The following is a 115,343-nucleotide window of genomic DNA, read 5'->3' on the forward strand; positions in this document are numbered from 1 at the left end:
CGCGATGACGGCGACTTTCTCGGCCGCCATCGCGCCCATCGAGTGGCCGACGACGCTGAAGGTCGTGAAATCGAGTGCGTCGGCAAGCGCGAGCGCGTCGGCGGCGATTTCGTCGATCGTGTAGTCGCCGCGTGCGTCGCGCATGCGGCCGTAACCGCGGTAGTCCATGAATACATAGCTGAAATGCTCACGTGACAGCCACGCTTCGACGGGTTCGAACGCGTGGGCGTCGCTGAACCAGCCGGGTAGTACAAGAACAGGGTGGGGGCCGTCCCCCACACGATGAAACGTATTCGGCATGTCCGCTCCGATGTAGTGGCAATCCGGCCGATCAGGCCGTCGGGTCTTGCGGCCGCGAGGTCACGCAAGGGTGGAGCGGATCGTAAATCGCGCGAAGGAGACCCGCCTTCGATATCGGGTCATTGATGATGGAATTCGGGCCGTGAGAAATACGCTGCTAGATCCCTACGAACACATTCCGCGCAACGTGGTCGTGACTGCCAACGACTATGCGGCGGGCACGACGTTTCCGGAGCACGCGCATGGGCGCGGGCAATTCGCGTTCGCGTCGCGCGGCACGATCAGCGTGTCGACGCCGCACGGGCGCTGGCTGGTGCCGCCGCAGCGCGCGTGCTGGGTGCCGGCCGGCGTGCGGCACGAAATGACGATGACCGGGCCGGTCACGATGCTCAATACGTTCGTGTCCGGCGACGCCGCGCAGGCGGTTGGCCTGCCCGGGCAGTGCGGCGTGTATGGCGTGTCGCCGCTGCTGCGGCAACTGATCGACGATGCGATCGACCTGCCGGCCCTGTACGACGTCGGCGGCCGTGCGGGCAAGCTGATGGATCTGCTGGTCGCGGAAATCGCGACGATGCCGCGCCTGTCGCTGCATGCGCCGCTGCCGGCCGATGCGCGGCTGGCGAAGGTGTGCCGGCACCTGTTCGCGTCGCCGTCGATCGCGGCCGATCTCGACCAGGTCGCGGCCGATGCAGGCGTGAGCCGGCGGACGTTCACGCGGCAGTTCCGCGCGCAGACGGGCGTGAGTTTTGCCGCGTGGCGCCAGCAGGTGTGCATGCTCGCGGCGATTGCCCGCCTGACCGACGGGCAGCCGGTGACGCGCGTCGCGCTCGATCTCGGGTACGCGAGCGCAAGCGCGTTCACATCGGCGTTTCGCCGCATCCTGGGCGACACGCCGAGCCGGTATCTGGAGATCCGGCGCTAGCCGGTCGAAGCCGCAAAAAATACGCGCCCGCCAAGTTCGGTCGGACGCGTTTAAAGGCACTCGGTCAGAAAAAATGCGCGCACAGCCTGCCGGGCGGTGTCGCGCATTACATGCGTAATTATTTCTGGTGCGGATTTAATTCCGTTTGAGCGTTGCGGATAACGAAGGATACGCCGCATAACAGGCAAACGATATCCCGCTGGGCCGACGTTTCATGTGCGGTCGCAGCATGCGTTTCAATCGGGCGTTCGATATCGGGGCGGGAAGCCTCGGGCAACAGGCGTTCGCCGCCGCACCTCGCCACGATGCGACGCATCATCGAATGATGGCGACGGCCCACGAAAAACGCCGCGTGGTGCGATGCCTGTCGGTATCGCACCACGCGGCGTGCGGTTGCGTGCGAAGCCGGCGTGCGCCGGCGCGTGCGTCAAACGTCGAAGAACACCGTTTCGTCCGGCCCCTGCATGCGGATGTCGAAGCGATAGACGACCGGGCGGCCCGGCTGCGCGTCGCGTTTCGCGACGAGCGTCGCGCGGCGCTCGGCCGGTACCGCGTTCAGCACGGGATCGGTCGCGTTCGCCGCGGCTTCGTCGTCGAAGTATACGCGCGTGAACGCATGGGTGAGGATCCCGCGCATCATCACGGTCACGTTGATGTGCGGCGCCTCGTCGGCGGCGAGGCGGCCGGGCTTCACCGTCTCGACGACGAAGCGCTGCTGCGCATCGGTGCCCGTGCCGACCCGTGCGAAGCCCGTGAAGCCGGATTTCGCGATGTCGTCGCGCGAGGTGGGGTAGCGGCCCGCGCCGTCCACCTGCGTGAATTCGAGCACCGCGTCGCCGACCACGTTGCCGTCGCCGTCGAACACCTGGCCGACCAGCAGCACGTGCTCGCCTTCGGCGTGCGCCGCGGCGATCGTCGGCGTGAACAGGCTTTTCAGGTCGTAGTCGTATTGCTGCGGGCACAGGCCGTACGCGAAGTACGGGCCGACCGTCTGCGAAGGGGTTTGCTTCAGCATCGTCATGGTTCAGCGCTCCATCGGGGTAGCGTCGCGGCCGCGCAGCACGATGTCGAATTCGTAGCCGAGCGCATAGCCTTCTTCGGTGATGTCCATCGAGAAGCGCGAGATCAGGCGATCGCGCGCGGCTTCAGGCGTGCCCTGGAAGATCGGGTCGTACGCGAGCAGCGGGTCGCCGGGGAAGTACATCTGCGTGACGAGACGCGAGCCGAAGTAATCGCCGAACAGCGAGAAGTGGATGTGATTCGGGCGCCACGCGTTCGGATGGTTGCCCCACGGATACGCACCGGGCTTGATCGTCAGGAAGCGGTAGCGGCCTTCGTCGTCGGTCAGGCAGCGGCCCGCGCCGAGGAAGTTCGGGTCGAGCGGCGCGTCGTGCTGGTCGATCTTGTGCACGTAGCGGCCGGCCGCGTTGGCCTGCCACACCTCGACCAGCGTGTTGCGCACGGGCTTGCCGCCTTCGTCGAGCACGCGGCCCGTGACGACCATGCGCTCGCCGAGCGGCTCGCCGTTCTTCACGGCGTTCTTCGTCAGGTCGTGGTCGAGCGCGCCGAGATCTTCCGCGCCGTAGACGGGCGCGTACTGGTCGCGCAGTTTCTCTTTCAGCGGGATCAGCGGGCGAGTCGGGCCGCGCTTCACGGACGAACGGTACTCGGGGTGGACATAGGCCGGATGCGACGGCCAGTCGCGCGGCGTGAGGATCGTGGGGGAATCCATCGGGCGTCTCCTGATAGGTATTTCGCGTAGGGGATGGCAGGACTTTAGCCAATCCGGAAAGTTATGCAAAATGACCTTTTTTCGCGAGACGCATAACCGTTCGTTATATTTGGCGCGCCCATGAAAAATCCGCCGGACAGGATGCCTGTCCGGCGGATGAAAGCGATCGGGCTTCGCGTCGTCGGTGACGACCCCGTGCACGGCCCTCCAGCCAGCCCGTCGCTATTTTTTGTCTTTTGTTCTTGTTGTTATCCGGCCTCCCTGAGTGCGCCCGTTGTCATTTGCAGCCGGGATCGAACACGATCCCGTCGAATTCGACCGAAAGCATGCTGCTGCGCAGCAGTGCGGCTGGCGTCAGCGCCTGGTCGGCACCGATCACGTCGCTCACGTACTGCGCGCAGAACCCGCGCCGCACCCGCAGGTTGAAGCGGTTGCCGAGCAATGCGTCGATCCGCTGTTCGGCCGTTGCATGCAACCGGCGCTGTTCGTCGGCGGTCGATGCCGCGATTCGGCGTGCCAGCGCGATGCGTCCGCCGTCGGTATGGGCGACGAAGCGCGACAGCGGCGTGAGCTTCGTCCATGCCAGCGCGGCGGATTCGGCGATCACCGGTTCGTCGCCCGACGTATCGACCACGATGCCGAAGCGGTTGGCCCATGCGCCCGTCGTGGTTGCCGCGTCGCGCGGCGAGCCGGCCCGATCGCGGATGAACACGAGATCGCCGACATGCGCGCTGGCGGCCAGCGTGCGGACAGTGGCGAGCGGCATCGTGCGATCCGTGTCGCGTGCATCGCGCGGTGCGGTGTGCTGCGGTTCGTAAGCGGCGGTTTCGGTGCGGGTGGCCATTTCGGCTCCGTCGTTGAGTGACAGGACGGAGCGGATTATGCAGACAAGTATCCAAAAGTGTTCATCTGTACGTGCGGGTAGCCTAATATCCGACCTGGAGCATCATTTTTCGATACTAAAATGACCGAAACCGCCCAACTCATCGAAACGCTGAAGCGCCAGTTGAAGGCGCAGGGAATAACCTACCGCGATGTCGCTCGCTCGCTTGACGTCTCCGAGACGAGCGTGAAGCGGCTGTTCGCGAGCGGCCGCTTCACGCTGGAGCGCGTTGCGGAGATCGCGCAGTTGCTCGGCTATACGCTGGCCGAGCTCGTGCAGGAGGCATCGGCGTCGGCGCCGAGGCTGCACATGCTGACCGAGCAGCAGGAGGCGCTGCTCGTGTCGGACGAGAAGCTGCTGCTCGTCGCCGTTTGCGCGATCAATTACTGGACCGTGCAGGACATCGTGTCGGCCTATCGCGTGACGAAGGCCGAATGTGTGAAATACCTGTTGATGCTCGACCGGATGAACGTCGTCGCGCTGTTGCCGGGCGACCGGATACGCGTACGCGTCGCGCGCGATTTCGACTGGCTGCCGGGCGGGCCGATCCGCCGTTATTTCCATGCGCACGCCCTTGGCGATTTCCTCGACAGCCGCTTCGACGGCGCGGGCGAGACGATGACGTTTTCGCAAGGGATGCTGACCGAGGCGGCCGCCGCGGAACTCGAACTTGAATTGCGCCGGCTGCGCAGCAAGGCGGCCGCGCTGCATGCGGAGTCGTCGTCCGCGCCGCTCGGGCAGAAGCACGGCACGGGTCTGCTGATCGCGACGCGGATCTGGGAGCCAACCGGTTTCCATGCGCTGCGGCGTGACGCGTGACGTTTCACCCAGTGCTTGGGCTTATCCGGAAAGTTATGCAAAATGGCATTTCATTGCCATTCGCATAACCACCCGTTATGAATAACCGTATCGCCGACGGTCGCGTCAAGTTCCGGCACCTACAGTGTTTTCTTGCGGTCGCGCAGTTGGGCGGCGTGCAGAAGGCGGCCGAAAGCCTGTCGATCACGCAGCCTGCCGTGTCGAAGACGATCGCCGAACTGGAGGCGATCCTCGGCGTGAAGCTGTTCGAGCGCGGCCGGCAGGGTGCGCAGCCGACCCGCGAAGCGCAGTTGTTCATGCCGCATGCGAATGCTTGCGTGCTGGCGCTGCGGCAGGGCGTCGGGCTGCTCGCGCGCGAAGGCGGCGCTGCAGCCGCGACGCTGGAAATCGGCATGCTGCCGACCGTCGCGGCATCGCTCGCGCCGGCGTTGATGAAGGCGCTGGCCGAGCGCTGGCCGCGCATCGTCGTGCGGATCGCGACCGCCGCGAACGCCGATCTGTTGGAGCGGCTGAAGTCCGGTGCGATCGAATGCGCGATCGGGCGACTGTCGGAGCCGGAGCGGATGATCGGGCTTGCGTTCGAGCAGTTGTACAACGAGCCGCTCGTCGCGGTCGTGCGCGCCGGGCATCCGTTGCTGTCGAGCGCGGCGCCGGCCACCGAGCTCGCACGCTATCCGGTCGTGCTGCCGCCGTTCGGCACGCTGATTCGCCAGTCGGCCGAACAATTGCTCGGCGCATGCGGTGCGCCGCCGCTGGATTCGTTCATCGAGGTGCTGTCGGTATCGGTCGCTCGCGCGCTCGCGCTCGAGAACGACGCGGTCTGGTTCGTGCCGCTCTATGCTGCCGAATACGATCTGTCGGCCGGTGCGCTGGCGCGCCTGCCGCTGCCGTCAGCGGGTACCGACGAGCCGGTTGGACTCATTTTGCGCACCGATGCGCAGCCGACGCCGGTCGCACGGACGCTGATCGATGCCGTGCGAGACATCGCACGGTCGCGGTTCGGCGACAAGCGTGCGCACCGGCCGCCACGCGCCACGCGCAAACCGGCTCGCGGCGATCGCTGATCCTCCGGGCCGCGCGGCAAGCGGCTCAGTTCCTTTCTCCATTTCCCGATTGGCCAACCGGCCAGTAGCCGCTCTCGTGGCGCTTGGCATATCGTATCGTTTTTGGTACGATCGGTGGCAAGACAATGGCGAGACAGCAGATCCAGGTCACGCTCGGCGTGCGGTTCTTTTGCACGGCCCGAGGCAACGAGCCGGTGCGCGAATGGCTCAAGGCGCTCGGGCAAGTGGAGCGAAGGGCAATCGGCGAAGAGATCAAGACCGTTCAACTCGGCTGGCCGCTCGGCATGCCGCTGGTCCGGAAGATGGCGAAGGATCTGTGGGAGATCCGTGTGATGCTGCCGGGGCGGAGCGCCCGCGTGCTGTTCACGGTCGTCGGCGACACGATGGTCTTGCTGCACGGTTTCTTCAAGCAATCGAGGGCCACGCCGTCGGACGAACTCGACGTCACCGTCGCGCGCCTGAAAGCGCTGACGCACGCCATTTGAATTCCCGGTTGCGCCGTAACCCGCTGTCTCCGACGGCCGGGCAGCCGGCCATGCCATGCATTGGAGTACGACATGACGACCACGAACAACCCGCATATCGGCAGCGACTTCGATACCTTCCTCGAAGAGGACGGCAATCTCGAAGCGGCCACCGCCACCGCGATCAAGCGCGTGATCGCGTGGCAGATCGGGCAGGAAATGAAGGCGCAGCACATCACGAAAACCGCGATGGCCGCGCGGATGAAAACCAGCCGTGCCGCGCTCAACCGGCTGCTCGACGAAACCGACACGAGCCTCACGCTGGCGACGCTCGCGAGCGCGGCCGCCGCGCTCGGCAAGCGGCTCAGCTTCGCGCTGGTACCGGCCTGACAGGCGCGATGCGCGCGGCAATCCGGCCAACGATCCGGCTGGCGATTCGCCGGCGTGCCACCTCAAGCGGGCGGGCGTCAGCCCGCGCGCGCACCGCGGGTCATTTGCGCGGCCCGGTCACCTGCAGATAAAGCAGTGCGCCGCCCGCGAGCAGCAGCGGGCACAGGAAATACCAGCCGGTCGTCAGGAAAAGCCCGGCAACCGCAACCAGCGATATCCACGCGCAGCGGTAAGCGATGCTGCCGCGCGGCAGCAACTTCAGCGCGGCGGCCGCACCGAGCCCATACACCATCACGAAACATCCGGACGTCACGAGCACGAGCGGTTTCGGGCCGACGTCCGAGAGCGTCGTCGCGGCCAGCGCGACGGCTGCAAGCAAGGCAATCACGCCGAGGCTGCGGCGCGGCACGCCACCGACCTGGCTGCCCTGCGCGAGCCACGCGGGCAGCGCGCCGTCACGCCCGAGCGCCGCACCGAGCTTGGCCGCGCCCGCGAAATACGCGTTCATCGTGCCGAGCGTGAGCAGCAGCGCGGCGACAGCCGCCAGCACCTGCGCATGGCCGCCGATGCCGCCCGCGATCAGTTCGGCGAGCGGGGCACCGGACGCGCCTGCCGACGGCCCGAGCACCATCACGCTCGCGGCGGCGACCGACAGATACAGGAACCCGACGACCACGACCGCAATACCGGCCGAACGCGGCATGTCGTGCGCAGGCCGACGGAATTCCGCCGCGAGATGCGTGATCGCTTCCCAGCCGGCAAAGCTCCACACGAGCAGCGCGGCGGCCTGGCCGACCGCGAGCCAGCCATGCGGGGCGAACGGATGCAGATTCTCGGAGCGAGCATGCGGTGCTGACGTGAGCACCGCGGCGAGCAGCAGCGTGACGAGCAGCGCCGACAACACGAGCTGCATGCGGCCCGACACCGTAACGCCGAATGCATTCGCGGCCGACACGGTCGCAATCAGCGCGGCAGCCGTGACGATGACCGTCGTGTGCCCGCCGCCCGTGACGGCCGCGACGTACGCACCGCCGAACATCGCGGCGGCCGGTGCGCCAGCCGGCACGGCAAAGTAAAAGCACCAGCCGACGATGGCCGCGGCCTTTGGACCGAATGCGCGGCGTGCGTAGGTCGAGACACCGCCCGAGTCGGGATAGCGTGCGCCGAGTGCGGCGAAGGTGGCAGCGAGCGGCCCGGACAGCACGACGAGCGCAGCCCACGCGAGCAACGACGCCGGGCCGGCGACCTCGGCGGCCAGCGCAGGCAACGCGATCACACCGGTGCCGAGCACCGCGCCGATATACAACGCGGCACCCTGGAAAATCGTCAACGAGCCCGCGTGATGAGCGGCGGGCGAGTCGGCATGCGAAGTCATGAGCGGCAGTCTCCGGAAGTCTTGTTTTGTCTGGGTGGCGCGCGGGAGCCCGCGCGTGCAATCGTTCGATGCTACCCGAACGATCGCGGCAACGCGGCCCGGCGATCAGTAGTCCGTGCCGCGCGCGTGTCAGCCGATGTCAGCAGTGGCGTGCGAGCCGCAGGCGCGCATCCTCGCGCGCGGCAGGCGACAGTTCGGGCGCGTAGTGGAATGTGCCCGACACCAGCGACGCGACGGGCACGCCGTCACGGAACAGCACGCGATTGCCGGCAAGCGCCGGCACCTTGTCGCCGGGCAGCAGCGTGCCGGCGAGGTTCAGCGGGTCGGCGCCCGTCACGCACACATACTGTCCGTCGCCCGGTTGCCGCCGGAGTTCACGCAGGATCGGGATGGCCTCGGGCAGCGCGAACTGCTCGCCCGCGAGCCCGGCAACGAAGCGTCCGCCGCGAATCTCGCCGCGTGCTTCGAGCCGTTGCAGCACGCGCACGAGCTCACGCCAGCTCGGCAGCCAGTCGGCCTCGCGTTCGAGCAGCCGCCAGAACACGACGCCGTAGCGGCGCAGCAGCGTCCATGCGATGTGTTCGAGCGCGTCGGGATCGGTCGCGGCCAGGCCGCGTTTCGGCGCGGCCGAATCGCGTGGCGGCGCATGGCGCTGCACGAGCGCCCAGCGGCCCGCGTCGTCCATCCCGCCGATCAACGCGCCGCCGCGTCGCGTGCGCGGCGCATAGGTCGCGCTGCGCTTGACGACCGGTTTCAGCAGCGCGCGCAGGCCAGCGTAGCTGTCCGCGTTCACGAGGCCGGCCGACACGAGTTCGCCAAGCGCCTGCTCGAGTTCGACGGGCAGCATGTGCAGGTCGTCGAGCAGCGCATCGAAGAACATCGCGCCGTGCGCGGCGAGCGCATCGTGTACCTGCGTGGCGCGCGCGGAAAGCGCCGGTTGCGCATCGGGATCGCGCAGCGCCTGCCATGCGGAAAGATGGCGGCGCGGCAGCAGCACGATCGGCGTCGTTTTCACGGGCGTGCCGGCCGCGCGTGCGGGCCCGCCGATGCGTGTCCAGACCAGCTTGCCCGAGCGGCACAGCTCGTCGAGGCCGCCGGCCATGTAGTCGGTGAGCCGCGCGGGCAGCAGCGCGTCTTCCCATGCACTCGCCGCGGCCTCGTAGCCTTCGAGCTGTTCGACCACGGCCGCGAGTGCGTCGCGGCCGGTGCCGCGCGTGTCGGGTGTCAGGTGCTGCCAGTGGAACAGGAATCGCATGAAATCGGCGCGCTCGACCGGTTCGATCTCGCGGCGCAGCCGCTTCACCGTATAGCGATGAATGCGCGCGAGCAGGTGGCGTTCGCACCATTCGTCGGTCGTCGCGCCCGGTGTGAAGCGGCCGCGCATCACGTAGCCTTCGCGCTCCAGTGCCGCGAGTGCCGTCACGATCGACGCAGGCGGCAGGCCGAGCGGCGTCGCGACCGCGTCGAGCGTGAGCGGCCCGAAGCCGGTGAGCCGCGCGCGGATCACGTCGACGAGCGCGGCATCCGCCTCCCACGGCTGAGCGCACGCGGCAGGCACCTTGAGCGCAGGTGTCACGCGTGCGTCGGGGTGAAGGGCACGCAGACAAACGAGCCGTTCGACCGGCACCCACAGCGCGGCGCCGCCCGGCGCGACGAGTTTCGTGGCGCGGCGGCGATCCGCGAGTTCCGCAAGCTGCTCGGGCCAACCTGCGTGCGCCTGGGCTTCGCTGTCGGAGAGACAGGCGAGCGTGAGCAACGCGTCGTGCATTTCGTCGGCGTCGCGCACGAGCGGCCATGCTTCGTCGCGCACGGCGTCGATCGCATCGGCGTCTAGCGCACCGAGATCGTCGGCCGATTCGGGGTCGCTCCAGCGGCGTGACTGCACGGCCTGCGTGCGACGCTCTTCAAGAGGCGCATCGTCGAGGAACGCATAGGGTTTCGCGTTCAGGATCTCGGCTGCGAGCGGCGACGGCGCGGGCAGGTCGCGCGCGACGAGTTCGATCGCGCCGCTTTCAATCCGGCGCAGCAGCGCGAGCCAGCCGTCGGTGTCCATCGCGTCGTGCAGGCAGTCGTCGAGCGTCTGGGCGACGAGCGGGTGATGCGGTATCTCGCGTTCGCCGACGATGTTCTCGAGGCACGCGACCTGATCGGGGAACACGGTCGCGAGCAGATCCTCGCTCTTCATCCGCTGCAGTTGCGGCGCGGTGCGCTTGCCGCCGGTGAAGCGCGGCAGCGCGAGCGCGGTCGTCGCGTTCCAGCGCCAGCGCACGCCGAACATCGGCGCGTCGAGCAGCGCCTGGACCAGCACGTGTTCGGCGCTGCCCGAACGCAGGTAGCGCCACACTTCGTCGAGCGCGAAGCTGTGCGCGAGCGATAGCGACAGGATGATCGCGTCGTCGGTCGCGGCGGCCTGCAGCTCGAAGTTGAAACTGCGGCAGAAGCGCTTGCGCAGCGCGAGCCCCCATGCGCGATTGATGCGGCTGCCGAACGGCGAATGGATCACGAGTTGCGTGCCGCCCGATTCGTCGAAGAAACGCTCCATCACGAGCGTGTCCTGCGTCGGTAGCGCACCGAGCGCGGTGCGCGTGCGGGCGAGGTAGTCGGCAATCTGGCGCGCGGCGTCCGGAGACAGGTGAAGCTCGTCGACGAGCCAGCGCAATGCGGGCGCGAGGCGGCTTTCGGCGGGGGCGAGCGCGGCGCCGGTTTCGGCATTCGCTTCGGCCTCTGCTTTGCCGCCCGGACGTTTGCGTCCGCCAGCACCGGCACCGGCACCAGCACCAGCACCAGCACCAGCACCAGCACCAGCACCAGCTTGCCGGTCACCGTCGGCGAACAGCCCGTCGAGCCGCGCGCGCAACCGGCCGACCGCCGCCGACAGCTCGTCGCTGCGCCCCGGCGCCTCGCCGAGCCAGAACGGAATGTTAGGCGACTGGCCTTGCGCATCCTCGACGCGCACGCGGCCCGTTTCCACGCGAATGATCCGGTATGACTGGTTGCCGAGCTGGAACACGTCGCCGGCCAGGCTCTCGATCGCGAAATCCTCGTTGACGGTGCCGACCTGGATACCCTGCGGTTCGAGCAGCACCGCGTAGTCGGCCATGTCGGGGATCGTGCCGCCGGAGGTGGTCGCGGTCATCATCGCGTTGCGGCGCCCGCGCACGGTGCCGCCGACCACGTCGCGATGCAGGTATGCGCCGCGCACGCCGCGCCGGCTCGTGAAGCCTTCGGCGAGCATCTTCATCACTTCGTCGAAGCGTTCGCGTGTCAGCCGCGCGTACGGCGCCGCGTGCGTGAAGCGCGCATAGAGTGCGTCTTCCTGCCATTCCGTGCATGCGACTTCGGCGACGATCTGCTGTGCGAGCACGTCGAGCGGCGCTTCGGGAATCCGCAGCGCATCGAGCTCGCCGCGTTGCACGCAGTCGAGCAGCGCCGCGCATTCGACGAGTTCGTCGCGCGAGAGCGGGAAGAGGCGCCCCTTCGGCACACCGCCGACATGGTGCCCCGAGCGGCCGACGCGCTGCAGGAACGGCGCGATGCCGCGCGGCGAGCCGACCTGGCAGACGAGATCGACATCGCCGATGTCGATGCCGAGTTCGAGCGATGCGGTGGCGACGAGCAGCTTCAGTTCGCCGCGCTTCAGGCGCTGCTCGGCGTCGAAGCGGTGTTCCTTCGCGAGGCTGCCGTGATGCGCGGCGATCGCTTCCTTGCCGAGCCGGTCGGCGAGATGGCGCGCCATGCGCTCGGCGGTGCGCCGCGTATTGACGAACACGAGCGTCGTGCGATGCGCGGCCGCGAGCCCCGCGATGCGGTCGTACACCTGTTCCCACACGTCGGTGGCCATCACGGGTTCGAGCGGCACGTTCGGCAGTTCGAGCGCAAGGTCGCGCTCGCGTGTGTGGCCGGTGTCGACGATCGTGCAGTCGCGCGGCGCGTCGGCCGGGCCGCCGACCAGGAAGCGTGCAACCGCGTCGATCGGCTTTTGCGTCGCAGACAGCCCGATGCGCGGCAATGCGTGGCCGGCCAGCGCGTCGAGGCGTTCGAGCGACAGCGCGAGATGGCTGCCGCGCTTGGACGATGCGAGCGCATGGATTTCGTCGACGATGACCGAGCGCACGTTCGACAGCATCTGCCGCCCCGACGTGGACGACAGCAGCACATACAGCGATTCGGGCGTCGTGACGAGGATGTGCGGCGCGCGCTTGCGCAGCGCGGCGCGCTCCGCTTGCGTGGTGTCGCCGGTGCGCACGGCCGTGCGGATTGCCGGTACCGGCAGGCCGAGTTGCGCGAGCGATTCGGCGATGCCGGCGAGCGGCGCGTCGAGGTTCACGTGGATGTCGTTCGACAGCGCTTTCAGCGGCGATACGTAGACGACCAGCGTCGCGTCGGGCAGCGTGCCGTCGTGCGCGAGCGCATCGCGCACCAGATCGTCGAGCGCGCACAGAAACGCGGTGAGCGTCTTGCCGGAGCCGGTCGGCGCGGCGACGAGCGTCGACCGGCCGGCCTTGATGTGCGGCCACGCGAGCGCCTGCGCGCCGGTCGGCGCGGCGAACGTGCGACGGAACCACGCGGCGACGGCCGGGTGAAACACGTCGAGTGCGCTGGCGGCAGGGCGGGTAGCGGTAACGTCCATCGGAGCGTTGAAATGGGGTGCGAGTGCGCGGACGAGCCGCGCATGAAGCGAATCGTCAGTGTGCCAGACGTCGCGTATGCGTGCCGGGCATGCTGGCCGACGAACCCGATTCAGATGGGGGCTCGCGCCGCACTTTCAACAAACCGAAAGTTGCGTGCAATGCGGCGTACCGATCGCGCGCCGAATTGCGACGAATTGCAACTTAAACGCGATGCAGCCAGCCGAGCCAGTGTTCGAGCAGCGGTGCGCGCGACCACAGCGACTGCGCGAGCCACAGTGTGCCGCCCCAAGCGGCGGCCACGACGATCAGGTCGCAATGCCCGCTGTTCCACAGGTTGAGCGAATGGCGCCGCCAGATCCACGGCACGCCGAGCGGGTTCGGCCAGTCGGCCAGCAGGTGCATCACGCCGCCGCACGCGAAGCCGAACAGCGGCGCGGCCCACAGCGGATGCGGATGATGGATGAGCCCGTGCCACCCGAGCGCGAGCAGTGCGATCCAGCCGATGCCCCAGTGCGTGACGGTGCGGTGCGTGATCCACAGGCGGCGCTTGCGGCTCCACCAGGCGACTTCGAGCCAGTCGGGCGCGGTGCCGCCCGCGACGCCCGCCGCGAACGCGGCGAGCATGCCGATGTGCCACGGGCCGGTTGCACCGGTTTGTGCGACGAGGACGGCGGCGGCGACGCCGGCCGCGAAGCCGGACGCATGATGCGCGTTGTGTGATGCCATAGGGAGCGAGACGAAGAAACGTGAAGCGGCACGTGAACGAAACAGCGATGCCGTGCGAAAGCGGGGCGCTATCTTCTCAGATCGACTCGCGCAGCGGGAGGGGCGTTTGCAGATTTTTTTGCACGTGCTGCACGGGATGCCGCGAGGTTCGCAACTTTCGGTTTTATGCGGTGGGTGATGACGCGCACCGCATGTCATGTCGACCGATTCACGTCCGTCGCGGCGCCGCAACGCGACGGTGCATACGTGATCGGCGCGCTGCGTGATCAACCGCACACAATCGGGGTCGATTCGTAGTGTACGGTGCATTTTCCCGCTGAATTGCCGGATTCACTACGAAACCGTCATATGGCCGACGCTGCGCCAGCAGCTATAAGCGGATCAGGTGCTTTTCCTGCCTGAAGAAGATCCACATGGGGACATGCAATGACTACGCTGAATCGCTTCAAATCATCTGCTGCCGTGCTCGCGACGGTGGCCGGCATCGGGTTTCTGCCGAACGCGCCCGCGTATGCGAAAGGGCCGCAGCCGGCGGTCCTGACGAGTTCGGCGGTGGCGGTGGCCGACAAGTACAGCGCGGATGCCGCGGAGCGGATCTTCAAGGAGGGCGGCAACGCGATCGACGCGGCCGTCGCGATCGCGTTCACGCTTGCCGTCACGTATCCGGAAGCCGGCAACATCGGCGGCGGCGGCTTCATGACGATCTACAAGGACGGCAAGCCGTACTTCATCGACTATCGCGAGCGCGCGCCGCTCGCCGCGACGAAGGACATGTACCTCGACAAGGACGGCAACGTCATCAAGGACATGAGTCTTTACGGCCCGCGCGCGGCCGGCGTGCCGGGCACGGTCGCCGGCATGTGGGAAGCGCAGAAGCGCTTCGGCAAGCTGAAGTGGAAGCAGGTGCTCGCGCCGGCGATCCACTATGCGCGCGACGGCTTCGTCGTCGACGAACAGCTCGCGCAGCGCGGCGTCGACGCGTCGAAGGAGTTCGGCGGCAAGACCAACTTCGACAAGTACTTCTCCGGGCTGAAGGCCGGCGCGAACTTCAAGCAGCCGGATCTCGCCGACGTGCTCACGCGGATCGCGAACGACGGCGCGGAAGGGTTCTACAAGGGCAAGACGGCCGAGCTGATCGCCGCGTCGATGAAGACGGGCGACGGCAACGGACTGATCACCACCGAGGATCTCGCGCAGTACCGCGCGGTGTGGCGCCAGCCGGTGCAGGCGAAGTGGAACGGCTATGACGTGATCACCGCGCCGCCTCCGAGCTCGGGCGGCATCGGCCTCGTGCAACTGTTGAAGATGAAGGCCGACCTCAAGCCGGACTTCGACGGCGTGAAGCTCAACTCACCGCAATACATCCACCTCGTCGCCGAAATCGAGAAGCGCGTGTTCGCCGATCGCGCGCAGTATCTCGGCGATCCCGACTTCTACAAGGTGCCGATCGCGCAGCTGACCAACGATGCATACATCGCGAAGCGCGCGGCCGAAGTGAGCCCGACCCAGATCGCCGACACGAAGAGCGTGCAACCGGGCCTCGGCACGACGATGCCGGAGAAGGCCGAAACGACGCACTTCTCGGTGGTCGACAAGTGGGGCAACGCGGTGTCGAACACGTACACGATCAACGGCTATTTCGGCTCGGGCGTGATCGCCGACGGCACGGGCATCGTGCTGAACGACGAGATGGACGACTTCTCCGCGAAGCCGGGCGTCGCGAACATGTTCGGCGTGGTCGGCAGCGACGCGAACGCGATCGAACCGAAGAAGCGCCCGCTGTCGTCGATGTCGCCGACGATCATGACCAAGGACGGCAAGGTGTCGCTCGTGATCGGCACGCCGGGCGGCTCGCGCATCTTCACGTCGATCTTCCAGGTGATCAACAACATCTACGACTTCAAGATGCCGTTGAAGGAAGCCGTCGGCGCGATGCGCTTCCATCACCAGCTGCTGCCGCCGAACACGATCTTCTGGGAGCCGTACCACCCGATCGAAGGCGAACTCGCGAAGCAGATCGAGGCGCGTGGCTATACGCTGAAGGGACAGGATTTCAGCGGTGACATCCAGGTCATCAAGATCGACGGCAACACGCCGGAAGCAATGGCCGATCCGCGCGGGCGCGGCGTGACGCGGATCATCCGCTGACGTGAAGCGATACCGTGCGCGCTTGCGAAAGCGGCGTGCACGTCGGTCGGCAGCCGGGAGCGTCGATCCGGCTGCCGAATTCTTTTAGCCGGTCGTCCGGATGAAGCCAGCGTCAGCGCTTCAGCAGCGCATGCGCCTGCACGATCTGCTCGGCGAGCTGGTTGATCGAGATGCGCCGCTCCATCGCCTGCGAGCGGATTTGCTGGTAGGCCTCTTCCTCGCTGATCGCGTTGTGCTGCATCAGCAGCGTCTTCGCTTCCTGCAGCGTGCGCACGGACATCGCGCGCTGTTCGAGCTGCGCGATGCGGCGCCGGTATTCGTCGTGCCGGCGGCTCTGGTGGCACGCGAGCGCCATCGCGCTCAGCAAGCCGAACGAGCGCACGGGCGTCGTCACTGCGCTCTGCGCATCGATGCGCAGCATCAGTTCGAGGATGGTCGGGCTTTCGTAGGTCGTGACGGCGATCAGCGGCGGCCGCGCGTCGTCCTCGAGCCACGGGATCGACAGGTGCAGCAGGTCGGGCCGGACCGCGAGAATCACGAGATCGACGCTCTCGGGCAACGCGGCGGGCGGCGGCCAGCGCTGCTCGGTCGGGCAGCCGATGCGCGACAACTGCTCGACGAGCAGCAGGCCGTTGTCGTCGTCCGGGTAGTACACCATCACGCGGAGCGAACGCAGTTCGGTGAGCAGGCGCGGCGTCGAGCGGATCGGGGTGCGGGCGCGCATCGTCGATTACGCCTTCAGTTCGTCGGGCGTGTGCACGCGGTCGCCGAGCGAGTGCGTGACGAGGTATGGATCGGGATGCACGCGGCGCGTCGCTTCGCGCACGATCGTGAAATTGCCGTCGGCCGTCGCGCAGCCGATGCGCGGATACAGGCACGTGTGCTGCGTGAGCCGGTCGATCTTCACGCGTCCCTGCGGCGCGTCGAATTCCGCATCCGCGAGATGTTCGACCAGCCGGTCGCGCTGATCGGTGCCGGCGCGCGCGAGCGCATTGGCGAACAGGTGGACCTGGAAATACGCGGCTTCCCACGGCGCGGACGCGCTTGCGTCGTCGCCGAAGCGCGCCTTTAGCTGCGCGATGCAGCGCCGGTTCACGTCGGAATCGATCGTCTGGAAATAGGGCGACGACGTGTAGTGGCCGGCCGCGGCCGCGCCCATCTGGCCGAGTTCGATCTCGGACGTCGTCAGGCTCGCGATCGGCATCTTGCGCGCATCGAGGCCCGCTTGCGCGTAGGCGCGGTAGAACGCGGCCGTGCTGTCGCCGACCAGCGTGCTGAACACGAAGTCGGGCGCCTTAGTGCGGATATCCTCGACGACCGCCGCGAAATCCTGCTCGGACGCGACGAGCGGCATGTACACCTCGCCGAGGATCTGGCCGTCCGGATGCTGCGTGACGAGGTCGATCATGATGCGGTTCGACTCGTACGGATAAATGTAGTCGGACCCGACCAGGTACACGCGCGCGCCGAACTGCGCGGTCATGAATGCGGCGAGCTGCACGCTGTTCTGGTTCGGTGCGGCGCCCGTGTAGATCACGTTCGGCGAGAACTCGAAGCCTTCGTAGAGCGTCGGGTAGAACAGCAGCTTGTCCCACTTCTCGACGATCGGAATCAGCGCCTTGCGGCTGCTCGACATGTATCCGCCGAACAGCACGTTCACGCGCTCGGTGGCGATCAGCTCCTCGGCGAGCCGCGCGTAGACGGCCGGGTCCGAGCACGCGTCGCGCACGACGGGCACGATCTCGCAACCGTTCGCGCCGCCCGCTTCGTTGATCTCGGCGATCGCCTGCAGCGTGCCGCGCAACTGGCTTTGGCCGAGGTGCGACGTGCATCCGCTCTGCGAGAACAACACGCCAACCTTCACACTGTTCATTCGTCCATCCTGATTCTTGCGGGTAGGACCGTCACGCGGTCAGCCGCCCGGCCGCTTGCGCGACGACGGCGGGCAGTGCGTCGCCGTTCGCCGCGTGCAGGCAGCTCGGGCCGACGCCAAGTATTGTAGACAACCCGGGCGGTGCGCCGAACGACAAGCCGGCGATCGCGACGCCGCGCCGCCGGCCCTGGCGTGCCGCGTGACGTGCATCCTCGACGAGGTAGCGCGGGTCGAACACGTCGATGTCGGCGGCTTCGCCGTCGCCGATCATCAGCACGGCGGCGCGCGTGCAGGACGCTTCGCGCCGCAGCAACGTCAGCGCATGGCGCAGCGCCGCTCCGGTGCGCGTGCTCATCCCGGCGTTGGCCGCGAGTAGCGCCGCGCGGCGGCCGGGGTCGAACGCTTCGCCGAAATTCTTGAAGCGCGCGTAGTACACGCGATGGCGGCCGTCCGACGTGTAGCCGTGAACGGCCCAGCGCCGTTGCTGCCGGTCGAACAGGTCGCCGAGCACGAATGCGGCGCGCTTCTCGAGCGCGGCGACCTGCGCGGCCGTCGACGCCGACAGGTCGAGCAGGATCAGCACCGGGCCGCGCGCATCGTGCGGCACGCGGCGGCGAAACATGCGCGGATCGGGCGCATGCCCGGTGCGGCGCGAGATACGTGCGGCGATCGCCGCATCGACGTCGAGCGTATCGCCGTCGAGCTGGCGGCCGATGCGACGCATCGGTTCCGTTGCGCGCGCGGATGGCATCCGCTTCGCCGCGCGCCGATCGGCGTCGATCAGTGCGGCAAGCGATGGCGACGGCGCCGACGTGACGGGCGCGCGTTCGATGACGGTCGTCCAGTCGCGGCGCTCGCGCTGCGTGTGGCAATTCCATTCGGGGTAGCGCGGCGCATCGGGTGCCGGTGGCGGTTCGTCGTCGGGTTCGTCGCTTTGGCCGCCGGTCGCGGCCGACGTCTCGACGCCTTCGTTGCCGGCTCGTTCCGATGCAGCGGCGGGTTGCGCCCACAGCCACGCGTTGTCATCGCGATAAGGCAGCCATGCGCCGTCGTCGGGCTCGAAGCGCACGCGCATCTGGCCGAGATCGTTCGCGAGCCGCGACGCGATCGTGCGGAACGCGCGGTAGTCGTCGAGTGCGTCGCGTTTTTCGTTGAACAGCTGCGCGCCCTTGGCGACCCACGGGTTGCCGTCTCGATACGTCGGATCGAACAGCGCCTTCGCGAGCCGTGCGCACAGGTGGCCGAACGTCAGCCCTTCGCGGTCGATCGGTGCGAACGCCGGTGCCCAGAAGGTCGCCAGCCCGGGCCAGGTGCGTGCGAGCAGCGTTTCGACGCGCGCATCCTCGATCAGGCCGGCAACGGCGACGCCGATCGGCGTCAGTGTGTCGGCCGGTTCGCCGGACGGCGAATGCAGCCAGTGCGCGAGTGCGTGCGCGGCCGCCGCGACGCGCGCGGCGGGCGACAGGGTGCCCGGCACACGCAATGCGGCGTGACCGAGCGTCGTGCGCAGCGCCGCATCGTCGAGCCGCACGTCGGTCTCGAGCGCGGTCATCCCGTGCAGGAAGCGGGCGAGGTGCTGCGCGCTCATGTCGCGAAGTGCGCGGCGGCCATCGTCTGCAACGCGGCGCGCGTGTCGGCGTCGTCGGTCGCCGCGTCGCTGATCGCGATCCGGCACGCGTCGAGCGGCGCGAGACCCGCGACGATCAGCCGGGCCGCATGCACGAGCAGGCGCCTCGACGCACCTTCGTCGAGCCCGTTGCCGGCCTGCGCGAGCGCGCGCGTGCGTTGTGCGAGATCGACGAGCCGGCGCGCCGTGTCGCGATCGGCGCCGCTTTCGCGCACGATGACGTCGGCTTCGTGCGCGGCGTCCGGATAGCCGAAGTCGATCGCGACGAAGCGCTGCCGCGTCGACGGCTTCAACCGCCGGTGTTCGCCGTGATAGCCGGGGTTGTACGAGATCACCAGATGGAAATCCGGATGCGCATGCACGACCTCGCCGAGCCGGTCGAGCGGCAGCACGCGTCGCGAGTCGGTCAGCGGGTGGATCACGACCGTTGCGTCGGGGCGCGCTTCGACGATCTCGTCGAGATAGCAGATCGCGCCATGCCGCGCCGCGAGCGTGAGTGGCCCGTCGGCCCAATAGGTGCCGTCGGCGTCGAGCAGGTGGCGGCCCGTCAGGTCGGCCGCCGACGTGTCGTCGTTGCACGCGACCTGGATCAGCGGCAGGCCCATGCGCCACGCCATGTATTCGACGAAGCGTGTCTTGCCGCAGCCGGTCGGCCCTTTAAGCAGGACCGGCAGGTGATGCCGGCAGGCCGTCTCGAACCAGTCGGCCTCGGCGCCGGCCGGCTGGTAGAACGGCGCATCGGCGATGCGGTGCCCGGCGAGCGGATCGGTGGCCAGTGGCGTATCGCGTGCGCTCATTACCACCTCCCCGTCATCATCAGCATGCCGGGCAACCAGCAGGTGCCGACGCCTATCGCGATCGTGTAGCCGGGCAGGAAGCGCACGGTCCGCTTCAGCCCGAGCGCGACGAAGAACAGGAACCACAGGCTCGACCACAGCAGCCACATCGCCCCGAAACGCACGTCGTTCGACGTACTGGCATAGACGAGCGCGCTGATCGCGACGAACAGGCAGTACCAGCCGAGCCCCGCGCCTTGCAGCCCGCGCCACTGGACGGCGGCGAGGTACAGGTACGTGAACGCGAACAGCAGCCCGCCCGCGCTCGAAAAATACTGCGGCGGCGCCGATGCCTGCACGAGGCCGGCGAGGTTGATCAGCAGCGCGAGCAGCCCGACGAGCAGGTTCAGGCCGGCCGCGTCGCGCGGTTCGATGCGGCCGGTGAGCGCGACGCCGTTGACGACCAGCACCGCGCCGATGAAGAAGAGAGCGACACCGAGCATGATGAAGGCTCCAGAGTGAGACGGCGCCGTTCGCGCACGCAGCGCGAACGGCCGGGCGGGGCGCGGGTTCAGCGATGCGCGGGCGCTTCGGACGGAATGCCTTCGATCGGGCATTCGGGCGTGCCGGGTGTCGCGCGCGTCAGGCGCTCGACGGCCTGGCGCGTGCCGTCCGGATCGTTGACCCAGTTCGCGTAGAACTCGAACGGGCATTGCGCGACGCCGTTCGGCGATTCGCCGGAACCGATCTTGCCCGTGTAGCCGCGGTGCAGCAGCTTGTACAGGTGGTTCTGCGACTGCATGTTGCGGCGCGCGTCGCGGATCAGGCTCACCGACAGCTCCGCATACTGCACGCCGTTTTCTTCCTCGCCGCATTCGCCGAGCGTGCGGCCGTCGAAGCCGACGATCGCCGAGTGGCCGAAATACGAATACACGCCGTCGAACCCGGCCGCGTTCGCGACCGCGACGTAGCAGTTGTTCATGAACGCCATCGCCTTCGACACGAGCACCTGCTGGTCCTTCGCCGGGTACATGTAGCCCTGGCAGCGCACGACGAGTTCGGCGCCGCGCATCACGCAGTCGCGCCAGATCTCCGGATAGTTGCCGTCGTCGCAGATGATCAGGCTGATCTTGAGCCCCTTCGGCCCGTCGGCCACATACGTGCAGTCGCCCGGATACCAGCCTTCGACGGGCACCCACGGCATGATCTTGCGGTACTTCTGCACGATCTCGCCCTGGTTGTTGATCAGCACGAGCGTGTTGTACGGCGCCTTGTTCGGGTGTTCCTCGTGACGCTCGCCGGTCAGCGAGAACACGCCCCACACGTTCGCCTTGCGGCATGCGGCGGCGAAGATGTCGGTTTCCTCGCCGGGGATCGTCGATGCCGTGTCGTACATCTCCTTCGCGTCGTACATGATCCCGTGCGTCGAGTATTCGGGAAACACGATGAGATCCATGCCGGGCAGGCCGCGCTTGATGCCGACCACGCGCTCCGCGATTTCACGTGCGTTCGCGATTACGTCGGCGCGCGTGTGCAGGCGCGGCATCTTGTACTGGACGACGGCGACGCCGACGGCGTCGTTGCTGCTGGAAATATCGCCATGACGCATGGTGTGCTCCTGGTTCAGGTGAAGACGTGCGTTTTCGAAAGACAAAAAAAAGCCCTTGCCTCGACGAGCGAGGCAAGGGCTTCTTTGCCGGTCTGTTCATCCGACAACGCTGTCGGATAACGGGAATGCGGATGAGTGGCCGGATACGCGGCCGGCGAAGCGCAGGCTATCGGGCTCGCGCTGCGCACGATCGTGGGACGTCTTTGTCCACCGGATCGATGGGAAGCACTCTATGCAAAGTTTTTTTCCGATGCAACATCGCGTATACCCCTGCACGTCGTGATGGGGCGGCGGCCGATGTCTTGTGCGGTCGGGACCGGACATCGCGCACCACGAACGTGCAGGGTCGGACGCAAGTTTGCGGGAGGATGCGAGATGGCATCGCGATGCGCCGATACATCGACACACCCAATAACGTTGCGCGTACAACCTTTTATTGGTGTGCCGATGCGTGCTCAACCGCGGTCGGTCGCCGCGTTGCTTTCGAGGAAGCTGTCCACCGCCACCAGCGACTGTTCGTCGAGCGTGCCGAGCACGCTTTTCAGCTTCAACTGCAGCTTCAGCGCATCGAGATAGCTGTCGAACAGCTTCTGCCGGATGCCCGAGATGTCGCGCCTCAGGTTCAGCGTTTCGTACGTCGTGCTGTAGCCGACCTGATGCGCCTTCATCGACGAGTCGTACGCGAGCCGCGCGGCCTGCAGCGACTGCTGCAGCGCGCGGATGCGTTTGCCGACCGATTCGAGCGCGGACAGCGCCTCGCGGTGATCGGTGCCCAGCTGCTCCTCGACCTCGCGCAGCCGGTTGCGGTATTGCTCGGTCACGTGCTCGGCTTCCACCTGCCGGTAGTACACGCTGCCGCCGGAGAAGATCGGAATCGTCACCTGCACGCCGAACGCGCTTTGATGGAAGTCCGAGCGATCGGTGAGCCCGCGCAGGTTCGGGTTGAGCCCGCGCGAATACGACGCGAACAGGTCGACGGTCGGCAAGTGCTCGGCGCTGACGCGTTTCGCCGCGAGCCGCGCGACCTGGACGTCGCGATACGCCTGCCGGTACGCGGGGTTGTCCTGCGGCGCGTAATCGCCGGACGGAATGCGCGGCGATGTTCCGCGCATCGCGAGCCGGGGCCAGCGCGAGAAATCGATCGTCGAGCCGAGCAGCGTCTCGTAGCGCGCGCGACGCGCGTCGACGTCGGTCTGCGCAAGTGCCTCGTCGGATTCCGCGAGGCTGCGGCGCGCCTCGATCTCGGCCGTGTCGCCGATCGTCTTCATCCCGAGCTGCGCCATACGTCGCGTGTCGCTTTCGAGCCGCGTGAGCGCGCTCACTTCGTCGTCGGCCGACTGCAGTTTCTCGCGCGCGCTGAGCAGGTCGAAGCACGCGTTCGCGACGCGCAGGATCAGGTCCTGCTTCGCGACCTCGAGCTTTTGCTTCGCCGATTCCTCGTATTCGGTCGCGCGCCGCATGTCGTACAGATAGGGCACGTTGAACAACGCTTGAGTGACTTGCGCGGAACCGTACGCGGCATTGCTCGACCCGCTGACGTCGATGCCGAACAGGTTCGCGTGCGTGCCGTAGCGTCCCCATTCGAGTTGCGCCGCGGCCTGCGGCAGCATCTGCGCGCGCGCTTCGGGGAATTTCTGGCGGGCCGCATCGTACTCGCTGCGCGCCTGGAGGTAGCGCGGATCGTGCACGGATGCGTACTGGTAGGCCGTGTCGAGGCAAAACGCATGCGCGTTTGCCGATACGCCGACCACTGTTACAGCGAACGCTGTCATGGTTGCAAGTCGGGGATTCCACCTAGTCGAAATTCTTGATCGGGAAATACCCGTATTCCGCGTCGCCGATCCGCGATTCGCGCGCCTCGTTTCAAACATGGCCGTCTCCGTCTCCTGCCCGTGCCGCAATGCGTTGCGGCGGGATTTAAACGTTTTGAAATTGAAATTCAAACAGCATGAATGTCTGCTACCCGTCACATATCGGAAAACGCACCTGTAAGAGTGTGTCCTCCATTGAATTCCCATGCGCCCGCATGATAGCCTGATTTCGGCTCGTAATCGCAGTGATTATTAGATTAACAAGTCGCTAGGGATTAAAAGCCGTTTGTCTTTCAATGAAGGTTCTTTGCATCATCTTTATTTTTTACGAGGAGAGAATGATGAAGGTCATGACGACGGAACAGGTCAGGAATGTGCATGGCGGCGGTGCGATCAGCTCGCTGGGTAGCCTCGCCGTTGACGCCGCGCCGGTGGTGACCGCGCTCGGCCAGTTCCTGCCGAGCCTCGGCAATTACCTGCAGAACCCGAAAACGTTCAATAACACCGGCAAGTAACCGCCGTGCGCGGGGAGGCGCCCCCCGCGCGAAATGCTGCGAAACAGAAGGAAAAGAATCGATCGCCGCAGTGGCAATAAAGCGACTCCGGAATACATTATTTCGGATTCGGGCGATTATCAGGAGGCAGGAGTGCCGGATTATCCCCGTAATAAAGTTAACGGCCGTTTATATTTCAATTGGCTGACGGTGGCGGGCATTCCGACAATATAAAGGCCACAACAAATGCGAGACATCACGGAAGAACAGGCCCGCCAGATTCGCGGCGGCGCGTCGCTTTACTCCAATTCGGCCGCCTATACGGTCGAGCTCGTCAATCAGTCGATCGGGACCACGATCCAGGGCCTGATGACCCAGTACCAGACCCACGCCGTCGAACAGTTCCGGATGTCGCTCGGCTCGTCGCGCTGAGCGGCCCGCCGGGCGACCGGTAACACCGATCTTCCGTCGCAGCCGGCAGCGTGCCGGCTGCGCCCATGCGTATCGCGCACGACCCGTCACGGGCCCGCACCGGCAGGCCCGGGCGGCGCGTCGTCGCGCCCCGGGTATCCGACCATGCTCTTCAATACGCGTAAAGTCCGTCCGGTCCTGCAGGACGAGGTGACGGAGTGCGGCCTGGCCTGCCTCGCGATGATCGCGTCGTGGCACGGGCGCGAAACGACGTTGCGCACGCTGCGCAACCGCTATCCGGTCCGGATCGATTCCGGGCTGTCGTTCTTCGACCTGATGGAGATTTCGAACGATCTCGGCCTGCGCGCACGCGGGCTGCAGTTCGACGCGGGCGAGCTCGATGGGCTCAAGACGCCGTGCATCCTGCACTGGGGGATGAACCACTATGTCGTGCTGACGAAGGTCGGCTACGGCAGCGTGCACATCGTCGACCCCGCGCTCGGCGAGACGAAGCTGCCGCTCGCGCAGGCACTCACGCACATCACCGGCTACGCGCTCGAGCTGAATCCGGACATCGGCTTCACGCGGGCGGGGCAGGCTGATCGGATCCGGCTGCGCGACTACCTCGAAGGTCTGACGGGCATCCGCAAGAGCCTCGCGATCGGTATCGCGGGCGGCGTCGCGGCGCAGCTCCTGCTGCTGCTCGGCCCGTCGTACGTGCAACTGACGATCGACGAGGCGCTGAAGAAGACCGACGTCGACATCCTGTACCTGCTGACGATCCTGTTCGCGATCGTGTTCCTGTTCGACACGCTTTACGCGAACCTCGTCGGCAACATCAAGAGCTACCTGCGCAACATCGTGTCGCAGCAGCTGTCGGCGAACATGGTCGGCCATCTCGCGCGGCTGCCGATCGCCTATTTCCTGTTCCACAACACCGGCGACTCGATCTCGCGCGTGTCGTCGGTGTCGGAGGTCGGGCGGTTTCTCGTCGATGGGCTGGTCGGCGGGCTGCTGAATATCGTGACCTGCACGCTGACGCTCGTGCTGATGCTGTACTACAGCCCCGTGCTGGCCGGCATCAGCCTCGCCGGGATGGTGCTGTTCGCGCTGAGCCGGCTCGCAATCCAGCCGCAACTGCAGGACGCGATGTCGCAGATCCTCACGCGTGGCGCCGAAGCCGACGCGCTGCTGATCGAGAACATCCGCTCCGCACACTCGATCAAGCTGCTGTCGGCCGAGACCGCGCGCAGCAGCCTGTGGGTCAACGCGTTCACGCAGAAGCTGCAGGCGATGCGCCAGCAGGAGCGGCTGCAGTTGCTGTTCGATGCCATCTCGAAGGGGATCGTGCATGTCGAGCAACTGGTGATCGTCACATACGGCGCGTGGCTCGTGATGCACGGCCAGAGCACGATCGGCGTGATCTATGCGTTCATCCAGTACAAGAACCTGTTCGCGGACAAGTTCATCGATTCGATCCAGCTCCACGTGCGCCGCAAGGTGCTGCAGGTTCACATGGACCGCGTCGCCGACGTGCTGCAGACCGAGACCGAGGAGCCTGCGCCGGACGCGGTCGTGCGGCCGGTCGACGGATTCGACGGCGCGCTGTCGATCCGTGCGCTGTCGTACACGCCGAAGGGCGGCAACCGCCCGATCCTGCGCGACATCGCGCTCGACGTGCCGGCCGGCAGCAAGATCGCGATCGTCGGCCGCACCGGCAGCGGCAAGACGACGCTGCTGAACCTGATCTGCGGGCTCGTGCGGCCGGACCCCGGCACGCTGTTCGTCGGCGGCGTCGATCTCGCGGAAGTAAACCTGCGGCAGTACCGCAAGCATCTCGCGGCCGTCACGCAGTCCGACCAGCTGTTTCGCGGGACGATCCGCGACAACATCACGAACTTTGCGCCGGCGCCGCGGATCGGCGCGATGTTCGACGCGGCGAAGCTCGCCTGCATCCACGACGAGATCGAGCGGCTCGACCATCGCTACGACACACCGCTTGGCGATACGCAGAAATTCCTGTCGGCCGGCCAGATGCAGCGGCTGCTGATCGCGCGGGCGCTGTATTGCGAGCCGCGCCTGCTGATCCTCGACGAGTTTTCGTCGAACCTCGACCAGGCGACGACGCACGAGATCTGCCGCAACGTGCTGACGCTGCCGTGCACGATCGTGCTCGTTACGCACGATGCGTCGATCCTGTCGATGGTCGACCGTATCTACCAGATGCACGACGGCGTACTGATCGACGCGACCGACGCATGGCGCACGAACGAGGAGACGCGGTGATGCTCGGGCGCCTCTTTCTGCTGAATCCGTTCTCGTATGCGTTCCTGGTGCGCCGCGCGGTGCGCGCGGTCGCGCTGCGCACGTCGCCCGCGCGCGGGCTGCGGCTGATGCGCTGGTGTTCGGGCGCGTGCCTGCGCTGTTTTCCGTGCATTCGCGAATCGATCGAGCGCGCGGTGGCGTACATGCTGAGCGCGCACCTGAACGACGATCCGCGGCGCGTGCGGGAAGTGTCGGCCGCGATCGTGCGCGAGCTGTTCGAGGCCGAGTTCGCCGGGCTCAAGCTGCGCACGCACAGCCTCGAATCGATGAAGTCGATGATCGACGGGATGGCGTGCGAAGGCGAGGACCAGCTGCGCACGGCGCTCGCGCGCGGCGGCCCGCTGATGCTCGCGGGGCTGCACTTCGGCAACCTGATGCTGTTCGTCACGAAGCTGCGCTTCATGATTCCCGACGATCGCAAGCTGATGGTGATCCTGCATCGCGATGCGCCTGGCGCGTTCTTCGACGATGCGCTGCGGCTCGTCGCCGAATACGGCGCCGGCGAAGTCGAGTTCATCGACATCGACGAGCGCGTGCACCTGCGGCGGCTGATCACGAGCCTGCGGCGCGAGGCGCCCGTGTTCCTGCTGTTCTCCGACCTCCATGGCAAGTTCGGCAAGACCAACCGCTGCCGGCTCGGCGGGCGCTGGGTGCGGATGGCCGGCGGCGGCGTGAAGCTCGCGGTCGAGCAGGGGATTCCGCTGCTCGTCGCGTACGCGACGGGCGTGCCGTTCCGCGATCGCTGCGCGGTGCATTTCACCGAACTCGCGGCCGGCCCGCTCGCGCCGATGCTCGGCGCGGACGACGACGCGTCGCCGGTGCGCGCGACGCACCAGCGCATCGCCGACCGGCTTGAGCAGGCACTCGTGCGCCAGCCCGAGCAATGGCATTTCTGGGAACACTTCACGCCTTACCTGATGCCGACGCCGCTGCTCGATGCGGCCGCGCGGCGTCGCTCCTGAGGAGCCTGCCCCATGCCGAACTGGAACGCTGCCCTCCGAGAACAGAAACCGTCGCGCAAGCTCGCGCGCGGCACGACCTTCGGCACCGTGATCCACGGTGTCGTCGACGTGCCGGTGTCGATGCGGTTCTTCTGCTACCTGTCGCTGGCGATGTTCGCGATGTTCGTGACGGCGCTCGTCGAGCTGAGCTACGCGAATACCGAGAGCGTGTCGGGGATGCTGACGCCACGCTCGGGGCTGATCGGCGTCAGCGCGCCGCCGGGCTGGGCCGTGCGCGACATCTACGTCGGCAAGGACCAGCAGGTGAAGGCCGGCCAGCGGCTGCTGGCGGTGACGCGCGACACGAGCTTCGTGAGCCAGGCGAACAACGTGCAGGGGATGCGCGCGGCGCTCGACCGGCAGCGCGTCGAGGTCACGCAGCAGATCGATGCGGCACGCCTCGAATACAAGTCGTCGGTGCAGCAGATCAACCAGCAGATCGCCGCGCAGGGCGAGAGCCGCGGGCTGATCGACCGGCAGATCCAGGACCAGAAGCGCATCGTCGACGAGTACGGCGAGCGGCGCGCCCGCGTGAAGCAGCTGCTCGACGAACAGGTCGTGACGCTCGAACAGTACAACCAGGTCAACACGCAGTACCTGCAGGCCGGGCAGGCATATCAGGACCTGCTGCTGCGCCGTGCCGAGCTCGCGAAGAATGCGATGAAGCTGCGCGGCGATCTCGACACGATGCAGAGCAAGTACGACGGCGCGAACGCGGAACTGAAGATCAAGCAGGAGGAGCTGAACGCGAAGGAATACAACATCGACGAGAACGTGAACCAGGTGTTGTACGCGCCCGCCGACGGGCAGATCGTGCGGCTCGACGTCGTGCAGGGCGGCGTGATCGACCCGCCGGGCACGCGCGTCGTCGAGATCCTGCCCGCGAAGGCCGACGGGCTGATCGCCGAGGTCTACATTCCGTCGTCGAAAGCCGGCTTCGTGAAGAAGGGGCAGGAAGTGAAGGTTGCGTACGCAAGCTATCCGGTCGAGAAGTTCGGCACCTATCGCGGCAAGGTGCTGTCGATCTCGCCCGTTGCGTTCTCGGCGAAGGAGCTGAACCTGCCGGGCGATGCGGCCGCGCCGCAGACCTACTTCAAGACCTGGGTCGAACTGGCTGATCGTACGCCGTCGTTCGAAGGGCGGCCGCTGTCGCTGCGGGCCGGGATGATGCTGAAGGCCGACATCGTGCTGGAGCGGCGCAGCCTGCTCGAATGGCTGTTCGAGCCGCTGTACCGGATCCGCCAGCGCCTGTTCGGCGTGCCGGCCTGAGCCGATGACGAATCGCGATACAACCCGCCGCCGCGTGCGGCCGGGCGCCGCGCGTCCGCTGTCGCGCTGGATCGGCGCGACGCTGTTCGCGTGCGCGGCCGCCGCGCACGGCGCGCCGCAGCCGGACGGCGATGCGGAGCCGCGCTGGCAGGCCGGCGCCGACGGGATCGGCTTCTGGCCGGGCGGCGATGCGGACGGGTTCGATGCGCGCGCTTGGGCGACCGATACGGAGCCGGTGCGTGGCCGGCGCGAAGGTGCGTCGGTCGACGTGCCGCCACCTGACGCCGTTCCGCTGACCGCACGCAAGATCACGCTCGGGCAGCGAACCGGCGGAGCGGCGCGCGCGTGCGCGGCAGCGCGCGACGATGGCACGGACGGTATCGGCTTCGACGGCAACGGTGCGGTCGGCGGCTGTGATCCGGCTGCGACGCACGACGCAACGGCGGATGGCGCACCGGCCGGCGGCGTCGTCCACGCGGACCGGATGCCGTACGAGCTGCATCCGGTCGATCCGTCGAGCCTGCCCGATCTGCCGGCCGCACAGGCGCCGCCGTTGCTCGAGCAGCTGATGGGTGACGACCGCAACATGGTCGGCCTCGGCTGGCACTTCATCGCGACCACCGGCCGGTCGACGCCCGTGACGACGCACACTGACGCGCTCGGGCTGAACAGCTTCCAGAACCAGGGTTCGAGCCTGTCGCTGAGCAATACGAACACGCTGGCGTTCACCTTCACGCATTTTTTCTCGGAGAACTGGGCGGCCGAACTCGGGGCCGGCATTCCGCCGGTGCTGACGTTGCGCGGGCGCGGCAGCATCGCGTTGCCGCTCGATCGTATTTTTGCCGGCGTCCCGGGGCGCTTTCCGCTGATCGATCTCGCGAACACGCAAAGCAACCCGCTCGCGACCACGCGCGCGTGGCTCGGGTCCGTCGTGTTCAAGTACTACCTCGGCGAGCGCGACGATCGCTTTCGCCCGTTTGCGGGCATCGGCCTCAGCTATACGCGCTTCACGAACACGAACCTGAACCCCGTGTTCCAGCGCAAGCTGGCGTCGCTCGGCGGGCTGCTCGCGGCGGGCGCGGACATCGGCAGCCTGCAGTCGTTGCTGCTCGACCCGGCGTTGTTCCAGCGGATCTGGGATGCCGGCGGCGACCTGTTGCTGTCGGGCCGGACCAACGTGTCGGCGAAGGTGAAGAGCGTGTGGGAGCCGGTGTTTACCGTCGGTGCGAGCTACCAGATCACGCGCCAGCTCTGGATCACCGGAATGGTCACCTACATCCCGCTGCGCACGAAGATCACGCTCGACATCAGCCAGCCGAACCGGACGCTCGCATCGAATACGTTCGACATTTCGGCGAACCCGGTGCTGGCCAGTGTGCTGCTGAACTTCCGCTTCTGACGGGTGTGGCGCCAATTTTCATGAATTTGACGCGCGACACTGGGATAATGGCCGCGTTTGGCTGCGTCAATGATGGAAGGAGGCCCCATGGGCGACAACGATACCCGCACCGAGACCGACAACCTCGCCGATACGAACTCGATGGAAGCGCGCCAGCGTCGTTTCGAGGAGGATCTCGTCGACGCGTACGACGAAGAACTCGAGATGGAACTCGATGACCGGCGCTTCGACGACGGCGACGAGTTGCTGTTTTCGCAAGAGCGTCGCGAGGCGCGCAAGGAATATTTCCGCGAGTTGTTCCGGCTGCAGGGCGAACTCGTGAAGCTCCAGGACTGGGTCGTGAGCACGGGGCACCGGCTCGTCGTCATTTTCGAAGGGCGCGACGCAGCCGGCAAGGGCGGCGCGATCAAGCGCATCACGCAGCGCCTGAACCCGCGCGTGTGTCGCGTCGCCGCGCTGCCCGCACCGAGCAACCGCGAGCGCACGCAATGGTATTTCCAGCGCTACGTCGCGCATCTGCCGGCCGGCGGCGAGATCGTGCTGTTCGACCGCAGCTGGTACAACCGCGCGGGCGTCGAGCGCGTGATGAATTTCTGTACGGACGAGGAGTACGAGGAGTTTTTCCGGTCGGTGCCCGAGTTCGAGAAGATGCTCGTGCGCAGCGGGATCCAGATCGTCAAGTACTGGTTCTCGATCACCGATCACGAGCAGGAAGTGCGCTTCCAGGCCCGGATCGAGGATCCGCTGAAGCAGTGGAAGCTGAGCCCGATGGACCTCGAAAGCCGCCGCCGCTGGGAGGCCTACACGGCCGCGAAGGAAGAGATGCTGCAGCGCACGCATATTCCCGAAGCGCCTTGGTGGGTCGTGCAGGCCGTCGACAAGAAGCGCGCGCGGCTGAACTGCATCCACCACCTGCTGACCCAGGTGCCGTATCACGAGGTGCCGCACGCGTCGATCGACCTGCCGCCGCGTGAGCATCACGAGGATTACATCCGCCGGCCGACGCCGGACGACATGATCGTGCCGGATACGTACTGACCTGGTTCACCCAGGCCGGTTTTGATGGGAAGAAGCGCACCGCGTCATGCGGTGCGCTTTTTTTGCGTCTTCGCCGGGATCGACGGATTCACGGGACGGGTTTTACAGTCTTTCAAGATATCGAATTGACAGCATCGAAAGCGTGCCGTAATGTGCGCTTCGATGAGCGTCGTCAACGTCGAATCGAGCCGTTCAGACGCGCCAAAGCATACGACCGCGCCGAGAGACCCACGCGGAAGCCAGAACCTGAGAGACTGTATAAAAATAAATCCAACGGAGCGTGGCCGAGTGTCGACGCTCAAAGCACCGGGAAACCCGCGCGTCCCTGCGTCAGGTCGAACAGTTCCGCTCGCGCATCGGCCTCGGCGGTCTCCGGCAGCTTGATCACGAGCTTCACCGTCATCCCGTACGCGCTGTCCACCAGTTCATAGCCGGCCTGTTCGATCCAGCGGCGCACGCGCGCCTCCTCGGGGTAGCCGATCTCGATCGCGAGCCGCGTCTGGCGAACGCGCTCGATCCGCTCGGCATCGAGCAGCGCCGACGCGATTGCATCCGTGTATGCGCGTACCAGTCCGCCCGCGCCGAGCTTCACGCCGCCGTAGTAACGCACGACTGCGCCGAGCACACCGTCGAGATCGTGATGGCGCAGCACTTCGAGAATGGGCCGGCCCGCCGTGCCCGACGGCTCGCCGTCGTCCGACATGCCCGACTGGCCGCCCGCCAGCAGCGCCCAGCACACATGAGTGGCCGTTGGATGCTCGTCGCGCAGGCGCTGCAGCGCCTGCATCGCGGCGTCGCGGTCGTCGACGGGGATCGCGAGCCCGATGAAGCGGCTCTTGCGGATCTCGAGTTCGCGGGTGTAGGTGGTGGCGAGCGAGTAACTCATGCGCCGCGAGATGAAAAGTGCAAGGAAATCAACGCGATGATGGTTTGGATGTTGACCCGGGCAGGCATGGGTGACCTGCACGGGCGGGTGACATGAACGGGGAATTTTACCGTGGCGCGCATCGAAGCATGTCGATGCGATCAAAACGCGACTCAGACGCGGCGACATCTCCGCGGATCGTGGTGTCCGGATGACCGGTCAGGGTTGCCGTGATGCCACGGGCCCGGCGCCGATCTGGCGTGCGTACAGCTCGGAAACGTCGACCGATCCTACTTTCGTCCACGGGAACGGATAGACGCTGAAGCATTGGTCCGTGGCCAGCCCTGAACCTCGGCTTGCCAGCCGGGCCAGCGCATGCTCTCGTAGAAGTCGTGCAGCCCGTTCTTCCAGCGGACGCATGTGTGTTCTCTCCGGGAGGAGCGGTTCGGCTTCGGCCAGGCGTGAGCGAGACGACCAGCACCGACGCGTGCGATCTCAACGCGTGCCGACCGACGACCTGAGCGCCGCGCCCAGCGTGCGCAATGCCTGCCGCGCACGTGCATCGGTCAGATTCGAATGAAGCACCACGTCGCGTGCCGGCAACGGTGGCAGCCCGTATCGCATGCCCACGTCGACCGTGCCGGCAGGCGCCACGCGATGCCCGAGCGCCGCGACGGCCAGCCCCGCCGATACCGCCGCGCCGATCGTCGCGACACCGCCGCCGACAAAGACTTCCGTCCAGGCGACACCGGCTTCGTCGAGCGCGCCGACCGCCATGCGGCGCACGCTGCATGGCTCGGCCTGGGTGGCCAGCCGCAGCGGTTGCGGCGGATGGTACTCGAAATCCGCCGCCGCCATCCAGCCGAACGACTCCGACAGGATGGTTTCGCCGTCGAGCCGCCGGCTGTCGTGCTGCAGCGCGACGGCTGCGTCGAGCTGGCCGCGATCGAACGCGTCGAGCACGTCGCGTGATGCCGCGACGCGAATCTCGAGCACGAGCGCCGGTTCCGCTTCGCTCATGCGCCGCAGCAGCATCGGCAGATCGGCGCCGACGACATGGTGGCTGACACCGATCACCAGCCGCCGCTGCCCGGTGCCGAATGCGCCGACCGCGCCGTGGTGTGCGGCCACCAGTTCGCGCGCGGGCGCCAGGAACGCGGTGCCGTCAGCAGACAGGCGCACCTGCCGTGGCGTGCGCTCCAGCAGGCGGCGGCCGAGACCGTCTTCGAGCCGCTTGATCTTCAGGCTCACCGCCGATTGCGTCGTGTCCATGGCTTCGGCGGCCCGTGTGAAGCTCTTGAGGTCGGCAGTCAGCACGAACGCCTGCACGGCTTCGATGTCGAGTGTTTTCATCGCGTGCTCATCCATTTGAAAAGCGAATCATTGAAATATTCTGCCATCGCCTTTTCAAATAACTCAAGCTCTTCTACGCTGTTTCCAGGCCGTTGTGAATTCCCCCGTTTCTTTCGCCAGGAGTCGATCATGCTGACCGCGTACTACGTGCACCGCCTGCCGGCGGACTACGACCTCGACATCATCCGCAATCGTGTCCGCGAGCGCGGCAGGTTGTGGGACGACACGCCGGAACTGCTGTTCAAGGGATTCCTGCTCCGCGAGGCCGGCCGTTTCGGCGCGACGGAAAACGGCTATGCGTCGTTCTATCTGTGGCGCAGCGAACAGGCGTTTGCCGGGTTCGTGACCGACGGTCGCTATCGGGTCGTGACGGACAGCTTCGGGCGCGCGCCGATCGACACGCAGGTTGCGCTCGACGCGCGCAAGGGCGGTGCGTCGACGGGACGCTTCGCCCGTCTGGAAACCATCGATATTCCGGCGGATGCCGACCTCGACACGACGCTTGCACGGGAGATCGCACGCAATCGCGAAGCGGCGGCGCGCCAGGGTGTGGTGGCGGCGGCCGTGAGTCTCGACCCGCTACGCTGGCGGCTGACGCGTGCGCTCGTCACCGAACACGAGCCGGACGAAGGCGGGGCCGGCACGGTGTACCAGGTTCTGCATCTGGCGCGGCCGCTGCTCGACACGCTGGAAGCGGGCGGTGCGTGATGGCCCACATCGCGTCGCGCTTGCCGGCCAGCCTGGTGGTAGCCGCGCATCTGGCCGGCATGGTGGCGGCGATCGTCGTGATGGCCGCGCTCGCGACGGTGCTCGCGCTGCTGCTCAGGTAACGACTTTCGGATGATCGGCAAACACGGGGGAGCCGGGCGGGTGGCGCGCGGCTCCCGTTGGTTCAGCGGCGATCAGTTGCCTTGAAGCCGGATATCGCGCGACGACGCACCGACATACACCGTCCCGCCCGATACGACCCGCCAGCCGTTACGCGACGTATCCCACACGCTTTGCATGCGCGGCGATACGGTCACGCGCACATGCCGCGCCTCGCCCGGATTCAGACGGATCTTCTCCCAGCCGACCAGCCGCTTCGGCGGTTCGTCCTTGTACGGCACGCCGAGATAGACCTGCGGCGTTTCCGCGCCGGCGACACGCCCGTCGTTGCGCACGGTGAAGGCGACGCTCAGCGAGCCGTCCCATTGCTTCGACACCGACAGCCCCGAATACGCGAAGTGCGTATAGGACAGCCCGTAGCCGAACTCGAACATCGGCTTGATGTTGCGCGCGTCATACCAGCGATAGCCCATGTTCAGCTTTTCCGCGTAGACGGGATCGTTGTCGAACGTGCCGTTTTGCCCCCAGGTCGGCGAATCCTGATCGCGCGCCGGGAACGTGACGGGCAGCTTGCCGGACGGATTGACCGCGCCGAACAGCACGTTCGCGATCGCCTTGCCGCCGGCTTCGCCCGGATACCACGCCTCGACGATGGCCGACACGTTGTCTTTCCACGGCATCAGCACCGGATTGCCGCTCTGGACGACGACGATCGTGTGCGGATTCGCACGCGCGACGGCCTCGACGAGCGCATCCTGGTTCGACGGGTTCGCGAGGCTCAGGCTTTGCAGGTCGCCGAAATCCTCGCCGGCCGGCTGTGCGACCACGACGATCGCGACATCCGAGCGGCCCGCGAGCGCCGCGGCCTGGTCGATTTCCTGTTGCGTGTACGCACGGAACGGCGACTGCTGGTCGCTGTTGCCCGCGTACGTGACCTGCGCGGCCGGCGCGAGCGCGCGGATCGCCGCGACGATCGGCACGTCGACCTTCAGCCACGGATTGCGCCACCAGCTGCAGCCCGTCGACGAGCCGAACGTCAGGCCGCCGCAGCCCGCGAACGAACCCGAGACCGGATCGCGCGTGTTGCCGGAGCCGCCGCCGGACAGCACGGCCGCATCCGCATGGCCGCCGATCACGGCGATGCGCGACAGCGCCGATGCGGCCAGCGGCAACTGGTTGCCGTCGTTCTTCAGCAGCACGATCGACTGCTCGGAAGCGGCCTGCGCGAACCGGTTGGCGGCCGCGAAATCGATCGTGCCGCCACCCTTGGCCGGATCGTCCATCACACCGACGCGTATCATCACGGCGAGCTTGCGGCGCACCATGTCGTCGAGGCGCACGGTCGACACCGAGCCGTTCGCGATCGCCTGCTTGACGGCCGCCGGCGTCAGGTACACGGTCGTCCCGACGTCTTCTTCCTCGTCGAGCCCCGCGTTGATCGCGGCCGCGGTGCTGTGCGTGGCGCCCCAGTCGGACTGCACCTGGCCCTGGAAGCCCCATTCATTCTTCAGCACGTCGTTCAGCAGGTGATTGTTTTCGCACGCATACGCGCCGTTCAAGCGGTTGTAGCTGCACATCACGCTGCCGGGGCGACCGCGCTTCGCGGCGATCTCGAACGGCAGCAGGTAAAGCTCGCGCAGCGTGCGTTCGTCGATCTGCGTGTTGCCGCCCATCCGGCCGTGTTCCTGTTCGTTGCCGGCGTAGTGCTTGATCGTCGCGATGACTTTCTGCCGCTGCGTGGCGAGCGTGCGTTCGGCGAGCAGGTCGCCGGCGAGCAGCGGATCTTCGCCGAGATACTCGAACAGGCGGCCGCCGCGCGGCTCGCGCGCGAGGTTGGTGCCGCCGCCGAGCCCCATGCCGAACCCTTGCGCACGCAACTGGATCGCGACCTGCTTGCCGTAGTCGTACGACAGCCGGCGATCCCAGCTCGCGGCGACCGCGATCGTCGCGGGGAACGTCGTGCTGGCCTGCGACGTGCTGCCGGAGCCGGTCGCCGAGTCGACCATGTTGAGATCGGGAATGCCGAGCCGCGGCACGCCCTGGATGTAGCCGGCGCCGCCGCCCGGCACCTTTGACATTTCGTATTGCGAATGAATGAACTGAAGCTTCTCGTCGAGCGTCATCTTGCGCACGAGCAGGTCGGCGCGTCGTTGCGCGGCGGCCGACGCGAATGCATCGGTCGCGTCGCCCTGCGAATTGAAATCGGCGTCGCCTGCGTAGGCGGTGGTGCAGAGGGTCGCTGCCAGCACGACGGCCGGCCAGAGTTTGTCCCGCATGTTGCTCTCCATGATCGTATTGCCGGTTGTTCGAATGATGTCTGGAGCTGCGCACGTCCGGTGGATTCACACCGGACGCATTCGGCCGGCAATGCAGGGTGGCTGCGCGTCGGCATGCCAGGCCAGGCGGGGAATCGTTACGGCCGGTTGGGCCCGATCGAACATCGAGGACGGCGACGCGGACCGTCGGACACTGTCGAATCGGATGTAGCGATTCTCTGCAGCGACCAATCGTACGAATGTAGTTTGACTACAGCATCGGTGTTTCTACCGATATGTACGATCTTTTTTCGGATCGGTCGTGTGGTGAGGTGGAAAGACGGTCAACGTTCCCGATCGCGATCGTGCGGTGGCGTAAGAAGTACCTGGATACAGGCGTTTTCGCGCGGAAACGCGTTGACGCGGACGGCCCGGCTCGTTGCGTGCGCATCGAATGGATCGCGCACGTCGTTATCGGGCGGCGCGGGTTGCGGTTTGCGAATCGGTCGAGGGGCGGGCCCGCGCGAGCGGATTCGCGATGTAGCGAATCGCGCGGTCGCTGAGTGTCGACGACGGCAGCAGGCACGTGAGCGACAGCCCGGTGACGGCCAGTTTCTTGAACGGCCGCCAGAACGGATTGCGCAGCACGGTATGCCAGTAGCGGCCCGATTCGGACAGGAACCAGCGCCAGCGGCGCGCGAGCGGCGCGCGGTACAGCGTGCTCGCGAAGCGCGCTTTTTCGATCGAGAAATCGAACGGTTCGCCCGGCAGCGCTTCGTGAAGCCGCGTGCCGGCAATGGTGCGCAGCGTCGACCATCGGCGCGCGGCCTTCAGCGCACCGGTGGCGGCGTCTTCCGCATTGGCGAACGCAAGATCGGCCGTGCCGCGGCCGGTGTCGCCGGCGGTAGGGGCGGCCGGCTGGTGGACACGATAGCCGCCGAGCGTGGCGTCGATCATGTGGACCGCACCGAGCAGCGCGATCCCGTAGATCGCATAGAAATCCGCGCCGTGAAGGTTGTCGGGCGTGACTGGCACCGGGAAGATGCGCTTGAGTGCGTCGCTTCGGTACGCATTGCCCGACGCAGGCGGCGACGGATACAGCCAGCCCGCGCGCAGCAGGCGGCCGCAATCGGTGGCCACGTCCGACTGCGGGACGGTGACGCCCGTCGCGGCGCCTTCCCGCGTAATCACGTCGAGCCGGAAATGCACCTTCACGAAGTCGCCGGAGGCGAACGCGGCCAGCACGCGGGCGGACGCGTCGCAGTAGAGCAGGTCGTCCGCGTCGAGCAGCAGCACGTAGCGGGTCGCGACGTGCTCAAGCGCACGGTTGTATGCAGCGACCTGGCCGCGATTCTCCTGGAAGACCGCCGCGATGCGTTCCCCGTACGAGTGGATGATCTCGCGGGAGTCGTCGGTCGATCCGTCGTCGACCACCAGGACGCGGATATCGTCGGCGGTCTGCGCGAGCGCTGAGTCGATCGCGGCACGCAGATAGGCGCCGTGATTGTAGTTGCAGATTGCAATGGTCAGGTCTGCCATGAGCGGCTCCCGCATGAACTGGGTTCGGGCTTCTCGGCGCGGGAAACCGGCACCGCGCCGTCATGCGGCCGCATGCTAGCGGCGCGCAAGGGAGCTGCCGGGCAGCGGAATGCCGGCGCGATAGACGACGGCCGCGAGCGCGGCAGCGACTGCAGCCTCCGCGACCAGCACGGCGGCCGCGGCGCCCAGTTCCGCGAAGTATTTCGCGAGCACGGGCAGCAGCACGATGTTCAGGATGCCGGACGACATCAGGATGCGCGTGAAAGCCGTCTTCATGCCGAGCGGCAGCATGGTTTGCACGCCGAACAGGTCGGTCATGCCGGCCATGAACGGGATGAACGCCATCCAGCGCAGCACGTGAACCGTCGGTTCGTACGACGGGCCGTACAGTATGCGCACGGCCAGCGGCGCGCCGAAGAAAATCACGAGCGAGATGCCGAGTACCAATACGACCTGCACGACGAACAGCTTGCGCAGGAACGAGAACGCGTCGTCGCGTGCGTGCCGCATCAGGTAGCTGATGCGTGGATAGGTGGCGGCCTTCAGCGGCTGGAGCAGGCTGAGCGCCGCGCGGATCAGCTTGTCGCCGGCGGCGAAGTAACCGGCCGCGACGTTGCCCGACACGAAGCCGAGCAGCACGGTGTTGGTCGATGCATAAAACGCGATCGACGTCGACGCGAGAAACACTTGCCAGCCACCCTTCAGCGATTCGGCGATGTCGGCCATGCCTACGCGGACAAAGTCGATTTCGCGATGGAAGTACAGGTAGATGGCCAGCGCGATCGCCGACAGCACCGGCACCGCGGCGTTGACGATCATCGCGCGATCGATGTCCGCCGGGCTGTGGACGAGCGCGAACATCGCGGGCAGGCTCAGCACCCGGCCGACGAACAGGATCACGCTGAGTGCGCGCAGCTTCTCCACCCCCTGGAAATACCAGCCGGGCGTGAAGGCGACGCCGGCCACCATGCCGAAGCCGATCAGCAGCAGGTCGCGGTCGTCGCCGAAGCGCCCGATCAGCAAGGTGAGCAGCACCAGCACGACGAAACAGATGGCCGCGATCCCGATCTGCGCATACAGCGTCGCCCAGAAGATGCGCGAGCGCTCGGCGCGGTCGTCGCGTGCGAGCGCGATGCGCGGCGTGGCGGTCAGGTCGAAGCTGTAGCTCGTGCAGTTGGTGAGATACGCGATCACTGCCAGCGAGAACGCGAGCTGGCCGTAGCCTTCCGGGCCCAGTGCGTGCGTCAGCAGCGGCGCGATCAGCAGCGGCACCGCATACATCGAAATCTGCAACGTCAGCAGCAGCAGGAAATTCTTCTTGAGGTTTGACATTCGCTCGGTCGGCGCCGTTGGGTATCGCATGGCGGCAGGTTGCGTGCAGCCGTACGGATGCGCGGCCGGTCGGCGCTGACCCGGCTGCGAGGATTCGCGACCCGTTCCGGCGGCGCCGGTTTCGACCGGCAATGCCGACACGGGCAACATCGTATGGCGGCCATGATACGGGCCGAACAACGGGGCATTGTTCGCGAGCCTACCGTTCGCGGATTCCGGTCGCATGACGGAACGAATCGCGAAAGGGGGGCGGCGTTGCATCGCGCCAGTGATGAATGCATTTGTAAGCTGGCGCACCGAAGGGCGGTCGGGCCCGATGATCTAATCGGACACATGAAACACGGCGAGTGGGCCGCGCAGGGGCGCGGCGGATGGCTGCAGCCGGTTTCTGCCAGCGCCGGCCCGCGGCTGGAATCGCGCCATCGCGTATTCCCGCGGTACCGCCGGCGCGGTTGTGCACGGAAAAACAAATACCGATCCGAGGAGTACCGAGTGAAGCCGATAACGTTCGGCAGCTGCGTCGGGTGGCTGCACGAAGGACAGACGGAACAGGGTGTGATCCTGTGCGAATCGCTGGGCCATGAGGCCGCATGGACGCACAAGCTCATGCGGGCAGTCGCGGAGCGTCTCGCCCGCGAGGGCATCACGGTGTTGCGGTTCAACTACCCGTGCGCCGGCGATTCGGCCGGCGACGATCTCGACGCCGGACGGTACGCCGCCAGCGTCGACAGCATTCATCGTGCGATCGACCTGCTGCGCGACGAAGCCGGCGTGACCGCGCTGACGCTCGTCGGCATTCGTGCGGGCGCGCTGTTCGCGATGCTGGCCGCCGCCGGCCGGCGCGTGTCGCCGCGCGTCGATGCGATGGTGGCACTGTCACCGGTCGTGCGCGGCCGGGCGTACCTGCGCGAGCTGTCGTTCGTGCATCGTCAGTGGCTCGATACGATGCCGCCCGCGACCCGCGCTGCGCATCGCGACGAACCCTGCATGAACGTGCTCGGGCATCGCTTCCCGGCCGAATTCGCCGATGCGCTGAAGGCCATCGATCTTTGCGACGTCGTGCGCGATGCGCCGGTGTTGCCTGGCGCGATGCTGTTGGTCCAGCCGGAGCAGGGTGACGGGCCGGCGTTGCGTGACGCACTCGTGGCACGTGGCGTGGAGGTGACGTGCGATCCGTTTCGTGAATGGTCCACGACGATGCTCGACGGCACGCGTTCGCACCTGCCGCACGCGGCGATCGACACGGTGGTGAATTGGATCGTCGCGCGCGCTCCGGGCCGGGGCGTCGCCGCGGCGGCTGCCGGCGTTCCGCCGCGCGCCGTGCATGCATGGAGCGGTGAGTCGGCCGTCGCGCTCGACATGGGCGACATGACGGAGCAGGTCGTCGCGGTCGGTTCGAACCGACTGGTCGGCGTGCTGTGCCGCCCGGCCGACACGCCGCCGGCCACGCCGGTCGGCCCGGCGCTCGTGATCGCGAATACGTCGACGAATCCGCGCAGCGGCGAAGGGCGCTTCGGCGTACGTCTGGCCCGTACGCTGGCGCGAGCCGGCGTGACGACGTTGCGGATCGACGTGAGTGGCGTGGGCGACAGCGGGCCCGATGCACCTGACGACCAGTCGGGCGTCGTGTATTCGCCGGAGGCGATCGACGACGTCGCGGCGGCCGCCGACTGGCTGCGCGCGATCGGTCATCCGGACGTCATCGCGGCCGGCATCTGTTCGGGCGCCTACGCGGCATTGCATGCAGCGGTGAAAACGGCATCGCTCGGCGGCGTCATCGCGATCAACCTCGCGCGCTTCGTGTGGCCGGCCGGGCTCACGCTCGAAGCGGCGCAGAAACAGCGGATCAACTCGGTGCGCGGCTACTGGCTGTCGGTGCGCGACTGGCGGCGCTGGAAGCGGCTCGTCCTCGAACGGCGCGATGTGCGCCCGATCCTGCGCGCGGTGGCCGCCAACGGGATCGCACGCATCAGCGTGCCCGTGAAGAGGGCGGCCGCGCGCATCGGCTGGAAGCCGCGTGCCGGTACGCCGCGCGGCGTGATGCGCGAGCTCGCGCAGCGCAACGTCCGGACGATGCTCGTCTACGGCGCGCTCGATCCCGGCATCGACGATGTCCGGCGTCACTTCGGCGCGGTCGAGCACGCGTTTCGGCGCTCGCGCCACGTGCGGCTGCACCTGATGCCGCAGGTCGATCACGCGCTGTACGGCATCGCGGGAACCGCCGCCGTGATCGATCTCTGCACGCAGGTGTTGAGCGGCGACTCGGATTGGGCGGTCGTACGCGTTGCCGACCCGTCGGCACCCGACGCGGCCGGACGCTCCTACGCGAATGTGTCGGTCAGAAGTTCCTGATGCCCGCCGCGCGAGGTGGGGCGGTTAGCGGGGTGCGATTCCCGTTCGCATGAAGATCGGCGTTCGGTGGGCTTGCTCACAGACGCGCCCGTCGCGCCGGTGTCCAATCCCGTATCGGTGCGAGCACCGTTACACCGGCGCATGACCGGGCGACGTCAGTCGGCGTCACCCGGTTGCGCGTAAGGCGATGTCGTGTACGGCGATGCGTACAGCGTGCCGGTATCCCATGCGCCGTCGCCGGATGCGCTCGCGGCTTTCGGACGGCCCGACCGGCTTGGCACGAGCGGCCGACGCAGTACGCCACGGGCACGAGATTCCGGTTCCACGTCGGCACGGGTGGCGGGACGTGCAAGGCCCGGAACAGCGGAATCGGAAGCCGGCGTCGCGGCGCTGACCGCCGCGGTCTGGGCTGACCGTTGCCGTGGGATCGGCAGGGTCGGGTCGATCGCCGCAGGCGAGATGAAGGCCGGCGTACCGGCCGGGTCGGGGCGCAGCGACTGCGCATCGGCGGCGCAGGCGAAGCCGGCCGACAGGATGCAGACGAGTGACGAAAGCGACAAAGAGCAGTTCATGACGAATCGTACGGAATGACGTGCGGTGACGAAGGAAGCGCGGCGCCGCAATGCGAGCCGCGCAGGCAAGCGTAATGCCGGAGCCCGCCGCGTTTGGCGGGTTACCGCACAGTTTCGGAAGGACACCATGTCAACGACGACGCAAAAAGAATCGACACGTGCGATGCGGCAGTCACGCACGCGCTGGCTGTCGCGCGTGGCGCTGGCGGCGACCGTGTGCACGCTGAGCGCGTGCGCACTTTCACCGGGCATGACGTATTACCCGCCGGCCGAACGCGACGCGAATGCGCGCGTGAGCGCCGACGCATCGGGCGCAGGCGGTCTCGATGGCGTGCAGAATGTGTCGAGCGAAGACCTGATTGAGATCACGCCGGCGTACGTCGAGCAGCAACATGCGGCACAGCATGCGAATGTCGATGCCGAAATCCGCCAGTTGTTCGGCACGCCGAAGCCCTACGTGATCGGCCCCGGCGACGTGCTGAACATCGTCGTGTGGGATCACCCTGAACTGAACCTGCCGACGACCCAGACGACGGGCGGCGGCGATGGCGTCGGCGCGAGTTCGGTCGCGACCGGCTACACGGTGGACGCAAGCGGCAGCGTGCAGTTCGCGTATGCGGGCCTCGTGCACGTGGCGGGGCTGACCGAGGCGCAGGCGCGCGCGGTGCTGACCAAGCGGCTCGGCGAGTACGTGCGCAAGCCGCAGATCGCGGTGCGCGTCCAGGCGTACCGCAGCAAGCGCGTCTATCTCGACGGCGAAGTGCGCACCCCGGGGCTGCAGATCGTCAACGACATGCCGATGACGCTGCCTGAGGCGATCGACCGCGCAGGCGGCTTCACCACGACGGCCGACCGCTCGCAGGTGTCGGTGACGCGCGGCGACAAGACCGTGATGGTGAGCCTGCCGGCGATGCTGGCCGCGGGCATCAACCCGACGAACATCCTGCTGCGCGACGGTGATCTGGTACGCGTGCGCGCGGCGAGCGACAGCAAGGTGTTCGTGCTAGGCGAGGTGTCGCGTCCGGCGACGCTGACGCTGACAGACGGCCGGATGAGCCTCGGCGAGGCGCTCGGCGACACGGGCGGCGTCAGCCAGTACACCGCGGATGCGCGGCAAGTGTTCGTGGTGCGGCGCGGACCCGGCAACCGGCCGCAGGTCTTTCACCTTGACGGGCGTTCGCCGGCCTCGTTCGCACTGGCCGACCGGTTCCCGCTCGAGCGTCGCGACGTGGTGTTCGTCGATGCGTCGTCGCTGGTGCGCTGGAGCCGTGTCGTCAACCTGCTGATTCCGTCGTCCGCGCAGGGTGCGCTGACGGCCAAGGCCATTTCGCCGTGAACCTCGTGACGGATCGCGCAATCGCGATGCGTCGCGTCTACGGGACCGATCCTGTATGAACGCCCAGACTCTCCCTGACCCGCACGACGGGCCCGCGCTGCGGCCGTCCTATCCGTACCGCCGCTACTGGGCCATGCTCCACGGCGGCCGGCGGCTGATCCTGTGCACGGCGCTTGCCGGTGCGCTGGCCGGGGCCCTCTATGCGCTTTGCGCGCGGCCGGTCTACCGGACCGACATCCTGTTCCAGGTCGAGCAAAGCCCGACCGAGTCGAAAACGAACTCGCCGCCGGGCGACCCGTCGTCGGTGTTCGACCTGAAGACCGATGCGTCGACCGAGATCGAGGTGCTGAAGTCGCGCGCGGTGATGGCGCGCGCGGTCGACGACACCAACCTGGCCATCGATGCGCGGCCGCATTACCTGCCGGTCATCGGCTGGCGGTTCGTGAACGCGGCCGACGGGCTGTCGTCGCCGCTGCCGGGCGGTTACGTGTACGGCACGGAGCGCATCGACGTCCCGACCTTCGACGTGCCGAAGCGTTTCGTCGGCAAGCGTTTCGCGCTCGTCGTCGGCAACGGCGGCACCTATACGCTGCAGCGCACGGGGTTGCTCGGCAGGACCGGGCCCGTCTGGCAGGGCCGGATCGGCCAGCCGCTGCATGTCGAGACGCCGCAGGGGCCGCTCGACGTGTTCGTGCGCGACGTGGCGGGCGAGCCCGGCGCACGCTTCGACCTGACGCGCTACGGCGAAGAAGAGGCGACCGCGTGGCTGCAGAAGAACGCGCTGATCTCGGAGCGCGGCAAGCAGTCGAACATGATCGGCGTGACGCTCGACGGCCCCGATCCCGTGCACGACAGCCGCGTGCTGAATGCGGTCGGCGACGCGTATCTGGCACAGAACACGCAGCGCAAGTCAGAAGCGGCCGACAAGCTGATCCGCTTCATGGATGCGCAGTTGCCGCAACTGAAGGCACAGCTCGAAAAGGCCGAAAGCCGTTTCAACGCATTCCGCGCATCGCACGGCACGGTCAATACGAGCGACGAAGGGCTCGCGCTGCGCCAGCAGTCGGTCGACATCGAGACGCGCGTGCAGACGCTGCAGCAACGCCGCGAGGAACTGCTGACGCGGTTCATGCCCAAGCATCCGGCCGTCGTGGCGGTCGATGCGCAGCTCGCCGATGCGCAACACTCGCTCGACACGGTGCGCAAGCAGATCCAGCAACTGCCGACCGTCGAGCAGGGCGTGCTGCAGCTGCAGCGCGACGTGGCCGTCGATACCGCGCTCTACACGAACCTGCTCAACACGCGTCAGCAGATGATCCTCGCGCGGGCCAGCAAGACCGGTACCGTGCGTATCGTCGACGCGGCGAAGATCGCCGAGACGCCCACCGGGCCGCATCGCGGGATGGCCGTGATCGCGTCGCTTCTCCTCGGCCTGCTGGCGGGCGCCGCGGTTGTGATCGTGCGGCAGCGGGTGGCCGGAACGGTCGGTGACGCCGAGGAAATCGAATGGTCGACGGGCTTGCCGGTGTTCGCGGCGGTGCCGCACAGCCCGCCGTCTGACCCGACCGTGCCGCCGTCGAAGGCCGCGCGGCGGCGCAGCGGGCGCAAGCCGGCGATGCCGGTAGCGCCGGAGGGCGCGGCGCTCGAAAGCCTGCGCAATTTCCGCACGGCGCTGCAACTGGCGATGCCCGCCGCGCCGAATAGCGTCGTGCTGATCTCGGGGCCGACGACGGGCGTCGGCAAATCGTTCGTCGCGGCGAATCTTGCGTCGCTGGTGGGCGCGGCGAAGCGGCGCGTGTTGCTGATCGACGCGGACCTGCGCAAGGGATCGCTGCACGAGCAGTTCCGCTTCGGCCGCGCGCCTGGCCTGTCCGACGTCGTGGCCGGCACGCACGGGTTCGACCAGGCGATCAGGCGCGATGCGGTGCCTGGCCTCGATTTCATGGCGATGGGCAACGTCGTGCCCGATCCGGGCGAACTGTTGCTGCAGCCCGCATTCGCCGAACTGATCGAGCACGTCGCGTCACGCTACGACATGGTCGTGATCGACGGCCCGCCGCTGCTGCCGGTGGCCGACGCGCTGGTGCTCGGACGCCTGGCCGGAACCGTGTTCCTCGTCGCGCGCAGCGGCGTGACGACGCTGGCGGAACTCGACGAAAGCGCTCGACGGCTCGAGCACGCGCAAATCGACGTGCGCGGCGTGATCCTGAACGACTTCAAGGGCGCGTCGGGACGGTACGACTATGGCTACACGGAGGCGAACACCCATCAGGCCGCATCCGGCTACACCGGCGTGATGGGCGCGCGCGGCCCGGCCCGCTGAGCGGCGAGCGCGTGGCGCCGCCCGGCAAGGTGCGCGCTCGCGAAGCAATGGAACGGACATCATGAACAAACGAGTGGCGGCCGGCTCGCGCACGCGTCGACCGGCGAGGCGTGGCCGCGAGGTTCGCGCCGGCCGCGCGGCCGGTTACGCGGGTTATTGGTGGGAAGATCCGGCACGGCTCGTGCTGCTCTTCATTCTGCCGTTGTACGGGCTGCTGTCGATGAGCCTGCTCGGCGATCAGAAGTCGATCGCGCGCATCTATTTCGACGGCTACGCGGCGTTCGCGGGCGGCCTGTTCCTGCTGGTGCTGACGGCTTCCGCGTGGTTCTCCACGACCGATGCGCAGTTCCGGCGCGGGCCCGACGACGGGCCGGTCGAACTGTCGCCGCGCGTGCTCGACTTCGTGTTCGCGCTCGCCCTGTTCGGCTATCTCGTGATGATGAGCGGCATCCTCATGCATCCGGCCGTGCTGGTGTCGTTCCTGTCCGGCACCGTGAACACGTTCGAGCTGATCGAGCTGAAAGGGCGTATTACCGGCCTGAGCACGTTCACGCAGGCGACCGCGCCGTTCGTCGCGCTGTATTTCTACGTGTTCAGGGAGCCGGTGAAGGGCTTCAACCGCTACAAGGTCTACCTGGCCGTGCTCACCGTGCTGACGCTGCTGCGCAGTTTCATCTTCGCGGAGCGGCTCGCGATCATCGAGGTGGTGCTGCCGTTCGCACTGATGGTCGTGCGATTCCGGTTCGGCCGCAAGCGCTCGCGGCTGCTCGCGCTCGGCCCGTATGCAGCGATTCCGCTGATGCTCGGCCTGTTCATCGTGAACGAATACAACCGGTCGTGGGTAACCTACTACATCCACATCTACGACAATATCTTCGATTTCGCGCTCGAGCGCCTGGGCCTGTATTACTCGACGTCGCTGAACAACGGCGCCGGGATCCTCAACGTGCTCGGCTGGGGAAGCGGGCATCCGATGTTCACGTTCGACTGGCTGCTGCACTTCCCGGTGATCGGCGCGATGCTGCAGCCGTGGCTCGACTCGGGCGACAGCGTCGACCTGTTCCTGAATAGCTATGCCGATCCCGAGTTCAACAATCCTTCGGGCATCTTCGTCCACTTTTACGAATGGGGCTGGTTCGGGTTGCTGAACGCGGCGTTCGCCGGCTGGGTGTTCGGGCGCGGCTACGCGGGGTGGCGGAGCGGGAGCGGCTTCTGGTGCTGCGCGCACGCGGTGCTCTATGTGTCGATGATGGAAATCCTGCGGATTCCAAATCTATTCAGCGGGCGGGATTTCGTGCCGGTCGTGCTGCTGATCGTCGTGTTCAGATGGTTCGTGAAGCGGCCGCAACGAGCATCGTCAGAGGTGGCCTCGCAAATTCGGACAGTCGGATAAGTGGAACGGCGGGGCCTGAGCCAGCGATAATGCCGGCACAGGAACCTGGAAGATGACGAAGAGAACCCGACGGACGCACTCTGTAGTCTGGCCCGCAGTCCTCCGTTCGCACGCCGGTTACATTGTTAACAAGTGAGTCTCTTCACGCAGCAGCAATGCACGGCGCCGCCGGGCAGCACCGTCTCCATGCATGGCCGGATCGCGCTATGGCAATACAACCATCGTCAACAAGACAGGAGAGCCCACGTGCACAAACCGATCGACACGAAACCGCTCGACCGCTCGCGTATCCGCCATGCAAAGGAAACCTACGCCGACCTGTGCCGCGCTTTTGTCCAGCGCAATCCCAATGGCATATATAGCGCCTACATCAAGTCGGCCATCGGGAACGACGCGACGCTCGACCGGCATGCGCGCACACTGGAACTTTATGCGTCGTATATCTCCGACGACGCGAAAGTGCTCGACTGGGGCTGCCGGCATGCGCCGGATTCGTGCATGCTGCGCGTGCTTTATCCCGATCTCGATATTCACGGCTGCGACATCGCCGGCGACGATTTCCAGGAATTCCACGGCTTCGCGAACCTCGACTTCCGAGTGCTCGAGCACGAATACGTGCTGCCATATCAGGACGGCTTCTTCGACGTCGTGCTCGGTAGCGGCGTCCTCGAGCACGTCGCGTTCGAGCAACACAGTATCGAACAGATCTGGCGCGTGCTGAAACCGGACGGGATCTTCATCGTCACGTTCCTGCCGAACCACACGTCGCTCACGGAAAACATGTCGCGGGCCATGAAGAACTACAACGGCCACAATCGGCTGTATCGGTTGGAATACGCGAAGAACATTTTTCTCCGTTCGGGATTCGTCGTCGAGGCATGCGGCTACCATCAGGTCTTTCCAACCTTCGCGAAAGGCGTGAACGGCTCGAAGCTGCTCGACGCAGCCGCGAATCTCTGCGCGCGAATGAACCGGACGTTCGAGTCCATTCCCTACGTGAACCGCATTTCGTCAAATCTCTACTTCGTGCTGCGGCGCGTGACGCATATGTAATGCGAAGATCGAGCGCAGGTGTTGCGATAGCGTTCGTCGACGCGTTTGAAGGACACGCGCTGCACGCGCGCTTGCCGTCGGCTACGTCCTGAATGACCTTGAATCGGTCCAGCTCGCGCATCGTCATCGTGATCCGTTCCGGCCTGAGCCAGCGATAGTGCCGGCATAGGAACCTGGAAGATGACGAAGAGAACCCGACGGACGCACTCAGCGGCGTTCAAAGCGAAAGTGGCGCTGGCAGCGGTCAAGGGCGAGCGGACGCTGGCCGAACTGGCGCGGCAGTTCGATGTGCATCCGAACCAGATCACGGAATGGAAACGGCAGTTGCAGGAGCGCGCAGCCAACGTGTTCGGCACGGCAGGTGCGCCATCGAGCGAGCCGCCGGTAGACCTGAAGGCCCTGCACGCGAAGATCGGCCAGTTGACGCTGGAGAACGATTTTTTAGAAGGCGCGCTCACCAAGGCGGGATTGCTGAGCGCAAAACGATGATCGACCGTAGGCATGCGGTGCCGGTTTCGCAGCAGACGCGACTGGTCGGTATCGCGAGATCGCGTGCGTATTATCGGCCACGGCCGGTGAGCGAAGCCGATCAGTTGCTGATGCGCCGCATTGACGAACTGCACATGGAATTTCCGTTTGCTGGGGCACGGATGCTGGCGCGCCTGCTGCGCCGGGAAGGTCATGAGGTGGGCCGCCGTCGCGTGCGCACGCTGATGAAACGCATGGGCGCGGAGGCGCTGTGCTGCAAGCCGAACACGAGTCGGCGCAACGGACGGCACAAGATCTGGCCGTACCTGTTGCACGGCATGAAGATCGAGCGCGCCAATCAGGTGTTCGCCCTCGATACGACGTGCATTCCGATGGCGCGCGGCTTCGGGTACCTGACGGCGGTAGTGGACTGGGCGAGCCGCAAGGTTCTCACGCACCGGGTCGCCATCACGCTGGAAGCCACGCACGCCGTCGAGGTGCTGGAAGAAGCGTTCGCCCGGTACGGACTGCCGGACATCGTAAATACCGATCGGGGCAGCCAGTTCACGGCAGGCGCGTTCACCGAGGCCGTGCTGAGCCGGGGCGTGCGTCTGTCGATGGACGGCAAGGGAAGCTGGCGCGACAACGTGTTCGTCGAGCGGGTCTGGTGCAGCATCAAGTACGAGGAGGTCCATCTGAAGGCGTACGAGTCGGTCAGCCATGCCCGGTGCTCCATCTCCGATTACATTGACCTGTACAACCGGAAACGACCTCATTCGAGCCTGGCAGATCAAACGCCGGATGAAGCATACTTTGCGACGCTGCCTGCGATTAAATCGGCAGCATGACTGTCTCGGACGTTCCACTTAAAAATCTCAGAAACCAGTCCGAACGAGCGAGGCCACCTCTGTCCGCCACCGTGCGCGGCGCCGCGATCCGGCACACGCCCGACATCGGCTAACTGTCGCCCAGCCCACAGTCTTCCGCTGGCGGCATGCATAGAGTGGAGTCTCTCACGACCACTCGCCATGCGCGCGGGCCCCGACGGGGCCACCGCATCGATCTTCACATGACTACGACTGCACGTGAAACCAGCCTCGACGTCGCCCGCGGCGCGGGGATCATTCTTGTCGTCTACGGGCATGTATTGCGCGGCGCCGTCTCGTCGGGCCTCGTGCCGGCCGGGATGCCCTCTACCGTGTTCGCGTGGGTCGACTACGTGATCTACACGTTTCACATGCCGCTGTTCTTCTTCCTGTCCGGGCTGCACGTCTGCAGCTCGTTGCGTGGCGCACCGGAGCGTTTCATCGGGTCGAAAGTACGCACGATCGTCCATCCGTACCTGCTGTGGTCGGTCCTGCAAGGCGGCGTGCAGATTGCGATGGCATCGCACGGCACCAATCATCCGTTCACGTTCGGCGACCTGCTGGCGATCGGCTGGCGGCCGTTCGCGCAGTTCTGGTTCCTGTACGCGCTGATGCTTTGCATGATCGGCGTCTGGCTGATTGCACGACGGGTGCCAGCATTTTTGCAGGTGCCGATGCCGTCGCGCATCCGCGGTGCGCTCGTGGCAAGCGCGCTGCTCGGGCTCGCGATCGGCGCGGCGACGCAGTGGGGCATCGTGTCGACCACGCTGATGAACTGGCCGTTCTTCGTGGCCGGCGTCGTGGCATCGCGTGCGTTGCCGGGCTGGCTCGAACGCAACAGCCATCCAGCGGCGTGCGGGCTGACGGCGCTCGCCTTCGTCGCGGCGGTTGCTTTCGCGCATGGAGTTGGAAGTGCAACGAGCGTCTGGGCCGTGCCCACCGCGTTCGCCGGCATCGCACTGATGCTGCAGCTTGCATACCGCCATGCGTCGTCATCCTCACGTGCCGGCTGGCTCGCGGCGATCGGGTACGCGTCGATGCCGATCTACCTGATGCATATCCTGGTGATGGCCGGCGTGCGCATCGTGCTGATGCGCGCGGGCATCGGCAGTCTTGCGACGCACCTCGTGATCGGCACGCTTGCCGGTGTGGCGGTGCCGATGGCGGCTTACCTGATTGCGCTGCGCACGGGCACCGCACGCGTTGCCGGATTTCCGGCATGGCCTGGGCGCGGCGCGGTCATGCGTTCGCAACCGGCATGACACGCGTGGAAGCGGAACACATGACCGGGCGCCGATGCTTTTCACGTCTCTGCTGCGCGCTGCTCGGTGTGTGGATGACCGCCGGCCCCGCCTGCGAGGCGCACGCTGCGAAGGTGACTCACGCGACTCCGGCGCCGCAGACGACGATCCGTAGCGCCGTGCCGGATGCCCATGTCGCCCCGGCGCCCGATGGCGCCGATCAGGCCGACGCACTGCAACGCGCGCTGGATGCGCTGCAGCCGGGCCAACGACTCGTGTTCGCGCCGGGGCGATACATCGTCGGCCGCTCGCTCGTCGTCCGGCAAGCGCAGGTCGTGCTGTCGGGTTACGGCGCGATGCTGATCGCGACGGTGCCGGACGACCAGACGATCGAGATGCGCGGCACCGGCACGACGATCGCCGGATTCAGGCTGGTGGGAACGGGCTCGACGCGGATGGGCACGCCCAGGTCGACCAAGATCGAAGTGACGGGGCGCGATGTGCAGGTGCTCGATAACGCGATCGACGGCGGCGGTGGCGGAATTTTCGTGTTTGGCGGAACGGATGTCGCGATCGTCGGCAACGAAGTTCTCGCGACCCTCGCGGACGGCATTCACATCACGCATGGTGCGCGCAACGTGCTCGTGCGCGGTAACGTCGTGCGCGGCACCGGCGACGACATGATCGCGGTGGTGAGCTATCAGGGCGACGGCGTGCTCAGCCGCAACGTGCTGATCGCCGACAACTCGCTCGAGGGTAACGCATGGGGGCGCGGCATCACGGTGGTCGGCGGTGCCGACGTGACGATCGCGAACAACGTCGTGCGCAACGTACAGGTGAGCGCGGGCATTCTCGTCGCACAGGAGGACAGCTTCCGGACCTACGGCGCGTCCGGCGTGCTGGTCGAGAACAACGAGATTTCGGATATCCAGACCGCGGCCGCGCGTACCGATCCGCGCCCGCTGACGCAGCAGGCCGCGATCGATGTCAGTACGTGGTCGGGTTCGGTGACGCGCGTGGCCGTGATCGGCAACCGCGTGTCGCGCGCAAGGTTCGCCGGTATTCGCGTATGGGGCAACGTATCGCAGTACCGGATCGCGGACAACCAGTTGTCCGCGATCGGCGGGATGCCGGTGCAGGTGGGTGGGGGCGGAGGCTGTGCGTCGGGTGACGCGAAGCCCGTGCAGTGCAAGGCATCGATCGACAAGGTCGGGGCGGACACGTCGGCGTTGCCGCACGTGCGTGAAGCGCTCAGGCAGGCGCGAGCGTCGCAGCGCGGCATCGATTGACGACTCGATGCACGCGCCGGCGTGCGTGGCCCGCGATTACCGCACGACGTCTCCCTCCGCCACCTGCACCTGCACCTGCGGTTCCCGCGCGGCGAGCGGCACCGCGTGCCGTTCCGGCAGCGTGTCGACGACGGCGCGTCCGTACTGGTCTTCGAAGCGCACGATATCGTCTTCGCCGAGATAGTTGCCCGATTGCACCTCGATGATCTCCAGCGGAATCCGGCCGGGATTCTCGAGACGATGGACTTCGCCGACGGCGATGTACGTCGACTCGTTCTCGCTGAGCAGGTAGGTCTCGTTGCCGCGGGTCACCTTCGCGGTGCCGCGCACGACGATCCAGTGCTCGGCGCGGTGATAGTGCATCTGCAGCGACAGCCGCTTGCCCGGTTCGACGACGATCCGCTTCACCTGGAACCGCTCGCCGAGATCGATCGAATCGTAATGCCCCCACGGACGCTGCACCTTGCGGTGTTCGCTCGCCTGCGGGCGCCGGTCGCTCTTCAGGCGTGCGACGATGTTCTTCACGCGCTGCACGTCGTGTTTGTTCGCGACGAGCACCGCGTCGGGCGTTTCGATCACGACGACATCCTTCATCCCGACGCACGCGATGAGACGGCCTTCGGATCGCACGAGGCTGTCCTGCGTGTCCTCGAACACGATCGGGCCGCGCGCGACGTTGCCGTGATCGTCCTTCGGCATGATTTCCCAGATCGCATCCCACGTGCCGACGTCCGACCAGCCGGCCGACAGCGGCACCACGATGCCTTCGATGCCGAGCTCGCTGCTGTCGGCGAGGCGCTCCATGACCGCGTAGTCGATCGAGTCGGACGGGCAGGCGTCGAAGGCCTCCGCGTCGATCCGGAAGAACGGATCCTCGGCGACGCCCGCGCGCCATGCCGATTCGCAGGCTGCATGGATTTCGGGCGCCAGTGCGCGTATCGCCTTGAGCCAGATCGATGCGCGCATGACGAAAATCCCGCTGTTCCACCAGTAGTCGCCCGATTGCAGGTAGCGCTCGGCGAGCGCCGCGTCGGGTTTCTCGACGAAGCGTCCGATCGAATAGCCGCCTTGTCCGCCGTGGCGGCTCGTACGCGGCTCGCCGACCCGGATATAGCCGTAGCCCGTTTCCGCGCGGCGGGGCAGCACGCCGAGCGTGACGATCGCGCCTTCCTGCGCGTAACGTGCCGCGCGAGCGATCGCGTCCTGGAACGCGCCGACGTCGGCGATCACGTGATCGGCCGGCATCACCGCGAGCACGGGATCGTCCTCGAGCGCGCTGGCGTCGAGTGCGGCGAGCGTGAGCGCGGGCGCTGTGTTGCGCGCGGCGGGTTCGAGCAGGATGCGCGCGGGCGCCGCACGGTCGACCACTTGCGCGGCGCTCATGATGCGATGCTGTTCGCCGCACACCAGCAACAGCGTGTCGCCCAGCGCGGCGTTCGCGATGCCGTTCAGGCGGCGCGCGGTCGCCGACAGCGGCGATTCGTTCGACGTCAATTCGATCAGCTGCTTCGGAAACTGTTCGCGCGACAGCGGCCAGAGGCGCGTGCCGGAACCGCCGGCCAGGATGACCGGCAGGATGCGTGGCAGATCGGGTTCGGGAACCGGGCGTAGGGTTCGGGTCATCGGTTGGCTCCGGTATCGGCGGGCAGCCGGTTGTGTACGCGCCCGTCGGCGCGTGCGTCTTCGGTTCGGGGCCGGGCCGTCGAAACGGCCCGGGACAGCAGCTGGCGCAGCGCGCCGGCGGCGCGGTCAGCCGGCCGGATCATGCCGACGAACGGCGCGCCCTGTTCCAGATACGGTCCGTATGCCTTGCGGAATCCGAAACGTTTGTAGAACGCCTGGCGCGGTGCGGGGACGTGCATGCGCAGCGCGGCGTCCGGCCACGCGGCCAGCGCCGCGGTCAGTGCGCGTTCGAGCAGGTGCTCGAGCGTATCGCCGTCGCGGCACGCTTCGCTCGTCAGTACCTTGTCGATCACGACGTCCGGGTCGATGTCGTCGCCGGGCAGGATGCGCGCGTAGGCCGCGACTTCCGCTGTATCGCCGTTGCGCACGGTTGCATAGACGTGCAATGCGCCCGCGTCCTTGCCGTCGATGTCGAGATGCGTATGCGCATCCTCGACGACCAGCACGGCGTTGCGTGCGCGCAGGATTGCATAGAGATCGACGGCGCTCAGATGTTCGAATTCACAACAATGCCATTCCATGATGCGGTCCTCGCGTGAAACCTTCAGCACGCCGTGCCGCACGGACGCGTGTGTCCGGTGCGGTGCGGCGAGGATCATCATGCGGATACCTCGCGCGCCGGTCTGTTCGAAAGCGCACTCACGTTCCGGTTTGTCGGCTGGCGTGCGGTACGACGGTCCCGGCGCACCGACAACAGCGCAATGTGCGGTAGCACACACCGTTCGTGGCGGTGCTTTCCGATAATTGCCACGGCATGACGGCCGCGTTGCGCGGCTCGTCCACATCGAACGTCAATGAAGAATCGGGAGCGGTACTTGAAGATTGCGATCGTTCACGACTGGCTGGTCGTGCCTGGCGGCGCCGAACGCGTGCTGGCGCACATGATCGACTGCTTTCCCCAGGCCGATGTCTACAGCCTCGTCGATTTCCTCGAGGATCGTGATTGCCTGCGCGGCCGCGCGGTGCGCACGTCCTTCATCCAGAAGCTGCCGTTCGCGCGCACTCGCTACCGCAGCTATCTGCCGCTGTTTCCGCTGGCCATCGAGCAGTTCGACCTGTCGGCATACGACGTCGTGCTGTCGAGCTCGTATGCGGTCGCGAAGGGCGTGCTGAGCGGTCCCGACCAGTTCCACGCCAGCTACGTGCATTCGCCGGTGCGCTATGCATGGGACCTGCAGCACCAATACCTGAACGAAGCCGGGCTCGCACGCGGGCCGAAATCGGCGATCGCGCGGGCGCTGCTGCATTACATCCGCAACTGGGATGCGCGCTCGGCGAACGGCGTCGATCGCGTGGCCGCGAATTCGCACTTCATCGCACGCCGCATCCGCAAGACCTACCGGCGCGATGCGACGGTGATTTATCCGCCGGTCGACGTCGACCACTTGTCGCTGCGTTCGGACAAGGAGGCGTTCTACCTGACCGCATCACGGCTCGTGCCGTACAAACGGATCGACCTGATCGTCGACGCGTTCTCGCGTACGCCGGAACGCCACCTCGTCGTGATCGGCGACGGGCCGGAGATGGCGAAGATCCGCGCGCTCGCCGGGCCGAACGTCACGCTGCTCGGCTACCAGCCGTTCGACGTGCTGCACGACCACCTGCAGCGTGCGCGCGCATTCGTGTTCGCGGCGGAAGAGGACTTCGGCATTTCGCCGGTCGAGGCGCAGGCCTGCGGCACGCCCGTGATCGCGTACGGCAAGGGCGGCGTGCGCGAATCGGTGCGCGCGTGGCCGGGCGCCGGTGCAACGGGCCTGTTCTACCGCGCGCAGACGGTCGACGCGCTGCTCGATGCGCTTGCCCGTTTCGAAGCGCTGCCGCGCGGGTCGATCGACCCGCATGCGTGTCGGGCGAATGCCGAATGCTTCGGCTCGGCGCGCTTTCGGGACGAGCTCACACGCTTCGTGATGGACGGCTATGCTGCGTTGCAGGAGGAGATGGCCGGACCGGCCGGTTTCACGCCGGAAGACGACGCTCCGAGCGAGGACGGCATGCGCGATCGGCCGGCCCGGCATGACGAGACGGCGCTGCGAACCTGAGCGGCGACCGCGCCGGCTGATTACGGCATGTAACGGCTGCACGCACCGCACGCCGTCTCGAGGCGGCGTGGCCGTCCGGCGCTGCGCGCGATTATGCGGTGCGTGGCATGCGGTGCCGGTCTTTTTCGCGGATTTCGGTGTAAATCGCGCGCAATCATTCGTGGTTATCTTGCTGAAAAGTAGTATTTGCCACTGATTGACGGGAATGCTCATAGATAATCAAATCTCAGTGACCAAAGGTGTGTCGCGCGGGGCGACCGGCTGCGTAACCGGCTGATTCAGGATTATCTTTTGGTAACAAGACCATCGCGAAACGGGGTGTAAATTCACGAACGGATGAAATGCAGCGGTCATTCCGCGAGCGGGTTGGCCGCCATCCGGTTCAGCATCGGGCGCGACTGTCGTGTACGACGCGACGCACATGCGGATGGAAGTTACGTTTGCCGACGTGCCCCGCCTGACGGCGGGTCGCTTCAAAGCCGGAACGTCGTGGCTCCCGCAGCCGCGCGTTCCGTTCGAGTTCGATGACAACGAGGCCGGATGACATCCGGCTCGACCTCCGGGGGGCTCGCCGTGTGCAGTTTCGATCTTCGCCAAGGCTGCGGAAACGCAGCGCGGAAAGGCGGCCATGCGCCGCCGGCCGCAGCGCACGCGAACGGGTCGCGGAGTGGAGAAAGTGATGGTTCGTTATGAATATGCCAATAACGCGCGATAAGAGCGCCGGCGCGGGGAGCGGTAATGGGCAGCGTCCGCTGATCTACTGGACGCAGTCGCCGTCCGTGATGCTGCGAAAGGAACTGTCGCGTCGCGACTGGAAAGTGTCGGTCGTCGCGCACGCGAACGAGTTGCGCGAAACGTCCGGCGAAATCACCTGCGGCATTCTCGATCTCAGCGGCGGTCATGCCGATGCGATCGGCAGCATCGCGTCGACCTGCGCGTCGATGCGCGACGTCGTGTGGGTCGCGCTCGTCGACGTCGGCCAGACCGCATCGCCGAACGTGCGCGCGCTGTTGCGCGACTACTGCTTCGACTACGTCACGCTGCCCGCGTCGCATCAGCGGATCGCCGATACGGTCGGCCATGCGTACGGCATGGAGTGCCTGTTCGCACGCGACCGCGAACAGCTCGAATCGGAAGAGAAGGGTATCGTCGGCACCTGCAGCGCGATGCTGCGGCTGTTCGATACGGTGCGGCGTTTCGCGCGCACCGACGCCCCGGTGTTCGTGTTCGGCGAAACGGGCACCGGCAAGGAACTGACGGCCGTCGCCATCCATCGCCATTCGGAACGGCGCAACGGCCCGTTCGTCGCGGTCAACTGCGGCGCGATTCCGCCGCATCTGCTGCAATCCGAGTTGTTCGGCTATGAGCGCGGCGCATTTACCGGCGCGAACGCGCGCAAGATCGGCTATGTCGAAGCCGCGAACGGCGGCACGCTGCTGCTCGACGAGATCGGCGACCTGCCGCACGAGAGCCAGGCGAGCCTGTTGCGCTTTCTGCAGGAGCGGTCGATTCATCGCCTCGGCGGCAGCGACCCGGTGCCGGTCGATGTCCGGATCGTGTCGGCCACGCACGTCGACCTGCGCGACGCGATGGAGGAAGGGCGCTTTCGCGCCGACCTGTTCCACCGCCTGTGCGTGATGCGCATCGACCAGCCGCCACTGCGGGCACGCGGCAAGGACATCGAACTGCTCGCGCATCACATGCTCGAACGTTTCCGTGGCGATGCGCGCCATCGCGTGCGCGGTTTCTCGACCGATGCGATCACCGCACTGTACAAGCACGACTGGCCGGGCAATGTCCGCGAACTGATCAACCGGGTGCGCCGTGCGGTCGTGATGACGGAAGGGCGCCTGATCACCGCACGCGATCTCGAACTCGAATACTGTCTCGATGCGGCGTCGCCGTCGGTGGCGGACATCCGCAAATCGATCGAGCGCGAGGCGATCGAAACCGCGTTGCTGCGCACGCGCGGCCGCGTCGCGGCCTCCGCGCGCGAGCTCGGCGTGTCGCGTGCGACGTTGTATCGCTGGATGGAGGCATACGGCATCGAGCGGCCACGCGGTACGGGTTCGTCCGACTGAGCGGCCGGATCGATACGGGATGGAACACGCTCGCGGCACGAAGCGGCCGCGAGCGTTGCATCAACCGGCCTGCGTGGCGCGCACCGCGCGCGCGGCATTCACTGCACGGATTTCCACCACGGGCGGCACATTGTCGCCGGTCGCCGGGTCGTTCCCGGTGGTGCGCAGCGGAACGAGCGCGACCCGAGCCGGCGTGCCGGGCGCGAGGTGGAACCAGTCGTCGCGCGGCATGAATCCCGGCGCGTCGATCTGCACGTGGCGCGCGACGTGCCGCGTGTCGATGTCGACGTGCCACGTGTCGCCCGTGCGCGACACGCACGCCTCGATCCCGAGTTCGCGGCGCGCCAGCACGGCCGGATGCGTGCGGGACGGGAAATGGAACGCCTGCGACAACAGCGTGCCGTCGTCGGCGCGCAATGTCGCGACGACGGTATCGTGTTCGCAGGGCCCGAAGCGGTACGCATAGGTCCAGTCGAAGAAGCGGCCGAGCAGATCGGCCGAGCCGATCCGCATGGTGTCGTGCGCGGCGATCCGCACCGGGCCGCCGGCCCGCGCGACCGGCGTGCGGCCGTCGCGCAGTGCGACCAGCTCGATCGCCGCCGACAGCGGCGCCGGGCGCTCGTTGACCACGTGCACGTCGAGCCCGTTCAAGCCTTCGTCGACGAGCAGCACCTGGACCGGCTGCAGCACCTGCCGCAGCGCATACCACGCCGATTTCGGTCGTTGCGCGGCGTCGATCACGCCCCATCCGGCGCCGGGCATCACGTCCTGGAACTGCCACACGAGCGCACCGGCGCAGCGTGAGCCGGTGCGCCGCCACTCGGAGAACGTCTCGCGCATCAGGTCCGCGATCACCGCACGCGACAGCTCGAAGTAGCGGGCCGGATCCTCGCGCCGCAGCCGGTCGGGCGCGACGTCGTACAGCGTCTGCAGATAGTGGTCGCGGATATCCTCGAAGTCCCACGACGTGCCGGGGTCGCGCGGCACGGCCGCTTTCCAGCGCGGCTCGTGCACGCCGGGCCAGCCGAGCTCCGCGAGCGTCGCATCGCACGGCACGTTCGAGAACGCGAGGCATTCGCTCGCGAAGCGCACGTCCGCGCGACGCGCGTCGTCCAGCGGGCGCAGGTACGCGCCGACGCCGTAGTAGTGCGACACCCGTTCCCGAGGCGTGAACGGCAGCACGCCGCCGTCGGGCGAATCGGGCACGTACGGGACGTCGGGGCGTCGCGTGGCCGCATGGCCGGCCAGACGGTCGGCCGTCAGTTCGAGAAAGCGCTGCTTCGGTCCGAGCCCCGACATCGCGGCCTGTTGCGCGATCTCGCTGCCGCCGCACAGCACCGCAAGCGACGGCGAGGCGCCGCGGCGCGCGAGAAATTGATCGGCCTCGCGGTCGACGTTGTCCGCGAACGCGGGGTCGTCGAGCGCGTAGTCGAAGTTCGCGAACATGAAGTCCTGCCAGACCAGCAGCCCGAGCCGGTCGCACCAGGCGTGGAATGCGTCGGCCTCGTAGGTCATCGTGCCGCCGACGCGGATCATGTTGAAGCCGGCGTCGCGTGCGAGCCCGAGCAGGCGGCCGTAGGCCGCGTCGTCCGCGTGCAGCGTGAGCGGGGCAGCGCTGCTCCAGCACGCGCCGCGCGCGAACACCGGCACGCCGTTGATGCGCAGCCCGAAACCCTTGCCGTCGGCGCCGCCGTCGATCTCGATCGTGCGGAACCCGGTCGAACCGAGCGGCCGCCGTTCGTCGCCGATATGCAACGTGATCTCGTAGAGTGCGGGCTCGCCGTGCGTATGCGGCCACCAGCGGCGAACGTTGGGGATGGCGACGCTTGCGCGCAGCCGGTCGGCACCGGCGCGTTCGAGCGTCGCTTGATGTTCGCCGCACGACAGCCGCGCCGCGACGCTGTCGGACAGCGGCGCGGCGAACGTCAGTTCCGCGTCGAGCCAACCCGTGTCGCCTTCGATGCGCGCCTGCAGGCTGGTATCGACCAGAGCGGGGCCATCGGCCGGATCGAGTACGTCGACGGGCCGCCACGGGCCGGCCGGGACAACCGGCGGGAACCAGCCCGGCATGTGCCCGAACAGCGACGTGCGGACCGTGCGCAGCGCGGCCGGCTCGGCGAGCCGTGTGCGCCAGCGCGCACGACGCGTCGCGCGCACGTCGCGCAGGTGCGGCGCGAGTGCACGGAAGCAGAGCGTCAGCCGGTGCGTGCCGTCGAGCGATACAGGGACGTCGTGCGCGACGAACATGCTGTCGGAACGGAGGATCGGCGTGTCGTCGAGCCAGGCTTGCGCGAGCGTGGCGAGACCGTGGAAGCGCAACACGCGCGGCCCGTGCCCGCGCAGTTCGATCCGGTACCAGTGGTCGCGCTCGTCGAGCGAGCGCGCGTCGTCGGGCCGGCCGGCCAGTGTGAGCGCCTGCGCAACCGTGCCGGGTACGGGCGCCGCGATCCAGTCGCCGTCGTTGCCAGGCAGGTCACGCGGTTCGTGCATGGCGCCCGCGGCCGTCGCGAGCATCGACCATGCGGGCAGGCTGCGCGCGCGCGTCACCGCATGACCGGCACGGGCGCCGCATCGCTGCGCACGGGTGCGACATGCCGCAGCGGCGAGCCGATCTGGCGCGCGCACGCGACGAGGTCGGCATACGCGGCCTCGATCGCCTCGAGCGTCGAATCGCCGCGTTCTTCCTTGCCGCGCGCGCAGGCGCGCGCGAGCCGGAATTCCAGCACCATCGCTTCGGACGCGATGCGGTCACACGCCGCGCGAATCTCGGCGAACGGCCCGACGCAGCCGCTGGCCTGCAGCCAGCGCGCGTAATGGCCGAACAGTTCGAAATTCGCGCCGAGCTGCCGCACCGAATTGAACGAGTACGCGTGGAAGTGCTCGAGCGGCGAATCGGCAAGGGTGCGCGCGTCGGTCTGCAACTGCCGCCGGAACGCGGCGATCGGATTGACGACCGGCAGGCGCCGCAGGTGACGCTGCAGCGCGGCGAGCGATGCGTCGCAGAGTTCGCGCTCGCCGAGCGGCGTAAATCGTCGTTTCGCGCATTCGACGTACGGCGGCAGCGTCATCGGCGAGCTGCCACCGACGAGCCCGTTGTAGTCGAAATCCTCGGCCACGTAGTAGCCGCTGTTGTGGAAATAGCCGATCTGGCGCTTCACGCGGTCGATGGCGTCGATGCCGATCGTCGTCTTCGTGTGTTGCGTGCGGTAGCTGCTGCCGCGCGTGTCGGGCAGGAACCACGCGTCGACCTCGACGATCATCAGGTGGCCGCGCGCGACCTGCGTCTCGATGTGCTGGTCGAGCGGCTCGTAGATCGAGTGTTCCTGCACGACGATCCCGTAGAGCCGCTCCAGTTCGTCGTGTGGAAACTTGAAGAACGTGAACTGGTCGCCCTCGAAGTCGAGCGCGATCGTAAACGGCAGCGCCGCGTACGGATTCAGGCCCCACCACCGGAGCACCTCGAGCCACATGTCGACGTAGCAGTTGGTCTGCTTCCAGACCATCTCCTGACTATGCAGCGGGTGCGGCCGGTAGTGGCGTGCGCGATGACGCACATCCTCGAACGACGCGTCTTCGCCGTCGCGGGAAACGAATTTCATCGCGCGCCCCACAGGACGTCGCGCACGTCGCTCGGCCACGCCTCGATGTCGAAGCCGTGGTGGCGGAACAGCGCGAGCGTGAGCCGCTCGAGACCGAAGCCGACGCAGCCCGTGTGCGCGACGTCGTCCGTCGCGGTGCGGATGTTCCACAGCAGGCCGAAATGGTCCATGTGGTAGTTGAAGCTCAGGCATGCGGTCTGGCGGTCGTCGCGCTCGATCGGGATCAGCAGCTCGAACTTCAGGTTCTGCTCGCGCTGGCTGTTCGCGACGATCTTGCCGCCGCGTCCGAAGAACGGATCGTTCGCGAGATCGATCGCGTTCGGCAGGCGCAGCGCCTCGATCATCCGCGTGCCGCGCTCGATCCACGTTTCGCGGAACGCGACGATCTGTTCGGGCGTACCGATCCGCACGTACTCGCGCATCCGGAACAGCTGCATGCGGGTCGGGTCGAGCGACGGCTCGTGCCGGAAGCAGTACGAGAACACGTCGACGATCCGGCCGTCGGCGGGCAGTGCGCCCGCACGTGCGACGACGGGGTAGACGGGGTAGCACGCGGCCGGCGTCATCACGACGTAGGTCGGCTTCTGGTTTTCGGTCCAGTCGTCGCCGCGATCGAGACACTGCAACAGGCGCTGGTGCTGATGCTCGTCGCCGCAGAACGCATGCACGCTGCCCGCGAGCTGCGGGAAGCTCTTCATGTATTCGCTGCGCTCGAACTCGAGGCGGCTCATCGCCGGCGGGAAGCGCAGCACTTCGGCCTGCTGGTCGGCGCCGATACGCGTGACGAATGCGTCGAGCGCTTCGACGACGCGCTCGAATCGTTCGCTGCGGCCGAACAGGCCCTGGATGCCGGTCGAGACCAGCAGGCCCGCGTCGATCAGTTCATCGCGCAGCGGATTGACGCCTGCGCGGTCGAGCGGCGCGTCGGCTGGTGTGGCGGTGGTGGAAGGTACGGCGAGGCGGTCGTTCACGAATGTTTCTCCAGCGTCGCAGGACGCAGCGCGAGCAGCAGGCTCGCAGTATTGGCGGCAATGCGGTCGTTGCTGATCATCAGCGGCGCCGCGAGCAGGTCGCGAATGTGGCGGCCGATGCTGAACGGCGTGCCTTGCTTGTAGCCGGCCATCCCGCAGATCATCATCGCCTGGTGCGCGACTTCGAGCGCGGTCGTCGACACGTAGGTCTTCAGCGTGTTGATCTCGGCGGCCCGGGCCATGCCGGCCGACCACGAGCCCGACGCCGCGTTCGCATGGAGGCGCAGCACGGCGTCGACGCGGGCCTGCATCGCCTGCATCAGCGCGAGCGATTCGGCGATGCGTCGCGCCGCGGGCGACGGCGCGCCGTCGGTCTGGCGCGCCTGCGCACGGAAAAACTGGTGTGCGCGATGGAACGCGTCGCCGGCCACGCCGACCCATACCGCGGCCCACAGGATGTGCGAGACCGGCACCATCGTTTCTTCGGCGATCTTCGCGAACGGGACCGGCAGGCACTGCACGGCGGCACCTTGTGCATCGAGCACGAAGCCGTTGCTGCAGGTGCCGCGCATCCCGAGCGTGTCCCATTCGCCGCGGCGCGTGAGCGTATAGCCGTCGCGCAGCAGCGTGACGAGCACCTGCTCGGAAGCCGGTGCGTCGGCGTCGCGTCGCGCGGTCGCGAGGATGCCGTCCGCGTAGTCGCCATACGAGATCGTCGGCGCGGCTTTGTGCAGCCGGAACCCGCCGCCGTCGGTTTCGAGCGCGCACTGACTCGCGCGCAGGTTGCCGCCGACGCCGTCTTCCGACGTGGCCGATGCGAGCAGCCACTGGTGGCGCACGAGCTGCTGCAGGAACAGCTTGTGCCAGCCCTGGTCGGCAGCATGGTCGACGATGCACGCGACCTGGATCTGGTGCATCGCGAACACCATCGCCGACGACGCGCAGGCCTGGCCGAGAATCGAGCAGGCCGACGCGATGTCTTCCAGCGACGCGCCCGCACCACCGAGATGGGACGGCACCATCGCGCCGAGCAACCGGCGCGCGCGCATCGCCTCGATCGCCTCGACGGGGCAGCGCGCGTCGCGATCGACCGCATCCGCATGTTGCGCGGCGATCTGTGCGACGGCGTGCGCGGCCTCGTCGAGCCGATGCGATTCGCTGTCGGCCGCGAGTTCCGGAAGCAGCGCGCTCATGCCGAATGCTCGGTGCGTTGGAGTGTGGCGATCGTGTCCGCGAGTGCGTCGATGCTGCGGAACAGGTTGCGGTTCAGCATCTCGTCGGGAATCTCGATGTTGAACTGCTTCTCGATCGCGAGCATCAGCTGGATCGTGTCGAGCGAGGAGAGGCCCGCTTCGTAGAGGTCGTCCCCGTCGCCGATCGAATCGATGGCGGCTTCAAGGTGGGCGACGTGCTTGAGGATGGTTCTGATTTCGTTTTTCACGTGCTGCTCCGGCGTGCATGGTGTCGTCTGCTCGGGCAGACGCGCGATGTGCGCTGACGTCCCCCCGGCAGTCCGGCATCAGTAGACCATTGGCAGGCACGGCGTTCTGTTCGCCACCCTACAAACAGCTGACCCGGCACGCTTGCGGTGCCGCAGCACCACGCTGCGCCCGGCCGCCGATCACGCGCGCGATGCAGCCGGCACGCCCGAATCGGCCGACAGGATGCGCTTCATTTCGTCGCGCACGATCGCGCGGCAGCCGCACGACATCTTTTCGAGGCCGTCGAGGTCGGCGAGCTCGATCGAGCTGCGGTACTGGCGGATCAGGCCGAGCTTCTGGATTTCGCCCGCGGCATCCGTGACGGTTTCGCGCCGCACGCCGAGCATTTGCGCGAGCATGCTGTGCGTCACCTGGATCTCGATGCTGCGCGTGCGGTCGTACGCGAGCAGGAACCATCGGCATAGCTGATGTTTCAGCACGTGATGGCGGCTGCAGAACGTGATCTGCGACACCTGCGCCATCAGCAGCCGCACGCAGACGAACACGAGATGACGGATCACCGGCGACGTGTCGAATGCGGCGGCGAATACGCGCCGGTCGAGCCGGTAGACGAAGCCGTCGCGGCAGGCCACCGCACGGCAAGGCATCCGGCCGCTGCCGCCGATCACGTCGTCGCAGACCACGCTCTCGCTGCCGATCTCCGCGACTTCCAGCGTCATGCCGCCGGAGGACACGTACTGCAGCGAGATTGCCGTCGTGACGGGCAGGTACACCGCGGTGAGCATTTCACCGGGTTCGCACAGCACTTGCCCCGATTTCAGGTGGACGAGCTGAAGGTGGGGCGCCAGCGTGGCGAGTTCGTCGCGGTCGATGGCCGCGAGAAACCGGTTGGCATCGAAGCTGTGGGAAAGCTCGATCATGCCGTTCGCATGGGCGACGGCGTCGTGGGCCTGGAGAGTCACGGCACATCCTCGTAGGGTGGCGGTCGCGCGTCGTCGTGGCGGTCCCGGAGAAACGGGAATTAGCACGATCGTGCGGACTTTTGTTCATTGAAAATCGAATGACGACGCTGCAAAAAGGCTAGCACGCGATTGAAATCGATCAATTGCACATTACGTCATTTCACAAAGTTTGACGATTTTGCTTGAGCGGAAACGTCATGTAGATTTAATGATTCATCTCCGTTGAATTAATCATCCCGAAACGGAATACGGTGCAGGTTGGGTATTCAATGTCGATCGGGAATCAATCGGATCACGGTGCCAAGCGTACGTGAAAATCATCAGGCATACATTGAACATTATTTGACAAATAAGCGGGGCGCGCATAAATGTCCAGCAGGATCAATGGTTTGTGCGAGATGTGTGCGGTAGATGACAGAGCGCGGAATGCGTGTGCCGATTCAAATTTGAGACAGTTTCAAACGAGCGTGTGAAGCGTCGTGGCGCCGGAAAGCGATGTTCGCGACGTCACGGAAACAATTGAAAATCGGCTGTAAGTATATGAACGACAAGCCTCGCGGTCCGATCTGTTTGCCCTGGCTTCACGCCCTTCAATTGATCAGTCAAATCACTTGCTGTGTCCATGGCCGGAAGAGTGTCCGGAAATGAGACGTTTTTTATGGTGCGAGGCCGAGTATTCCGGGGATCTAAATCAGGCGTGATTCATATATTAAGGATGGGCGGGTATTGGCACGTAAATCGCTTATTCGAATTCGCGTGTCGAAACGGGACGGTCGACTCGATCCGGCGGTAACGAGTCGATGGTCGGTCGGAATCAGGGTTGTGGGCCGCAACCGCTGTCAACGTCCGGACGCGCATCGCGATAACGAATTCCGTGCATGGGGCTGCAGGCGGCGCGGACAATAAAAGGGATACAGACATGCTTCATCTTCACTCGAGCTACACGGCGAACGCCATCCTCGATGCACTTCCGGAGGACAGCATCCGCACCATCGCACCGCATCTGGAACTCGTCCGGATCAAGGCCGGGATGCTTGACCGGGTTGGCGAGCCGATGCGCCATCTGTATTTTCCGACGACATCGATGATGTCGGTGCAGCACCTGATGGAGGACGGTGCGATGGTCGAAGTGGCGGTGGTCGGCCGTGAAGGCGTGGTCGGCCTCGGGACGCTGGTCGGTGGCGTCGCGGCGTCGAGCCGGGTTGAGGTGCGCATCGGCGGGATGGCGTATCGCGTGCCGAGCTGCGTGATGCGGGCTGAATTCGAGCGATCGCCGGAGACGTACCGGCTGCTGCTCAACTACTGCCAGGCGGCGATGGCGCAGATCTCGCGCAGCGCACTGTGCAACCGGCATCACTCGGTCAGCGAGCAGTTGAGCCGCTGGCTGCTGCTCGCGCACGACCGGATCGACGGCGACGAGCTGGCCGTCACGCAGCAGACGATCGCGAACATGCTCGGCGTGCGGCGCGAAGGCGTGACGGAGGCAGCCGGCAACCTGCAGGAAGCCGGGCTGATCCGGCAGCGCCGCGGTCGCATCACGGTGCTCGACCGCGACGGTCTCGAACATCACTCGTGTGAATGCTACGACCTGATTCGCGCCGACTATCGCCGGTTGCTCGGGGCGCGCGGGAATGCGAGGCAGGCGCCGGTTCGCCCGCGCATGCCGGAGGTGCGTTGCGGATTCCCGGCGCATGGTGCGTAACGATGCAGTCGATGTCTGGTGGAACGAATACGTTGCGACGTGCCGCGATCGCGGCAGTCGACGTCGTGCTCGTGCTGGCGGGGGCGCTTGCGGCGCAAGTCGCGTCCGGCCTGGCGTGGCACGGGCTGTCCGATGCGCAGCGTGGCGCGATCGCACTGTTGTGCGTGCTGACGGTGGCGCTGCTGCCGCGCTACCTGCGCACCGTGCGCGGTGGCGTGACGGTGCAGGGCGGTGCGCACGTGCTGACGCAGACGCTGGTGGCGGTCGTCTGCGCGAGCGTGCTGACGGTGGCCGGCACGATGTGGATCATGAATCGCGGCGGCACGGTCACGGCACGCTGGATCGTGGATACGGTGCTGGCCGGCGGCGCGGCGTTGCTGCTCGGTCGCGCCGCGCTGCTGGCATTTGTGCTGACGCGCGACGACCCGCGAGCGCGGCAACGCCGGGTCGCCGTGGTCGGCGCAACGGCGTACGGGCGCGTGGCGATCGAGCGGATGCAGCTCGCGCCGAGCAGCCCGTTCGTGGCGGCGTGCGTCTTCGATGACGACGCGCCGGCCGCCGCGGTCGGCATCGGCGGCGTGCCGGTGATCGACGACTGGACCACGCTGCGCGACATGATCCGCAGCGGCCAGATCGACGAAGTGTGGCTGACGCTGCCGATGTCGCACGAATGGCGGATCCAGCGCATCGTGCGCGAGTTGCGCGACGAATTCGTCGAGCTGCGGCTGTTGCCCGACGTGCGGCAGATGGCGGTCGTCGATCGCTCGGCGACCGACGTGCTCGGCATGCCGGCGATCAATCTCGCGACCACGCCGAGCTCTGCGCCGGAGCTGTGGGCGAAGTTCGCGTTCGACCGGCTGTTCGCGTTCGGCGTGCTGATTCCGTTGCTGCCGCTGCTGTCGATGCTGGCCGTCGCGGTCAAGCTGTCGTCGCCGGGGCCCGTGCTGTTCAGGCAGCGCCGCAAGGGCGTGGACGGCCGCGAGTTCGACATCCTGAAGTTCCGGACGATGCGTGTGCATCGCGCGCAGCCGGGCGTCTTGCGGCAGGCGTCGCGCAACGATGCACGCATCACGCGTGTCGGCGCCTTCCTGCGGCGCACGTCGCTCGACGAGCTGCCGCAGTTCTTCAACGTGCTGTTCGGGCAGATGTCGGTCGTCGGGCCGCGTCCGCACGCAATCGAACACGACGACCTCTATCGTCAACTGATCGACTGCTACATGTACCGCTATCGCGTGCGTCCGGGCATCACCGGATGGGCGCAGGTGAACGGCTACCGCGGCGAGACGCGCAAGGTCGAGGCGATGGCGGCGCGCGTGAAGTTCGATCTCTTCTACATGCAGAACTGGAGCTTCTGGTTCGACATGAAGATCATCCTGTTGACGATCGTGCGCGGCTTCATCGGGCGCAACGCTTTCTGAGGATGACGAAACGTCAGGAAAGCCGTGTGTTGTGCGGTCGAACGTACCGACCGGAACGATGGAGGCGGACACACTGACGGCACAGCAGCATTCCGCGCCGCGGAGTGTCCGGCGACGCTTCTTCGCGTCGCAGCCATCGGAACAGTCACGATCATGTCAACGTCGATTCGGGAGCGAAGCGCACCGGTACTGCAGGACACGCGCGCGGAACGGGGCGTCGGCACAGCCGCGCACACCGCGCGGTTGCGCGGCCTCGCAGTCAACGGGAAATTTACCGCGCAGCGCATGACGGGCGTTCAGCGCGTGGCATACGAACTGACGGCCGAACTTGCGCGCATCGCGAGCGCCGGCGACGAACCGTCGCTCGTCGTGCCGGCCGATCACGATCCGGCGGCCATGCCGGCCGGCGCACGGCCGCAGACCACCGGGCGCCGGCACGGTGCGCTGTGGGAACAATGGACACTGCCGCGCACGACGCGCGGCCGGACCCTGCTGAGCCTGTGCAACATCGGCCCGCTGGCGAAACGCGATCAGCTGGTGATGATTCACGACGCGGCGATCTTCGATCTGCCGGCCGGCTATTCGCTCGCGTTCCGTCTGTGGTACCGCTTCGCGTTCTCCATTCTGAAGCGGCGCGCGCGCCATATCGTGACGGTGTCGCATTTTTCGCGGGCGCGGCTGGCCGCGCGCCTGGGTGTGCCGCCGGCGCGCCTGTCCGTCGTGCCGGGCGCAGTCGATCATATCGACCGGATCGATGCCGATCCCGGCGTGCTGTCGCGCCTGAATCTCGAGACGGACGGCTACGTGCTGTTCGTCGGCTCGCTCGCGCCCGGCAAGAATCTCGGGCGCGCGCTGGCCGCGATAGCGTTGATGCGCACGTCGCACCCGACGTTGCGCTTCGTGATCGCGGGCGGCGCGAATGCGAAGATATTCGGTGTACGCGAGGCCGGCCTGCGCGAAGACGATCCGTACGTCACGTGGGCCGGTTACGTGACCGACGGCGAACTGAAGGCGCTGTACGAGCACGCGGGATGTTTCGTTTTTCCATCGTTGTACGAAGGATTCGGACTGCCGCCGCTCGAGGCGATGCGATGCGGGTGCCCCGTCATCGTTTCGCACGAGGGTTCGCTGCCGGAAGTCTGCAGTGGGGGCGCGCTGTTCTGCGATGCCTATTCGCCGCCGGACATCGCGGCCGCCATCGCGCGCGTGATGGATGAGCCCGAACTGCGCACGCGGCTGCGCACGATGGGTCGCGAGCATGCGCAGCAGTACAGCTGGCAGCGCTCGGCGCGCGCGTTGCTAGACATCGTCCGTGCCGATGCCTGACGCGCGGTGACGCAGTCCCGCGCAACGGCTGGATCGATGCCGGCGGCGCCTGCGTCAGACGAATCCGGCGATGTCGGGTTTTCGCGTCCGTCCCCGATTTTCGGCCGCTCGGCCTGCACGCTGATTCCGGTCAACACACGCGTGTTCAATGGGTTTATCCTGCGTCGAATGCGTCCTGCGCTTCATGCTGCCGGGCGCGCATCCGGACGCGCGGCCATGGCGGTGACGCTGCTTCGCCGCGCACCGGCGCGACACCGCGCGCCGCACTTTTTCGCGCGGAACCCGGAACAGGAGAGACGACCATGGCGCTCGACCAACAACAACGGCAGACGCTGAAACAGCGGCTGAACGAGAGCGAGCAGACGCTGCGTGCGGAGATCCGCACGAGTGAAGACCAGCGCGCGTCGGAATCCTATGCGGACCTTGCCGGCGCGGCACCGGACGAGGGCGACGAGGCGAACGCGGATCTGTTCGTCGACGTCGATCATGCATTGATCGGCATGAAGCTGACCGAGCTGCGTGCGGTCGGCCGCGCCCAGCAGCGGATGCGCGACGGCAGCTACGGCGAATGCATCGATTGCGACGGCGCGGTGGGCTACGAGCGCCTGCTGGCGCGACCGACCGCCGAGCGCTGCACGCATTGCCAGTCGATCTACGAGCGGCGTTACGCCACGACACCGCGCGCCTCCCTCTGACGTCGCGGCCGCAACGGCGCTGCACGCGATGCGTAGCGGGCGTACGATGAAGGTCGGGCGCCCGGCAGCGTCGACATGCGATGCCGGGCGGGCAGACGCCGTCGCGCCAGCGCACGGCGCCATCCACGTGGAAGGGAGCCACGCCGATCATGCCGATCCACAATGCCGAGTGCGCGGCCGTGTTCGCCGAGATCGCCGACATGCTCGAGATCCAGGGCGCTAATCCGTTTCGCGTGCGGGCCTACCGCAATGCCGCAAGGACGATCGCCGACTACGGTCGCGATATCCCGGCGATGGTCGCGAACGGCGACGATCTCGGCAAGATTCCGTCGATCGGGCCGGATCTCGCGTCGAAGCTGCGCGAGATCGCCGCGACCGGCACCTGCGAATTGCAGCAAACGCTGCGACATGCGCTACCGGGTGCGATCGTCGAGTTGCTCGACGTGCCGGGGCTGGGCGCGAAACGCGTGAAGGCGCTGCATGATGCGCTGCACGTCGATTCGCTCGAACAGCTGCGCGCGGAAGCGAAGAACGGGCATGTGCGCGAACTGCCGGGCTTCGGCGCGAAAACCGAAGCCCATCTGCTCGAAGCGATCGACGATCGCCTGCAGCGCGAGCCGCAACGCTTCCTGCTGCCCGATGCCGCACAATCGCTGATGCCGTTGCTCGACCGCCTGCGCGCGGTCGCGGGCGTCCGCCAAGCCGTGCCGGCCGGCAGTTTCCGTCGCCGCCGCGAAACCGTCGGCGATCTCGACATCCTCGTCACCGCAAGCGACCCGGTCGCCGTCGCCGATGCGTTCGTCGACTACGCCGACGTGGCGCGTGTGCTCGCGCACGGCACGACCAAGTCGAGCGTCGTGCTCGCCAGCGGGTTGCAGGTCGACTTGCGGGTTGTCGATGCCGATGCGTTCGGCGCGGCGCTCGTCTATTTCACGGGATCGAAAGCGCACAACATCGCGCTGCGCAGGATCGCCCAGGCCGGCGGCCTGAAGATCAACGAATACGGTGTGTTTCGCGGCGACGAGCGGATTGCCGGCGACACGGAGGCATCGGTCTACGCCGCCATCGGGCTGCACGAGGTGCCGCCCGAGCTGCGCGAGGATCGCGGAGAGATCGACGCGTCGCGGGCCGGCACGCTGCCGGCCCTGGTCGAACGCAGATATCTCCACGGCGACCTGCATGCGCATACCGATGCGTCGGCCGGACGCGACAGCCTGCGCGCAATGGCGGCTGCGGCCCGTACGCGCGGGCTCGCGTACCTGGCCGTGACCGACCGCGCACCGCATGCCGGCCGCGGCCGTCACGATTTCGACTGGCTCGCGCGGCAGCTCGACGAGATCGATCGCGTCAATGAGGCTTTCGACGATTTCGTGCTGCTCAAGGGGGTGGAAGCCGGCATTCGCGAGGACGGCAGCCTCGACGTGCCCGATACGATGCTAGGCCGGCTCGATCTGGTGGTCGGCGCGGTACGTGACGGCTTCGACCTGTCGCGCGACGCGCAGACCGATCGGATGCTGCGCGCGATGGACCATCCGCATTTCACGATTCTCGCGCACCCGACCGGCCGCGTGCTCGGTGAACGCGAGGCATGCGAACTCGACGTGCCGCGCGTGATCGCGCAGGCCGCGGCGCGCGGCTGTTTCGTCGAACTCGATGCACAGCCGCGGCGGCTCGATCTGCCCGACATCTGGTGCCGGGAGGCCGCGAAGGCCGGCGTGCCGGTCGCGATCGGCTCGGATGCGTGCCGCGTGGACGAACTCGACAACCTCGCGTACGGCGTCGATCAGGCACGGCGCGGCTGGCTGACGCGGCCCGACGTGCTGAATACGCGCACGCTCGCGCAACTGCGGCCGCTGCTGGCACGTACGATGGGCGAGGGGAGCAGGACGAAGCGGAGCCGGTCGAAGGGCGCGTGAACGCGGCGGGCGGCGCTTGGCGCCCGCCGTGCGTTCACTTCATGCCGGCACGGTCATGCGAGCACGCCGGCCGCCGGCACATAGGGCAGGCCGAGCGCCAGCGCGACCGCTTCGTACGTGATGTGCCCGTCGCAGACGTTCAGGCCCGCGCGCAGATGCGGATCGTCGGCCATGGCCTGCTTCCAGCCCTTGTCCGCGAGCGCGAGTGCATGCCCGAGCGTCGCGTTGTTCAGCGCGAAGGTCGACGTGCGCGCGACCGCGCCGGGCATGTTCGCGACGCAGTAGTGCACGACACCGTCGACGATGAAGGTCGGGTCGGCATGCGTCGTCGCATGCGAGGTCTCGAAGCAGCCGCCCTGGTCGATCGCGACGTCGACGACGACCGCACCCGTGCGCATCGTCGCGATCATGGCGCGCGTGACGAGCCGTGGCGCCGATGCGCCCGGCACGAGCACCGCGCCGATCACGACATCGGCGTCACGCACGGCTTCGTCGACCGTATGCGCATTCGAGCAGACGGTCGAGATCCGGTTGGCGAACACGAGGTCGAGCTGGCGCAACCGGTTCACGTTGTTGTCGAGCACGGTGACGCGCGCGCCGAGGCCGACCGCCATCTGCAGCGCGCCGGTGCCCACGACACCCGCGCCGAGCACGACGACGTGCGCGGCCGGCACGCCGGGCACGCCGGCCATCAGCAGGCCGCGGCCGCCGCGCGGGCTTTCGAGATGAGTGGCGGCGACCTGGATGGACATGCGTCCGGCCACCTCGCTCATCGGTGCGAGCAGCGGCAAGCCGCCGCCGGGGCCCGTCACGGTTTCGTACGCGATGCAGACCGCGCCGGATTTCACGAGCGCGGCTGCCTGGTCGGGATCGGGCGCGAGATGCAGGTATGTATAGAGGATCTGGCCGCGCCGCAGCATCGCGCATTCGGCCGGCTGCGGTTCCTTGACCTTGATGATCATGTCGGCGCGCGCGAAGACTTCGTCTGCGGCGTCGCAGAGCGATGCGCCGGCGGCCGTGTAGTCGTCGTCGAGCAGGCCGATCGCGGTGCCCGCGCCGCGCTGCACGAGCACGCGATGGCCGTGCCGCGTCAGTTCGTGTGCGCCGGCCGGCGTGAGGCCGACGCGATATTCGTGGTTCTTGATCTCCTTCGGCACACCGATCAGCATGAGTCGCCTCCATGGCCTTCGTTATCGTTGTCGTGCGAGCGGCACGATCGTGCAGCGGCATGCCGACCCGCGGTACTGGAATAACAGGGTAGTAGCACGTCAAGGGAAGTCAAGCGGCCGCCCCGTGCGACGCTCACGCGCACTGCATCGCACCATGCGCAGCCGCGGGTTGCGACCGGAGGTCGCAATGCACGCGTTGCCGGGTTTCGGTATCGTCATGCGTGGCGCGGGCCGGGGCCGCGTGCCGGAACCCTTCCGGCAGAACAACGAGACAAGGACACTACCGACATGACCGGTGCGTATTTCAGCGTGCCGACGCTTTGCGCGATCGCGCTCGTTCACGTCTACTGGGCGTTGGGCGGGCAGCGCGGCAAGCGTGCGGCGATTCCGGAACAGGATGGCGTGTCGCTGCTGCGGCCGACCGTTATCGGCACGCTTGCCGTCGCGGCGGCGCTGCTGGGCGGCGCATGCGTGGTCGCCGCGCGTGCCGGCTGGCTGGGGCGCAACGCGTATCCCGGCACGATCGCATTCGCGGTCGTTGCGTTCGCACTGATTTTCGCGGTGCGCGCCGTCGGCGATTTCCGCTATGTCGGCTTCTTCAAGCGAGTTCGCGGGTCGCGTTTCGCACGAATGGACACGCTGTATTACTCGCCGCTGTGCGCGGCGCTGGCGCTGTCGATCGCGTCGATGTTCTGGCCGTGGTGAACGGCGCGCGGGTCGGCTCGCTGTCGTGCCGGGCCGGGTAGGACATTCGGCCGGTACGGCATCGATCGAACCGACGCCGCTTTCGACGAAGAACGGATTCCCGTGACAGGCGGGCGACACCGGCGATCCGTTCGCCGATGCCGGCCGGGGCGTCCAGGCCGTCCGGGTCGACGGGCAGGCCGGCGCTGCGGCGCGTGGCTGGAAAGCCACAGCCATCGGCTGCGCACGCCGCAGCACAATCGCCCGCGCCGCGCGCGCATCGGGCTGCCATCGCGCCGTCCTTGCGCATTCCAGCTTTCGGATTTTTCAATTGTTGCGATTTTCGATGCATTGAATTGCATCGAACCCCCTCGTAATGGAACCGGTTCCATATATAATTCGCGGCACTCGTCGCCGGGCCCGAAAGAGGGTCGTGCACGTTGCGCTTGCCGTCGGCAAACGCGGCGTCTAAGTTGAATAAGGGTCATGGCGATGGCGGGCAGATGCCGGTCGAAAGGCCGCCATTTGTCTGATGATCAGGCCCAATAAGAGGTCGATCCGTACAGCGCAGCCGGAACCGGCGCGTCGTGCGGCTGCATGAAGGCGCCGCTGCGCAGTGCGCGGCCGCTGCCCGCATCGAGGTTGTTCGCAACACACGAAAGAACAGGACGGCCGGCCGCGTGCGGCATGGCTGCCGTACCGGATACGACGCATGCGGAGTGCGCGCGTCCGGACCCCGATCCCCAACGATCAACACCCGACCATGTCCACGTCACCTGACAAACCCAACTCGCGCCGCCGTTTCCTGCGCACGTCGGTCGCGCTCGTGCCGATCGCGTCGGTCGCCGGCTGCGACCTGCGCTCGTCGTCGCCGTCCGCGACGACGGCCGGCAACGCACCTGCCGCCTCGTCCAGCGCCGAACGCGCCCCGTACAAGCCGACTTTCTTCGATGCGAAGGAGTGGGCGTTCGTCCAGGCCGCCGTCGACCGGCTGATCCCGGCCGACGCCGAAGGCCCCGGCGCGCTCGAATCGGGCGTGCCCGAATTCATCGATCGCCAGATGGAGACGCCATATGCGCACGGCGCGACGTGGTACATGCAGGGGCCGTTCCAGCAGGGCGTGCCTGAGCTCGGCTACCAGTTGAAGCTGGTGCCGCGCGACATCTACCGGCTCGGCATCGCGGCCGTCAACCGCTATTGCGAAAAGACGCACGGCAAGGCGTTCGCGGATCTCGATGCATCGACGCGCGACACCGTGCTCGGCGCGCTGGAGAAGGGCGGCGCGCAGATCGACGACGTGCCGCCCGGCGTGTTCTTCGGCCAGCTGCTGCAGAACACGCGCGAAGGTTATTTCTGCGATCCGGTGCACGGCGGCAATCACGACATGGCCGCGTGGAAGATGATCGGCTTTCCGGGCGCGCGCGCGGACTTCATGGATTTCGTCAACCAGAGCGGCAAGCCCTATCCGTACGGCCCCGTCTCGATCAACGGGGAGCGCAGCTGATGGCCGCAGAGAAAAAGCCGCATGTCGATGCGGTGATCGTCGGCTTCGGCTGGACCGGCGCGATTCTCGCGAAGGAACTGACCGAAGCGGGCTTGAACGTGGTCGCGCTCGAGCGCGGCGAATATCGCGATACCTATCCGGACGGCGCGTATCCGAACACGATCGACGAACTGACCTACAACATCCGCAAGAAGCTGTTCCTCGACCTGTCGAAGACGACCGTGTCGATCCGCCACGGCCTGCAGGACACCGCGCTGCCGTACCGGCAGCTCGCCGCGTTCCTGCCGGGCGAAGGCGTCGGCGGCGCCGGGCTGCACTGGTCGGGCGTGCATTTCCGGATCACACCGGAAGAGCTGCGCCTGCGCAGCCACTATGAAGAGCGCTACGGCAGGAAGTTCATCCCCGAAGGGATGACGATCCAGGATACGGGCGTGACCTACGAGGAGCTCGAGCCGCATTTCGACTTCGCCGAGAAGGTGTTCGGCACGTCGGGTCAGGCATACAAGGTCGGCGGCAAGGTGGTCGGCGATGGCAATGTGTTCGAAGCGAACCGCAGCGACAACTTCCCGCTGCCCGCGCAGCTCAATACGTACTCGGCGCAGCGCTTCTCCGATGCCGCGAAGTCGCTCGGCCTGCATCCGTACCGGCTGCCGTCGGCGAACACGTCGGGCCCGTACACGAACCCGTACGGCGTGCAGATGGGTCCGTGCAACTTCTGCGGTTACTGCAGTGGTTACGCGTGCTACATGTACTCGAAGGCGTCGCCGAACCTGAACATCCTGCCCGCGCTGAAGCAGGCGCCGAACTTCGAGCTGCGCTCGAAGTGCCACGTGCTGCGCGTCGATCTCGACGACACGAAGAAGCGTGCGACGGGCGTGACCTATGTCGATCCGGCCGGGCGCGAAGTGCACCAGCCGGCCGATCTCGTGATCGTGGCCGCGTTCCAGTATCACAACGTGCACCTGCTGCTGCTGTCGGGCATCGGCAAGCCGTACGACCCGATCTCGGGCGAGGGCGTCGTGGGCCGCAATTTCGCGTACCAGAACCTGTCGACGATCAAGGCGTTCTTCGACAAGGACACCTACACGAACCCGTTCATCGGCGCGGGCGGCAACGGCGTCGCGGTGGACGATTTCAATGCGGACAACTTCGACCACGGCCCGCTCGGCTTCGTCGGCGGCTCGCCGCTGTGGGTGAACCAGGCCGGCGTGAAGCCGATCAGCGGCATCGCGACGCCGCCTGGTACGCCGCAGTGGGGCTCCGCGTGGAAGAAGGCCGTGAAGGACAACTACGCGCACACGATCTCGATGGACGCGCACGGCACCAACATGTCGTATCGCGACGTCTATCTCGACCTCGATCCGACCTATCGCGATTCGTACGGCCAGCCGCTGCTGCGGATGACGTTCGACTGGAAGGACAACGACATCAAGATGGCGCAATACGTGACCGGGCAGATGAAGAAGATCGCGGAAGCGATGGGGCCGAAGGCGATCGGCGTGTCGACGCGCGAGTTCGGCAAGCACTTCGATTCGCGCGCGTACCAGACGACCCACCTCGTCGGCGGCGCGATCATGGGCACCGACCCGAAGACGAGCGTGCTGAACCGCTACCTGCAGTGCTGGGACGTGCACAACGTGTTCGTGATGGGGGCGTCGGCGCTGCCGCAGGGCATCGGCTACAACCCGACCGGGATCATCGCGGCGCTGGCCTACTGGTCGGCACGCGCGATCCGCGAGCAATACCTGAAAAATCCCGCCCCGCTGGTGACCGTATGAAGAGGACGATGAACCACAACGTCGCACGCCGGATGTCGCGCGCGCTGGCGGCCGGTGCAGCCTGGGCCGCGCTCGGCTTCGCGGGCCCGACGGCGTTTGCGCAGCCGGCAACTCCCGTGGCAACTCCTGCGGCGGCTTCCGGCCCGGCGGCCGCACCCGCGGCCCAGTCCGCCGATGCGAACCTGATCAAGCGCGGCGAATATCTCGCGCGCGCCGGCGACTGTATCGCGTGCCACACCGCGAGCGGCGGCAAGCCGTTCGCGGGCGGGCTGAAGTTCGACACGCCGATCGGCGGCATCTACTCGACGAACATCACGCCGGACCCGAAGACGGGCCTCGGCGGCTGGACTTACGAGGACTTCACGCGCGCGGTGCGCGAAGGCGTGCGCAAGAACGGCGACACGATGTATCCGGCGATGCCGTTCCCGTCGTATGCGCGCCTGACCGACGACGACATGAAGGCGCTGTACGCGTACTTCATGCATGGCGTCGCGCCCGTCGAGCACGAGAACCGTGCGGTCGACATCGTGTGGCCGCTGTCGATGCGCTGGCCGCTCGGGATCTGGCGCAAGATGTTCGCGCCGACGCCGAAGCCGTTCGATGCGGCGCCGTACACCGATCCGGTGGTCGCGCGCGGCGCGTATCTCGTGCAGGGTCTCGGCCACTGCGGCGCATGCCACACGCCGCGCGCGCCGACGATGCAGGAGCGCGGGCTGACCGACGCGGACGGCCTGGACTTCCTGGCCGGCGGCGCGGCGATCGACGGCTGGGTGCCGACGAGCCTGCGCGGCGAGCCGCGCACGGGCCTCGGCACGTGGAACGAAACCGAGATCGTGCAGTTCCTGAAGACGGGCCGTACGCTGCGCACGGCTGCATTCGGCGGGATGACGGACGTGGTCGGCCACAGCATGCAGCACATGACCGACGACGACCTGAACGCGATCGCGCGCTACCTGAAGACGCTGCCGCCGCGCGTGCAGGGCGAGCAGCCGCACGTGTACGACGCGGCTGCCGCGAAGGCGCTGCAGGCCGGCGACGCGAGCAAGCCGGGCGCGGCCGTCTATCGCGACAACTGCATGGCCTGCCACCGTAGCGACGGCCACGGCTACACGCGCGTGTTCCCGGCGCTCGCCGGCAACCCGGTCGTGCAGGGCGACGATCCGACCTCGCTGATCCACGTCGTGCTCGAAGGCAGCGCACTGGAGGGGACGCGCACCGCGCCGTCGACCTTCACGATGCCGCCGTTCGGCTGGCGCCTGTCGGACCAGGAAGTCGCGGACGTGTCGAACTTCGTGCGCACGAGCTGGGGCAACACGGGCGCGCCGGTGACGGCCGCGCAGGTCGCGAAGGTGCGTAAGAGCGTGCCATCGACGCGGCCCGAACCGCCGCCGGGCGCGCGGTTCCCGCAAGCGTCGCGCTGACGGAGGCGGCGGGGCGCCAGCCCCGCCAGTCCGATTTGCTTCAAGGCGCCGCCGCACCCGCGCGGCGCCTTTCATTTCGCCGGGGTTGCACCCCGCAAAGGCGCGTCGCCGCGTGAAATTTTCGCGGCCGCGCGCCATTCTTCCGCCTCATCCCTTATCCTTCCATTCTTGAACCTTACTAAATAGTTACAAGAACTTGGGAGGGGGGATGCCTCATGACGTCAGCCTGATTGCGTTGCTCGCGGCCGGTTTCGGTCTCGCGATGATCTTCGGTTACCTCGCGTCGCTGCTGAAAATGCCGCCGCTCGTCGGCTATCTGCTTGCCGGGATCGTGATCGGCCCCGGCACGCCCGGTTTCGTCGGCGATTTGTCGCTCGCCCAGCAGCTCGCGGAAGTGGGCGTGATGCTGCTGATGTTCGGCGTCGGCCTGCATTTTTCACTTGGCGATCTGCTCGCGGTGCGCAAGATCGCGCTGCCGGGCGCGGTCGTCCAGATCACCGTCGCGACCCTGCTCGGCGGCGGGCTCGCGCTCACGTGGGGCTGGAGCCTCGGGGCGGCGCTCGTGTTCGGGCTCGCGCTGTCGGTCGCGAGTACCGTCGTGCTGCTGCGAGCGCTCGAAGGGCGCGGGCTTGTCGAGACGGTCAACGGGCGCATCGCGGTCGGCTGGCTGGTGGTCGAGGATCTCGTGATGGTGCTCGTGCTGGTGCTGCTGCCGCCCGTCGCGGGGCTGCTCGGCGGCACGCCGCCCGGCGACGCGCACGCGGCCGGCGGCAGCGTGTGGGGCACGCTCGGCGTCACGATGCTGAAGGTCGCCGCGTTCATCGCGCTGATGCTGGTGGTCGGCAAGCGCGTGTTCCCACGCATTCTGTGGCTTGTCGCGCGCACCGGTTCGCGCGAGCTGTTCACGCTGTGCATGATCGCGGCCGCGGTCGGCATCGCGTTCGGCGCGGCGAAGCTGTTCGACGTGTCGTTCGCGCTCGGCGCGTTTTTCGCCGGGATGATGATGCGCGAGTCGGAATTCAGCCGACGCGCGGCCGACGAGACGCTGCCGCTGCGCGACGCGTTCTCGGTGCTGTTCTTCATCTCGGTCGGCATGCTGTTCGACCCGAAGGTGCTGCTTGAAGAGCCGCTGCACGTGATCGAGGTCGCGGCGATCGTGCTGATCGGCAAGACACTCGCGGCCGTCGCGCTCGTGATCGCGTTCCGCTATCCGCTCAATACCGCGCTGACGGTCGGCGCGGGCCTCGCGCAGATCGGCGAATTCTCGTTCATCCTCGCGGGGCTCGGCCGGGCGCTCGGGCTGCTGTCGGCCGAGGGGCAGAGCCTGATCCTGGCCGTGGCGCTGATCTCGATCGCGATGAACACGCTGCTGTTCGCGATGATCGATCCGGCGCTCGCGTGGATCCGCAAGCATTCGGCGTTCGCGCGCAAGCTCGAGGCGCGTGACGATCCGCTCGCCGCGCTGCCGATGTCGACGCCGCAGACGCACCTGACCGGGCAGGTCGTGATCGTCGGCTACGGCAAGGTCGGCACGCGAATCGCGCATGCGCTGGACGAGCGCGGGATCGCGTATGTCGTCGTCGAGCAGAACCGCGAACTCGTCGAGAAGCTGCGCGCGGAAGGCATTGCCGCCGTGTCGGGCGACGCGATCGAGCCGATCGTGCTCGTGCAGGCCCATATCGCGCGCGCCGGGATGCTGGTCGTCACGCTGCCGGACGTGTTCGACGTGCGGCAGATCGTCGAGATCTCGCGCACGCTCAACCCGACGCTCGAGGTCGTGCTGTGCACGAACAGCGGCGACGAGGCCGCGCTGCTGTCGCATGAAGGAATCGGCACCGTGTTCATGGGCGAGACCGAACTCGCGCGCGGGATGACCGAGCACGTGCTCGGCCGGATGGTGAAGCCGGTCGCGGCTGCGCATTGACGGCGCGCGGCATCGCGCCGCGCACCGGGCAGGACACGGTGGCCCGCGCGGCCGCCGGCCCCGCGGGCGGCGTCCCGATCGATCAGTAGAACGTCTCGAGCGTCAGCTCCTGCGCCATCACGCGATTGCCGGCCAGCAGGCCGCCGTCCACCGGCAGCGCGACGCCGGTGATGATCCGCGCGGCCGGCGAGCACAGGAACAAGGCAGCCTGCGCGACGTCGTCGGGCGTCGCGAAATCGTCGAGCGGATACCACTTCCTCAATTGCTCGAATACCTGCGGGTTGCGCTGCACGCGCGCTTCCCACGCGGGCGTCTTCACGGTGCCCGGCAGCACGATGTTCGCGCGTACGCCGTCGCGGCCGTATTCGATCGCGAGCGATTTCGTGTAGCTGATCAATCCTGCCTTCGCCGCGCTGTAGGCCGGGTGCCCGAGCGCGTGCACGCCGTTCACCGAACCGATGATCGCGATCGCGCCGCGCCGGCTTGCGCGCATGCCGGGCAGCACGGCTTCGACGCTCACGTAGGTGGCCGTCAGGTTCGCATCGAGATCGGTGCGCCAGCTGGCGGGCGTCGTGTCGCGCAGCGTGGTCGATGCGGCCGTGCCCGCGTTCGCGACGAGCACGTCGACCGGCGGATGCGCCTCGAGCATCGCGCGCAGTCGCTCGGCGTCGGTCAGGTCGTCGACGACCGCCGTCGCGCGTGCGTCGCCGAGCGTATCGATGAAGCGGTCGAGCGACGCGCGGTCGCGATCGAGTGCGAGCACGCGGTCGCCGGCCGCAAGGAAGGTACGGCAGAGCGCCTGGCCGATGCCGCCGGCGGCGCCCGTCACGAGGGTGGTGCGTGTCATGTCGGCTCCTTGGGCAGGCTCACAGGCCGAGCGCGGCGCGCGCTTGCTTCTCGTTGTCGCGCGTGATCAGCGTGCCGGACGTCAGCACGAGCGGCGGCGGCGCCTGGTTCTTCGTGATCCAGTCGTACATGTTGAGGCTCGTCTGGTAGCCGTGCTGGCGCGGATTCAGCAGGATCGACCCGTAGAAGCCGGTCGGCTTCGGCTTCGCGAATTCGTTGAGCGCGACCTGGCTGCCATTGATGCCGACCGCGACCATCGCGTCCGCGCCGATGCCGCGCCCTTCGGCGGCGCGCACCGCGCCGACCGTCGTGTCGTCGTTCGAGCCGAACGCGACCCAGCGCTTGAAATTCGCGTGCTTGGTGAGCGCGATGTTCGCCGCGTTGAACGCACCTTCGGTGTCGGCCGTCATCTCCGGCGCGTCGATCACGTTCGCGGCCGGGAAGCCGGCGGCCTTGAGCGCATCGACCGCGCCGGCCGTGCGTTCACGCGCGGTCGGCAACTGGTCGTAGGCGATCCGGATGATGCCGACCTCGGCCGGATTCCAGCCGCGCCGCTTCGTTTCGTCCGCGATCGCCTGGCCCACCTGCTGGCCGATCTTGTACGCGGAGATGCCCATGTGCGGCACGCCCGGGAGCGGCGCGCCGTGGCCGTCGACGAGCTGGTCGTCGACCGACATCAGCTTGATTCCCGCGCGCTTCGCCTTCGCCGCGATGCCGGGGCCGAGCTTCACGTCGGGCGCGCAGACGATCACGCCTTGCGCCTTCTGCGCGGCGAGGCTGTCGAGCGCGGTCGACACCTTTTCGCCGCTCGGCGTCGCGATCTTGATCAGCGTGAAGTGCTTTTCCTTCGCGGCCTGCTCGGCGAAGCGCCATTCGTCCTGGAACCACGGATCGTCCGGCTGTTTGACGAGGAAGCCGATTTTCACGTCGGTGGCATCGGCGGCCCGGGCCGGGGCGCCGCCCAGCAGTGTGACGCTCGCGGTAGCCAGCACGAGTGTTTTCCAGTGGAATCGCATGCGTCTCTCTCCGTTGTTGTAGTCCGGCGCGCAGGCAAGGCCGCCCGCGGCGCGCAAAAATTGTAGGAGGACGCGGCGGGAACGCTCAAATAATGCGGAGTGTTCCTAGAGAGTGGGATGAAGGCGGGGGGATGGGCGATGCGCATGCGGCATCGCCCGTACGACGTGGTCAGCTCGCAGCGGCCTTCGTCGGCGCGGCCGTGCCGGACTGCGCGGCCGTCTTGAGCGGTACCGACGGTTTCTGCGAGGCAGCCGTTCTGGCCGGAGCTGCGGCCTTCGGCGCTGCGACCGTCTTCTGCGGCGCAGCGGCCTTCGCCGGCGCATTCTTCTCGGGCTCGACCGGCGCATCGGGCGGCACGCCGAGCAACTGTAGCGAGCCGCTCGTGACCGACGCGAACACCGGGCCGGCCACCGTGCCGCCGTAGTAGCCCTTGCCGCGCGGCTCGTCGATCATCACGGCGACGATCAGGCGCGGGTTGCTCATCGGCGCCATCCCCGCGAACAGCGCACGGTACTTGCCCTTCGCATAGGTCGCGCCGACCTGCTTGCGCGCGGTACCGGTCTTGCCGCCGATCCGGTAGCCGTCGACGCGCGCGCGGCGCCCCGTGCCGCCTTCGCCCACCGCCATCTCGAGCATCGAGCGGATCGACGCGGCCGTTTGCGGCGACGTCACGCGGTGGCCGCGATGCGCGTCGATCGTCTGCTGGTCGGTGCCGTTCTTCAGCAGCGACACCGGGTGCAGCGTGCCGTCGCCTGCATAGGCCGTGTAAGTCTGCGCGATCTGCAGCAGCGACATCGACAGGCCGTAGCCGTATGCCATCGTCGCCTGCTCGATCGGCCGCCAGCGCTTGTAGCCGCGCAGCCGGCCCGACGCGACACCCGGGAACGTCAGTTCCGGCGCGCGGCCGATCCCGTACTCCTGGTATTTGTTCCAGATCGTTTCGGCGGGCAGGTTCAGTGCCAGCTTCGCGAGCGCGACGTTGCTCGACTTCTGCAGCGCCTGCGAGACGGTCAGCGACCCGTGGTTCGACGTGTCGTGAATCACGGCCGGGCCGATCTTGTAGGTGCCCGGCGACGTGTTGATGATCGTGTTCGGCGTGACCTTGCGTTCGTCGATCGACAGCGCGACGACGAGCGGCTTGATCGTCGAGCCCGGCTCGAACGTGTCGATCACCGCGCGGTTGCGCAACTGCTGGCCGGTGAGGCGGGCGCGGTCGTTCGGGTCGAAGGTCGGGTAGTTCGCGAGCGCGAGGATCTCGCCGTTCTGCGCGTCGAGCACCACGACGCTGCCGGCCACCGCGTTGTTTTCGACCACGGCTGCCTTGAGCTGGCTGAACGCGAGCTGCTGGATGCGGCGGTCGATCGTCAGTTCGATCGTCGCGCCGTGCTGCGCGGGGACGAGCGGGCGCGTATCCGACACGATGCGGCCGAGCCGGTCGCGGATGACCTCGCGCTGCCCGGACGTGCCCACCAGGCGCGCGTTCGCCGCGAGCTCGACGCCTTCCTGCCCCTTGTCCTCGACGTTCGTGAAGCCGACCACGTGCGCGGCCGATTCGCCCTCCGGGTAGAAGCGCTTCGAATCGGCGATCTGCGTGATGCCGTCGATCGCGAGCTTGTCGAGCCTGCCGGCGGTGTCGGCGTCGACCTGCCGCTTGAGCAGCACGAACGTCTTGTCGTTGCCGAGGCGCCGCTTGACCTCGACGAGCGGCATGTCGAGCAGCTTCGAGATCTGCGGGTAGTCGGTGTCGGCGACCTGCTTCGGGTTCGCCCAGATTTCATAGGTCGACAGGCTGACGGCGAGCATCGCGCCGTTTCGGTCGACGATGCGCCCGCGCGTCGCGTCGAGTTCGATCGTGCGCTGGTAGCGTTTCTGGCCCTGGCCGACGTAGAACTCCTTGTTCGCGACCTGCACCCAGAAGGCGCGGCCGATCAGCGCGGCGAATGCAAGAAACACGATGATCACGATCAGCCTGGAGCGCCACATCGGCAGGCGCGACGCGAGCATCGGGTTCTTGGTCGCGGCCGCGTACGGATCGGCGGGGTGGGTCTTCTTTTTCACGCTCATGCAATGGCCGGGTCGGGCCGCCGAAGGGCGGCAAGTCAGTCTGAATAATGCGATTGTAATAAATGAGTAAACACCGTGTGGGGAAAGTGTGTTCCGGCCCCGTGAAAAAACGTCAAACGGCGCATCGGTCTCACGCGGAAACAGGGCGAGGAAGCGCGCGGCCAAAGCGGGATGTCGGTGCCACGGCTGGCGACCAGCGCGAGCGCTAGGCCGCGTGTTGCTTCGCGGCTGCGGATACCGGTGCCGGTCGATCGCGGCCCTCGACGCAGCGTGATCATTTGCCCGGGCCTCGATTATTTCTTTATGCCGGAAAATGAAAAACGCCCCGAAAAGGGGCGTCGTTAATAATGAATATCGAAATGAATATCGCTGATGCCGGAATAAACCCGAAAACCGCAGACGATTTACATCGATGAATGCTAGCGGGCGACGGAAATGAATTCCCGGTATTCCGGCTGGGTCGTGCAGCGATCGACTTCCTGCAGCCGCCATGCACCGGCGTGATCGCCGGCGAGTACGGCGGGGCCCTGTTCGCGCTGCATCGCATCGAACGACAGTCCCTTCAACTGGCAGACGGCGTTCCCGCTATCGGCCGCGCAGAGCGCCATCGCGCCCTCGACGTCGCGAACCTTGCCCCAGGTCGGAAGATCGATGCCCTGATGTGCCTCGCGCGACCACAGCCCCTCGTCGGTATCGACCCACAGAACCGCGAAGGCATGCCGGGTTGCCGATTCGCTGCCATTAATCCGAATGGTGAGGCGCATTGTGATCGTCTCCTAAAAAAATGACACATTCGACCGTTTTGACTTGATCAGTCTAGATAGACTGGTGTGAAACGCAAGTGTTAATCCGCAATAAATCCGTATTGAGTCTATTGCGGTTTCAGATGAAACGACGTCTGACGATTCGTGGTCATTCCGGAGCGCCATGCAATTGCGGGCGTTACCGGCGATTGCAGCGCTGGCGTGCGCATCGATGACGTTCGAGACATGGGATGACATGGCGGTCGGGCGCGTCGATCTGTCGCGCTCGGTCGGCCATCAAAGGCTGCGCCGGCGGATGCGAGATGACGCAGTCCGGGCGTTGCCCGGCCGGATGTTTCAGCGTGTTGACGGCGCCGCCGGCACGACACACTCCGACAATCGCGTACAAATCGGCACACTTTCACGAAACTTTCGGGACAGACTTGCATACGGTCGGGCCCCACACTGGGAACATCCCGATCCCGTGCCGCGGACGCCCGTCCGCGGCGGCTGCCGCCGCCTCGTGCCAGAGACGCGATCGACGTGATCGCAGGCCGCATGCCCGATCGGGATTGCCAGGGCGCGCGTCAGCCCCGGCCCGGCCGGCGAGCCGTGCGCAGTCCGCAACCGCGGGCGCCGCGCCGCCCGGCCGATTCTTCGAAGGAGACTATCGTGCTGATCTGGAAAACCGCGTTGTCGCTCAACTGGCGCACGAGCCTCGTGTCGCCGGCCAGCGCACCGGTCGCGGCGGCGAACGTCGGACGGCTGGTGTTGACCGGCGCGACCGGCTTCATCGGCAGTACCGTGCTGACGGCGCTCGTCAATGCAGGGCTGCTCGAACGCATCGTGTGCGTCGTGCGTGCACAGGATCGCGGCCACGCCGTTGCGCGGCTGCGCGAAGCGGCGCTGCGTGCGGGGCTCGCCCCGTACTGGGCGTCGCGCCTGACCGAGGCGAACGTGGTCGTCGGCGCGCTCGGCGACGTGTGGCACGGCGCCGATGCACCGCGCCTTGCCGGTGCGACGCACGTGATTCACTGCGCCGGCCATGCATCGCCGGCCGACGGCGCGCACCTGCGGGCCGACATCGCCGATGCCGTGCATTTCGCCGAACGCTTCGCGCGCGCACCGCGCCTGCAGCGCTTCGTGTACGTCGGCACGGCCTATGCGCATGCGGGCCGCGGTGGAATCGTGCAGGAACAGACGACGGGCGATGTGGCGGACGACACGGCGCCCGACGACGACGGCCTGCCGGGCGCGGTACTCGCGGCCGGCTACCTGCACGCGAAGGCCGAAACCGAACAGCGCCTGCGCGCGCTCGGGCTGCCGCTCGTCGTCGTGCGGCCGTCGCATGTGGTCGGCCACACGGTCCTTGGCACACGGCCCGCGCCGAATTCGTTCTGGATGTTCCGGCTCGCGCACGCCGCGCGCCGCTTCACCGCCCGGCCGATGACGCGTATCGACATCGTGTCGGTGGACGACGTGGCGCGCGCGACGATGCTGCTGGCCGTGAAGCCGACGCTCGCGCACGACGTCTATCACGTGTCGGCCGGCGACGAGGCGCCGCAGGTGGCGCAGATCGTGCGTGCGATGGACGAGGCGGCGGGGATGACGGGGGCGCCGCGCTACGCGGCGTGCGCGCCGGCCGAACTGCCGCTCGTGGTGCGCGACGTGCTCGGGCGCTCCGATCCGGCACTCGAGCGTGTGATCGGCCGTGCGCTGCAGCGCTGCGGGGAATTCGCGACGGTCGATCGCGTGTTCGATAACCGCCGCGTGCGCGACGAAATCGATTTCGAACCGTTGCCGTTCATCGATTACGTCGAAGAATGCATGCGCACGTCGCGCGGCGTGGCCGTGACCGAACTGATGCGCGGCGCGTTGCACTGATCGCCCGCACCAGAGCGGTGCCTGTTCCCGCGCATGGCGGGAGCGGGCGCCGCCATCACGCGTTGCCGCCGAGTTCGATGAGCCGGTCGAGCGCGCGGTAGATATCTTCCAGGCCGTCCTGGCCGAACCGCGATTCGAGCTGCCGGTACTGCTCGTCGATCCGCGGACCGATTTCCGTCACCAGTTTCCTGCTTTGCGGCGTCAGGCTGACCAGCAGCCGGCGCTGATCTTCCTGCGCGCGCGTGCGCGTGATCAGGCCGTCGCGCTCCATCCGTTCCAGCACGCCCGTGAGGCTCGGGCTCAGGATGCAGCAGCGCCTGGCGATCTGTCCCGCTTCGAGCGCATGCGCCGGTTCGCCGTCGAGCACGCGGATGATCCGCCATTGCTGTTCGGTCAGCGCGAATTCCTTGAGAATGGGGCGAAACAGACCCATCAGCGTTTCGCGGGCCTCGAGCAGCAGCATGGCCAGGTTGCGATGGTCGAGCGTACGGTTCATCGGGGTGGGTAAAGGGCGGGGACGCATCAATCTTAACAGCCGAAGGTGATGAATTTCGCATCTCAGGGTAATCGAGGTTGCCAGCGCCCGATTGTTTACTTAAGATATTAACTATTGACGATGCGCCGCGACGCGCGGCAGGGGAATGACGCATGGAGCTGTCTTGCACGACCGCCGCGGCGCCGCCGTTGCCGGTCGCCATCGGTACCGTCTACGGCGCGCTGCTCAACGAGCGCGCGGCGCTCGACGCGCTCGGCGATGCCGTGAACGCACCGCCTTACGGCCGCCCGCCGCAGGCGCCGATCCTTTATATCAAGCCCGCCAACACGCATGCGGCCGACGGCGCGGCCGTCGTCGTGCCGGCCGGCGTCGATGCGCTGGAGATCGGCGCATCGGTGGCCGTCGTGTTCGCCCGGCGCGCGACGCGCGTCCCGGCCGCGCAGGCGCTCGACTACGTGCACGGCTTCACGCTCGCGAGCGACGTGTCGGTGCCGCATCCCGATTACTACCGTCCGGCCGTGCGCTTCAAGTGCCGTGACGGCTTCTGCCCGCTGGGTCCGGCCATCGTGCCGGCTGCCGCGCTCGGCGACGTCGACGCGATCGGCCTGACCGTGCGGATCGACGGCGAGGCGGCGGTGTCCGCGTCGACCGCCACGCTGATTCGCCCGGTGCGCGACCTGATCGCGCACGTGACGGCTTTCATGTCGTTCGACGCGGGCGACGTGCTGTTGCTCGGCGTCGCGGGCGGCGCGCCGCGCGCCCGTGCGGGCAGCACGATCGAGATTTCGGCCGCCGGCATCGGCACGTTGCGGCATACGCTGATTGCGGAGGAAGCACGATGAAGACGGCGCGCGTGATCTACAACGGCGCACTGCATGCGGCCGAACCGGCTGGCGACGGCATGATCCGCCTCGATACGGGGCGCGTGGTCGCCGAGGACGGGGTGTCGTGGCTGCCGCCCGTCGCGCCGCGCACGACGTTCGCACTCGGCCTGAACTACGCCGACCACGCGAAGGAACTCGCGTTCAAGGCGCCGAGCGAGCCGCTGATCTTCCTGAAGGGGCCGAACACGTTCGTCGGCCACCGGTCGCGCACCGTGCGTCCGGCGGATGCGACGCACATGCACTACGAGTGCGAACTGGCCGTCGTGATCGGCCGGCCCGCGCGCAACGTGAGCCGCGCGCAGGCGCTCGACTACGTGGCCGGCTACACGGTCGCGAACGACTACGCGATCCGCGACTACCTCGAGAACTACTACCGCCCGAACCTGCGCGTGAAGAACCGTGACACCTGCACGCCGCTCGGGCCGTGGTTCGTCAGCCGCGACGAGATCGGCGACGCGGGCAACCTGATGCTGCGCACGACCGTGAACGGCCAGGAGACGCAGCGCGGCAGCACGCGCGACATGATTTTCGACGTGCCGGCGCTGATCGAGCACATCAGCGGCTTCATGACGCTCTCGCCGGGCGACCTGATCCTGACCGGCACGCCCGAGGGGCTGGCGGACACGAAGCCGGGCGACGAGGTCGTGACCGAGATCGAAGGGATTGGCCGGCTCGTGAACACGATCGTCGGCGAAGCAGACTACTATCGCGCCGGCTGAGCCCGTCGCCCAAGGAGAGCACATGACCATCAAGCACTGGATCGGCGGCCGCGAAGTCGAGAGCCGCGAGACCTTCACGACGCTGAACCCCGCAACGGGCGAAGTCATCACCGACGTCGCATCGGGCGGCGAGGCCGAGGTCGACGCGGCCGTGCGCGCGGCGAAAGAAGCCTTCCCGAAATGGGCGAACACGCCTGCCAAGGAGCGCGCGAAGCTGATGCGCAAGCTCGGCGAGCTGATCGAGAAGAACGTGCCGATGCTCGCGGCGCTGGAGACGCAGGACACGGGCCTGCCGATCGCGCAGACGAGCAAGCAGCTGATTCCGCGTGCGTCCGAGAACTTCAACTTCTTCGCGGAAGTGTGCGTGCAGATGAACGGTCGCACGTATCCGGTCGACGACCAGATGCTGAACTACACGCTGTACCAGCCGGTCGGCGTGTGCGCACTGGTGTCGCCGTGGAACGTGCCGTTCATGACGGCCACGTGGAAAACGGCGCCGTGCCTCGCGCTCGGCAACACGGCCGTGCTGAAGATGTCGGAGCTGTCGCCGCTGACGGCCGACCAGCTCGGCCGGCTCGCGCTCGAAGCCGGGATCCCGCCCGGCGTGCTGAACGTCGTGCAGGGCTACGGCGCAACGGCCGGCGATGCGCTCGTGCGCCACCCGGACGTGCGCGCGGTGTCGTTCACCGGCGGCACCGTCACCGGCAAGCGGATCATGGAGCGTGCCGGTCTCAAGAAGTATTCGATGGAGCTCGGCGGCAAGTCGCCGGTGCTGGTCTTCGACGACGCCGATTTCGATCGCGCGCTCGACGCGTCGCTGTTTACGATCTTCTCGATCAACGGCGAACGCTGCACCGCCGGTTCGCGGATCTTCGTGCAGCGCACGATCTACGATCGCTTCGTGCAGGAATTCGCGCGTCGCGCGAACAACCTGGTGGTCGGCGATCCGGCCGATCCGGCCACGAATCTGGGCGCGATGATCACGCGCCAGCACTGGGAGAAGGTGACGGGCTATATCCGCATTGGCGAGCAGGAAGGCGCGCGCGTGGTCGCGGGCGGCGCGGACAAGCCGGCCGGGTTGCCCGGCCATCTGCGCAACGGCAACTTCGTGCGTCCGACTGTGTTCGCCGACGTCGACAATCGGATGCGCATCGCGCAGGAAGAGATCTTCGGGCCGGTCGCCTGCATCATCCCGTTCGAGGACGAAGACGAAGGGCTGCGGCTCGCGAACGACACGGCGTACGGTCTTGCGTCGTACATCTGGACGCAGGACGTCGGCAAGGTGCATCGTCTGGCACGCGGGATCGAGGCCGGGATGGTGTTCGTAAACAGCCAGAACGTGCGCGACCTGCGCCAGCCGTTCGGCGGCGTGAAGGAATCGGGTACCGGGCGCGAGGGCGGCGAATACAGTTTCGAGGTGTTCGCGGAGATCAAGAACGTGTGCATCTCGATGGGTTCGCATCACATCCCGCGCTGGGGCGTGTGACGGGCGCGGGGCGCCTCGCCACTCGAAAGAATCATGGAGACTTAACGATGGGCAAACTGTCCCTCGCCGCGAAGATCACGCACGTGCCGTCGATGTACCTGTCGGAATTGCCCGGCAGGCATCACGGCTGCCGTGAAGCGGCGATCCGCGGCCACCAGCTGATCGGCGAGCGCTGCCGCGCGCTCGGCGTCGACACGATCGTCGTGTCGGACGTGCACTGGCTCGTCAATGCCGGCTATCACGTGAACTGCAATGCGCGGTTCTCGGGCACCTACACGAGCAACGAGCTGCCGCATTTCATTCGCGACATGGAGTACGCGTATCCGGGCAACCCGGCGCTCGGCCGGCTGATCGCCGAGACGGCCAGCGCGCGTGGCGTCGCGACGCGCGCGCACGAGATCGACAGCCTCGAACTCGAATACGGCACGCTCGTGCCGATGCGCTACATGAACGCCGACCAGCATTTCAAGGTCGTGTCGATCGCCGGCTGGTGCATGTGGCATCAGCTCGACGAAAGCCGCCGCTTCGGCGAGGCGTTGCTCGAAGCGATCGAGAAGAGCGATTCGAACGTCGCGTTCCTCGCGAGCGGCTCGCTGTCGCACCGCTTCAACGACAACGGCAGCCCCGAGGAGTCGATCCACCAGATCAGCCGCGAGTTCTTCCGGCAGGTCGACCTGCGCGTGGTCGAGCTGTGGAAGCAGGGCGATTTCAAGACCTTCTGCGCGATGCTGCCCGAGTACAACACGCACTGTCACGGCGAAGGCGGCATGCACGACACGGCGATGCTGCTCGGGCTGCTCGGCTGGGACCGCTACGACAAGCCCGTCGAGATCGTCACCGACTATTTCGCGAGTTCGGGCACCGGGCAGATCAACGCGATCTTCCCGCTGGCCTGAGGGCTGCGGCCCGCCAAGCAATCGAATCCGACCGGAGATTTGCCATGCCTCACATCGTCGTCGAATACACCGCGAACATCCGCGACGACGCGCGCATTCCCGCGCTGCTGCGCACGATCAACGCGACGCTGATCGCGCAGGACGGCGTGTTCCCGACCGGCGGCATCCGTTCGCGCGCGATCGAGCTGCAGGACTACTGCGTTGCCGACGGCACGGAGGACGATGCATTCGTCCACGTGACGCTGAAGATCGGCTCGGGCCGCACCGACGCGCAGAAGAAAGCCGCGTGCGACGCGCTGTTCGACGCGATCAAGGCGCATTTCGCCGAGCTGTACGCGAAACGCTACCTCGCGCTGTCGATGGAACTGACCGAGTTCAGCGAAAGCGGCTCGTACAAGCACAACAACATCCACGCCCGCTACAAGCGGGCCGGCTGAACCCCATTCCCGATCCGACCATGCTCGAACCCGCCATCATCGACCAGCTCGCGCGACGTCTGCACGACGCCGAACGCGAGCGCAAGCAGATCCGCCAGATCTCGCTCGACCATCCCGACATCACGATCGACGACGCGTACGCGATCCAGCGCGCGTGGGTGACCCTCAAGCTCGCGGAAGGCCGCACGCTGAAAGGGCACAAGATCGGTCTCACGTCGAAGGCGATGCAGAACTCGTCGCAGATCGACGAACCCGACTACGGCGCGCTGCTCGACGACATGTTCTTCGCGGACGGCGGCACGATCCCGACCGGCCGCTTCATCGTGCCGCGCGTCGAGGTCGAGCTTGCGTTCGTGCTCGGCAAGCGGCTGTCGGGCCCGAACTGCACGATCTTCGACGTGTACGACGCGGTCGATTACGTCGTGCCCGCGCTCGAGATCATCGACGCGCGCAGCCAGTCGATCGACCCCGATACGAAACGGCCGCGCAAGGTGTTCGACACGATCGCCGACAACGCGGCGAACGCGGGCGTCGTGATCGGCGGCCGGCCGGTGCGGCCGCAGGATGTCGACCTGCGCTGGGTCGCGGCGATCATGTCGCGCAACGGCGTGGTCGAGGAAACGGGTGTCGCGGCCGGCGTGCTGAACCATCCGGCGAACGGCGTCGCGTGGCTCGCGAACCGGCTGTCACGCTTCGACGTCGCGCTGGAACCCGGTCAGATCGTGCTCGGCGGCTCGTTCACGCGGCCGTGCGCGGCGCGTTCGGGCGACACGTTCAGCGTCGACTACGGTCCGCTCGGGACGATCCAGTGCTACTTCGAGTGAGGTGAGCGAACGATGCAGATTCCGTCGAATGTGTTCAAGGCCGCGCTGGCGTGCGGCGACGCGCAGGTCGGGCTGTGGCTCGGGCTCGCGAATCCGTACAGCGCCGAAGTCGTCGCGGGCGCCGGTTTCGACTGGCTGCTGATCGACGGCGAGCATGCGCCGAACACGGTGCCGACGATCCTCGCGCAACTGCAGGCGATCGCGCCGTACCCGTCGCATCCGGTCGTGCGCGTGCCGTGGAACGATCCGGTGATCGTCAAGCAGGTGCTCGATCTCGGTGCGCAGACGCTGCTCGTGCCGATGGTGCAGAGCGCGGACGAAGCGCGCGCGGCCGTGGCGGCGACGCGTTACCCGCCGCACGGCATTCGCGGTGTCGGCAGTGCGCTGGCGCGTGCATCGCGGTGGAATCGCGTGGGCGATTACCTGCATCGCGCGAACGACGAAATGGCCGTACTCGTGCAGGTCGAGACGCGCGCGGGGCTCGATGCGATCGATGCGATTGCGCGCGTCGAAGGCGTCGACGGCGTGTTCATCGGGCCGGCCGATCTGGCCGCCGATCTCGGGCATCTCGGCAATCCGGGGCACCCGGACGTGCAGGCCGCGATCGACGGTGCGATCCGGACGATCAAGGCGGCCGGCAAGGCGCCGGGGATCCTGAGTGCGGATGAAGCGGCCGCGCGGCGCTATCTGGAAGCGGGTGCGCTGTTCGTCGCGGTCGGGGTCGATACGACGCTGCTGGCGAGGAGTGCGGAGCGGTTGGCCGCGCAGTTCAAGGGGAAGGGCGGCGAGGCGGTGAAGAAGGGCGACGGGACGTATTGAACGAAGCGGCGGCGGGCGACGGTTGTCGGGAGCCTATCCGACATATCAGTAAGTGGGCCGCGACCGTTCACACCTGCCGTCGGTCGCACCTATCCCTCAGCTCGTCGCCCCGCCTCCAAATACCTTCCCGGCGTCGTCCCCAACGCCCGCCGGAACATGTCGATGAACGCGCTCACATTGTCGTACCCGAGATCGAGTGCGATCGTCGTCACCGGCACGTCATCCGCGATTCTCTCCAGCGCCCGCAGCAGCCTGGCCTGCTGACGCCACTGCGCGAACGTCAGCCCCGTCTCGGCGACGAAGCGGCGGCTCATCGTCCGCGCACTGATGCCGGCCCATTCGGCCCATTCCTCCAGCCGCCGGTTGTCCGCGAGATTCGTGGCCAGCGCATCGGTGATCCTGATGAGCCGCGGGTCCTGCGGCCGCACCAGCCCCAGCGCCTCGACTTCCGACGACGCGATTTCATCGAGGATCACGTCGGCGATCCGCGTCTGCGCGGCATCCAGTTCCGAATCGCCCCAGCTGGCCGCGCGCTGCACGGCTTCGCGCAGCAGCGGCGTCGTGCGCAGCGCGCGCGGCGTAGCCGGCAATGCCGCGCAACGCGCTTCGGCGACGAACGCCGACCAGCCGGCAATCGGCCCGAACGAACGCAGCGAATGCCGGCAATGCGGCGGAATCCAGATCGCATGAATCGCCGGCACGACCCAGTCCTGATCGTCGAGACCGATCGTCAGCAGCCCGCTCAGCGCGCCGACGAGCTGGCCGCGCGCATGCGCATGCGGCGGCGTGATGCGCGGGTCGCGTTGCGACAGCACGGCGGCGACGACGAACGGGCCATCGTCGGATGTGATGAATCGGGCGGGCAGGAGCGGATCGGACATGGCCGGATATCGGTATCGAATGGCAGTTATACCGGAGATCGGCCGGCTTCGCACGCCTACACTGCGTCCATCGATGACAACCGGAGTACGACGCGATGCGAGCCGAACAGATGCTTCCCGACCATGCCGACCAGATTGAAAACGGCGGAACGAAGATCCGCAAGGGGACCGTCGGCGCGTTCCTGGTCAACGCGCGCGTGCTGACCGACCCGAACGCTGCACCCGCCGACCGGGCGCGCGCGGAGGCCGACGCGATCGACGCGTTGCCGGCGCTGCGGGCGCTCGGCCTGTTCGACGTGCTGGAAGTGCGCGATCCCGCACTGCGCGCGTGGCTCGACGCACGCTGATGCGCGCCGGAACCGTCGATCGAGATCCCCGAATCAAGGAGTCACCATGAAAGCAGCAGTCGTGACGGGCGCCGGCGAGCGTCCCGTTCATATGGAATTCGATGCGCCGCGCGCAATGCCGGGCCACAGCCTGATCGACGTGACGGCGTCCGCATTGAGCCGGATCGCCCAGGCGCGTGCATCCGGCAAGCACTATTCGTCAGACGCGCGCTATCCGTTCGTCGTCGGCGTCGACGGTGTCGGCTGCCTCAATGATGGTCGACGCGTCTACTTCTTCGGCGCTCCCGCGCCGTTCGGCGCGATGGCTGAACGCACGATCGCGCCCGATACGCAGTGCGTGCCGCTCCCCGACACGCTCGACGACGTCACGGCCGCGGCGATCGCGATTCCGGGGATGTCGTCGTGGGCGGCGCTGACCGAACGCGCGCGGCTTGTCGCGGGCGAGACGGTGCTCGTCAATGGCGCGACGGGTACGTCGGGGCGGCTGGCAGTGCGGATCGCGAAGCATCTCGGCGCGGCGAAGGTGATCGCGACGGGCCGCAACGCGGCTGCGTTGCAGGCGTTGCTGAATGCCGGTGCGGATGCTGTCGTGTCTTTGCAGCAGGACGATGCGCATCTGGCGCGTGCGCTCGAACCGCATTTCCGTGAAGGCGTGGATGTCGTGCTTGATTATCTGTGGGGGGCCAGTGCGCAGGCGCTGCTGGTTGCCGCCGCGAAGGCGACGCCCGATGGCCGCCGGCTGCGTTTCGTGCAGATCGGCTCGATCGGCGGCGCGGACGTGCTGCTGCCGGGCGCCGTGTTGCGGGCGACGGCAATCGAGCTGATGGGGAGTGGCATCGGCAGTGTGTCGCTGCCGCGCCTGCTGGCGTCGGTGCGCGGTGTGTTCGACGCGGCCGGCCCGGCGGGCCTGGCGATCGACACGCGCGCGGTGCCGTTGTCGGATGTCGACGAACACTGGAACGATACGAACAGTCTCGTGCGTCCGGTGTTCACGATGCGCGGCGACTGAGCGGCAAGCGAACCGCCGCCTGCGGACATTGCCCGATGGTCGAGCCGCGCGGCGACATTCGGTCATTCGTCGTCGTGCCGCCGCGCGTCGGGTAAAAGGGCGACGCCGGGCGATAGACGCCCGGGCGTCACCCCTCGCGGTGGACTCAGAACCGCTGCTGAATCCCCGCCGTGACACCGACCTGCGTGGTGCCGTATCCCGCGAAATCGCGCGACACGCCGACCTTCTGGTCGTGTTTCGCGATCGCGAACGCGCCGGCCGCATACAGCACCGTGCGCTTCGACAGCGCGTAGTTCGCGCGCATCGATACCAGCGTCGGATCGGCATCGCTGCCGCCCTTGATGTTCTGGTGATAGACGGCCGCGATCAGCGAGAACGCCGGCGTGAACTGGTACGAACCGCCGAGCCAGACCATGTCGCTCAACTGGTTCGCCGCCGCGGTGTGGAACGTGCGCTTGTAGTTGCGATAGCCGGCCATCGTCTTCAGGTTGCCGAAGTCGTAGCTCAGGCCCGCGTGGATGCCCTGGATGTAGTTGACGGTATCGGCCGGCGTGACGCTGTCGGCCGCGCCGTTTTGCCGGTCGAACGTGACGACCGCCGCGAACGGGCCCTTCTCGTAGCCGACCGCGACGTCGTATTTCGAGCTGGTCTTCATGCTGCCCGGCACGTTGCCGAAGCCGTACATCGCGCCGAACTTGAAGCCGCTGTACTCGCCGTCGTAGCGCACCGCGTTCGACGAGCGCGTGAACATGCCGTCCTTGCGGCCGCCCGTCGCCATCGACGACGTGGCCCACGAGTAGTTCTGTGCGTAACCCATCGGGTCGAACGGCAGCATGTAGTCGTACGTGACGGTGTAGTTGCGGCCGAGCGTCAGTTCGCCCCATTTGCTTTTCAGGCCGACCGTCGCGCGGCGCGCGAAGATCGAGTCGGGGCCGTCGTCGAACGCGCCGTTCGCGAGGTCGATCCCGCTTTCGAGGCGGAACACGGCCTTCAACCCGCCGCCGAGATCCTCGACGCCGCGCAGGCCCCAGCGCGACGTATTCTTGTTGCCCGACTTCAGCTTGACCGAACTGCCGCCTTCCGGCGCCGCGTGGTTCGTGTATTCGATGCCGGCATCCATGATCCCGTACATCGTGACCGACGACTGCGCGTGCGCGGCGCCTGCCGCGAGGCCGGCGACGGCGGCCGATCCGGTCAGGACGGCGGCGCGAAGGGAACGTTCTGCGCGTGACTTCATTGACGGTGTCTCCTTGATTCTTGTGGGTGGGGTGAAACAGGGGCGGCGCGCAACCGGCCGCGGCGAACGCGGGTACGCGTCCGCCGGACAGGCGTGTCATTGCACGGCGGGATGCGCGCGGCGTACAGATGCGGCGGCACGTGTGCCGCCACGACCGGGTCAGCCCGCTTTCGCGAACGCCCAGCAGTCGTTGGTCGGGAATTCGATCCAGTGCTTGCCGGCCGCGCGCGGCACATGGCCGAATGCGCGCAGGCGCATCTCGCCGCAATGGAACAGGTATTCCCAGCGATCGCCGAGATACATCGACGTGACGAGGTCGGCCTGCAGCCGGTTCGCGCCCGGGCCGTCGGTGACCTGCACGCGTTCGAGGCGGATCACGGCCTGCGCGTCCTGGCCTGGCGTGAACGTATCGCGGGCGAGCGCCTGCAGTTCCCAGCCGTCGCCGGCGAGCGTCACGCGTTCACCGTCGACCGCCGCGACGCGCGCGTCGATCCGGTTGTTGCTGCCCATGAACTCGGCCGTGTACAGCGAGCGCGGCGCGCCGTACAGCTCGGCCGGCGTGCCTTCCTGTTCGATGCGGCCATTGCGCAGCAGCAGGATGCGGTCGGACATCGCCATCGCCTCGGTCTGGTCGTGCGTCACGCACAGGGCCGACAGCCCGAGCGACACGATCAGCTCGCGCAGCCACGCACGCGCTTCCTCGCGCAGCTTGGCATCGAGGTTCGACAGCGGCTCGTCGAGCAGGATCACCGGCGGGTTGTAGACGAGCGCGCGTGCGATCGCGACGCGCTGCTGCTGGCCGCCCGACAACTGGTGCGGAAAGCGTTCGGCGAGATGGCCGAGGCCGAGCTGGTCGAGCGCGGCTTGTACGCGGCGCTTCTGTTCGGCAGGCGCTACGCGGCGCAGCTTCAGCCCGTAGCCGACGTTGTCGGCGACGGTGCGGTGCGGCCACAGCGCGTACGACTGGAACACGAGGCCGAGCGAGCGCTGCTCGACGGGCAGGTCGACGCGTTTCGCGCCGTCGAAGAACACGCGGTCGTCGAGCTGGATGCGGCCGTCGGACGGCTGTTCGAGGCCGGCCACCGCGCGCAGCAGCGTGGTCTTGCCGCTGCCCGACGCGCCGAGCAGGCACACGACTTCGCCCGCCTTCAGTTCGAACGACACGCCCTTGAGGATCGGATTGGCGCCGTAGCTGAGATGCAGATCGTCGACGATGAGCTTATCCATGAAGTTTCACTCCGAAGCGCAGGGCCACGCCGAGACCGGCGCCGACCATCGCGATGTTGATGACAGAAAGCGCGGCAACCTGGTCGACGGCGCCGGTCGCCCACAGCGACACGAGCAGCGCGCCGATCACTTCGGTGCCGGGCGACAGCAGGTAGACGGCGGTCGAGTATTCGCGCTCGAAGATCATGAAGATCAGCAGCCACGCGGCGAGCAGGCCGAAACGCACGAGCGGCAGCGTCACGTCGAGCGACACGCGGCTGCGGGTCGCGCCGACGCTGCGGCCGGCTTCCTCGAGTTCGGGGCCGACCTGCAGCAGCGCGCTCTGGATGAGTCGCATCCCGTACGCGAGCCACACGACCGTGTACGCGATCCAGATGCTCCACATCGAGTTCTTCAGCTCGCGCAGGCCCGGCACGAACAGGAAGATCCACAGGAACGCGAGACCGGCGAGCAGGCCCGGCACCGCGCGCGGCAGCAGCACGAGATAGTCGAGCAGCTTGGTCGCCCAGTCGGGGCGGCGGTGGCCGGCGAACGCGACGAGCGAGTAGAAGCCGATCGCGAGCGCACCGCCGATCACGCCGATGCCGAGCGTGTTGACGATCGCGCGCACCAGGTTGTCCTGCTCGAACAGCTCGATGAAGTTCGACAGCGTGAGCACCTCGGCGAGCGCGACGCCTTCGCCCCAGTTGGTCACGAACGCGCGCAGCACGATGCCCGAGATCGGCACGATCACGGTCAGCATCAGCCACAGCGCGACGATCGCGAGCGCGACCCAGCGCCACACGCCGAGCGGCAGTACCGTTGCGCGGCCGGCCTTGCCCTTCACGGTGACGAAGCGGTTCGCGGTCTTCAGCAGGCGGCGCTGCAGCAGCACGAGCGGGAACGTGATCGCGACGATGCACACGGCGACCGCGGCCATCAGGTGATACGACGGCACGCCGAGCTTGTTGGTCAGCTTGTACAGGTAGGTGGCGAGCACGAGGTGGCCTTCCGGATCGCCGAGCACGAGCGGCAGCCCGAACACCTCGAAGCCGAGGAAGAACACGAGCACGCCGGCGAACAGCAGCGCGGGCATCGTCATCGGCAGGCTCACGTCGAGCGCGACGCGGAACGGGCGGGCGCCCGTCACGCGTGCGGCTTCCTCGACGTCCGAGCCGAGATTGCGCAGCGCGGCCGACGAATACAGGTACACGTGCGGCACGTGCGTGAGGCCGACGATCACCGTGATCGCGAAGATCGAGTACACGTTCCAGGGCACGTTCTGCACCCCGAACAGTTCCTTGAACCACACCGAGTAGAAGCCGACCGGGCCGGCCGCGACCACGTAGCCGAACGCGAGCACCATCGGCGACACGAACACGGGCGTGAGCAGCAACGGTTCGAGCCAGCGGCGGCCGGGCAGGTCGGTGCGCACCATCAGGAACGCGAGGATGCCGCCGAGCGGGATCGAGATGAACAGCATCCCGCCGGCGATGATGAACGAGTTCTTCACGGCCGACCAGAAGTCGGGATCGCTGAAGATGAACCGGAAACCTTCGATGCCGAGCGTCCTGTTCGCGTCGAAGAACGGCGCGGACAGCAGGCTCTGGAACAGGATGAAGCCGAGCGGCAGTGCGACCGCGATGGTCAGTACCGCGATGACGATCCAGCGCAGCATGCCGGCGAGCGGCTGCAGGCTGTTGACCGGCAGCGCGGGAATCGCGTCGCGCGAGCCGGTGGCGGGCGGAACGGCCGGTGCCGTGCCGCGTGTGCTGGTTGAAAGCATGAGTTCGCCCCTGCGGCCATCCGGATGGCCGCCTCAAGGAAGTCGGTAAGGGGAAGGGGCCGCCCGCGCGATGCGCGGCGGGCGGCCGGTGGTCAGCTGCTCAGCGGATCAGCGCTTGATCGCCTGCTGCCATTGCTTCAGGAAGGCGAGGCGCTTCGACTGGTCGAGATAGACGAGCAGGCCGGTGCCGATCTGGATCGGCTTCAGCGAATCGCCGAGCTCCTTCGACAGGCTCGCGGCCGACGTTTCGCCGGTCACGTCCGTGCGGATCGCGTACAGGTTCGCCTGGTTCGCGATCAGCGTCTGGCCGCGCTTCGACAGCAGGTAGTCGACCCACAGCTTCGCGGCGTTCGGGTTCTTCGCCTTCTTCGACACGGTGGCGAGGCGGCTCACGACCTGTGTGTAGTCCTTCGGAAACACATAGCCGATCGACTTGTCCTTCTTCGCCTTCGCGTAAGCGTACGAACCGATGATGTTGTAGCCGATCAGGTTCTCGCCCGACGAGATGCGCTCCATCATCGCGCCCGTGCTCGACTGCAGCTTCGGGCCGGTCGCGCCGATCGCCTTCACGAGTTCCCACGTGACCTTCTCGTTTACGTGCGCGTCCTGCGTCAGGTAGTTGAAGCCGACGCCCGATTTCTCGATGTCGTAGGTCGTGACCTTGCCCTTGAACTTGTCGGCTTGCGTGGTGAGCAGCTTGATCAGGTCGGCGCGCGTCGTCGGCACTTCGTTCTCGGGGATCAGGCGCTTGTTGTAGACGATCGCGAGCGGCTCGAACGTCGTGCCGTACGCCTGCTTCTGGTATTGCGACCATTGCGGCAGGTTCGGGCTTTCGGGCGAATCGTAGGACGCCATCAGGCCGTCGTTGACGAGCTTGACCTGCAGGTCCATCGCCGAGCTCCACAGTACGTCGGCGCTGGTGCTGCTCGCCGCGTTCTCGCTGATGTAGCGGTTGTACAGCTCGGTGCTGTTCATGTCGTTGTACTCGACCTTCACGCCGTACAGGCTTTCGAAGTCCTTGATCAGCGGACGCACGAGGCCCGTGTCGGTCGTCGAGTAGACGATCAGCTTGCCTTCCTTCTTCGCGGCGTCGATTACGCCCTGGTAGTTACCCGGATACCCGGCCGGAACCTGCGCGACGGCGCTGCCGGCGGCAGTGCCCAGGACGATCGCCAGCGCGGCGGCGAGGTGCTTCGGTGCAAACGGCATGTCTTCCTCCAGTTACGCATAGTGTTGTTCGAGTGGAGCGGATGTTAATTGCGGGGCACTTTCAGCCTGCTTTCATTTCTGTTCGCAGTCGCGCCGTTTGTGTCATGGATTTCCCGAGGTCGACGCGGCCGCGGCCGCCGGTGCCGCGGTGCGCGGCACGGTTCGAATGGGAGGAACGCGATGCTCGGGCGGGCGCACCAGCCCGTCATGACGGCGGGCTATGCGGAGGCCGCCAGCAGCTTGCCGAGGATCCGGCCGCCATGCCGCGCCTGCGCGGCGGTCAGCGCGGCATACCCGACGACGACCCCCGCGTCGCGCCGGGTGCTTCGACAGAATTCGCGAATCGGCTGCAACGCGATGCCGGCCGCACGGGCCGGTGCGACACAGGCTGCGTCGTCAATGCCGGGCGGCAGCCACAGCACGAAATGAAAGCCCGCGTGTTCGCCGGACACCGAGTACCGTCCGCCGGCGTGCTTCGCCAACTGGTCGAGCACGAGGTCGCGACGCTGGCGGTACGCGTGCCGCGCGGCGCGCAGGTGCTTCGCAAAATCGCCGTTGGCGATGAAGCGCGCCAGCGCCAGCTGGGGCGCTACGCCGACCGCGCGTGCGGTCGCATGCCACACGGCCGACAGCGCTGGCCGCAGTTCCGCCGGCACGACCATGAAGCCGATGCGCAGCCCCGAGAACAGCGTCTTGTTGAACGAGCCGCAATAGATCACGCGATCGCACGCGTCGAGCGATTTCAGCGCGGGCAGCGGGGCGGTCTGGTAGCTGAATTCGCCGTCGTAGTCGTCCTCGATGATCCACGTGCGACTGCGCTGCGCCCAGTCGAGCAGTTCGAGCCGGCGCGACACCGACATCGTGACGCCGAGCGGCGCCTGGTGGGCGGGCGTCACATAGGCCGCGCGCGCATCGGGATAGCGGTCCAGCGACGCCGTATCGATGCCTTCCCGATCGACCGGCACGTCGATCACGGACGCGCCCGCGATCGTGAAGATCTGCCACGCAGACACGTAGCCCGGATCTTCCATCAGCACCGTCGAGCCGGGCGTGAGCAGCGTGCGCGCGACGAGATCGATCGAATGGCGGATGCCGGTCGTGATGAAGATGTCGGCGGCGTCGCACGGGATGCCGCGGTATTCCCGCAGGTACGTGGCGATTTCGCCACGGAGGCTGTCGACGCCTTGCGCGGGCGTCGCGCCGAGGTCGTGCGCCGTCGCGGCAAGCAGGCTCGCGCCGAGCGCCTTCTTCCATTGCTGCATCGGCATCAGGCCGGGATCGGCGAGCCGCGCGACGAACGGGACGCCCGGGCGCACACCGTGTTCGGGCTCGGCCGCATCCTGCGCGCTTGCCGGCGCGGCGCGTGCGTCGCGGGCATGAGGCTGCGCGACCGCGCGCAGATAGCTGTCCGGCACCACCGCGCAGACCCGCGTGCCGGACCCTTGCGTGCGTGCGATGTAGCCCTCGGCGCACAGGATGTCGTACGCCGCTTCGACGGTGCCGCGCGCGATGTCCCAGCGCGCGGCCAGCGTCCGGCTCGACGGCAGCGGGCTGTCGGCGGGCAGCAGGCGCTTCAGGATCGCGTCGCGAATCGTGTCGGCGATGCATTCCTGTTTCGACTGCGGGCTGCCGGCCGCCAGCCCGGAAGGGCGCGGCAGGTCGAGCGGAATCGCGGCTTTGCCTCGCGCCATAGTGGTCCAGTCAGTGGTCGATTTAATGGTCCTTCAGCTTATATCACTTTCCCCTTAGATTGCTGTCGACCCCATCTCTCCGGACCGGAAACGGACTTGCCGCATGAAGACACGCTCATCGCCCCAGCGGGGCGGGTTGTTCCTGTTGATGCTCGTCGTGTGCCTGCCGCGCGTCACGATCGATGCATACCTGCCGTCGCTGCCCGCGATGGCCGATGCGCTGCACGGCACCGACGCGCAGTTGCAGCTCGCGCTGACCCTGTACATGGTCGGCTATGCGCTGTCGATGCTGGTATCCGGGCCATTGTCCGACCGCTACGGCCGCCGTCCCGTGCTGCTCGGCGGCCTGTGCGTGTACGTCGTCGCGAGCGCGGCGTGCGCGCTGTCGATCAACATCCCGGCCCTCATCGTCGCGCGCATCTTTCAGGCGCTGGGCGGCTGCATCGGCACGGTGATCGGCCGCGTCATCGTGCGCGAACGCTATCCGGCCGAGACGCAGGCCACGATGCTCGGTCATATCTCGGCCGGCATGGCGCTGTCGCCGGTGGTCGCGCCGCTGGCCGGCAGCGCGATCGCCGAGTGGTTCGGCTGGCGCGGCGTGTTCGGGTGGCTGGCGGCGGGCGGGCTGGTTGCAACCGCGATGGTGCTGCGTCATTTGCCCGAGACGCGCGAACGCGATGTGCGGCCGGCGCCCGGCCCGGGGCTCCTGCAGACTTACGCCGGCCTGTTGCGCGAACGCCGTTTCCTGCGCTATTCGCTGGCCATCAGCTTCGTCTACTGCACGTACTATCCGTTCATCGCGGAATCGTCGACGCTGTTTCAGCGGCAGATCGGCGTGTCCGGCCCGGTCTATGCGGCGATCTTCGGCGTGACCGTGCTCGGCTACCTGATCGGCTCGAGCGCGTTCGCGCGGACCAGCACGCGCTGGAAGCCCGATTCGGTCATCGCGGTGGCGGCCGTCGTCAATCTGGCCGGCGCCACCGTGCTGTGGATCGGCGGCACGATCGCCCCGACGGCCGTAGCGGCCCTGGTCGTGCCGATGTTCGTCGTGATGATCGCCGTCGGGATCGCGATTCCGGCCTGCCAGTTCGCGGTGATGCAGCCGTACACGAAGATCGCCGGCACGGCGTCGGGGCTGTTCTTCTTTATCCAGATGGCGATCACGGCCGCGTGCGGCGGCGTGCTGGCATCGCTGTCGGACGGTACCGCGCGCCCGATGATCGTCGTCACGGCCGGCGCGAGCGTCGCGTTCGCCGCGGTGGTGGTCGGCTTTCGCGAGCGGCGCGTGACCGGCGATACGCGCTTCGCGCCGGGTAGCCGTTCCGCTGCCGAGCGCTGAGCGGCAGCCGTCGGGGCGGCGCGCGGCGGCCTGGCGGCCCCCGCGCAACCCGTGTTTCCGCGAGGCGTCGGCATGGAAAGGATCATGTAATGTAGCGGCCTGTCGCTGACCTTACCGGAATCCCCATGCGTGTGCTGCTCGTCGAAGATAATCCGAACCTGGCCCAGTCGCTGAACGACGCGCTGAGCGCCGCGCGCTTCGCGGTCGATCACATGGCGGACGGCGAGGCGGCGGACCACGTGCTGCGCACGCAGGATTACGCGCTGGTGATCCTCGATCTCGGGCTCCCCAAGCTCGACGGGCTGGAGGTGTTGCGGCGGCTGCGCGCGCGCCGCAACCCGGTGCCGGTGCTGATTCTCACCGCGCACGGGTCGGTCGAGGACCGCGTGAAGGGGCTCGATCTCGGCGCCGACGACTATCTCGCGAAGCCGTTCGAGCTGACCGAACTGGAAGCGCGTGCCCGCGCGCTGATCCGGCGCAGCCTCGGCCACGAGCATTCGCGCGTCGAGTGCGGGCCGCTTTCGTATGACAGTATCGACCGCAGCTTTCATCTCGCGGGCGAGCCGCTGTCGCTCACGCCGCGCGAGCGCTCGGTGCTCGAGGTGCTGATCCTGCGCAACGGCCGCGCGATCAACAAGGACACGCTGTCGGAGAAGATCTTCGGGCTCGACGAGTCGGTCAATGCCGATGCGATCGAGATCTACGTGTACCGGTTGCGGAAGAAGCTCGAAAACACGGGTGTCGCGATCGTCACGTTGCGCGGGCTCGGTTATCTGCTGGAAGCGAAGGCGGAGACGGCCGAGTGAACCGTCCCAACGCGCACTTGCCTTGCATGGGACCGGAATTCCCCGCTGCGCCCCTTCGGGCGGTCCGGCGGGAGGCATGATGCCCCGCCCGAACCTGCGCACGCAGGTCGCGCTGTGGCTGCTGCTGCCGCTGCTCGGGCTGCTCGCGCTCGACTCGTGGCTCACGTACCAGCGTGCGATGAGCGCCGCGCACGTCGCGTTCGACCGTACGCTGTCGTCGTCGCTGAAGTCGATTCGCGAAGGCGTGCGGCTCAACGACGGCGAGATCGAGGTCGACCTGCCGTATCTCGCGCTCGAAATGCTCGAATCGAGCGACGGCGGCAAGATCTACTATCTGATCCGCGAAGACAACGGCCACACGATCACCGGCTATCCGGACCTGCCGCTGCCGCAGGGGCGCGACGCGGGCGACGGCGCGCTGTTCGTCACGCGCTACTACGACGTCGTCTATCGCGGCGAGCAGTTGCGGATGGCCGCGCTGCGCATCCCGGTGCACGATGTGCCGACCGCGCAGTCGCGCATCGTGTGGGTGATGGTCGGCGAGACGATCGAGGCGCGCCAGGCGCTCGCACGCGAGATCCTGGTCGGGTCGCTGCTGCAGGAGGGGCTGCTCGTCGTGCTCGCGCTCGGGATCGTGTGGCTCGGCGTCGGGCGCGGGCTGCGGCCGTTGAACCGGCTGTCGGCCACCGTCGCCGCGCGCAGCGAGGACGACACGACACCGCTCGACACCGGTGCGATGCCGAGCGAACTGGCGCCGCTCGTCGATTCGATCAACCAGTACATCGGCCGCACGCAGCGGATGCAGGTCGCACGGCGTCGCTTCTTTGCCGATGCGGCCCATCAGTTGAAGACGCCGCTCGCGGCCGTGCAGGCCGGCGTCGAGCTCGCGCTGCGGCCCGACGAGCAGCCGCGCGCGAACGGGCATCTGCGGCGCGCGAACGGCGCGGTGCGGCAGGCCGCGAAGATCGTCCAGCAACTGCTGTCGCTGTCGCGGCTCGATTCCGACAGCGGCCATGCGGTCGCGCACAAGCCGGTCGCACTGCACCGGCTCGCGCGCAGCGTGACGCTCGACTGGTCGCCGGTCGCCCGTGCGCGCGACATCGATCTCGGCTTCGAGCACGAGGCCGACGTCGACGTGCTCGGGCAGTCCGATCTGCTCGGCGAGATGATCGGCAACCTGATCGACAACGCGATCCGCTATGCGGGCGACCATGCAGTGATTACGGTGCGTGTGTCGCGCGACGGCGAGCACGCGCGGCTCGACGTGATCGACAACGGGCCGGGCATTCCGGTGGACGAACGCGACGCGGTGTTCGAGCGCTTCCATCGCGGCAGCAAGACGCAGACGGTCGAAGGGACGGGGCTCGGGCTGTCGATCGTGCGGGAGATCGCACGCGTGCATCAGGGCGGCGTGACGCTCGCCGATGCGGCCGGTGGCGGGCTGGTCGTGACGATCCGGCTGCCGGTGGCGGTGACCGAGCCAGTTCAGCGCGCCGCATGACGACGCTGCAAGCGGCTGCTTCCCGACGGTGAGGGTGACAGGGTACCGTCAGTGCGGCTCAGTCGCCGAACCCGATCTCCGCTTCGACCGGCTGACCGATCTCCAGCCACCCACCGGCGCCTTCGACGACGATCGCATTGATGCCGAACGTCAGCGCGTCGTCGTAGTTCGGGTTCGCGCGATAGCCCTGCATCGTGTCGGTCGGCTCGTGCGGCCAGGCGGGATCGGGCGCGCCGGTGGCCTGGTCGATCGTCGGCATCGGGCAGCGCGTGCACAGCTTCACGAGGCGCAGCCGCACGGGCGTTTCGCCATGGGTGTCGAGGTGTTCGACGAAGTCCTCTTCGTACGCATCGAGATCCGACACGACGATGTTCGGGCGGAAGCGGTTCATCGGAATCGCCGGCGCGCCTTTCGCGGCGAGCCGAGCGTTCAGGTCGTCGAGCGACGACTGGCCGATCACGAGCAGCGGATAGCCGTCCGAGAACTGCGTATGCGTATCGATCTCGCCGGTCCATTTGCGGTTGCAGCCACGGCGTGAGCCGGACCCGAAGCGTGCGAGCTTCGTCGGCGTGCCGAGGTAGTCGGTGAGCCACGCGGCCGTTTCGGCCCCCGTGTCGATCGCGTCGACGGTGTCGCGCCAGACGGTCGCGGCCATCTTCGGCGTCGCGGGCGTTGCGTCGCCGTCGAGCGGCGTGCGGAGTTCCGGCATGCCCGGCGCGTTCAGCACGAGCGCATCGCTGTCGAGCGCCGTGCGGATCAGTGCGAGGCGCGGGTGCGTGCGCTGCGTGATCATCTGCCCGTCGGGATCGGTGATCAGCCAGTGGCGGTCATACGCGAGGCCCGTTTCGAGCAGTTGCGCCCGCGTGAGCGCAATGCCGGCGCAGGATTTGATCGGGTAGACGAAGAGTTCGGTGATGGCTGGCATGACGCTGGCTGAACGCAGGATGGTCGAGTTGCGATTGTGCCAGATCGTGCCGAAGCCGTTGGAGCGGTTGCACGCTGCCGTGCGGCCGTTCAGGCGAGCGGAAAACCCGTGTCGAACGTCGTGCGGACGTCGAGCGGCTGGCGCAGCAGCCCGGCCTTCAGGTAGAAGTCCGCCGTGCGCTGCTGTTCGGCGATCACCGTTGCGTCGATCGGCAGCCAGCGCGTGTTGCGGCGCTCGAACTGCAGCTTCGCGGCGGCCGGCGGAATGCCGATGATGCGCGCGAGCGCCGCCGAGTATGCGTCGGTATGCCGGTACGACCACGTCTGCGCGCGCACGACGCGCCGCAGGAAATCGTGCAGCACGTCGCGCTTCGATGCGATCGCCGCGTCGGTCGCCGCAAGATAGCTGAGGCCCGACCAGAGCCCCCGGCCGTTGACCAGCACGCGTGCGCGGCCGCTCGTTTCGGCAAGCGCCGTGTAGGGCTCCCAGGTCGCCCATGCATCGATCGAACCGGTTGCGAGTGCAAGCATCGTGTCGGCCGGCGGCAGGAAGCGGAACGACACGGCATCTGGTGGCAGGCCGGCCGCGTCGAGCGCCTTCAGCGTGACGAAATGGCCGATCGAACCGCGCGTGGTGCCGATGCGCTTGCCCTTCAGGTCGGCCGCACCTTTCAGCGCGGCGTCGGGCCGCACGAGCACGGCGGTGCCGTACGGATCGGAACGATTCGCGCCGATCACCTTGATGCGCGCGCCCGATGCGAGCGCGAAGATCACCGGCGCGTCGCCGATCGGCCCGCAGTCGACGGCTGCCGCGTTCAGCGCTTCGGCGAGCGGTGCGGCGGCCGGAAACTCGGTCCACGCGATGTCGTACGCGAGGCCGTTCAGTTCACCGGCCGCTTCGAGCAGCGCGCGCAGCCCGCCTTTCTGGTCGCCGGCGCGCAGCAGCGGCCGTGCGCCCGATTGCGCGCGCAGCGCGGCAGGCGCCGCGGCGATCGTGGCGAGGGCGCTCGCTTGCGCGAGGAAATGGCGTCGGGTCGGATTCATCGTCAAGTTCGGTCAGGGGAAAGGTTCGGGGAGTCAATGCGGAAGCCCGGCCTGCACGTCGCGCACGGGTTCCGTGTCGACGCGCAGCAGCAGGGCGGTCAGCGCGTCGCCGCCGGCGGCCGGCGTGGCGGGTCGTGCAGCCGCATCCGAGCGGCACAGCAGGTCGGCATCCGACCAGCCGGCACTGCCCGGCAACGCGCGCGCCCGCAGCCAGCCCCGGCGATCGGCGAGCAGCTGTGTGCCGCCGAGCGCCTCGGGCGCGACACCGGCGATCGTCGCGAACGCGCGCCACGCATCGGGCGTCGTCGCGACGCAGTTCGCGCGTGTGCCGGTCGAAGGCGCCACGGACGCGCTGCGTTCAGTGACGAGCAAGGTTTGCCAGCGCGCGTCTTCCGGCGGTGGCGCCGCGCCCGGCGCGAGCGCGACGATGCGCACGCGCTGGCCTTCGCGCCAGCGATCGAGCGATTGCGGCGCGGCGTCGCCGCAGCGCACGTCGAGCGCCGGCAGCGGGACGGGCACCGGCCACGCGCCTTCCGCCTGCGCGCCGCTGCCCGCGGCCAGCGCCTTCAGGTAGTCGAGTACGGCCCACGTGTCCTGCGGGCCGAGTGTCGCGGCGAAACCGGGCATCGTCGATGCGCCGTGCTCATCGTGCGTGCCGTGCCGCACACGCCAGAACAGTTCGCCGTCGAGACGGCGCGCAAGCAGCGCACCGGCGAAGGTCGGCGGCCAGTGCGCGAGCGTGGCCGCGAGCGGCCCTTCGCCCCGGCCGTCCACACCGTGGCAGGCCGCGCAGTGTTGCGCATACAGGTGCGCTCCGCGCATCACGTTCGATACGGAAAACGGCGCGGGATCGCGCTGGAAACTCGTCGGCACGGCGGGCGCGAGCCACAGCGACGACGGCGGCCACGGGGCGAACCATGCGACGGCCAGCGCGGCGATCGCCGATGCGGTACGCCACTTGCGCGAAGCGAGCGCGATGCCGGCGAGCACGACGGCGAGCGCCGTCACTGCACTGGCGAACGCGAGTTGCCGCGTGAGTCCTGCATCGATGCGCAGCGTTTCGAGCGCGATGCGGTGCGTCCACGGCCAGGCAGCCTGACCGTCGGCGTCACCGGTCAGGCCGGCCGCGTGCAGCACATGTGCCAACGCGACTTGCGCGCGATACAGCAGTTGCAGGAAGGCGATGGCCCAGTCGGCGAACGGCGGTGCGTTCATCGCGCGCGCCTGAGCCGTGCAGCAACCGGACGTCGAACGGCTCCCCGCATTTACCAGCTCGCGTCGAGCCCGAGATGCCGCAGCGCGTCGTGGCGCAATTCGGCGAGGCGCGGGTCGCCGCGATGGCGCGGGTAGGGCAGGTCGACGTGCAGTTCGGCGACGATTCGTGCCGGGCGCGGCCCGAATACGATCACACGCTGCGCGAGGAACAGCGCTTCCTCGACATCGTGCGTGACGAGCAGCGCCGAGAACCCGTCGCGTTGCCACAGCGCGGTCAGTTCGGCCTGCATCGTGAGGCGGGTCAGCGAATCGAGCTTGCCGAGCGGCTCGTCGAGAATCAGCAGGCGTGGATCGTTGACGAGCGCGCGGGCGAGCGCGACACGCTGTGCCATCCCGCCGGACAACTGGTGCGGGAACACGTTCGCGAAGTCCTGCAGCCCGACGCGCGCGAGCGCATCGTCGACGCGATGCTGCGCGGTTCGCGCCACGCCGCGCGCTTCGAGGCCGAGCGCGACGTTCGCGCGCACGCGTCGCCACGGGTACAGCGTCGGGTCCTGGAACACGACGATGCGCGACGGATCGGGTTGTTCGATCGGCACGCCGTCCTGCGCAATTGCGCCTTGCCGCGCGGCATCGAGCCCCGCGACGAGGCGCAGCAGCGTCGATTTCCCGCAGCCGCTCGGGCCGAGCAGCGCGACGAATTCACCGGCCGCGACCGACAGCGTGACGTCGTCGAGCACCGGCAGCGCACCGCCGGGGCCGTCGAACGCATGGCTCACGCGGCGGATGTCGATGCGCGCACCGCGCGGCGGCGTGATGGTGGAAGAAGCGGCGGGCGCTGCGGTAACGGACGGTTCGAGTACGGCGGCACTTACCATTTGACGGTTCCTTTCTGCCACGCGAGCACACGGTCGCGCACCGCGAACAGCAGCGCGATCAACCCGGAAAACAGCAACGCCATCACGATCAGCGCCGCATACATGTTCACGTACGACGCCCAGCCCTGCGCCCAGCTCAGGTACCAGCCGAGCCCCGACTTGACGCCCATCATCTCGGCGACGACCAGCACGGTGAACGACGCACTCAGCCCCATGAAGATGCCGACGAACACGTGCGGCAGCGCGGCCGGAATCGCGACGCGCAGCACGAGGAAGCGCGCGTTCGCGCCGAGCGTGCGCGCGACGTCGTAGTACTGCTTGTTGACACTTGCGACGCCCGACCACGTGAGCACCGCGACCGGGAAACCGGTGGCGAGCGCGATCAGGAACGCGGCGGCCGAATAGCTCGACGGGAAGAAGTAGAAGGTGAGCGGCAGCAGCGCGGTGGCCGGCACGGGGCCGAGCACGCGCAGCACCGGATGCACCCAGTAGCCGATCCGGCGCGACCAGCCGATCGACACGCCGACCGCGAAGCCGACGGCCACGCCATAGGCAAACCCGAGCGCGAGCAGCTTCAGCGTATTGCCGGCGCTGCCCAGCAGGCGCGGCCAGTCGTCGACGTAGACCTCGATCAGCGCCTGCGGCGGCGCAAAGAACGGCGTCGGCAGCCAGCCGGTTTTCGCGGTGGCGATTTCCCACGCGGCGAGCACGAGCGGCAGCGCGACGAGCCACGGGCCGGCCGGGCGCACGCGTGCGAGCCGCGTGCGCGTCGCGGGGACGAGATGACCGAGTGTCGCGGCGGCGAGTAGCAGCGCGGCGATCGTCCACGCGGCCGTGCCGAACGTGTCGGTATACGCCCAGTCGCTGAAGCCGACGACGCGGTTCGGCCACAGGTGCGTGAGCGCGCCGAGCGCCGCCCAGGCGAGCGCGGCCGCGATCCCGGTCGGCCAGGTGCGCGCGCGGCGCGCTTCGGCGGCCAGCGTGGCTTCGCACGCCGTGCAGGCGATGCGCGCGGGCGCGGCCGGTTTGCCGCCGGCAGGCGCCGAGGCGGTGCGAGCCGTGGAAGCGTGTTCGATCGTCGACATCGCGTTACCCCAGTACGTTGGCGTAGACCTGCTGCGCGAAACGCTGCGGGTCCGTGCTCTTCTTCAGCACGCTGATGCGGCGGAAATCGTCCGCATAGAACGCGATTTCCTGCTGCAGATCGACGTTGGTCGGGTGATGCGTGTAGGTGAGCGTCGCGTACAGCTTGCGCAGATCCTCGGGGCTGATCTTCGGCGAATACTTCGCGAACACCTTCGCGGCTTCGTTCGGGTTGTCGTGCGTGTATTCGGTGGCCTGCACGATCGAGCGCGCAAGCGCGGCGGCCGACGGCCGGTCGTTGCGGACGAGATCGCCGCGCGCGCCGATCACGCAGCACACCTTGCGCGCGTATTCGCCGGACAGGTTCGTCGCGAGTTCCGTGTACGCGCCGTTGCTGCGCTTTTCGAGCAGATAGAGATTCGGGTCGCCGTCGGCGATCGCGTGGATCTCGCCCTTGTCGACCGCGACGCCGAGCAGGTCGGCCGGATACTGCCGCCACGTGATGTCGCGCTCGGGATCGATCCCGTTCTTCGCGAGCAGGATCGAGAAGAAGTGTTTGCCGGGCGCGGCCAGATCGCTGACGCCGACCGTCTTGCCCTTCAGCGCCTGCAGCGTCGTGACGCCGGCCGCCTTCGCGCCGAGCAGCCGCACGCAGCCGCCGTGCGAACTGCCGATGATCTTCACGTCGAAGCCGGCTTCGAGGGGCTTCAGCCAGCGGTGGATCATCCCGACCGCCGCATCGGCCTTGCCGGTCGCGATCGATTCGAGCAGTTGGTCGGTCGAGCCGCTGTAGTTGATCAGCTCGACCTTCAGGCCGTTTTTCTCGAAGAAGCCGCGCTCCTGCGCAACGACGATCGGCGTCAGGCAGAACGCGTTCTGGTTCCACGCGAAGGTGAGCTTCTTCAGCGGCGGCGCGGACCATGCCTTGCGGCCGAGCGTGATCGCCGGCACGGCGAGCGCGGCGGCGCCGGCCGCGCGCAGCAGCTTGCGGCGTGTGTCGTCGTGCGCGTCGGCGGGCGCGGGTGCGGTGGTTCGGGTCATGTGGTCTGGTCTCCGGTCGTGCGGAAAGGCGCTCAGTCGAGCAGGTCGGGTTCGTCGGCGACGACGCGCGCGAACAGGCTGTCGAACGCATGCAGCGCGCCCTCGGGGCCGCCGATCTGGCCGTGTGTGTGGCGCGCGGTGGCGTGATCGATCGGCTGCGGCGTGCCGGCCGCTTCGGCCAGCAACTGCGTGTGCGCGGCGTTGTCGAGCGCGATGTACCACCACGCGGCGGCCTCGACCGTCGGGCCGGCCGTCAGGATCCCGTGGTTCTTCAGGATCACGCCCTTGTGCGTGGTGCCGTCCGGTTTCGCGAGCGCATCGGCAATCCGTGCGCCTTCGCTCGTGTCGACGACCATCCCCGTGAAGTCGTCGAACAGCGCGTGATCCTCATAGAACACGCAGGCGTCCTGCGTGAGCGGATCGAGCGGGCGGCCAAGCGTCGACCACGCCTTGCCGTAGGTCGAATGCGTGTGCGCGGCGGCGACGACGTGCGGATGGGCTTCGTGGATCGCCGCATGGATCGCGAACGCGGCCTTGTTCAGCGGCCGCGTGCCGATCGCGGTTTCGCCGCGCGCGTTCACGAGCAGCAGGTCGGACACCTTGATCTGCGAGAAATGCACGCCGAGCGGATTCACCCAGAAATGGTCGGGCAATTCGGGGTCGCGCGCGGTGATGTGGCCGGCGAGGCCCGACGCGAAACCGAAGCGTGCGAACAGGCGGAACGCGGCCGCGAGCCGCTCCTGACGGTGGCGGCGTTCGGCGGCGATGTCGATGCGCGGCGCGGGCGCGTCGAACCAGAAATGCTGGCGCGGTGCTTCGGCGAGTTCGAGGCCCGACGCGGTGCGGACGGGCGAGGAAAGGACAGCGGACATGATGAGGTATCGCTCCGTTGGGCTCAGGCAGCGTGGCGCGCCGCGTCGCGTGCGGCGACGGCGCTGCGCACGCGCGGAATCAGTTCGCGGCCGTAGTCGATCGCGTCTTCCAGCGGGTCGAAGCCGCGGATCAGGAACGTCGCCACGCCGAGGTCGTAGTAGTCGAGCAGCGCATCGGCAACCTGTTCGGGCGTGCCGACCAGCGCCGTCGAGTTCGACCGCGCGCCGGTGAGCTTCGCGATCTCGGTCCACAGCCGCTTGTCGACGCGCGAGCCGCGATCGGCGGCGGCGAGCAGGCGGCGCGCGCCTTCGCTCTGCTGCGGGCCGCCGGCGCCGAGGCCGGCCGCTTCGCGCAGCCGGCGCGTTTCGTCGAGGATGCGGTGCGCGCGCGACCACGCTTCGTCTTCGGTCGCGGCGAGGATCGGGCGGAACGACACGGAGAAGCGCACCTGCCTGCCGTGCTTCGCGGCTTCGGCGCGCACGCGGGTCGTCAGGTCGCGCACCTGATCGAGCGATTCGCCCCACAGCGCGTAGACGTCCGCGTGCTTGCCGGCCACTTCGAGCGCGGCTTCCGATGCGCCGCCGAAATAGATCGGCACATGCGGCTGCTGGAACGGTTTCACTTCCGAAAAGCCCTGCTTGAAGCGGTAATGCGCGCCGTCGTGATCGAACGGCTGCGTCTCGGTCCAGATCCGTCGCAGGATGCCGAGGTATTCGTCGGTGCGCGCGTAACGTGCGTCGTGGTCGAGGAAATCGCCGTCGCGTTGCTGCTCGCTGTCCGAGCCACCGGAGATGAAGTGCACGGCGAGCCGGCCGCGGCTGAACTGGTCGAGCGTCGCGATCTGCCGTGCGGCGAGCGTCGGCGCGGTGAAGCCCGGACGATGCGCGAGCATGAAGTGGATGCGCTCGGTCGCGGCGGCCGCGAACCCGATCGTCAGCGTAGCCGACGGGCCGGTCGAATGGTGCGGCACGAGGATCCGGTCGAAGCCGGCCGTTTCGTGGGCGCGCGCGAAGTCGCGCACGTAGTCGGGATCGACCACGGGGCCGGACGCCGGGTGAATCTCCGACTGCTTCTGGCTCTGAATCATGCCGATGAATTCGACGCTCATCTGGGTCTCCGGTGCAGGGATGTCCCGGCACACGGCCGGGCAGGAATGGAGCGCAGGTTAACGCCGCGATCATGCGGAATGGAAATAATCAATCACGATTTGAATATCAGATTTGCATGGTTTGGGCGCGTGTGCGCTGCGCATACGCTGTGGGCTCACGAACGATCGGGCGCGCGGGCGCCAGCGAATCCGGCGCCGCGCGTTCCGGATCGCCGGCTTCACGAGAAGCCGCGCGGCGCGGCGATCGATTGCCGCGCGTGCCGTCTTTCCGTCGCGTTTGCCGCCTGTCCGTACTACCCAGGGAATCCGTTTCGATGTCCGCCAGCCTTGCCGCTTCCTCGCCGTCTCCGCAGCCTTCGCTGCGCCTCCTGCCCACCGACGATGTCGACGACGCGCGCGTCGCCGCGCTGCTCGACCGTCTCGCGCCCGAACTCGCCGCGGATGCGGCCCGCAATGACGTCGACGGCCGTTTTCCGCACGAGAACTTCGCACGGCTGCATCGCGCGGGGCTGATCGCGCAGGTCGTGCCGCGCGAGCATGGCGGCGCCGGTGCGACGCTCGCTCAGGCGAGCCGGATCGTGGCC

Annotated in this window: 97 protein-coding genes (1 of these 97 running past the window's edge); 49 read left to right on the forward strand and 48 right to left on the reverse strand. The window is 67.3% G+C overall.

Annotated elements, in window-relative coordinates:
* Positions 1–300: alpha/beta hydrolase (locus tag U5809_RS27545; RefSeq protein ID WP_322088845.1), on the reverse strand; the 300-nt coding region annotated here is incomplete at its 3' end.
* 142 nt (positions 301–442) lie between these two features.
* On the opposite strand from U5809_RS27545, the gene U5809_RS27550 reads away from it, so the two are divergent.
* Complete coding sequence (locus tag U5809_RS27550) at positions 443–1,222, forward strand: AraC family transcriptional regulator (RefSeq protein WP_282510387.1); 780 nt, start codon at positions 443–445, stop codon at positions 1,220–1,222.
* 427 nt (positions 1,223–1,649) lie between these two features.
* Here the strand turns inward: U5809_RS27550 and pcaG are convergent, their stop codons facing one another.
* The 3 genes from pcaG to U5809_RS27565 form a co-directional block, all read right to left on the reverse strand.
* On the reverse strand, positions 1,650–2,243 hold the full coding sequence (gene pcaG, locus U5809_RS27555) for a protocatechuate 3,4-dioxygenase subunit alpha (protein ID WP_322088846.1): 594 nt from the start codon (positions 2,241–2,243) through the stop codon (positions 1,650–1,652).
* 3 nt (positions 2,244–2,246) lie between these two features.
* Positions 2,247–2,954, reverse strand: a complete 708-nt coding sequence (gene pcaH / locus U5809_RS27560; protein ID WP_175015586.1) for a protocatechuate 3,4-dioxygenase subunit beta — start codon at positions 2,952–2,954, stop codon at positions 2,247–2,249.
* Between the two features lie 277 nt (positions 2,955–3,231).
* Entirely contained in the window at positions 3,232–3,798 is a 567-nt protein-coding gene (locus U5809_RS27565; protein WP_322088847.1) for a YiiX/YebB-like N1pC/P60 family cysteine hydrolase, read from the reverse strand.
* A 120-nt stretch (positions 3,799–3,918) separates the two neighbouring features.
* On the opposite strand from U5809_RS27565, the gene U5809_RS27570 reads away from it, so the two are divergent.
* From U5809_RS27570 to U5809_RS27585, 4 genes are all read left to right on the forward strand, one after another.
* Positions 3,919–4,656, forward strand: a complete 738-nt coding sequence (locus U5809_RS27570; protein WP_322088848.1) for a helix-turn-helix transcriptional regulator — start codon at positions 3,919–3,921, stop codon at positions 4,654–4,656.
* Between the two features lie 77 nt (positions 4,657–4,733).
* A complete protein-coding gene (pcaQ, locus tag U5809_RS27575) occupies positions 4,734–5,720 on the forward strand; it encodes a pca operon transcription factor PcaQ (RefSeq protein ID WP_282510377.1) in 987 nt (328 codons plus the stop codon).
* A gap of 125 nt (positions 5,721–5,845) precedes the next feature.
* Positions 5,846–6,205 carry a type II toxin-antitoxin system RelE/ParE family toxin gene (locus U5809_RS27580; protein ID WP_322088849.1) on the forward strand — a complete coding sequence of 120 codons (360 nt, stop codon included), beginning with the start codon at positions 5,846–5,848 and terminating at the stop codon, positions 6,203–6,205.
* A gap of 72 nt (positions 6,206–6,277) precedes the next feature.
* Entirely contained in the window at positions 6,278–6,574 is a 297-nt protein-coding gene (locus U5809_RS27585) for an XRE family transcriptional regulator (RefSeq protein ID WP_174948783.1), read from the forward strand.
* 100 nt (positions 6,575–6,674) lie between these two features.
* On the opposite strand, the gene U5809_RS27590 is transcribed toward U5809_RS27585, so the two are convergent.
* The 3 genes from U5809_RS27590 to U5809_RS27600 form a co-directional block, all read right to left on the reverse strand.
* Entirely contained in the window at positions 6,675–7,949 is a 1,275-nt protein-coding gene (locus tag U5809_RS27590) for an APC family permease (RefSeq protein ID WP_322088850.1), read from the reverse strand.
* 139 nt (positions 7,950–8,088) lie between these two features.
* Positions 8,089–12,579: a DEAD/DEAH box helicase gene (locus U5809_RS27595; protein ID WP_322088851.1), complete on the reverse strand. Its 4,491-nt coding sequence runs from the start codon at positions 12,577–12,579 to the stop codon at positions 8,089–8,091.
* Between the two features lie 202 nt (positions 12,580–12,781).
* A complete protein-coding gene (locus tag U5809_RS27600; RefSeq protein ID WP_176045181.1) occupies positions 12,782–13,306 on the reverse strand; it encodes a metal-dependent hydrolase in 525 nt (174 codons plus the stop codon).
* 426 nt (positions 13,307–13,732) lie between these two features.
* On the opposite strand from U5809_RS27600, the gene ggt reads away from it, so the two are divergent.
* Positions 13,733–15,454: a gamma-glutamyltransferase gene (gene ggt, locus U5809_RS27605; protein ID WP_322088852.1), complete on the forward strand. Its 1,722-nt coding sequence runs from the start codon at positions 13,733–13,735 to the stop codon at positions 15,452–15,454.
* A 112-nt stretch (positions 15,455–15,566) separates the two neighbouring features.
* Here ggt and U5809_RS27610 read toward each other — a convergent pair whose 3' ends face one another.
* The 7 genes from U5809_RS27610 to U5809_RS27640 all read right to left on the reverse strand — a co-directional run bounded on the left by U5809_RS27610 (position 15,567) and on the right by U5809_RS27640 (position 23,210).
* Positions 15,567–16,178 carry an ANTAR domain-containing response regulator gene (locus U5809_RS27610; RefSeq protein ID WP_322088853.1) on the reverse strand — a complete coding sequence of 204 codons (612 nt, stop codon included), beginning with the start codon at positions 16,176–16,178 and terminating at the stop codon, positions 15,567–15,569.
* A gap of 6 nt (positions 16,179–16,184) precedes the next feature.
* Positions 16,185–17,327 carry a transporter substrate-binding domain-containing protein gene (locus U5809_RS27615; protein ID WP_322088854.1) on the reverse strand — a complete coding sequence of 381 codons (1,143 nt, stop codon included), beginning with the start codon at positions 17,325–17,327 and terminating at the stop codon, positions 16,185–16,187.
* 31 nt (positions 17,328–17,358) lie between these two features.
* A complete protein-coding gene (locus tag U5809_RS27620) occupies positions 17,359–18,915 on the reverse strand; it encodes a nitric oxide reductase activation protein (protein WP_322088855.1) in 1,557 nt (518 codons plus the stop codon).
* Positions 18,912–19,751: a CbbQ/NirQ/NorQ/GpvN family protein gene (locus U5809_RS27625; protein WP_322088856.1), complete on the reverse strand. Its 840-nt coding sequence runs from the start codon at positions 19,749–19,751 to the stop codon at positions 18,912–18,914. The genes U5809_RS27620 and U5809_RS27625 overlap by 4 nt, the downstream gene beginning before the upstream one ends.
* Positions 19,751–20,233 (reverse strand): AmiS/UreI family transporter, encoded by a 483-nt coding sequence (locus U5809_RS27630; protein ID WP_322088857.1) that lies wholly within the window; start codon positions 20,231–20,233, stop codon positions 19,751–19,753. Before U5809_RS27630 ends, U5809_RS27625 begins: the two co-directional genes overlap by 1 nt.
* Before the next feature lie 68 nt (positions 20,234–20,301).
* Positions 20,302–21,339: an aliphatic amidase gene (locus U5809_RS27635; protein ID WP_322088858.1), complete on the reverse strand. Its 1,038-nt coding sequence runs from the start codon at positions 21,337–21,339 to the stop codon at positions 20,302–20,304.
* A gap of 455 nt (positions 21,340–21,794) precedes the next feature.
* Positions 21,795–23,210 carry a TolC family protein gene (locus U5809_RS27640; protein WP_322088859.1) on the reverse strand — a complete coding sequence of 472 codons (1,416 nt, stop codon included), beginning with the start codon at positions 23,208–23,210 and terminating at the stop codon, positions 21,795–21,797.
* 290 nt (positions 23,211–23,500) lie between these two features.
* Here U5809_RS27640 and U5809_RS27645 point away from each other — a divergent pair, with 290 nt between their 5' ends.
* From U5809_RS27645 to ppk2, 7 genes are all read left to right on the forward strand, one after another.
* Positions 23,501–23,665, forward strand: a complete 165-nt coding sequence (locus tag U5809_RS27645) for a hypothetical protein (protein WP_185714672.1) — start codon at positions 23,501–23,503, stop codon at positions 23,663–23,665.
* 225 nt (positions 23,666–23,890) lie between these two features.
* The gene (locus U5809_RS27650; protein ID WP_322088860.1) at positions 23,891–24,076 is read left to right on the forward strand and encodes a hypothetical protein; all 186 of its coding nucleotides are present in this window, start codon (positions 23,891–23,893) and stop codon (positions 24,074–24,076) included.
* A 144-nt stretch (positions 24,077–24,220) separates the two neighbouring features.
* The gene (locus U5809_RS27655) at positions 24,221–26,341 is read left to right on the forward strand and encodes a peptidase domain-containing ABC transporter (protein ID WP_322088861.1); all 2,121 of its coding nucleotides are present in this window, start codon (positions 24,221–24,223) and stop codon (positions 26,339–26,341) included.
* A complete protein-coding gene (locus tag U5809_RS27660) occupies positions 26,338–27,342 on the forward strand; it encodes a hypothetical protein (RefSeq protein ID WP_322088932.1) in 1,005 nt (334 codons plus the stop codon). The genes U5809_RS27655 and U5809_RS27660 overlap by 4 nt, the downstream gene beginning before the upstream one ends.
* Positions 27,343–27,354: 12 nt before the next feature.
* Positions 27,355–28,650 carry an HlyD family secretion protein gene (locus tag U5809_RS27665; protein ID WP_282510336.1) on the forward strand — a complete coding sequence of 432 codons (1,296 nt, stop codon included), beginning with the start codon at positions 27,355–27,357 and terminating at the stop codon, positions 28,648–28,650.
* A gap of 4 nt (positions 28,651–28,654) precedes the next feature.
* Positions 28,655–30,049 carry an OmpW/AlkL family protein gene (locus U5809_RS27670; RefSeq protein WP_322088862.1) on the forward strand — a complete coding sequence of 465 codons (1,395 nt, stop codon included), beginning with the start codon at positions 28,655–28,657 and terminating at the stop codon, positions 30,047–30,049.
* Between the two features lie 87 nt (positions 30,050–30,136).
* Positions 30,137–31,087 (forward strand): polyphosphate kinase 2, encoded by a 951-nt coding sequence (gene ppk2 / locus U5809_RS27675; RefSeq protein ID WP_322088863.1) that lies wholly within the window; start codon positions 30,137–30,139, stop codon positions 31,085–31,087.
* Positions 31,088–31,385: 298 nt separating this feature from the next.
* Here ppk2 and U5809_RS27680 read toward each other — a convergent pair whose 3' ends face one another.
* The gene (locus tag U5809_RS27680) at positions 31,386–31,973 is read right to left on the reverse strand and encodes a YigZ family protein (protein WP_322088864.1); all 588 of its coding nucleotides are present in this window, start codon (positions 31,971–31,973) and stop codon (positions 31,386–31,388) included.
* A gap of 474 nt (positions 31,974–32,447) precedes the next feature.
* Positions 32,448–33,305: a LysR family transcriptional regulator gene (locus tag U5809_RS27685; RefSeq protein WP_322088865.1), complete on the reverse strand. Its 858-nt coding sequence runs from the start codon at positions 33,303–33,305 to the stop codon at positions 32,448–32,450.
* Between the two features lie 129 nt (positions 33,306–33,434).
* On the opposite strand from U5809_RS27685, the gene U5809_RS27690 reads away from it, so the two are divergent.
* Together U5809_RS27690 and U5809_RS27695 are read left to right on the forward strand one after the other, a co-directional pair.
* Positions 33,435–34,013: a DUF4865 family protein gene (locus tag U5809_RS27690; RefSeq protein WP_322088866.1), complete on the forward strand. Its 579-nt coding sequence runs from the start codon at positions 33,435–33,437 to the stop codon at positions 34,011–34,013.
* Positions 34,013–34,135: a hypothetical protein gene (locus U5809_RS27695; RefSeq protein ID WP_322088867.1), complete on the forward strand. Its 123-nt coding sequence runs from the start codon at positions 34,013–34,015 to the stop codon at positions 34,133–34,135. The genes U5809_RS27690 and U5809_RS27695 overlap by 1 nt, the downstream gene beginning before the upstream one ends.
* Before the next feature lie 72 nt (positions 34,136–34,207).
* Here U5809_RS27695 and U5809_RS27700 read toward each other — a convergent pair whose 3' ends face one another.
* The 3 genes from U5809_RS27700 to U5809_RS27710 form a co-directional block, all read right to left on the reverse strand.
* Entirely contained in the window at positions 34,208–36,409 is a 2,202-nt protein-coding gene (locus U5809_RS27700; protein WP_322088868.1) for a glycoside hydrolase family 3 C-terminal domain-containing protein, read from the reverse strand.
* 450 nt (positions 36,410–36,859) lie between these two features.
* On the reverse strand, positions 36,860–37,927 hold the full coding sequence (locus tag U5809_RS27705; RefSeq protein WP_322088869.1) for a glycosyltransferase family 2 protein: 1,068 nt from the start codon (positions 37,925–37,927) through the stop codon (positions 36,860–36,862).
* A gap of 75 nt (positions 37,928–38,002) precedes the next feature.
* Entirely contained in the window at positions 38,003–39,259 is a 1,257-nt protein-coding gene (locus U5809_RS27710; protein WP_322088870.1) for an oligosaccharide flippase family protein, read from the reverse strand.
* Between the two features lie 492 nt (positions 39,260–39,751).
* Between U5809_RS27710 and U5809_RS27715 the strand changes: the two genes are divergently transcribed.
* Entirely contained in the window at positions 39,752–41,611 is a 1,860-nt protein-coding gene (locus U5809_RS27715; protein ID WP_322088933.1) for a serine aminopeptidase domain-containing protein, read from the forward strand.
* Positions 41,612–41,766: 155 nt separating this feature from the next.
* Here the strand turns inward: U5809_RS27715 and U5809_RS27720 are convergent, their stop codons facing one another.
* Complete coding sequence (locus tag U5809_RS27720; protein WP_322088871.1) at positions 41,767–42,252, reverse strand: hypothetical protein; 486 nt, start codon at positions 42,250–42,252, stop codon at positions 41,767–41,769.
* 58 nt (positions 42,253–42,310) lie between these two features.
* Here U5809_RS27720 and U5809_RS27725 point away from each other — a divergent pair, with 58 nt between their 5' ends.
* The 7 genes from U5809_RS27725 to U5809_RS27755 all read left to right on the forward strand — a co-directional run bounded on the left by U5809_RS27725 (position 42,311) and on the right by U5809_RS27755 (position 52,152).
* A complete protein-coding gene (locus U5809_RS27725) occupies positions 42,311–43,519 on the forward strand; it encodes a polysaccharide biosynthesis/export family protein (RefSeq protein ID WP_322088872.1) in 1,209 nt (402 codons plus the stop codon).
* Between the two features lie 55 nt (positions 43,520–43,574).
* Positions 43,575–45,842 carry a polysaccharide biosynthesis tyrosine autokinase gene (locus tag U5809_RS27730; RefSeq protein WP_282510310.1) on the forward strand — a complete coding sequence of 756 codons (2,268 nt, stop codon included), beginning with the start codon at positions 43,575–43,577 and terminating at the stop codon, positions 45,840–45,842.
* 61 nt (positions 45,843–45,903) lie between these two features.
* Complete coding sequence (locus U5809_RS27735) at positions 45,904–47,235, forward strand: oligosaccharide repeat unit polymerase (RefSeq protein WP_322088873.1); 1,332 nt, start codon at positions 45,904–45,906, stop codon at positions 47,233–47,235.
* 246 nt (positions 47,236–47,481) lie between these two features.
* Positions 47,482–48,288, forward strand: a complete 807-nt coding sequence (locus U5809_RS27740) for a class I SAM-dependent methyltransferase (RefSeq protein ID WP_322088874.1) — start codon at positions 47,482–47,484, stop codon at positions 48,286–48,288.
* A 180-nt stretch (positions 48,289–48,468) separates the two neighbouring features.
* Positions 48,469–49,604, forward strand: a protein-coding gene (locus U5809_RS27745; RefSeq protein ID WP_415877964.1) for an IS3 family transposase whose coding sequence is annotated in 2 segments (ribosomal slippage) — positions 48,469–48,733 and positions 48,733–49,604 — 1,137 coding nt in all. Because the reading frame shifts where the segments join, the coding sequence is not laid out codon by codon here.
* 221 nt (positions 49,605–49,825) lie between these two features.
* Complete coding sequence (locus U5809_RS27750; protein WP_322088876.1) at positions 49,826–50,884, forward strand: acyltransferase; 1,059 nt, start codon at positions 49,826–49,828, stop codon at positions 50,882–50,884.
* Positions 50,881–52,152 (forward strand): right-handed parallel beta-helix repeat-containing protein, encoded by a 1,272-nt coding sequence (locus tag U5809_RS27755; protein ID WP_322088877.1) that lies wholly within the window; start codon positions 50,881–50,883, stop codon positions 52,150–52,152. Before U5809_RS27750 ends, U5809_RS27755 begins: the two co-directional genes overlap by 4 nt.
* 36 nt (positions 52,153–52,188) lie before the next feature.
* Here U5809_RS27755 and U5809_RS27760 read toward each other — a convergent pair whose 3' ends face one another.
* Both U5809_RS27760 and U5809_RS27765 read right to left on the reverse strand, forming a co-directional pair.
* Positions 52,189–53,775: a mannose-1-phosphate guanylyltransferase/mannose-6-phosphate isomerase gene (locus tag U5809_RS27760; protein ID WP_322088878.1), complete on the reverse strand. Its 1,587-nt coding sequence runs from the start codon at positions 53,773–53,775 to the stop codon at positions 52,189–52,191.
* The gene (locus U5809_RS27765; protein ID WP_322088879.1) at positions 53,772–54,437 is read right to left on the reverse strand and encodes a drug:proton antiporter; all 666 of its coding nucleotides are present in this window, start codon (positions 54,435–54,437) and stop codon (positions 53,772–53,774) included. The genes U5809_RS27760 and U5809_RS27765 overlap by 4 nt, the downstream gene beginning before the upstream one ends.
* A gap of 213 nt (positions 54,438–54,650) precedes the next feature.
* On the opposite strand from U5809_RS27765, the gene U5809_RS27770 reads away from it, so the two are divergent.
* Both U5809_RS27770 and U5809_RS27775 read left to right on the forward strand, forming a co-directional pair.
* Positions 54,651–55,874, forward strand: a complete 1,224-nt coding sequence (locus tag U5809_RS27770; protein ID WP_322088880.1) for a glycosyltransferase family 4 protein — start codon at positions 54,651–54,653, stop codon at positions 55,872–55,874.
* 689 nt (positions 55,875–56,563) lie between these two features.
* Positions 56,564–57,955 carry a sigma-54 dependent transcriptional regulator gene (locus U5809_RS27775; protein WP_282510292.1) on the forward strand — a complete coding sequence of 464 codons (1,392 nt, stop codon included), beginning with the start codon at positions 56,564–56,566 and terminating at the stop codon, positions 57,953–57,955.
* Positions 57,956–58,015: 60 nt separating this feature from the next.
* On the opposite strand, the gene U5809_RS27780 is transcribed toward U5809_RS27775, so the two are convergent.
* From U5809_RS27780 to U5809_RS27805, 6 genes are all read right to left on the reverse strand, one after another.
* Positions 58,016–60,469, reverse strand: a complete 2,454-nt coding sequence (locus U5809_RS27780; RefSeq protein ID WP_415877965.1) for a glycoside hydrolase family 2 protein — start codon at positions 60,467–60,469, stop codon at positions 58,016–58,018.
* Between the two features lie 29 nt (positions 60,470–60,498).
* Positions 60,499–61,554, reverse strand: coding sequence for a DUF1839 family protein (locus tag U5809_RS27785; protein ID WP_322088882.1), 1,056 nt, complete (start codon positions 61,552–61,554; stop codon positions 60,499–60,501).
* Positions 61,551–62,525, reverse strand: a complete 975-nt coding sequence (locus U5809_RS27790; RefSeq protein WP_322088883.1) for an amino acid--[acyl-carrier-protein] ligase — start codon at positions 62,523–62,525, stop codon at positions 61,551–61,553. The genes U5809_RS27785 and U5809_RS27790 overlap by 4 nt, the downstream gene beginning before the upstream one ends.
* Positions 62,522–63,718: an acyl-CoA dehydrogenase family protein gene (locus U5809_RS27795; protein ID WP_322088884.1), complete on the reverse strand. Its 1,197-nt coding sequence runs from the start codon at positions 63,716–63,718 to the stop codon at positions 62,522–62,524. Before U5809_RS27795 ends, U5809_RS27790 begins: the two co-directional genes overlap by 4 nt.
* Positions 63,715–63,966 (reverse strand): acyl carrier protein, encoded by a 252-nt coding sequence (locus U5809_RS27800; RefSeq protein WP_006490451.1) that lies wholly within the window; start codon positions 63,964–63,966, stop codon positions 63,715–63,717. Before U5809_RS27800 ends, U5809_RS27795 begins: the two co-directional genes overlap by 4 nt.
* 180 nt (positions 63,967–64,146) lie before the next feature.
* Entirely contained in the window at positions 64,147–64,929 is a 783-nt protein-coding gene (locus U5809_RS27805) for a Crp/Fnr family transcriptional regulator (protein WP_322088885.1), read from the reverse strand.
* A gap of 919 nt (positions 64,930–65,848) precedes the next feature.
* Here U5809_RS27805 and U5809_RS27810 point away from each other — a divergent pair.
* The 5 genes from U5809_RS27810 to polX all read left to right on the forward strand — a co-directional run bounded on the left by U5809_RS27810 (position 65,849) and on the right by polX (position 71,986).
* Complete coding sequence (locus tag U5809_RS27810; protein WP_322088886.1) at positions 65,849–66,631, forward strand: Crp/Fnr family transcriptional regulator; 783 nt, start codon at positions 65,849–65,851, stop codon at positions 66,629–66,631.
* An 11-nt stretch (positions 66,632–66,642) separates the two neighbouring features.
* Entirely contained in the window at positions 66,643–68,049 is a 1,407-nt protein-coding gene (locus tag U5809_RS27815) for an undecaprenyl-phosphate glucose phosphotransferase (protein WP_322088887.1), read from the forward strand.
* A 153-nt stretch (positions 68,050–68,202) separates the two neighbouring features.
* On the forward strand, positions 68,203–69,375 hold the full coding sequence (locus tag U5809_RS27820) for a glycosyltransferase family 1 protein (protein ID WP_322088888.1): 1,173 nt from the start codon (positions 68,203–68,205) through the stop codon (positions 69,373–69,375).
* A 302-nt stretch (positions 69,376–69,677) separates the two neighbouring features.
* On the forward strand, positions 69,678–70,070 hold the full coding sequence (locus tag U5809_RS27825) for a TraR/DksA family transcriptional regulator (protein WP_282510274.1): 393 nt from the start codon (positions 69,678–69,680) through the stop codon (positions 70,068–70,070).
* 149 nt (positions 70,071–70,219) lie between these two features.
* On the forward strand, positions 70,220–71,986 hold the full coding sequence (gene polX / locus U5809_RS27830; RefSeq protein WP_322088889.1) for a DNA polymerase/3'-5' exonuclease PolX: 1,767 nt from the start codon (positions 70,220–70,222) through the stop codon (positions 71,984–71,986).
* Positions 71,987–72,039: 53 nt separating this feature from the next.
* Here polX and ald read toward each other — a convergent pair whose 3' ends face one another.
* Complete coding sequence (gene ald, locus U5809_RS27835; RefSeq protein ID WP_322088890.1) at positions 72,040–73,155, reverse strand: alanine dehydrogenase; 1,116 nt, start codon at positions 73,153–73,155, stop codon at positions 72,040–72,042.
* Between the two features lie 288 nt (positions 73,156–73,443).
* Between ald and U5809_RS27840 the strand changes: the two genes are divergently transcribed.
* From U5809_RS27840 to U5809_RS27860, 5 genes are all read left to right on the forward strand, one after another.
* Positions 73,444–73,860 carry a DUF3995 domain-containing protein gene (locus tag U5809_RS27840; protein WP_282510269.1) on the forward strand — a complete coding sequence of 139 codons (417 nt, stop codon included), beginning with the start codon at positions 73,444–73,446 and terminating at the stop codon, positions 73,858–73,860.
* A gap of 742 nt (positions 73,861–74,602) precedes the next feature.
* A complete protein-coding gene (locus U5809_RS27845; RefSeq protein ID WP_322088891.1) occupies positions 74,603–75,343 on the forward strand; it encodes a gluconate 2-dehydrogenase subunit 3 family protein in 741 nt (246 codons plus the stop codon).
* Entirely contained in the window at positions 75,343–77,121 is a 1,779-nt protein-coding gene (locus tag U5809_RS27850; protein WP_322088892.1) for a GMC family oxidoreductase, read from the forward strand. The genes U5809_RS27845 and U5809_RS27850 overlap by 1 nt, the downstream gene beginning before the upstream one ends.
* On the forward strand, positions 77,118–78,542 hold the full coding sequence (locus U5809_RS27855; RefSeq protein ID WP_322088893.1) for a cytochrome c: 1,425 nt from the start codon (positions 77,118–77,120) through the stop codon (positions 78,540–78,542). The genes U5809_RS27850 and U5809_RS27855 overlap by 4 nt, the downstream gene beginning before the upstream one ends.
* Positions 78,543–78,750: 208 nt before the next feature.
* On the forward strand, positions 78,751–80,466 hold the full coding sequence (locus U5809_RS27860; RefSeq protein WP_322088894.1) for a cation:proton antiporter: 1,716 nt from the start codon (positions 78,751–78,753) through the stop codon (positions 80,464–80,466).
* Positions 80,467–80,548: 82 nt separating this feature from the next.
* Here U5809_RS27860 and U5809_RS27865 read toward each other — a convergent pair whose 3' ends face one another.
* The 4 genes from U5809_RS27865 to U5809_RS27880 form a co-directional block, all read right to left on the reverse strand.
* On the reverse strand, positions 80,549–81,313 hold the full coding sequence (locus U5809_RS27865; RefSeq protein WP_322088895.1) for an SDR family oxidoreductase: 765 nt from the start codon (positions 81,311–81,313) through the stop codon (positions 80,549–80,551).
* A 19-nt stretch (positions 81,314–81,332) separates the two neighbouring features.
* A complete protein-coding gene (locus U5809_RS27870; RefSeq protein ID WP_322088896.1) occupies positions 81,333–82,328 on the reverse strand; it encodes an arabinose ABC transporter substrate-binding protein in 996 nt (331 codons plus the stop codon).
* A gap of 169 nt (positions 82,329–82,497) precedes the next feature.
* Positions 82,498–84,393 carry a penicillin-binding protein 2 gene (locus tag U5809_RS27875; protein WP_322088897.1) on the reverse strand — a complete coding sequence of 632 codons (1,896 nt, stop codon included), beginning with the start codon at positions 84,391–84,393 and terminating at the stop codon, positions 82,498–82,500.
* 419 nt (positions 84,394–84,812) lie between these two features.
* Positions 84,813–85,157 carry a DUF3564 family protein gene (locus U5809_RS27880; protein WP_176045228.1) on the reverse strand — a complete coding sequence of 115 codons (345 nt, stop codon included), beginning with the start codon at positions 85,155–85,157 and terminating at the stop codon, positions 84,813–84,815.
* A 651-nt stretch (positions 85,158–85,808) separates the two neighbouring features.
* On the opposite strand from U5809_RS27880, the gene U5809_RS27885 reads away from it, so the two are divergent.
* Complete coding sequence (locus tag U5809_RS27885; protein ID WP_322088898.1) at positions 85,809–87,020, forward strand: SDR family oxidoreductase; 1,212 nt, start codon at positions 85,809–85,811, stop codon at positions 87,018–87,020.
* 55 nt (positions 87,021–87,075) lie between these two features.
* Here U5809_RS27885 and hpaR read toward each other — a convergent pair whose 3' ends face one another.
* Positions 87,076–87,516, reverse strand: a complete 441-nt coding sequence (gene hpaR / locus U5809_RS27890; RefSeq protein ID WP_034179682.1) for a homoprotocatechuate degradation operon regulator HpaR — start codon at positions 87,514–87,516, stop codon at positions 87,076–87,078.
* Positions 87,517–87,668: 152 nt separating this feature from the next.
* Here hpaR and U5809_RS27895 point away from each other — a divergent pair, with 152 nt between their 5' ends.
* From U5809_RS27895 to hpaI, 7 genes are read left to right on the forward strand one after another with little or no spacing between them, the layout of a single operon-like run.
* Positions 87,669–88,358 (forward strand): fumarylacetoacetate hydrolase family protein, encoded by a 690-nt coding sequence (locus U5809_RS27895; protein WP_322088899.1) that lies wholly within the window; start codon positions 87,669–87,671, stop codon positions 88,356–88,358.
* Positions 88,355–89,119 carry a fumarylacetoacetate hydrolase family protein gene (locus tag U5809_RS27900; RefSeq protein WP_322088900.1) on the forward strand — a complete coding sequence of 255 codons (765 nt, stop codon included), beginning with the start codon at positions 88,355–88,357 and terminating at the stop codon, positions 89,117–89,119. Before U5809_RS27895 ends, U5809_RS27900 begins: the two co-directional genes overlap by 4 nt.
* A 22-nt stretch (positions 89,120–89,141) precedes the next feature.
* Positions 89,142–90,605 carry a 5-carboxymethyl-2-hydroxymuconate semialdehyde dehydrogenase gene (gene hpaE, locus U5809_RS27905; RefSeq protein WP_322088901.1) on the forward strand — a complete coding sequence of 488 codons (1,464 nt, stop codon included), beginning with the start codon at positions 89,142–89,144 and terminating at the stop codon, positions 90,603–90,605.
* Positions 90,606–90,652: 47 nt separating this feature from the next.
* Positions 90,653–91,501 (forward strand): 3,4-dihydroxyphenylacetate 2,3-dioxygenase, encoded by an 849-nt coding sequence (gene hpaD, locus U5809_RS27910; RefSeq protein ID WP_322088902.1) that lies wholly within the window; start codon positions 90,653–90,655, stop codon positions 91,499–91,501.
* A 44-nt stretch (positions 91,502–91,545) separates the two neighbouring features.
* Entirely contained in the window at positions 91,546–91,938 is a 393-nt protein-coding gene (locus U5809_RS27915) for a 5-carboxymethyl-2-hydroxymuconate Delta-isomerase (protein ID WP_282510232.1), read from the forward strand.
* A 20-nt stretch (positions 91,939–91,958) separates the two neighbouring features.
* A complete protein-coding gene (hpaH, locus tag U5809_RS27920) occupies positions 91,959–92,762 on the forward strand; it encodes a 2-oxo-hept-4-ene-1,7-dioate hydratase (protein ID WP_322088903.1) in 804 nt (267 codons plus the stop codon).
* Positions 92,763–92,774: 12 nt separating this feature from the next.
* Entirely contained in the window at positions 92,775–93,581 is an 807-nt protein-coding gene (gene hpaI / locus U5809_RS27925) for a 4-hydroxy-2-oxoheptanedioate aldolase (protein WP_322088904.1), read from the forward strand.
* A gap of 89 nt (positions 93,582–93,670) precedes the next feature.
* Here the strand turns inward: hpaI and U5809_RS27930 are convergent, their stop codons facing one another.
* Entirely contained in the window at positions 93,671–94,462 is a 792-nt protein-coding gene (locus U5809_RS27930; RefSeq protein WP_322088905.1) for a helix-turn-helix transcriptional regulator, read from the reverse strand.
* Between the two features lie 95 nt (positions 94,463–94,557).
* Between U5809_RS27930 and U5809_RS27935 the strand changes: the two genes are divergently transcribed.
* Together U5809_RS27935 and U5809_RS27940 are read left to right on the forward strand one after the other, a co-directional pair.
* A complete protein-coding gene (locus tag U5809_RS27935) occupies positions 94,558–94,809 on the forward strand; it encodes a hypothetical protein (RefSeq protein WP_322088906.1) in 252 nt (83 codons plus the stop codon).
* A gap of 46 nt (positions 94,810–94,855) precedes the next feature.
* Positions 94,856–95,818, forward strand: coding sequence for a zinc-binding alcohol dehydrogenase family protein (locus U5809_RS27940; protein ID WP_322088907.1), 963 nt, complete (start codon positions 94,856–94,858; stop codon positions 95,816–95,818).
* Positions 95,819–95,963: 145 nt separating this feature from the next.
* Here the strand turns inward: U5809_RS27940 and U5809_RS27945 are convergent, their stop codons facing one another.
* The 5 genes from U5809_RS27945 to U5809_RS27965 all read right to left on the reverse strand — a co-directional run bounded on the left by U5809_RS27945 (position 95,964) and on the right by U5809_RS27965 (position 102,947).
* Positions 95,964–97,055, reverse strand: coding sequence for a porin (locus tag U5809_RS27945; protein WP_322088908.1), 1,092 nt, complete (start codon positions 97,053–97,055; stop codon positions 95,964–95,966).
* A 159-nt stretch (positions 97,056–97,214) separates the two neighbouring features.
* A complete protein-coding gene (locus tag U5809_RS27950; protein WP_322088909.1) occupies positions 97,215–98,282 on the reverse strand; it encodes an ABC transporter ATP-binding protein in 1,068 nt (355 codons plus the stop codon).
* Positions 98,275–100,047 (reverse strand): iron ABC transporter permease, encoded by a 1,773-nt coding sequence (locus U5809_RS27955; protein WP_322088910.1) that lies wholly within the window; start codon positions 100,045–100,047, stop codon positions 98,275–98,277. The genes U5809_RS27950 and U5809_RS27955 overlap by 8 nt, the downstream gene beginning before the upstream one ends.
* A gap of 108 nt (positions 100,048–100,155) precedes the next feature.
* A complete protein-coding gene (locus U5809_RS27960; RefSeq protein ID WP_322088911.1) occupies positions 100,156–101,256 on the reverse strand; it encodes an ABC transporter substrate-binding protein in 1,101 nt (366 codons plus the stop codon).
* A 218-nt stretch (positions 101,257–101,474) separates the two neighbouring features.
* On the reverse strand, positions 101,475–102,947 hold the full coding sequence (locus tag U5809_RS27965; protein ID WP_322088912.1) for a PLP-dependent aminotransferase family protein: 1,473 nt from the start codon (positions 102,945–102,947) through the stop codon (positions 101,475–101,477).
* Positions 102,948–103,050: 103 nt separating this feature from the next.
* On the opposite strand from U5809_RS27965, the gene U5809_RS27970 reads away from it, so the two are divergent.
* From U5809_RS27970 to U5809_RS27980, 3 genes are all read left to right on the forward strand, one after another.
* Positions 103,051–104,286, forward strand: coding sequence for a multidrug effflux MFS transporter (locus U5809_RS27970; RefSeq protein WP_322088913.1), 1,236 nt, complete (start codon positions 103,051–103,053; stop codon positions 104,284–104,286).
* 125 nt (positions 104,287–104,411) lie between these two features.
* Positions 104,412–105,092 carry a response regulator gene (locus U5809_RS27975; RefSeq protein WP_006484260.1) on the forward strand — a complete coding sequence of 227 codons (681 nt, stop codon included), beginning with the start codon at positions 104,412–104,414 and terminating at the stop codon, positions 105,090–105,092.
* 79 nt (positions 105,093–105,171) lie between these two features.
* Complete coding sequence (locus U5809_RS27980) at positions 105,172–106,593, forward strand: sensor histidine kinase (RefSeq protein ID WP_322088934.1); 1,422 nt, start codon at positions 105,172–105,174, stop codon at positions 106,591–106,593.
* A 58-nt stretch (positions 106,594–106,651) separates the two neighbouring features.
* Here the strand turns inward: U5809_RS27980 and U5809_RS27985 are convergent, their stop codons facing one another.
* The 8 genes from U5809_RS27985 to U5809_RS28020 form a co-directional block, all read right to left on the reverse strand.
* Positions 106,652–107,518 carry an MOSC domain-containing protein gene (locus U5809_RS27985; protein WP_322088914.1) on the reverse strand — a complete coding sequence of 289 codons (867 nt, stop codon included), beginning with the start codon at positions 107,516–107,518 and terminating at the stop codon, positions 106,652–106,654.
* Positions 107,519–107,607: 89 nt separating this feature from the next.
* Complete coding sequence (locus U5809_RS27990) at positions 107,608–108,561, reverse strand: ABC transporter substrate-binding protein (RefSeq protein WP_322088915.1); 954 nt, start codon at positions 108,559–108,561, stop codon at positions 107,608–107,610.
* A gap of 33 nt (positions 108,562–108,594) precedes the next feature.
* Positions 108,595–109,776 carry a cytochrome c gene (locus U5809_RS27995; RefSeq protein ID WP_322088916.1) on the reverse strand — a complete coding sequence of 394 codons (1,182 nt, stop codon included), beginning with the start codon at positions 109,774–109,776 and terminating at the stop codon, positions 108,595–108,597.
* Positions 109,777–109,826: 50 nt separating this feature from the next.
* The gene (locus tag U5809_RS28000; RefSeq protein WP_322088917.1) at positions 109,827–110,654 is read right to left on the reverse strand and encodes an ABC transporter ATP-binding protein; all 828 of its coding nucleotides are present in this window, start codon (positions 110,652–110,654) and stop codon (positions 109,827–109,829) included.
* Positions 110,648–111,739 carry an ABC transporter permease gene (locus tag U5809_RS28005; protein ID WP_322088918.1) on the reverse strand — a complete coding sequence of 364 codons (1,092 nt, stop codon included), beginning with the start codon at positions 111,737–111,739 and terminating at the stop codon, positions 110,648–110,650. Before U5809_RS28005 ends, U5809_RS28000 begins: the two co-directional genes overlap by 7 nt.
* A gap of 4 nt (positions 111,740–111,743) precedes the next feature.
* Positions 111,744–112,778 (reverse strand): ABC transporter substrate-binding protein, encoded by a 1,035-nt coding sequence (locus U5809_RS28010; RefSeq protein WP_322088919.1) that lies wholly within the window; start codon positions 112,776–112,778, stop codon positions 111,744–111,746.
* 32 nt (positions 112,779–112,810) lie between these two features.
* Entirely contained in the window at positions 112,811–113,650 is an 840-nt protein-coding gene (locus tag U5809_RS28015; protein WP_282510190.1) for a class II aldolase/adducin family protein, read from the reverse strand.
* A 23-nt stretch (positions 113,651–113,673) separates the two neighbouring features.
* Complete coding sequence (locus U5809_RS28020; protein WP_322088920.1) at positions 113,674–114,759, reverse strand: LLM class flavin-dependent oxidoreductase; 1,086 nt, start codon at positions 114,757–114,759, stop codon at positions 113,674–113,676.
* A gap of 314 nt (positions 114,760–115,073) precedes the next feature.
* On the opposite strand from U5809_RS28020, the gene U5809_RS28025 reads away from it, so the two are divergent.
* Positions 115,074–115,343: the 5' end (the start) of an acyl-CoA dehydrogenase family protein gene (locus U5809_RS28025; protein ID WP_322088921.1), read on the forward strand. Its footprint extends 1,134 nt past the window's final position; only the first 270 of its 1,404 coding nucleotides appear in the window; its start codon is at positions 115,074–115,076; its stop codon lies off the right edge, out of view.

The sequence above is a fragment of the Burkholderia sp. BCC1999 genome (genome assembly GCF_905339975.1).
GTDB lineage: Bacteria > Pseudomonadota > Gammaproteobacteria > Burkholderiales > Burkholderiaceae > Burkholderia.

Bases quoted from the DNA above. Each gene is read 5' to 3' on its own strand.
- pcaG (WP_322088846.1), bottom strand. From the start codon at position 2,243: ATGACGATGCTGAAGCAAACCCCTTCGCAGACGGTCGGCCCGTACTTC.
- pcaH (WP_175015586.1), bottom strand. From the start codon at position 2,954: ATGGATTCCCCCACGATCCTCACGCCGCGCGACTGGCCGTCGCATCCG.
- U5809_RS27565 (WP_322088847.1), bottom strand. From the start codon at position 3,798: ATGGCCACCCGCACCGAAACCGCCGCTTACGAACCGCAGCACACCGCA.
- U5809_RS27570 (WP_322088848.1), top strand. From the start codon at position 3,919: ATGACCGAAACCGCCCAACTCATCGAAACGCTGAAGCGCCAGTTGAAG.
- pcaQ (WP_282510377.1), top strand. From the start codon at position 4,734: ATGAATAACCGTATCGCCGACGGTCGCGTCAAGTTCCGGCACCTACAG.
- U5809_RS27580 (WP_322088849.1), top strand. From the start codon at position 5,846: ATGGCGAGACAGCAGATCCAGGTCACGCTCGGCGTGCGGTTCTTTTGC.
- U5809_RS27585 (WP_174948783.1), top strand. From the start codon at position 6,278: ATGACGACCACGAACAACCCGCATATCGGCAGCGACTTCGATACCTTC.
- U5809_RS27590 (WP_322088850.1), bottom strand. From the start codon at position 7,949: ATGACTTCGCATGCCGACTCGCCCGCCGCTCATCACGCGGGCTCGTTG.
- U5809_RS27595 (WP_322088851.1), bottom strand. From the start codon at position 12,579: ATGGACGTTACCGCTACCCGCCCTGCCGCCAGCGCACTCGACGTGTTT.
- U5809_RS27600 (WP_176045181.1), bottom strand. From the start codon at position 13,306: ATGGCATCACACAACGCGCATCATGCGTCCGGCTTCGCGGCCGGCGTC.
- ggt (WP_322088852.1), top strand. From the start codon at position 13,733: ATGACTACGCTGAATCGCTTCAAATCATCTGCTGCCGTGCTCGCGACG.
- U5809_RS27610 (WP_322088853.1), bottom strand. From the start codon at position 16,178: ATGCGCGCCCGCACCCCGATCCGCTCGACGCCGCGCCTGCTCACCGAA.
- U5809_RS27615 (WP_322088854.1), bottom strand. From the start codon at position 17,327: ATGAACAGTGTGAAGGTTGGCGTGTTGTTCTCGCAGAGCGGATGCACG.
- U5809_RS27620 (WP_322088855.1), bottom strand. From the start codon at position 18,915: ATGAGCGCGCAGCACCTCGCCCGCTTCCTGCACGGGATGACCGCGCTC.
- U5809_RS27625 (WP_322088856.1), bottom strand. From the start codon at position 19,751: ATGAGCGCACGCGATACGCCACTGGCCACCGATCCGCTCGCCGGGCAC.
- U5809_RS27630 (WP_322088857.1), bottom strand. From the start codon at position 20,233: ATGCTCGGTGTCGCTCTCTTCTTCATCGGCGCGGTGCTGGTCGTCAAC.
- U5809_RS27635 (WP_322088858.1), bottom strand. From the start codon at position 21,339: ATGCGTCATGGCGATATTTCCAGCAGCAACGACGCCGTCGGCGTCGCC.
- U5809_RS27640 (WP_322088859.1), bottom strand. From the start codon at position 23,210: ATGTTTGAAACGAGGCGCGCGAATCGCGGATCGGCGACGCGGAATACG.
- U5809_RS27645 (WP_185714672.1), top strand. From the start codon at position 23,501: ATGACGACGGAACAGGTCAGGAATGTGCATGGCGGCGGTGCGATCAGC.
- U5809_RS27650 (WP_322088860.1), top strand. From the start codon at position 23,891: ATGCGAGACATCACGGAAGAACAGGCCCGCCAGATTCGCGGCGGCGCG.
- U5809_RS27655 (WP_322088861.1), top strand. From the start codon at position 24,221: ATGCTCTTCAATACGCGTAAAGTCCGTCCGGTCCTGCAGGACGAGGTG.
- U5809_RS27665 (WP_282510336.1), top strand. From the start codon at position 27,355: ATGCCGAACTGGAACGCTGCCCTCCGAGAACAGAAACCGTCGCGCAAG.
- U5809_RS27670 (WP_322088862.1), top strand. From the start codon at position 28,655: ATGACGAATCGCGATACAACCCGCCGCCGCGTGCGGCCGGGCGCCGCG.
- ppk2 (WP_322088863.1), top strand. From the start codon at position 30,137: ATGGGCGACAACGATACCCGCACCGAGACCGACAACCTCGCCGATACG.
- U5809_RS27680 (WP_322088864.1), bottom strand. From the start codon at position 31,973: ATGAGTTACTCGCTCGCCACCACCTACACCCGCGAACTCGAGATCCGC.
- U5809_RS27685 (WP_322088865.1), bottom strand. From the start codon at position 33,305: ATGAAAACACTCGACATCGAAGCCGTGCAGGCGTTCGTGCTGACTGCC.
- U5809_RS27690 (WP_322088866.1), top strand. From the start codon at position 33,435: ATGCTGACCGCGTACTACGTGCACCGCCTGCCGGCGGACTACGACCTC.
- U5809_RS27695 (WP_322088867.1), top strand. From the start codon at position 34,013: ATGGCCCACATCGCGTCGCGCTTGCCGGCCAGCCTGGTGGTAGCCGCG.
- U5809_RS27700 (WP_322088868.1), bottom strand. From the start codon at position 36,409: ATGCGGGACAAACTCTGGCCGGCCGTCGTGCTGGCAGCGACCCTCTGC.
- U5809_RS27705 (WP_322088869.1), bottom strand. From the start codon at position 37,927: ATGGCAGACCTGACCATTGCAATCTGCAACTACAATCACGGCGCCTAT.
- U5809_RS27710 (WP_322088870.1), bottom strand. From the start codon at position 39,259: ATGTCAAACCTCAAGAAGAATTTCCTGCTGCTGCTGACGTTGCAGATT.
- U5809_RS27725 (WP_322088872.1), top strand. From the start codon at position 42,311: ATGTCAACGACGACGCAAAAAGAATCGACACGTGCGATGCGGCAGTCA.
- U5809_RS27730 (WP_282510310.1), top strand. From the start codon at position 43,575: ATGAACGCCCAGACTCTCCCTGACCCGCACGACGGGCCCGCGCTGCGG.
- U5809_RS27735 (WP_322088873.1), top strand. From the start codon at position 45,904: ATGAACAAACGAGTGGCGGCCGGCTCGCGCACGCGTCGACCGGCGAGG.
- U5809_RS27750 (WP_322088876.1), top strand. From the start codon at position 49,826: ATGACTACGACTGCACGTGAAACCAGCCTCGACGTCGCCCGCGGCGCG.
- U5809_RS27755 (WP_322088877.1), top strand. From the start codon at position 50,881: ATGACACGCGTGGAAGCGGAACACATGACCGGGCGCCGATGCTTTTCA.
- U5809_RS27760 (WP_322088878.1), bottom strand. From the start codon at position 53,775: ATGACCCGAACCCTACGCCCGGTTCCCGAACCCGATCTGCCACGCATC.
- U5809_RS27765 (WP_322088879.1), bottom strand. From the start codon at position 54,437: ATGATGATCCTCGCCGCACCGCACCGGACACACGCGTCCGTGCGGCAC.
- U5809_RS27775 (WP_282510292.1), top strand. From the start codon at position 56,564: ATGAATATGCCAATAACGCGCGATAAGAGCGCCGGCGCGGGGAGCGGT.
- U5809_RS27780 (WP_415877965.1), bottom strand. From the start codon at position 60,469: ATGCTCGCGACGGCCGCGGGCGCCATGCACGAACCGCGTGACCTGCCT.
- U5809_RS27785 (WP_322088882.1), bottom strand. From the start codon at position 61,554: ATGAAATTCGTTTCCCGCGACGGCGAAGACGCGTCGTTCGAGGATGTG.
- U5809_RS27795 (WP_322088884.1), bottom strand. From the start codon at position 63,718: ATGAGCGCGCTGCTTCCGGAACTCGCGGCCGACAGCGAATCGCATCGG.
- U5809_RS27810 (WP_322088886.1), top strand. From the start codon at position 65,849: ATGCTTCATCTTCACTCGAGCTACACGGCGAACGCCATCCTCGATGCA.
- U5809_RS27815 (WP_322088887.1), top strand. From the start codon at position 66,643: ATGTCTGGTGGAACGAATACGTTGCGACGTGCCGCGATCGCGGCAGTC.
- U5809_RS27820 (WP_322088888.1), top strand. From the start codon at position 68,203: ATGTCAACGTCGATTCGGGAGCGAAGCGCACCGGTACTGCAGGACACG.
- U5809_RS27825 (WP_282510274.1), top strand. From the start codon at position 69,678: ATGGCGCTCGACCAACAACAACGGCAGACGCTGAAACAGCGGCTGAAC.
- polX (WP_322088889.1), top strand. From the start codon at position 70,220: ATGCCGATCCACAATGCCGAGTGCGCGGCCGTGTTCGCCGAGATCGCC.
- ald (WP_322088890.1), bottom strand. From the start codon at position 73,155: ATGCTGATCGGTGTGCCGAAGGAGATCAAGAACCACGAATATCGCGTC.
- U5809_RS27840 (WP_282510269.1), top strand. From the start codon at position 73,444: ATGACCGGTGCGTATTTCAGCGTGCCGACGCTTTGCGCGATCGCGCTC.
- U5809_RS27845 (WP_322088891.1), top strand. From the start codon at position 74,603: ATGTCCACGTCACCTGACAAACCCAACTCGCGCCGCCGTTTCCTGCGC.
- U5809_RS27850 (WP_322088892.1), top strand. From the start codon at position 75,343: ATGGCCGCAGAGAAAAAGCCGCATGTCGATGCGGTGATCGTCGGCTTC.
- U5809_RS27855 (WP_322088893.1), top strand. From the start codon at position 77,118: ATGAAGAGGACGATGAACCACAACGTCGCACGCCGGATGTCGCGCGCG.
- U5809_RS27860 (WP_322088894.1), top strand. From the start codon at position 78,751: ATGCCTCATGACGTCAGCCTGATTGCGTTGCTCGCGGCCGGTTTCGGT.
- U5809_RS27865 (WP_322088895.1), bottom strand. From the start codon at position 81,313: ATGACACGCACCACCCTCGTGACGGGCGCCGCCGGCGGCATCGGCCAG.
- U5809_RS27870 (WP_322088896.1), bottom strand. From the start codon at position 82,328: ATGCGATTCCACTGGAAAACACTCGTGCTGGCTACCGCGAGCGTCACA.
- U5809_RS27875 (WP_322088897.1), bottom strand. From the start codon at position 84,393: ATGAGCGTGAAAAAGAAGACCCACCCCGCCGATCCGTACGCGGCCGCG.
- U5809_RS27880 (WP_176045228.1), bottom strand. From the start codon at position 85,157: ATGCGCCTCACCATTCGGATTAATGGCAGCGAATCGGCAACCCGGCAT.
- hpaR (WP_034179682.1), bottom strand. From the start codon at position 87,516: ATGAACCGTACGCTCGACCATCGCAACCTGGCCATGCTGCTGCTCGAG.
- U5809_RS27895 (WP_322088899.1), top strand. From the start codon at position 87,669: ATGGAGCTGTCTTGCACGACCGCCGCGGCGCCGCCGTTGCCGGTCGCC.
- U5809_RS27900 (WP_322088900.1), top strand. From the start codon at position 88,355: ATGAAGACGGCGCGCGTGATCTACAACGGCGCACTGCATGCGGCCGAA.
- hpaE (WP_322088901.1), top strand. From the start codon at position 89,142: ATGACCATCAAGCACTGGATCGGCGGCCGCGAAGTCGAGAGCCGCGAG.
- hpaD (WP_322088902.1), top strand. From the start codon at position 90,653: ATGGGCAAACTGTCCCTCGCCGCGAAGATCACGCACGTGCCGTCGATG.
- U5809_RS27915 (WP_282510232.1), top strand. From the start codon at position 91,546: ATGCCTCACATCGTCGTCGAATACACCGCGAACATCCGCGACGACGCG.
- hpaH (WP_322088903.1), top strand. From the start codon at position 91,959: ATGCTCGAACCCGCCATCATCGACCAGCTCGCGCGACGTCTGCACGAC.
- hpaI (WP_322088904.1), top strand. From the start codon at position 92,775: ATGCAGATTCCGTCGAATGTGTTCAAGGCCGCGCTGGCGTGCGGCGAC.
- U5809_RS27930 (WP_322088905.1), bottom strand. From the start codon at position 94,462: ATGTCCGATCCGCTCCTGCCCGCCCGATTCATCACATCCGACGATGGC.
- U5809_RS27935 (WP_322088906.1), top strand. From the start codon at position 94,558: ATGCGAGCCGAACAGATGCTTCCCGACCATGCCGACCAGATTGAAAAC.
- U5809_RS27940 (WP_322088907.1), top strand. From the start codon at position 94,856: ATGAAAGCAGCAGTCGTGACGGGCGCCGGCGAGCGTCCCGTTCATATG.
- U5809_RS27945 (WP_322088908.1), bottom strand. From the start codon at position 97,055: ATGAAGTCACGCGCAGAACGTTCCCTTCGCGCCGCCGTCCTGACCGGA.
- U5809_RS27950 (WP_322088909.1), bottom strand. From the start codon at position 98,282: ATGGATAAGCTCATCGTCGACGATCTGCATCTCAGCTACGGCGCCAAT.
- U5809_RS27955 (WP_322088910.1), bottom strand. From the start codon at position 100,047: ATGCTTTCAACCAGCACACGCGGCACGGCACCGGCCGTTCCGCCCGCC.
- U5809_RS27960 (WP_322088911.1), bottom strand. From the start codon at position 101,256: ATGCCGTTTGCACCGAAGCACCTCGCCGCCGCGCTGGCGATCGTCCTG.
- U5809_RS27965 (WP_322088912.1), bottom strand. From the start codon at position 102,947: ATGGCGCGAGGCAAAGCCGCGATTCCGCTCGACCTGCCGCGCCCTTCC.
- U5809_RS27970 (WP_322088913.1), top strand. From the start codon at position 103,051: ATGAAGACACGCTCATCGCCCCAGCGGGGCGGGTTGTTCCTGTTGATG.
- U5809_RS27975 (WP_006484260.1), top strand. From the start codon at position 104,412: ATGCGTGTGCTGCTCGTCGAAGATAATCCGAACCTGGCCCAGTCGCTG.
- U5809_RS27980 (WP_322088934.1), top strand. From the start codon at position 105,172: ATGCCCCGCCCGAACCTGCGCACGCAGGTCGCGCTGTGGCTGCTGCTG.
- U5809_RS27985 (WP_322088914.1), bottom strand. From the start codon at position 107,518: ATGCCAGCCATCACCGAACTCTTCGTCTACCCGATCAAATCCTGCGCC.
- U5809_RS27990 (WP_322088915.1), bottom strand. From the start codon at position 108,561: ATGAATCCGACCCGACGCCATTTCCTCGCGCAAGCGAGCGCCCTCGCC.
- U5809_RS27995 (WP_322088916.1), bottom strand. From the start codon at position 109,776: ATGAACGCACCGCCGTTCGCCGACTGGGCCATCGCCTTCCTGCAACTG.
- U5809_RS28000 (WP_322088917.1), bottom strand. From the start codon at position 110,654: ATGGTAAGTGCCGCCGTACTCGAACCGTCCGTTACCGCAGCGCCCGCC.
- U5809_RS28005 (WP_322088918.1), bottom strand. From the start codon at position 111,739: ATGTCGACGATCGAACACGCTTCCACGGCTCGCACCGCCTCGGCGCCT.
- U5809_RS28010 (WP_322088919.1), bottom strand. From the start codon at position 112,778: ATGACCCGAACCACCGCACCCGCGCCCGCCGACGCGCACGACGACACA.
- U5809_RS28015 (WP_282510190.1), bottom strand. From the start codon at position 113,650: ATGTCCGCTGTCCTTTCCTCGCCCGTCCGCACCGCGTCGGGCCTCGAA.
- U5809_RS28020 (WP_322088920.1), bottom strand. From the start codon at position 114,759: ATGAGCGTCGAATTCATCGGCATGATTCAGAGCCAGAAGCAGTCGGAG.